This is a genomic window from Yeosuana marina (assembly GCF_011762485.1).
Taxonomy (GTDB): domain Bacteria; phylum Bacteroidota; class Bacteroidia; order Flavobacteriales; family Flavobacteriaceae; genus Yeosuana; species Yeosuana marina.
The window spans coordinates 1-115343 of sequence record NZ_JAAKGI010000003.1 but is presented as its reverse complement, the minus strand read 5'-3'; the positions used below and the strand labels follow the sequence as shown (position 1 = coordinate 115343).

The following is a 115343-nucleotide window of genomic DNA, read 5'->3' as shown; positions in this document are numbered from 1 at the left end:
TAGCGCTCTGCCAAGAACAAGGGATAAATAAAGATATCCAACAACCACAAGAACAGTCCAATGATAAACGCAATAACCTTCATTCCAAACAAGGGAGTTACTAGAGCCTCATACAATAAAGCCATCGCTTTTTTGGCGGCTTCCAGTGCGCCCACATCCTGTTCAATGTCGATATCTTGCATCTGAAGAGGAAGGAGCGCTGGAGCCGTGTCCTTATATTGCGTTTCTATCGCTACCAATATCGTATCAAAAGCATTGAGCACTTGAGTGGAAAAAATAACTAGAATAACAATAGCAAAATTCTTTGCTAGTTCCGATGGTGTCAATCCCCAGGTATAGCCATCGTTATTGGCCACACCTTCATTATATTTTTTAAGGATATTGACCAGAAATAACAGAATAGCCAAGGCTTTCATGCCCGTTATGGTATACTGGGAGAAATCACTGCTCTTAATGGTGGTAAACACCGCATCCACATATTCCAATCCTATCGACATAACTAGTAAGTGGTCTCTCTGTTATTAACTTTGTCTTGCATATTCCTAAAGGCAATAATCTCTTTGTAGCGTCTGGTCTTTTGCTGAATTTCGATAACCATTTCCTGAGACTGCAATTCCTTTGCTTTTAAAAACTCCGTACGCTCCGCATCCGTCATTTTTAATCGGTCACTCGATAAAATCTGATTGACAAAGTCCAAGTCTTCTAAAGACTGTTCAATAATGCTATTAAAGGATTCTGAGATCCGACTCACTTCTTCAGGTTTAATAAAAGGCGAATTCAAAATATCCCTCAAATCATTCTGAACCAAACGATAGAGTTTCTGATTATTTTTAGATAATTCCCTCACAGCTTTGAGTTGTTTGATGACATTGCTAACCTTATCGATATTCTCTTTTTGTTGTTTTAAAAACTCAACCGTTTTCAGTAATTGTGTGGTTTGTTTCGCAGATTCTACCAGTGTTTTGGTCAGGCTTATAAAATTGGTATTGTCATAGACGGGCATTCCTTGGGCCTTCGCCATACGAGACAACAACACAACTAATGTCATTGCTATTAGCATTGTTTTGATTTTGTACACCGTCCATATGCTGATTCTGTCAGGTTCTTTTAAAATGTTCATACTGTTTGTTTTTTGATTAATGAATGCTATTAAATATGGTATTGTGATTTGACAAATTCTCTAATGGCTTCTTCCATATTTTTAGTTTTATTATATAAAGCCATGATCACCTCGTTTTCAGTACCATCGGTGAGGTAGGCCGCATAGACTTCTTTAGGAACTTCCAATCTAAAAATATTGCTCTGCTTCCCTATCTTGATAAATAGTTCCGTGTACTTACGAGGCCCAGTCAAATTGTTCCTGATAGACTTTAATTGATTCAGATCATGACTGGAGAGGTGCAAACGCTTCTGTAATTCGTCATAACCCTTTTCATTATGAAGACTATAAATCACTTGCGTGTTTTCTAAAATACTTTCCGATGTGGTATTGTTAGGCAACTGATTAATAGATTGTAAAATAATTCCAATAGCTCCGTTTTGTTTTCGGATGGCTTGATAGTAGAATTCAACACTTTCCAAAACATTTTCAAACTTCAGTTGTTTAGCAAATTCATCAAAAAGAATAATGCCCTTTTCCGCTTTATTTCTCCAGATGGTTCGTTGTATGGCAGATTTAATGAGCTTCAGCATAACGGAAAGGATTTCTTTGTTATCCTTGACTTCATCCAATTCAAAGACAATCAAACGCTTATCCTCTATCTTATAGGTTTGGTCCTCACCTACACTAAACAAAAAATTATACAAACCGTCCCCCACATATTCCGATAGGATATGCAAAAAGTTATAGACGCTAAAATGGTCCTCATGGATATGTAACTCTTGGATGATGGTGTCTTTTTTGTCATCCACAAAGTCATAGAGGCTTTCCAATGAATGATTGGATGATTGTGCCGCGTAGTAATAACTAAGTACTTTCTTAATCGTTACTTCCTTAGCCTTGGTAACGTGTTGCTCTGCTAAAAGTTCTAACAAAAACATGGTAAGGTCTTCCAAACGCTCTGGGGTTAAATCCGCTGCACTAGAAATATAAAAAGGATTAATCCCTAAGTTCTTACCTTGCTCATAGCGCAATATGATATGATCCTCTGGGTAGAGTTTTGCGAATTTGGAATACGATCCCCCAAGATCTATAATGACCAATCGAACACCCCGTTCAAAATACTGCCTTAGGATGTTATTGGCCAAAAAGGATTTTCCTTCCCCTGTAGGTGCAAAAATGGCAAAGTTTCTGGCTTTGATGCGCTTTTTACGCTCATCCCAAACATCTTTAAGAACAGGAATATTATATTGTCTATCATTAAAAATAATACCTGTTGGATCAGATTTATAATTACTATTATTAATAAAGAGACAGAGCGCATGCTTTAAATCCGTCACATACAAATCTTCATTAGAGAAATTGGAACTAAAGCAGCAATAACTGTTCAAGAAGTAATGCTTACGCTCTTCTCCTTTTGGATAATACGGTATGATATCAAGTTCTTTGCACTCCGCTTTGATTTTGGAGGCAATCCTAGATAACTGAGAGGCATCCTGATCCCAGAACACCACATTAAAATGACCTCTAATAATACGTGAACTGTCATCCAAGTTGATCTTAGAAACAATAGCCTCAATCTTCTTTAGGATAACCTTATTCTGAGTCCCAAAATTAGAACTCTTATTGAGCTCCTCAATTTTCTTGTCCAGCAGTTTACGCCAGGTCTGTTTATCATCTAAATAAATAATTTGATTAATGATGTGATTTTCATGAAGATTTAACCCCAATCCGTCCATAAAACCTTGGTGAAACATAAAATCGTCAGAGGTGAACGTTTCATTGGTTTTACTGCTTTGTACAACCTCTCCAAAACAGAGTTCACTGTTAATTGCTATGACATCAAAAAGATTAGCTCCAATTTCAATGTCAGATTTCTTGAGTTGAATATCCGTATCAAAACCATCATTACATCCGTTGAAATAGGATTTCGTAATCCTAAGTATTTGGTTGTTGCTTAATGGTCTCAGGAAGACTTTACGACTATTGTTGATAAAGGACGTAGCATCATTGACAGACGTGATAAATTCCTGAACATGATAATCCATTTGCTTGAAAATTCCCTTCTCAATGGACCTAAAGGGGTTAGTAAACTTAGAAGCCTTTAGTGATTTATGTAAGGGTAAAACAAAAAATAGATACGAGGTGTGCTCTATATACTCACGTCCTTTAAAATGGTCATATGTGGCACGTTCCAAAAAGCTATCATTAGGAATACCATCAGCATCAAATAATGTCTTTTGATAGACATCCTGTTTATGAATTACGGTGCCTATTGGCAAGGATTTAAATCCTTGAAACCAGGTTCCATGTATCGCCTCAAAGTCCGATTCTGACAGTGAATACACCTCCGGCAATTCTACTTCGTAGCACAATATGACATTGCCATTATTGGCAAACACCATATGACCTTGGATATCCAGTATAGGATGGTATGCTGCTAGGTTAATCGTCTTCATAATATAATAGACTTAGATTTTTATTACTGATAGTTTCTGGAAACACGTTTTTAACATGCACTAGAGAGGGATGCTTCGTAATCTGGGTCAATCCTATATACAAGGCTGCATTACCCACAAACACACCTACGATGACCAATACACTAAAGGAGAAAATAATAAGCAAAAGTGAACCAATCACAGCGGTCATCATGAGTGCGAACCATGCTATAGGCAACCCCATAATCATGGCTCGCTTTCTAATGTTCTTATACACTTCATAGGTTTTCATAAGCGACTATGGATACGTCAATGACTATTGATCACTTATACCACGATACCAATGAGATACGTAAAGATGCCGACCACCGCTCCGGCAATAAGCACGAATACTAAAACCCTTGTAATCCCTTTTTTTAGATCCGCATTCTCACCAAAGAAGTGACCGGCATTAAATAGAAACCCTATTAAAAAAATAACCCCTAGAATAATAGGGAAAATGGCTCGGATGGTATCGGATACATCATTCACGGAATTTTCGATTCCCCCAATTTGTGCAAACGTGGAACTTGAGATGAGAACTAATAAAGCAGTTACAAACATTGATTTTTTCATAAGACCTAAAATTTAATTTTTAAACGATTTTTGATCTTAGAAAATTATCAATATTTATATATTTAAACAACTGATTTTCAATATTTTATATAAATAATATTATTTAAATCTCTTTGATTTTAATTGGCAATAAAAGGCATTAAATCGTATGAAAAAAAGAAGTAAAAAAGTAGCTCAATTATGGAAACCGCATCAAAAACACCCTCCAAAAACATCAAATTTCTTCTAGAAATGCTAAAAAGGTGTAGCGCTTATGATTAAAATTTAGAACCTTAAAAACACCTATAAAGCTGAGCAAAACGATTTTAACACTTGACATATCTTTCTATTAATTATATTTAAATGCATATAAAAGCATTATATTTATATAAATTATATCTAAATACATATAATTTAGTATATTTACTTTTTTTATATCTAAAAGCATATAATGAAACTATTAGCTGAGTTTGTTAAAAATCGGAGAAAAGAGGTCAACTTAACACAGAAAGCCTTTGCAGAACGTGCTGGTGTTGCTTTAACCGTAGTCCGTAAAATAGAGCAAGGAAAAACAAATCTTACTATGGAAAAGGTTAATCTTGTTTTATCAATGTTTGGTCATGAATTAGCTCCTGTAAACAGTAAAGAATTAGCTCATGAGACAAGGTAATGTATATTATAAAACCTATTTCGCAGGAACTATTACCGAAACTGACGAAGGGGATTATATTTTTCAGTATGATGATGCCTATGAAAAAGAGCATCCTTCTGAATTTATAACATTCACTATGCCAGTTACTCTTGAACCTTATAAGGATAATAAACTATTTCCGTTCTTTGAAGGTTTAATCCCAGAAGGCTGGTTATTGGATATTGCCACTCAAAATTGGAAGATAAATCGTAATGACCGTATGGGTCTATTATTAGCCTGTTGCCAAAACTGCATTGGAGCAGTAAGTGTTTTACCAATCCTAGAAGACGATGAAATATAAATGTTTATACTGTTATGAACCTCTAGATGATGATCTAGACTTTCATGAAAAGTGTTCTTTGGATTTCTTTGGGACTCCAACGCCTCCTATTATCCCTTATAGCATTGACCAAATGTCAGAACTGGCAAAAAGTGTCGTAGAGCGGAGTGTGACGGTACCTGGTGTTCAACCAAAGCTATCCATGTCTTTGGTAAATGAAACCCAAAAACAAGATGGTTCACGACTAACTGTCGTTGGCGCTCTTGGGGGTCAGTATATTTTTAAACCACCTTCTGATCAATTTTCAGAAATGCCAGAGAACGAACACGTAACCATGAGGATTGCGGAAGCTTTTGACATACGGGTTGTGCCTTCAAGTTTAATAAAATTAGCGTCGGGTGAACTCTCTTATATAACCAAAAGAATAGACCGAACAGATCATGGCGAGAAAATCCATATGTTAGATATGTATCAGGTTACGGAAGCTTTTGATAAATACAAAAGCTCTATGGAAAAAATAGGAAAAGCGCTGGATACATATTCTGATAATACCCTCCTAGATAAAATTTTCTATTTTGAATTAGTGGTATTTTGTTTTCTTACTGGAAATAATGATATGCACTTGAAAAATTTCTCGATGATCGAAGGTTCTTCTGGTTGGTTATTAGCACCTGCTTATGATTTATTAAATGTGGCCATCGTACTCCCTGAGGACACTGAAGAATTAGCGCTCTCCCTTGGAGGAAAAAGAAGGAAACTTAAAAAAGAACATTTCGAAAATTTAGGAAAAGACCTGGAATTAACCGATAAACAAATTCAAGGTGTCTTCAAACGAATGATTGAGAACAAACCGAAAGCGATGGCATGGATTGAGACTTCATTTTTATCAAAAGAAATGAAAGCAGCTTACAAAGAGCTTCTTACAAGCAGATATGAAAGACTGATGTAACTATTCAAAATTCAAAAAAAGTAAAACGACCTATCTTGATAGGTTATTGGCCTTAAACATAGTAACGTCTGAAAAAAATATCATTAGCTACCTTAAACTTTGCTTCCTGATGTTGTTTTCTAGCTTCGTTTATCCATACTTTTCTTATCAAATGCTATTAAATTAAATAGCTCTCTCATTCGCGATCTCACGCGATTCCCATATCGCTCCTCCAATTCTTGTGCGTTTAGGTTAGTGGTGGCATGCGTTTTAATCTGATTTTCTAAAAATAATTCATAGCGTGACAACAGGATTTCACCCATCACATTACAATCCTTTCCATAGTGCCTTCCAATGGGTTCTACACCCAAATCATCAAAACAAAAGTAGTTGGTACTTCCATAATCTTCGATGGTCTTATACCCCACATGATTAAAGCCAAACACAATATTTCTGGTGGGAATCATTTTATAAGGCTTTTGATGTGGCACGATATGCCTGAGCAGCTTCATTAAACTAGTTTTACCGCAGCCAACAGGACCGGTTAAAAGAATGCCCTTATGAATGTCAATGTCCAACTTTTTACAGTTAGCTTCGTCCTTGATGAAATAATTACATAGCTTAAATAGGATGTCCCTATCGTCAATTACTAATTTAAAACTTTTTCCAAAAAGGAGCTTCCCTTTGGCATTCAGATAAGTAAGAATTTCATTAAAATCATAAACGATTTCACTGCCCTCAAGTTCCCCTAACTTATATTCCTTAGTACCTTCCAAGATGATATGGGGATTTATGGTTTTCATAAAGGCTCATTGTAATTTTTATCGGAACTGGTCTTTAGGTTGTCCTGATATGGGACAGTGCCGTTTTGTTTGCTTCCTTTTTCAAAAATCTTTTTTTTATTATTTTTTTGTTTTGATAAGTTTGTATTGTTTATTCCTGTTTTGATAGGTTTATCTTTAGATACCAGCGCTTGTCCATTGGTCGTCCCAATTTTGGTACGGGAGAGGTCTATAGGTAGTTCATCACTTGTCCCAAAAATGAACATCTTGATTTGACTCCCACGAAACGGATTGTGAGAGGGGCTATAAAAAAGATAGCTCCAATCGCTCAGTTCCTTGATACATCTATGGTAGGTTGTTTTTGAGCCTAATTTTGACAAATCCATCACTTCGGCACGATTGATATAGAAACCTGGTTTAAAATGGTAATTGTTCCAAATCTGGAACAGAGCCATGTACAGGCTTATATGGGATGGGTTTAAACGGTTGTCTTTTGAAAACCTTTCCAAAACGCCGTTAAGATGCTTGATATAATTCATGGATTCCAAGATGGATTCAGAATTTATTATGGATTTTGTTGCCTTCCAAAATTTTCATGATTTCCTGATAATCATAATACAAGACGCCCCCCATTTTGGTATATGGTAAAGTCCCATTGATTCTTAAATTCTGTAAGGTTCCCGGTGAGATACCCAACAGTTCCCTGACTTCAAGTGATTTTAACCATTTTTTGGATTGTTGCCCTGACTGGTTTTTGAGTAGTAGTTTGATGTCATCGAGTAGTTCCATTTTGAATTCTCGAAGATCTTCTGTTGTAATGATGGTTGCTCCCATTTGTAACTGTTTTTTTTGTTAAAACAAAGCCACCCATGATTACAATAATCATTAGGCGACTTTGCCTTGATTTGACTTTCGTGTTACAAATTTGAGAGACTATTTTAGTTTTCTATCAATAGACCATCCCAAGGTGGGACATTTTTTATGTTCATTATTTTGAGGCAATTTATATTGATTTAGTAGGGACATCAAGACCAAAAACCATCAATTAACCGCAAATTGTATGTTGTATTAATAAAAAAAACTTACTCCCAACTTGGGGACAACTTGGGATTATTCATCGGACTCCTCAAAGCGTCTATTCAAGGCCTCTATCAGTTTATCTAAAAATTTTGTTTTACTGCATTTTCGTGCTCTGATTTCTATAAAGGTATGGTAGTAATTTCCCAATTCTATATTAAAGATCTGTTCAAATAGAGAGGCTAATTCTTTGATATCGGACGTCCCACTATTGATGGTGCCACTGCTGTGCAAGGCATAAATTAATTCTATTAACTCTGTTTTGTTTCCCGTCCAAAAAAGCTTTGATGATTGTTTCATGGCATTTAATTTTGTGTTATCGGTGTTGGTTTCTAATGTTTCAATTTCTTGTTTCAGATATACAATAAGCATGTCATACGCCATAATGGTGGCTACCGTGCTATCCTGACATGTTGAGAATTGTTCGTCTGTAAAGAAATGAAATGATTCTGTAGATGATCGCAAATCCGATTTCCCTCTGACAAAATATTGTTCATCCAAGGAGGTTGATCCCCTTCGATAATAATGATAGAACTCCAAATTATCATTGAAGTATACTTGTAATTTATTGATTTGATTGTTTAAGTATTTAACTTGAAATTTTGAACTACTTCTAGGCCGCTTACTTTCAATATTAAATAGTTTGACATAATAGATGAGCTTACTGAAAATTTGAGGCTTCGTATGCTTGAAGAAATGAATCTCTTCCTGTATGGAATGAAACCCATTTTGAATGACCTCTCGCCTTAGGCTTTTGATACACTTCTCGGTATGAGTAATCCCGTTTTCAGCAATATATAGCATATCTTCATTGCTAGATTCCAACGTCTCTAACTTTGTTTCAAATTCAGATATGAGTTCGTGATAATCCATATATATAAGAGATCCCGCAAGACTAGCTTTCTTCCAACAATCCCATTAGTTCCATGGTGTAATTATCCGAAGTTTGTATATAACCGAACTTTTTCTCAACAATCGCTCCTAGTTTTCTTTTCTCAAAAGCGGCGGTCATTCCCAAATCGATTTCTTTGAATTTCAAATCAATGGCTCGTTTAATGGTTTGAAATAACAATTGACGGTAGATGTGGAACTCTTTTAGGTACTCATAATCCATTCCTACAAATGAAGGCACATAGGTATGTTTTTCATTATTGTAGCAAAGCATGACTCCGATCATCTTTTCAGGGCAATCCTTCTGGCTAATCACGATGAACTCCCAGTTGGGATGCTTTGATATGTTCTCAAACAATGCGTCAGGAAAGGAAAATGTATTCAGTCCCAAATTATTTTGACGAACTTGGTCATATAACGCTTGAACTTGTTTTAATTGACCGGTACTGAACGATTGCAATACGTCTATCTTTAAGAGGGGCTCAATAGCCCATACTTCCTTTCTTAAATGTCGCCTGTTTCTTGAAGATAGGCTTGATACATACGTGTCTATATCATGATACCCGTCTAATTTAATTTTACTTGAATCAGGCATTTGTACTCTTATAAAACCTTGTCCTTGAAAAAAGGAGTGTGCAGGCTCATGATCAAGAAAATCTCTAAGAACGATCATTTTTGCTTTAAATCGCTTCTCTAGGGCTTCCATAGTTTGCATCATAATATTCAAAGCCTGTTGCTTTAAAGGATGTGTTTGATCTACATACAAATGATCCCCTTCTGTAAAAAGAGATCCCAAACTTAATACCTTAGACGTCAAATAATAGGGATTTAATTGTCGCTCCTTTTCAATGGCTTGGGAAGCTTTCACATTGGCTAACATATCATCTTTCCATAATCCCAATGTTAAAAATGTTGATAAAATGGGAGTTTGTTTCTGATCACATATAATCAAATACCAAAACTTCCAGTTATGTTCCCTTAACTCATTATTACTAAAAGTTTCTTCTAAAAATTTAAGCCCTTCCCAGTCACAAACCCCATGTTTACCAACCAGACTATTCCATAAGGATTTATCAATGTTTAAGATAGAATCCTCTAACTGTACCCTGAGGTCATGATGTGATGTCCCTTCCTCTATAGATATATCCTTCATTTTAAACGCCTGAAAAACTCGCCTTATATTCGTATTGCTATCTTCCAGTGCCTTTGGAAAATGATGGGTCATTGCTTCCACCAATTCTTTAATTTCCTGTTTTTGATTATGCCGTGAAATGGTAATTCTTACCCCAGTGTTTTTTACAGGGACGGCTGGGAATAGGCCTAGATTGACATAAAACCCTTCACTCATCATTCGGTTGACAAAGTTATAGCCTGTTTTTGGCATTCCTGTTCCTATATAGAATACTGGCGAGTCGTTGGTGTCAACAAGTGGTAATTCCGTTTGCTTTAAGAGGGCATTAAAATACTGAATGCGTTTCCTCAAATCGTTTTGAAGCTTATAGATCTCAGGTGTCAAATGAATCTTAGCAGATGCTGTGGCTGCTGCCACGGACGCAGGTTCCAATTGTGCTGAAAAGGTCAATGGGCCTCCAAAGGTTTTTATCTTATGATGAAGCTTTGCATTTGAACAGACCAAAACTGCACCACTTGCACCAAAGGTTTTACTCAAAGTTCCAAACAGTAACATATTCTCAGAAAGTTCCTTGAGTTCACTAAGCACATACCCCGTTCCGTGTTTACCGATCCAACTCATTCCGTGTACATCATCCATGTAAAGATGTAATTGAGGATATTTTAAACACAGGGCTTTCAAGTCCTGAATAGGGGCGAAATCGCCATACATGGAATAAATCCCGTCTGCCATATACCAAATTCGTTGTCTCTTAGAGGTCAATGCTTTTATTTTATCCTCTAGCATATTCAAATCATTATGACGAATCATATCAATAGGAACACTTCTGCTCTTTAGAACTTTGGCAGCACTTTGTACACTCCAATGGACTTGATGATCTAAAATAATAGCATCTTGGTCATCCACTGCGCTTGGAATGACTCCTAAATGGCCCAACGTACTGTTCTTTGTAATGATAATGGGATTTTGGTACATCTCTGCGATCAGCTCCTCCAATTGTCGATAAAGCGGATTGGAAATATAGGATTTAGATAAAGGAAATTGTGTGCCATACTTTCTGATAGCCTCTATCGCAGCTTCCTTTAATCTAGGATCTTGTTCTAACCCTAAATAGCCTGTTGTCCCAAAATGATATAATTGCTTATTATTAATCCCTATAGTTCTTCCTGAAAATTGATCTCCTTCTGCATATAAGTGTAATACGCCTTGTTGTTGCGCATCTGTAAACACCTCATTAACAGTGTTCAAAAAATTGTTGTGTTTGATTTTTGCCATATCATTTATATTTATAGACATAAAATTTAGTGGCATTTATTTAAATTTGAGCAATTCTATTTTAACATAATCCCTTACAGATAATTTTTTATCCTTTGTAGATAAATAAAACAAAACATATTTAAATGTTTAATCGATTAACGGTTAAATATTTAATTAATAATTTTTGTAAGTTTATACTGAAAATAACCAGTTTTCTAAGAATTATGCTCACCTTTTTTGAAAATGACTATGCTGAATACCGCTATTTAGATCGCATTCTATTTATCACCTACAAGGATGGTACTAGTATCGATTTAGAGGCAGCCGTCCGTATTGTAAAAGATCGGCTCATTTTACATGAAGGTCAATCCTTTCCCATATTATGCGATATTCGGGGTATTAAGGAAATCAATAAATCAGCTAGGGATTATTTGTCTATTGAAGGATCTGTTTTAGTTAAAGCAGTTGCTTTTATTATAAAGGATCCTGTTTCTGAAATGTTGTCCAAATTCTATCTACAAACTAGAAAACCCATCATACCAACCCAATCTTTTGAGCATATTGAGGATGCTCTGGTTTTTTTAAATGGATTTGCAGAATCTGAACCCTAAGGAACTATAATTTATAACACTCTCTCAGTTCCAATAATTTCTCTCATGACATATTAATAAAATAAACCATCTATTAATTTATTATGGCGAAAAGAAAAAAAGAAAGAATACATCAAATTAATCACATGTTATTGGAAATGGCCAATGGTAACTTTTTTTACCGGTTGGAACGATCCATGAACAAAGATAGTCTAGAAGCATTAAGTGTTACCCTAAATATGTTGGCCGAAGAGATTCAAGAAGTCATGATTCATCAAGGATTCGCAAATACAAATGATACTATCAAGCACATAGTTCAAATGAGTTTTATACTAGATTCGGAAGGCATCATTAACATGGTAAATAAGCATGCTTGTACCCTATTAACCATTGAATATGATGATATCATTGGAATTCCATTTGAGTCTCTTTTAACAGAAAGTTCCCAAACCACCTGGAAGAAGGCGTGGAAGACACAACTAAAAAACCAAAACATTGTTTCTGATACCTCCTTAGTTTTAACGTTTAAAACCAAAGAAAACCTATTGATTCCAAATCCCTGTTATTTGACAACATTCCAAAATAAGACAACTAAAGAAAGAAACATCCTGATCACTGTCATCCATCATTCCAAAAGTCAGTTTGAGTTGGAATCCGATTTAAAACAACGTGTCATCCAATTCATGGATAACAGCAAGCAATCTAATAAAACACCAATTACACCTTTAAAACAAAAACTTAGATTAAGTTTTGATGATATTAAAAAACTCAGGGAAGGACATGATTTTATAATTAACAATTTGGATAAAAAACTTCCTTCACTCAAAGAATTTGCGCTCCAATTAGGTACCAATGAATTTAAATTAAAGTATGGGTTCAAGGAACTTTATGGAACAAGTGTCTATCGCTTTTTATTAGAAGAGCGTTTAAAGAAGTCCCAACTGTTAATACAGTATACCGATATGCCTCTTAAACAAATTGCTCATACAATAGGGTTCAAAAGTTTTCCTCATTTCTCTAAAACCTTCAAGGATAGATTTGGATTTAGTCCCAAAATTCTAAGAAAAAAATATTTAGAAAAAAACGGTAATTAATAATAGCTCTTTTTAATAAATCCCTAACACACAAAAACTTATCCTTTACAAATAAAATTTATTGTTGAATTTCACCATATCAAATCAAATGATATGAAAGATTCAACAACAGTATATCAAATACTAACAAAAACCATAAGCTTGCTTTATGTCATTTTATTTGTATATGCCGCGACTAGTAAGCTCATTGATTTTAATCATTTTACAACACAACTCACCAGATCACCTTATATTTCTAATTATGCCCATTGGATTTCTTGGGGTACCCCTACGATTGAGTACATCCTAGCTGGACTGTTGGCATTTAAAATCTATACCTTAAAAGCCTTTTACGCAAGCTTTTCACTTATGGTCCTCTTTACCATTTATATCGTGTTCGTTCTCAATTTTAGTGATTCCATTCCATGCTCTTGTGGTGGGGTGTTGTCATCCCTAGGATGGAAAGATCATGTCATTTTCAACATGGTATTTATAGTACTTGCCCTAATAGGGATTATCGCAACCCATAAACAACAACATATTCAAATTCAAAAATAATACTACGTAGTGCCAGGGGAAGACCGAAAACCTGAAAAAGAGTAGGTCATTAATTTTTTAAAACACACATTATGAAATCTAAAGTTTTTAAAATCATGTTACCAGCTTTTGCTATTTTATTAGCCATAAGCTTATCGTTTGCAACAGAAGCCACTAATTCTAGCCAAACTGGTTACTATGATGATCCATTTATCCCTGGAATACAGGAAGTGCCAGGAGGTGTAGATTGTCCAACAACTGGAGAAGTTACTTGTAAGTATAATGGACATGACGTCTATGCTGATCGAGCTATGACCCAACCTTTATGGGAAAGAGAATAATTATTCTAACTAATTAAATAAAAAGGTGTCTATTAATAGACACCTTTTTTTGACTAACTCAAAAAAATAAGTATTGCAACATACAATAACTTATTAAACTTACGAAACTAGCATACTTCTGTATTAAAATTTTTCCATTTGTCTCAGGATTAGTTTTAGATGTCCCCTGTATATCTCATTCATATCTTTGTCCATGCTACCAGAAACCAAATCCTTTAGTTGTATTAATTGATTTAAAAAGAGGCTTTTGGAATAATTAGTATAGGTCATAAAATTTTTATCAGCCAAAAGATTGGTTCTTTTCTGCTCAATGTTTTTACAAAGTTGATCAACATATAAGCTCTGCAGTTCCCTTTTTCTAGCATCTACAAAAAATGTATCTTGATTTAGGTCCTTGAACAACTCCTTCTGAAATTTTGATAAAAAAAGCTCGGATATCCCCTTAAAAGCCTCAGACTTTTCCATATACTCTAGTCGCTTCATTCGCTGTGGTAATAGTAACTTAAGCAATAGTTTTAATTGTAACTCTGTTAATTTATCTGGAAATGTTGAGTATTTTATATTGGTTAAATATTCAGGATGCGTTAACCATGTGGGTGGATTAAAGGCATGCAAAAATATAAAGTCCATAGCATCCTTCTGAATATCATACGGTATAGGCTTATACATTTTTCCTTGTTGACTGCCAGATTTATATTGAACAGTATAACCTGCAATCAAAGACATAACCTGACTCATTTCTTCATACCAAAGCTCCATGGTTTTTCCATAAAGCCTTTCCATCACTGTATAGTCTTTTTTATCATAATTTACAATTGGCAATAACTTAAGAACACGCTCCATATTTTTCAATCCCATTTCTGTAGTTTTTATAGGATCGTCATTATCTACTACTTCGTCGGTCATACCCGGTCCAATAATTTCATATCTTTTATTAATGTATCTAAACCAAGGTATAGAATCTTGGAGCCTAACAATACGTTCCAAGTTTTCTTCTTCATGACTTATAAATGGAGTATAAGCCCATTTAATATTGTAAATATCTGTTGGTCCAACCTTTTGAATTAGCAAAGAAGGATCAATGCTATCTTTTGGTTGAACGATATAATTATGCCTTGCATAGGTCATAACACTTGGGGTATGACCCATGGTTTGAAGCCATTTTTTATCACGCATTTTCTCAAAAGAATAAGCATATTCGCCATAATTGGCGTCCTTGATACCGAATGCATGACCAGCCTCATGAGCCACGACGAATTGAATGAGTTCCCCCATTAAATCATCTGGAAAAGGATATTGCTGAGCCCGTTTGTCCATAGGCGCACATCTAATAAAATAATCGTCTGAAAGATGTTGATAAGAGGACGTAATTATAATATCAGATTTTAAAATTTCACCTGATCTTAAATCTACAATTTGAGATACCGTAGAGCCTGTACCATCTTCATATCCTCGAACATGCCTTCTAGTACCCCATCGTATGATGGAGTAATTAACACTATTCCTTATTTTTTCTTGATCCTTCTCAGACACTTCTTTTACTTCCAGTGCATTTTTAAATCCTGCAGCTTCAAAAGCCTGTAACCATTCCATTATACCAGCCTTAACATAAGGCCTCCATTTTTTTGGTATATCCGGAGCCAACATAAAAGTTATAGGTTTAACGGGAACGCTAAGTGTCTTGTTTTTATATTTTTTTTCTAGGCGCCACCTTGTAATACTTGCCACTGCACTTTCGTTGGTATGATTAATAAAACTCACTAAATCTTCACAAAAAAAACCCATTCGATAATCAAATAAACGAGGTTGCATAGGTTTAGGCAACAAAAAAAAGCTAAAGTCCACAGATAGCGTTTTTTTCCCACTTTTCTCAGCTATAACATGATTAGTTTTTATAATGACTTCATTTTCAAGCTGCTCAACATCATATATGTAAGATAGATCAGCAACAATAGTTTCCTTGAAATCTGAATCCCAGTCAACTGAATTACTCAACACCAAATTTGTAATATCTATATAAAATCTGTCTGAACTACTTTTATTTTTAATGATTGGAAAAACACCAATGGTATTCTTAAGAATTGATGCATCCTTATTTATTGGTATAATAACACCTGTTTGAGATACTACTCTAGGGGATTCTAAGATAATTTGATCTTTAAACTTTGTCCATTTAACATGTTTGTAATAGTGCTTATAACCATCTCTGTGATTAACAAATAGCATGTCTTTGCCTAAAAATATTTCTGAAACATTAATATACACTTTACCATTTATCAACTCTATAGATAAAAACCTATCCTGACATACCGTTTTAATTGTTTCTTCTTCTATTTTAGAGGGCACTGCTTTGAAATGGCTTTTGCTAAAACCAAATAGTTGGAAGAATAAAAAAAATATTATAATAGAAACTCTCATAATTGAATATATTCTGAACACTGAATAGTTATTTTTGTTTGTTCTTTAACTTTATGAATTCTTTTAATAACCAGAATTTTGAGGTTTCAAATTAGGATTTATCTCTAATTCCGTTTCCGGGATTGGTAATAAAAAATTAGAGTCCTTCCAGTTTGGTTTAATGGGACTTAATATCTCATTTGCAACTCCCATTCGCTTAAGATCAAACCATCGATGGCCATGCTCAGTAAAAAATTCTACTTGGCGTTCGTGTAAAATAGCATCTAATAAATTATTTTTGTTATTTGCCTCAGTATTGTCTAATCCTGCACGATTTCTTATCATATTTAAATCTTCCTGAGCTCCAATAATATTTCCTAAATGTGTTCTTGACTCAGCTCGGATTAAATACTGTTCAGTCAATCGAAAAATGATAGAATATTCCAACGAGTCTGTTTCACTTAAAAGTGCTTTATATTTGTAAGGATAATACAAAGTCGTCAACCCGTCATTACTCGTCGCACTACCAGTCCAATAAGAAAGCCTTAGATCTCCAGACTCAAAAGCACCTATCATAGAATCACTTAAAGCATAGGTTTGACCTGGAATAAATCTAATAACAAACTGATTAGCTTCATAAGTATTCGCATAAGACACCCCATTAGGTTTAAATTGCCATATCGTTTCTGAGGACTCTTTGAGGAATACAGAGTTTATATCTAGTTCCAAACTATAGTTAGTTATCAAATCATCAGCCATAGCTTCTGCCAATTCCCATTGTTCTGTATATAGATAGGTACGCGCCAATAAGGCCTTGGCTACTGATGCATTGACAACGACATGTTCTCCAGTATCATCTGAAGTCCCCATAAACGTAGCCGCGGCCTCAAGATCTGATATTATATTCTCATATACCTTATTTACAGGAATGCGCGTAACCTTGTTATTCTCTACATAATTGGTAGTAGTAATATAGGGGATGCTTCCAAACAAATTGACCAGCAAACTGTGCATATATCCTCGGACAAATAATGCCTGTCCTTTAAATTCTTCCTTTTGTTTTTGAGATAAATTTACAGAAGTCTCAACACCACTTATAATATCATTAGCAGCATATATGAGGTTATACGCATGGCTCCACCAAGCCAATACCACAGCATTGGAAGGGGAAACATGATGAGTATATATTTCAATATAGTTCGTATCAAAACCATAATAATTCAATTCATCACTGTAAATTCCCATCATCGAACTTAATCCATAGCGCCCTGATATCATACCTTGTTCTCGCATCTTATAATAGATGTTTGCTAAAGCAGATTCTACTGTTGAAGAATCTTCAAATACCGTCTTTGATATCAGAACATTCTTTGGTGGATCAACTTCAATAAAATCAGTACATGAAGACATAAAGAAGATTAAAATAAAATACAGGAGGTATTTTATCGGTCTTCTGATGCTTCCATTGAAATAACATTCTGCTATATTTATCTGTTTGTTGCTTTCTATAATTTTCATAATAAAATATTTTAAAGTTAAAAGCCCAATTGAACACCTAAAGTAAATTGGCGTAAAGGAGGCAAAATAGTTTGTGACGACTGTTCGGGATCTGGACCATCATAGCCAGTAATTGTGAATAGATTTTGACCTTGTAAATACACATTTAAATCCATCCCATAGCTAAATTCCTTTGGGATCTTGTAGCTTAAAGAAATATTCCTTAAACGTATGAAAGACGCGTCTGATACTGCGGAACTACTTCTTCTCTGGTTATTACTACTAGTGCTTAAGCCACCATTAAAACCTCCAGAAGCTAGCATAAACGATGAAGCATCCCCAACTTCTCGCCACCTATCCAATAGTGAGACTGGTCCATTATTACCATAGCCCGGAGTTGCCTGCACCCTTAAGTTATTATAGTCACGTTGCTTTTTAAATTGAAAGAAAACATCTAATGTCAAGTTTTTATAGCTTAATGTATTTCCCAAACCTCCAAAAAGTTCAGGAGAGAAATCTTCAATCCACTGTCTATCTTCCGGACTACTTATTGAACCATCATCATTATAATCCTCAAATTGATAGATACCTGTGTCTGGATCTACTCCCAATGCGTGATATAATTTCACAATGGTTAAAGGTTGTCCGATCACGTATGTATTTGCAAATGTTGATGTTTCCAAATCTGGAAAACTCACTAATCTATTCTTGGGTAAGCTTATATTAAACGCAGTCGTCCATTGGATATGGTCTGTTTGAATGTTGCTGGTATGCAAATTAATCTCAAGACCTGTGTTTTCAACCGTGGCATCAAAATTTCCAGTGAGTTCTGTAAAACCGGTGGTATTAGCCAACGGAATACCTATGAGTTGGTTTGAGGATCTATTTTGGTACCAAGCTGTATTTATCTGAATTCTATCATTAAAAAAACCAAGCTCTAAGGCCAGTTCCAGTTTTTTGTTAACTTCCCATCCAAATAAAGGGTTGAAGATCCCAGTAGGTTCTAAAGTATTGGTTCCGTTGTATTCAAAACCCGTGATGCCATAAGTATCCAAATACTTATAATCACCTATATTATCACTTCCTGTTGCACCATAACTACCTCTTAATTTTCCAAAACTTAAAAAGGTATTATCACTTAAAAAAGACTCTTCTGAAAAAAGCCATGCAGCTCCTAAAGCTCCAAAATTCCCAAATTGTCTACCAGAACCAAAACGGGACGAACCATCTCTTCGTCCTGTCAGGTTAAAAAAGAATTTATTTTTCCAATCTAAATTTATACGACCAAAAACGGCATGGTAATTATAGTCACTATCACTATCTTGTCTCACCTCAAGAGTTTTTGCTGCGGATAAGTTTAAAATCAAGTTATTGTTTGGGAACCCAGTACCTTTTATAACTAATTGTTCCGCAGACTCACTTTGAAATGTGGTACCTACTAATACACTCAAATTAATATCCCCCCAATGTTGTTCCAAATGAATTTGTGGTTCTGCAATCCAAGAGGACCTTTTAGAATTGTTAGTGGTTATGGATGAATAATTTTCAGGCGTAAACTCAAATTCTGGATTCCTTGCAGTACTTGGTAATATTCTATAAGATTCCAATCTATAATTATTATAGCCCAAATTTGTTTTTAGTTCTAAATTGTTTAGTAATTCATAAGACAAACTTGCATTTGCAATAAGGGTATTAATATTTACTTTGTAATCTTCTTGTAAAGATGCTAATGGGTTATCAAAGGTGTTGTTTTCCCAATTTAATTGTCCTTCTTCATCATACAATGCAGGTGCATTTGGTAATAAGACATAGGCCTTTCCTGTTAAATCTGTTCGGGGCATTTTGTTATGCTCCAAAGTATAAATAGTGGACAAATTTATTTTAAAACGGTCATCATCGGAGCGATGGCTGATAGTATTATGAAATGAAGTTTTCTTATAGTTGGAATCACCAGGAAATACAGTCGTTTCTTTTTGATGCGCACCACTAATCAAAAATTGAGTTTGAGCACTTCCACCAGAGACTGAGAGTTGGACATTATTTCTATAGGCCGTGCCTCCTATTAATTCTTTTTGCCAATCGGTATAACGGTTTTGATCCCACGTTTTTAAATCTGGCCATACAAAATCAAACGCTGGATTTTCCAAAAATGCCCCAAAACCGTCATTAACAATCCCTTCCCTCCTAAGTTCTAAATACTGCTCGGTATTCATTAAGTCTAAGAAGTGAGACACCTGTCCCAAAGAACTACTCATATTAAGTTTAAACTGAGTTTTACCTATTTCACCTTTTTTAGTCGTAATTAGCACTACACCATTGGCTGCTCTAGAACCATATATTGCTGTGGCATCAGCATCTTTAAGAACTTCTATGCTCTTTATATCATTGGGATTAATGGCATTCAACGGACTAATGTTAGCCCCATTAATTCCAACTGATATATCGACAGCCCCCAAGGACTGAGATCCAAAAGGCACCCCATCAACGATGTATAACGGATCAGTTCCACTATTTATAAAATTCTTCCCTCTAATCTCAATGTTATAACCCCCACCTGGCACACCTGTAGTTTGGACAACATTCACTCCCGGCAGGTGTCCTTGCATCGCTGCCAATGGGTTGTTAACGGGTTGTTTCTCAATAGTTTTTGATTCTATCTTAGCAATACTCCCTGTACGTTCCCTGTCTTTCACCCTATAATATCCTGCGTTGATCTCTACGGTATCCAAGGACATGACCTCTGGTTCCATGATGACATTTAACTCATTACGACTATGTATAGGAATTTCTTGAGTTTTAAAACCGACAAAGGAGAACACCAACACCTGGTTATTATTAACATTTATAGTATACCCACCATTAAAATCGGAGGTCGTTCCTCTCTGAGTTCCTTTAACTATAATGGACACTCCTGCTAGGGGCACCCCATTACTATCAGTGATTTTCCCATGAATCTGGGACTGTTGCATTAAACCAACAACATGTGTGTTGGCATATAACATCTCAATATTAGCTAAGCTATGGGCATATAATGAGACACTAAAGATTTGGATAACACAGAATAGGACAATCCTACCCCTATATATTGGATTATTTTTCATAATTTTGAATTAGTATTAGACATATTTTTGTTTATTAGAACCTCCTACAAGACTGTGCAAAAGTTTTAGGAGGTTTTTTTAGTATTTATATTTGTTTTTAAGGCATAGGCAAAGGTGTTATTTAGTTGGTTTTTCAAATCATCTATCCACGCCCTTAACTATTAACTCTATTTAAAATAGGGCATAGAAAGTCCGGGAAGCACTATGATACTAGGCTTTTAAAGGAAATTTGTCCGGATACAATTAAAATGAATCATGCGTCAGTTATGGGAATAGGAAGTAAAACAACATCCGGAAACAAAGGTCAAGGTAAGCCCATAACAAAAGGCCTATTATATAGGGTTCTTGGGTTTTTTACTAAACAGAATATCAAACACCGTATGCTCCAACATGGTACCATGCTGAAACAAACTATTTCGATTTATCATACAAAACCCGTATTGCATCATGTTTTTAGTTTAAAACCACTGTTTGCAACGCCTATAAAAAAACAAAAAAACAACGCTAAGAATATGCTAAGTAGAACCCTCAATGTATAGACACAAAAAAGGCGCGGAACTCAGCTTACTGCACTAGCGGTACTGGTATACCAAGGAACAATAAGTGAGCCCACGCCCATAGACGTGAGCATCTTACTTATCATCTCGTTCCTTTAAAATTACCAGTTTTCTAGTGCGAGACTCAAAGCGAATGCTTCAATATTTTATTTGAAGAATCGCAAAATTAATACTAATTACGAATATATGCAATTGCGAATTGTAATCCAAATGGATTACAATATTTTTTGAAAATTTAACAACATTGCAGGATGTCAGAGTTAGATAAAAGGGGTATTATTTTAAAAAACAAAATAGCTGAGAGGGTAAAGTTTTTAAGGATGAAAACTGGACTTTCACAGTCTGACTTTGCCAAATTACATGATATTGATAGACAGATTATAAATCGTTGGGAAAGTACTTCCAATAAAAGAGGGATAACCATCTATACTATCAAAAAATTTTGTGATATGATTGAAATTTCAATCAAAGAATTCTTTGATGACAAGATATTTGATTGACATATTTTACTCCTGATAGTAATTTTTGAGTTTTTCTTGACAAAAATAAAGGTTACACAAGTTGATACACAAAAGAGTATTAATTTATTAAATCACTTGAGTAATACCTAACCTACTTGAATAACTACTATATTCTACTTGCATTTCAGACAATAGTTCTTTGTTAAACACCTTAAGGTTATCAAACTCCGACTTAAAGATATTTTCAGGAACTGAAAAGTTATACCTAAAATCAAATAATAAAGCAGTATCATTTTCTTCATCACTGAAAAATAAATGATCAAAAATTTTAATTGAATCCGGTTTTGTATCCTTACCTAAAAATTTATTTTTATTATTTCTTTTAGGATTTGATATTTTAAGTCCACTTAATAATTTTAAATTTTTACCAAATTTATTTTGGGCAATATCGCATGGACGCGATAAAAGCAGTACTATTTTTGATATTTTTATATTCTCACCTTTTTGATTACTTAAATACTTATTTACAATTTCGTCATCATGAATAGAATACATTTCACACCATTCATTTTCCTTAAATTCAGAAATTATTCCTGGATATATCAAATCATGGACTAACTCTTTTTGAAGTTTAAAGTGGAACCAGCTATTTAACTCTTTATCAATTATGGGACTTTGGACACTAGTTAAATCATATAGTCCCTTAATATTAATTTCAGAAATTTTATCATTAACATGCATTTTAGTGTTTGAAATTAAAACAGTATCTAAAGCATCAAATAGCATCATTCTTTTTTTATTATTATCACCACTCATTTTTATAGAATCGCCTCCATGTGCAATAATTATTTTTTTGAGCTTACTGATTATTTGATCTTGTGTTTTAGTAATATTCCCAATAACCTCATTTGCTGAACTTTTGACACTTTTTTTCCATAATTGAATTTCTTCTAATGCCGGAGTAGCTTCAATTTCAGAATCAATCTCAAATAATAACTTACTAAAATCATACTTTTTATCACCTTTTATGTGATAATCTGTTTTACTCTTAACTAAATGAATAAATGGTATTCTATTATGTACTGTTAATATATCTAAAACCTCTTGAGATTTACTAACATCTTTAGTCCATAAAACCAAAACATAAAATGATTTGTCTTTAATAACTGCTCTAATCCAGTTTGAACATTGTTCCGCATCAAACTTACCAGAATAGTATAAATCAAGGAAAATTAAATTTACATCTGAAAAGGGACACTCTGGCATATCATCTCCATCAACATAATCAGGATTATACAATTTACACCCAATTCCTCCCTCAACATAATGATTCAAAATATCTTCAATTTCTTCTTTATGGTCATCTATTATGACAATACTTGGCTCAAAGTATTTCATTATTCTTGATTTTTACTAAATATTAATTTTACAGCAGCTCCATCATATTCTTTAGGAACATTATAGCTTTCTAATTCTGAATTATCAATTATTATATCAAATTTGCCATATTTAAGCATAATCGTATCAACTAAATATAAACCAATCCCAATTCCATCAGATTTTCTAGAGAAAAAAGGTTGAATTAATTCAGAGATATCATCTTTAAAACCTGGACCATTATCCGCTATTATTATAGCTGTGCCACTCTCAATCTTTAAAGCTTTGAAGTAAATCATTTTATCTTCTTTGTAAATTGTATCAAGCCAGTAAATACTATTGTCTAAAATATTCATAAGCATTGTGATATAAAATCTTTTATCACAAACTATACTTTTAATATTCTTTTCTATATCAATTTTATAGTTAATCTTACGATCTAAAAATTTAGTTTTATAATTGTTAAAAGCTCTATTAGTTGCATCATGTAAATTAATTTCTTTATCACCACCTTTTCGTAAAACTGAAATAATACCTTCTGTATACTGCTTTAATTCATCAACTTGATTAGTAATTACATCCAATTTTAAAGGATTGGTTTTAACAGTTTCTTCCATTCTTGGTACTAATTTTTCTATTTCATGAAGCGCAACTGAAGCTGTCATACCAACTCCAGCAGGTATTAAAAGAATTTTTTTGTCCTCCTCATATTTTTTCTCAATATTTTCAGCTTCTTCAAGTAGTTGTTTCTTCTTCTCTTCATTATTTAAATCAGTATTATCAAGAATACTTTTAAATTTACTTACTTTATTCTCGAAAAGATTTTTAGAAGATTTTTTATTTGCATTTAACCATTTAGTTCTATCTTTTAATCTTTCGTTTTTGATTTCATTTAAGACATAGTCAATGACTAACCGAAACATACTAAATGCTTCATTTTCAACAAAACCTTCTCTATTTGTTTTTTCGACTAAAGCGGAAGAATTTTGAGGATCCAAATAGATATATCCAATAATTTGATTGTTAGAAAACCATTCTTTATTATTTATTCTTTTTAAATCAAATCCAAGCCAATCGTCGCCTTTTTCACCATAATCAAAAACCCTCATATCACCTTTATAAACTTTAACTCCAGAATTTTCTTTAAGTATTTTTTTTATTATATCTGGGCTATCTGAATAATCTTTGAGGGAAATAGAGTCAAGATCATAAGAGTAAAATTCAAAAAACAAATCACCAAAAGGAAGAACTTTCTCGCTTGAATCATACTCATTTAGCAAAAAGTCGATTTTTTCTTTGCTATATTCTTTTCGTTCTAATTCTTCTCTAATATCTGGTTTTATTAGGCCCTTAATATTTTTATCGTATTTACTATTACCTTTTATTTCTCGAGTTCCTAAATCTGGCTTGTTTTTTAAAGCGAAACTATATTCAAAGGTTAAATTAAAATTAGTATCAATATGAGCTGTAACCTTATAAGGAGCTTCGTCAAGAATTTTTGTTGCTGTTGGAAAGTCTATCAACCATTGATTATCAAAATTCAAGTTTATCTTAAAACTCTTTTCTTCAATTTTAGGAGACAACATTGATAGGGTTTGCCCCTTTAAACTTCTCGCCATGCCTTTTGTCCAACTCTCTTTTAAGCCACTTAAATGAATATATGTACCACTTTCCCTTTTGAATCTAAATTCTTCAATATTCTTTCTTAGCTTCCATTTCACAGGTATATCCGAAAGATGTTTAGATTGATTAAAGTCCTTCCAATTTATATAAAGTTCTATTTCATAATCTGCTAATTCTTTACTGATTAACTCAGTTTCATCATCGTTATATTTTAAAATCAATGGACGAGATATTAGTAATATTTTGGTGCCTAATTTATGTACTGCAAATCTGCCAACCCCTTTTTCACCCATTGGTATTCTTTTATAAATAGGTGATTTAATAATTTGCCTTTCACCATTTAAATCAACTGGTTTTCTAAAATCTGATCCAGGTTCGAGCCATACATCTTCAACAATTTCTGATGTCATTCCTATGCCATCATCTTCAATAATAATTGAAGCATTTTCAACGTTCTCAACATCCCTAAAATAAACATCAACTTTTTTAGAATCAGCATCATAACTATTTTTCACTAACTCATATATGGCCATTACGGGATTCTTTATAAGTTCTTCACCTAAAAGAGTTAATATATGTGCTTTAGGATTAAAATGCTTTTCTTTTAATTCGTCAATCATTTACTTTAAGTTTATCTTTAATTGAAATTGCTATTTCATTAGCCATTAATGGTGGAACTGCGTTACCGATCTGTTTAAAAGCTGCTGTTCTACCTCCTTCAAAAAAGAAATCATCAGGAAACGATTGAATTCTAGCTGCTTCTCTTACAGATAATGACCTAACTTGTTTTTTATCTGGATAAATATAATGATGACCGTCTTTCGCTATATGGGCTACCATAGTATGAGATAAACCATTACCATCAACTACCTTAAACCTGTCAACAAATGATTTTTGGTTATTGTGAGTTTTTAATCTTTCTGGTAAGTCAGGATATTTTAATCTTTCTCCTTTTTCAAATTTATTAATGGCTATTTTATAAATTTCTAAATCCCTATTATTATGAGGTCTCGCAATATGTTGTGTCACAAAATCCACACCATTTCTTAAATCAAACTTTTTAAGATATTCGTTGGTATCTGTCACATATTCAGTTAAATTATTTTGCTCTCCTGGCTTTAATTTTTTTAAGTCTTTGAGCAAATAATTAACACTCCATGTATTAGGCTTAGTAGTAAATTTTGGATATGAAAATTTAAATTCTTTTCTCCATCCTATTAGAATAATTCTCTTTCTATTTTGCAACACTCCATATTCAGAAGAATTAAGTATATCGAATTCTACTTGGTAACCAATACTTCTAAAATGATCTTTCATATCCTCAAAGTAACCACCGTTATTTGCAGTTATTAATCCAAGAACATTTTCAAAAACAAAAACCTTTGGTTTGTATTCAGCTAAAAATTTTGCATATTCTTTGTAAAGGTGATTTCTTGGGTCTTTTTTCATTCGATCTTTATCTCTGGAACGACCCACTAATGAATATGCTTGACAAGGCGGTCCGCCTACAATTAAATCAATTTCAGAATTTCCAGATAATTCATTAATTAGTTTAAAAATCTGGCTGTTATTTTCCCCTCCAATACTTTTATTAATAACTGTATCGGAAAGTTTTGCATCCCCAAATTTTTTAATAAAAGTATCTCTTGAAATACTTCCTTTTAAGTAGTCATAATAATTATTTATTTTCCCTTCTTCCTTTAACTTATGAAAAGTCACTCTTGTTTCAAGAGTTTTACATGCATTTTCATCAATTTCAACATGAGCTACGGGATTAAACCCTGCTTTAATGAATCCTTCGGAAAGACCTCCAGCACCAGAAAACAAATCAATGAAGTTCATAAAAAATATTTTACAAATACCCAAAAATATGTATAAATCTCATAATAACCTGGTGTTCTGTACGATATTTTTTTGAAATAATATAAGACATGGCTATTTTATTAATAAACAAACTCTTTAAGCATTCCCATGTAAATTTGCATTAAAGATTAATCCAATTTGTTTTGTTTTCGTTTTGATGTTCAATAAATTTCCCATCTATTCCAATATTTAGAAAGAGAATATTACTAAACCTTTTTGGGTATAATTTATACTAAAAGCACATTTTGATACCCTTTCAGGTATAATATAATCATATTAAATATCACGCCCTTTTGGTTAATATTGGAAACCTTTTCATTTTTTGTCAAGGTTTAATTTATATCCCCTTTAAAAACTCAAAGATTCGGCAATAAATACCCATTACTGCCAAATCTTTGAATTATTATTTCATGGCTTCTTTTCCGTTTTCTTTTTAGTATAAATATTGAAAGGTATCCCCACTCTTATTCTACCTGTAAAATCATTAGTGACTTTAGTCTTATAAATAGCATTTTCCCAACCCATGTCAATACCAAAAGTAAGACTGGTTTGATCGTCCTTTACTTTTCTGAATATTGGACCAAAAAGGGTTGTAAAGTTATTATTAAAAAACACGCCTTTAGGTCTATCAATAAGATAATTATGGCTTACGGCTAAATTAAAACCAAAATTTTTCTTTTTGGTAAAAAATATTGCACTGTAGATATTAAAAGAGCCCGTTTTAAAGTTTTCTTTAATACTATTGAACCTTCCTAAATTTTGTTCATCATCATCTTCAAGTATATATTCAAAATTACTATCCTGAACTATTTTGGGAGTACCATTGATTAATGCATTTTCTAAAAAAGAACTTGAGGAAACTGACACGCCAATTTGATAGTACCAGATAGTTTCTTTTGCATTATGAGCATGATTAAAGTTAAATAATAAAACTGACTTTAGTTTGTTTAAATTGTCTGATAGGTTAAAAGAATTACTAAAATCGTCCAAGATATTTGCATCGATATTTTCTGCAGTGAAATTATATGTGCTGTTACCCAAATTTAAGTTTAAATCAAACCATTTTAGACTATAACCATATGTGATATCATTCTTCTTATCAAACTCGTATAAAATGTTATTTTCTATATATTTTTGCAATTTATTTTTAGTTTTCAAGGCCTCTAAGTATTCTTGGATTTTCTTTTCTTCTGCATCTAACATTGTATAGGCTTCTTCGTATTTTTTTTCCTTGATCATCTTCTTTACATCAGGCATCTCATTTAACAAGTCAGAGTAACTGGAAATTAAATGCTTCTTTCTATCTATATCAAAAATATCTTTTTTAAGATTTATTATATCCTTGATAATTGAAGAAGTGTATTTGTTTGATTTGAATAGTTGTTCACTTGCATTTATTCTACGTTTTGCATGTACTAGATTAAATTCTTTTTCGTTTCCTTTGAAAAACGAACTTGATTTCCCCACTTTTAGAATTAAACCTAGATTAAGACTAACATTATTACTCCAAGAATTATCAGAATAAAATTCAAATAGATTTTTACTGCCAGAGGCATTTGCACCTACTCTTGCATAAAGAGGAGATAACTTACTGCCTAATCTTAAATTTGCACTAATTGACACATTTGTTTTCTCTTTATTTTGAGTATATCCAAAAGCAGAAGAATTACTTACTAAATCTGAATTAGAAAAAATTACATAATTAAAAGCTTCAGAAATATTTTCTTTTAAAAGCTTATCTTGAATTGCATAATTTTTTAAATTATATTTATTCAATTCTGTATCTAAAGTTTTCTTGTAATTTTCTACTTCCTGCCCTAACATTTTTGATACAAAAAGAAGACAAATAAAAAAATGAAGGAACGTTCTCATAATGGTTAATTTTTAATAAGTATTAATAGATCATTAAACTTTGGCAAATCCTTGAATTTTTGCCAAAGTTTAATTAGGTTAATTTCTTCCGTATCACCACTGACACCGGTTTATGGTCACTCGTATTGGCATATTTCGGGTTATTAGCATTAATCAGGTCATGGATTTCATGCACCACATACCCTGCTTTACTTTCAATAATGAAAGGCAACGACCCATCCACCAAACTTTGGGTAAACAAGATATGATCCAATAAGATATGGGGATCTCTTTGCTCATCTATAAAATCCTGAAAATTGACACTCCAACGTAAGTTATCCTCAAAATCAAACAAGGCGTGATTAAGAAACCGTTCCGCTTCAAACACATTGCCTTGCAGGTTTGATAAAAGATCAAAAAAGATATATTGCTTTTCAAAAAACTCTTTACCAGGGCCATCATTTAAATCTCCCATCACCATAATAGCTGGGTTGGGAACCTGTTCAAATTTCGTATTAATGTAGTCCCTCAAATTAGCCACCTCCGTGGTCATCTTAATTCGCGCTTTAATAGCATCCCTGATAAAAGCTTTCTGTTTCTCACCACCCGCATTCCAACTACTTTTACCACTACGCACAAATTTACTTTTGGTATGTAGCCCTACGAGTTCCAATCGTGTGTTTTGCCATTCCAAAATCAAGACCTGTGGATGCCTGTAATGTTTATGCCTGGCCACTTCAAAATCCCCCCAATAATGAACATCCCAGCTCGCACTAGAGAATTCATCGTAAATTTTGGTAGGCAATAACGAGGCTCTATCCCTAAGCTTGGTTTTCACCAAGAACCAAATCCATTGCCTACCCTGTATCTTATAATCGTTATCAACGGCCTTAACCGGCACATATTTATTTTCCAAAATATCGGTACAAAACGCATCAATCTTAGCTTCCCCCTTAACGCCTTCTAGCATACACAGCACATCTGCATCGATATCCAAGATTTCCTTTTTAATGGCATCAATGCGCTTTTGTTTTTTACTATCAATGTTATCGAAAAGCTTGTCCAACCATTCCACATTCCATGAGGTTACTTTTAGTGTATCTCCCATAACTTGTTATTTCTTTAGTTTAAAAATTGTTTGATCCTGTTTAGATGTTTAACGGCTTCTCCCACGGTATGAATCTCTTTAACCTCATCCATAGTCATAGCGTCTTGTTGAAACCCTGCATTCTGTTGAGCAACATAACTAGCACCCAATAAAATAGAGCGTTGTAAATCATTCAAGGGTTCTTGGTCATAAGCCGCATCCTCTACCTTAGGAATAGCAGGAGGGGCTATATAGGGAAGATCTCGTTTGGCGTCTGAAAACAAGCTACTGGAATTAAAGGACGGTGCCTTCTTATCCCGTTCGGTCAAGCCTTGCATGCCCCAACGTTCACACATGGTCTTAATAAACGAGGTATGCTCAAAGGTCTCATTGATGATGGTGTTTTTTTGAATCCACGGAGAAACCATGACCATAGGCACTCGCACTCCCAAACGGTTGAACCCGAAATCCTTCTGCCCTTTTTTAGTTCCAGAGTCATGGCATGGATATGCGCTTGTAGGATCCACACAAGGCGGTGGTACATGGTCAAAACAACCCCCATGTTCATCATAGGTGATAATCAACAAGGTATTATCGGCATAGGCACTGGTTCGAATCGTATTATAGAGATCCTGAATTAATGCCTCGCCTAACAACACGGTGCCTACTTTGGTACGACCATCTACAAAATGCGATCCAGAAGATGATGGATGTTGGTCATTATGCTGCTCATAGAATTTAGGTTCAATAAAGGCATATTGGGGAAGGGCTCCATTTTGAATATCCTCTTTAAATCGTTTTAGGTTTTTACCTGTCCTAACCACGTGTTCATCTTTAAAAAGCCCGTTAACCAAAGCCGTTAAGGACACGATATCTTCTGTGTAGACCGCATGAGAAATATGGTTTTCAGCCATGCGTTGAAACAGATTCTTTTGAGACCATACGTCTTCAATCCACGCTTTTAAGCCTTTCGCTATATCTTTGAAACCACATTCGTCCGTCGGGTTGACCACGTTACCCCCGGAGGTCCCGGCATGCCAAAAGGCTCGGTTACACCAGGTTTGACTTGGGACGGAGCAAAACCAATGATCAAATACCGCAAACTCTTTGGCTAAGGTTGTTAACACCGGAATTTGACTCGGCTTAAAACATTGCATAATCACCTGATACTGGTCGAATGTAGGGTTGTTGAATTTGGTGTCCTTCAAGGCTTCAAGGGTATTGATATAATCTTTAACAAAGCCTTTCATTAAATCGTCCCTTGACGGTAACGGATTGGGAATATTATAAGGAGGTACCATTTTACAAGCCTCTGTTTTCTTATTTCCAGGGCTAATCTCATTAAACAGTTGCGTATTGACATGCTGATACACCTCCCCAGGATCGGGATACGGCTGGTGGTAATCCGCCGCTTGAGAAGGCTCTATAAAGGGATGCTGTTCATAGCCATTAGCATCTGGTGGCACAGGCATCTTGATATTTTGACCTTGAAGCCCTTCAAAAGTTTTTCCTTCTGGAACATGGTCTTCATAGAGATAGCCTAAAAGATTATCAAACGAACGATTTTCAAGCATCAGGACCACGACGTGATCAAATTTAGAAGATAAATTGGTTGGATGATTCATGGTACTAGAGCATTATTAGTTAAACAACATGTTGTTTGCTATTACTAACTACTCGAGAGACCGGGAGAACCTAATTACTTCAGGGAGAGATTTTAAATATAATAAAAAAAATTAGTCATCTGACAAATAGTTGATATTAAATTCGTTAGACTCGCTCTTTTATCAAATCTATGAGTTCAAGGTTTGGAGAGGGGTCCAAAAAAAACCCAGTAACTAGGTACTGGGCTTATCAAAAATACTTTAAAGACGTATTATCGAACTCTATTAATTTGGTGTTTTTTCATAGGTAAATATTACTTTACTTCTAACGGTATGTCCGTCTACATCCACAAACTTATACATCTTTTCAAATGTAAACTCGGTCTTATCCTCATTAAACTCAATGTCGATGGAATTTGTATAACAGTCTGCCACAAAGTTTAAAACACCGGCTGTCAATTTCCAAGTACCATTTAAGGCCACTTTATTAGTACAATTTGTTGCAACATAGCCTTGTTTTAAGGTATAGCCTCTATCATCTTCAAAGGTATAAGCAACATCCTGCTGACATTCTGAAAATTGATCATAGATATCGGTACTAGGATTATCCATAGAGTCATTTGTCAAGTCCACTTCATCCTCTGAGACCATGCTTACAAAACTCCATTCCCCAACAAGCGGCGTTTCTGTTGCATCGAGTGCCCCTGTAAAGTCGTCTGGACAAGACGGACTATTATCGTTACTACATCCAAAAAACAAGAGGCTTGCGGCCATGATTGTTTTTACTAATACAATTGATTTTTTCATATATACTATTTTTTTTAAAATTCATTTAAAAGATGTGAGAACCCACAAAAAGTTGCGTAAAAAATATTCTTTTTTTTATAATCAAATAAAAACCTTTAGTCATTGTTCATAACAGACATGAAGCACATGATAAAACCACCTTAAGCTTTTAAGGTAACGTCCTTTTATGAACAACGGAAAATCGACATCTGAAAAAATAGAGACCAACTAAAATAAACGCGTACCGACAACAGCAATCGATCCGCAAGCCAATAATTTTAAGAAGATGGCATCAATGGAAGCCGCACTTAAACGGATTTATTTTTATAAAATTTCTGATGATAAGATTTTTTATATATTGTACAACCTATTAACCTATTTAGTTTTGGACTGAATGAATGAAAAATTTAAATATCAATTTGATAGTTCACTAGGTATCTTATTCAAATATTATTATGGAATGATTACTATTGACGATATAGAATCATCCTGGGAGTATGCTTTTGAAAATGGTTTAATTCCCAAAGAAACTAAAGGATTCATTTTAGATTATAGACATTCAAATTTTAAGATGAAAATTGAAGAGCATACTGAAATAGTCGCTTTCTATAAAAAAAATCTAGACATATTCGGAGGCTTTAAAATTGCAATCCTAACTGAGGATCCAAAAGATATTGTCTTTCCAATCCTTGTTAAAACTGAAGATGAAGGCTATAGTTCAGCACCTTTTAGTACCCTTGAAGCTGCTATTGCGTGGGTTTTGAGTTAAAAATGAATATAGACCACGCGTAGTTGAATTTAATACCATACTTTTTTTGACCAACCAAAAGTGATTACCCCATACGATTGACAACAGTATCTAACTAAATTTAGCTATACACCTGGAATAGCTGCCTAACCTCAAGATGAATCCGTTCAAAATTCGCCTGTATCTCTGCATCATTATAGCGATGTTTTGGTCGCGGTAATTTTCTTATAATGCTAGGCATTTTAAACTGTACCTTACGATCCTTCCCATCAGCGAAGGAGATAAACTCGCCTTCCTTTAAGCGAAAGAACACATCGGAACGGATCTTACTGACTTCCTTCTCCCCGGTGCTGATCCTGGCATCAAAGTCTAAACTGTTCTGACTCTTGCTGATCGTAGTGGTAGGTCTTTTGACGATCTCAAAAAAGCGTTCATAATACTTGGCAGTGTCCGGGTCGTTGGCCTTTCCAAAGAACTGGTAGGACAGGTTGCTCAAGATGGCACGGCTTGCCTTATCCCCGTACATCATATCATTTTGGGTTTTGTCCTGCATCACATAGACCGTAGCGATATCATAGCTTCGTAAAGTTGCTGGGATGCGGTGCATATTGAGCAGTCTGATGGTGGGTGCTTCTTCAATCAGTAAAAAAGAGGATTCCCGATGCCGGACACTCATTTGCTTGGTGATGGTATGGATGATGGTGGCGACCACTGGGGAATAGGCCGTTTCAAATTTGGGGTTATTGACGATGGAGACCACCGCAGGATTTTTAGGGTTATTGATATCCAAGGGCACTTCATCGGCGGAAAGGGTCATAAAGATACGTTGGGTACTGATTTTCTTGAGAGCATTCGCCAGTGTGCTCATCACCGCTGCCGTTTGGCGTTCAGAATCCCTGCCTGAGATAAAGGCATCTGCCATGGCCTTGGACGTATAATCGGAACTCAGAAAATCAATAAGGCTATCGGTATCCAAATATTGGTAGGTGGCGATCAAATGGGGAAGTGTACAATATGTGGGGTGTGCGGTCTTTAGTTTCCAGATAAGCCCGCCTAACAAGCCTTCCACGGCATCGTTAAAAAACTTGGAGGATCCAAAAGCTATGGATTCCCGTTGTTCCAACAGGTTCTCCAACAGCACCCGGGATACCTCATTGACACTTTCTTCGTCTTCCATATACCTTGAAGCTATGGGATTTACTTTTGAATAGATATCGTCAAAGGAAACGATGTGGAACGGCCGTTTAGATTCCTTAAAAAGCGGAGCTGCCATTTCGGTGATCTCAAAATGCTTGTAATCATGGATAAGACCACAAAATTGGTGCTTCTGGAAATGCCTGAGTATATTGTAGACAACGGATTCGGTCTTGCCACTGCCGGCAGATCCTATAATGGATATCCCCCTACGGATGTTCTGGAGTTTTATGGTGCCATTTTTTACCTTGAGCTTGACGGCATACTTTCTATCTGTTTTGGGTTGCTCCCAAGTTGGATGTATTGTAACGTACAACAGGTTATTGATAAATATGAAAGGCAATAGCCAGTAACCCAATAGTATGATATACTGGTCAGGGTGCATGAGATAAAGCAGATAGCCAATCATCAACAGTAATGCCGTATGGAGGCCATAGGCAAAACGTAGATAGCGAAAGCCCACAGCCATTAAAGCGGTCATAATACCATAGATACTGGTTATTAAAACTGGTGATGTCATAAGTATGTTTATTAAATACCGATGGAGCCTGCATCTTTTGCCACATCGATGGTTCTTTTTAATTGTTTGAAGGCTTTCAGTGCCAATTGGACTTGGTTCGTTGGGATATTAAGGTTGGGAATATGGATTCCCGACTTGCCCATCATCTTAAAGGCGGCGCTTTTTTCGTTCGTTGGCAGTGCCATCAGGTGCGCAAAAAATTTGTAAGTGTCTTTCTTGTACATTTTATGTGCCGTATAACTCTCCACAAAGTTCCGTTCGTATTTGAAGAGTTTATCAAAGGTCTTTTCTGCCTTTTCAAAAAATCCGTCCCTATCGAAGCCCCGTTTTACGGGCTTGCCGTTCAAGGTGGCCTCGGAGGCCTTGTGGGAACTCCCTGGGGACAAGCTGAATGTGTTGGTCATATCCTTACGGCTGACAATGATATGGACATGCGTCTGAAGCCCCTGCTTTTTCATACCCTGTGTGACCATCTTGCCATCCACATGATGTGGGGCTTCTACCCTCAGCTGCTCAATGGTCTTTTGGATGCCTTGGCTATTGCCCTGTAGTTCCCCCGTCCTGATCTTGACCAGGTCATGCTCTAGCTTGGCGATCTGTGCCCTAAAGGGTTGGTTCTCCTTAATTTCCCTATCAAAGCCTTTATAGGTGCGCTCGTACTCGATCTTGGCATAATACTTTATGCTGTCCACCGATACTGGAGTATCCCTGTTAAAGGAACTGGCGTAATCCTTCATGGCTTCACGGACATACTGCCGCAATTTCTCTGGATCATTTCCGATGTGCTTCAGTTCCCGTTGGCTTGGGCTGATGGTCAGGGAATAGAACTTAGGGGCATTTTTTCGGAGTTTGGCGGTATTACCATCGATGTCTTTGACAACATGCTTAGGAGACACATGATCGTTGTATTGGTCAAAAAAATGCTCTTGAATCTCTGGTGCTTTGTCCTTGTTTTCCTTTTCCAAATACGCCACAAAATCGCCAGAACTTTGTGAAAAGGTGGTATCCAGATGCTGTTTGGTAATAGAGATGTACATAATTATCGAGTTTTCATTGTTTCTCTTAGGGATTCCAATTCTTCAATGCTCATGTCCAATTGGATCTTGGGCTTTCCAAAACTGCTTTTTACGATACGTATCTTGGAAAACAGGATGTCATCAAACTGTTGTTTGGTCTCTTTTAAATCCCTCTGGAGGGTGTTCTTTTCTTTTCGGAGCTCGATGGCCTCTAACGAGGTGGTAAAAAAAGGATCTTTGGAGATCTTACGCCCCTTTTTGACCTCCATCAAACGGGGCCGTTTTTGTTTGGCTGGTGTTTTTTCAAACAGCAATTGGAGCATGGCCGTGGTGGGCTTGGTCTGGTTCTTTTCGATATCCTTTATTATAGAGACCAGAGCACTGATCCGTTTTTTGATATTGGTTTCCAAAGTGCGCGCATTAGGGCCAAGGGTCTCCTTTGGGGAAATCTCATTGTAAAGGAAAAAATCCAGCATGGTATCCATAGCCTCTGTATGGGTTTTAAAGAACCTTTTGGAGAACTCCTGGAAACGCTGTGTTGTTTTCTTTTTGAACCGTATGTTACTGAATGTTTTCAATGGCATTCTGTTCCTTCTCTTTGATTTGCCGCAAATTTTTGTCTGTTTATGGGGCTTTCAAGGGCATTTGCCGCAAAAATCGATTTCCAAAATTGGACTATTCAAAATGAAAATGATTTAAACAACTGTCTTTCAGTTGTTTATGTTAATATCTAATAAAGCAACGCTGCGCCAGCACGTTGCCCTCTTGCTTATCCTTTTCGTCCCGCTCGCGGGACAAAATTCCCAACAACCCAACGTAACAATCTATTTAAAGTCTGTTCACATGGGTTGCCTTTTTTATAAGGGATGCATGCCTTATAAATGTATCCATTCAAGTCATAAAATAAAAACGCGTATTAGTCTCAAAACCCGTGGTTTGATAGCAGATTTTATGAAATTTCAAAAAGAGCTCCTTAAGAACGTCAAATGCTTGGTGGGATCTATTGCAAATGGGTGCTATTTTATGTTTTTGCTATTGAAAACAAGAATAAAAAAAGACCCTTGAAAGCTCAAAGGTCTATCATGGTTAATAAAGATTTCAAGATGGTTATATATTAAACACATACTGATAGCTATAGAGATTTTTAAGCGCTTCCTCTTCCAAAAGGGTGTTATAGTCCAAATGGTTTTCTATAGCGTAGGCTTTCAGATCTTGTCCGCAGTACCGCTCCACATCGATCTTTGATAAAGCCAGCAATCGCTTTTGGGTGGCTGTATCGAGATTGGTATAATTCAAATAGATCATGGTTAAAAGCTCTAGATTATAAAATGCACTCATCTGCAAAACTGTAGTAATCACCATTAGGTGTGATGATCAGGTGGTCTAATACCTTCACATCAAAAAAGCTCGCTGCCTTTTTTATTTTCTGTGTCAATTGTTTATCGGCTTCACTAGGCAGTAATTTACCAGAAGGATGGTTATGGGTTAAAATGACGCCCACAGACAAGCTTTTAATAATCACGGCAAATAGAATGCGGATATCAACGAGGGTACCTGAAATAGTTCCGGTCGATACTTGATAGATGCCTTTGACCTTGTTCGCATTGTTTAGCAATAACACTTTAAAGCTTTCCTGTATGGCAATCGTGTCTTGATTCCAGTGCTTAAATATAAGAGCCGCCGCATCCTTAGAACTTTTAATAGCTATCGCTTTGGACGTGCTATTGTTCTCTTGGTAACTAATTTTTATTTCGTTAACTTTATAACTCATTGTAATTTTTATTAAAGGTTATGATGAAAACAAGAGGGTGTTTTATTGAGAGGGAGCACCCTTATCTCTCATCCAATTACTCAGCACCTCCTAGGAGTACTATTTCTCTAATGACGACTTCGGTCACATAGCGTTTGACACCATCCTTATCCTCATACTGTCTTGAGGTCAATTGACCTGCAATGGCCAGTCTCATGCCTTTAAAGACATCCAATTCAATAAAGTCTGCTCGTTTTCCCCAGGCTACTAAGTTGTGCCAATTCGTATCGGTTTGCTTCTCCCCAGCGTTGTTCGTGTAATTCTCATTGGTTGCTAAGGATAGGCGGGCCACTTTGTTACCGTTTTCTAAGTTTGTAATAATTGGCTCCTGTCCTACGTTTCCGATTAACTGTACGTTGTTTTTTAATGTACTCATGATTTAAATATTAAAGATTAATTATAAAGTCCTATCTGAACCTTTCAAATAGGTTTAAAATTGATTTACTTATGATATCCAGAAGCGTTTTCCTTTTTTGATTTGTTTTGGTTCTGCTTCCTTTTTGGATGGTTTGATATGATTTCATAAACTGTGTATTTGATTTACTTCCCATAGAGCCTTCAGCTGTTACCTTTTTTTTGATGCTGGTTGTGGTTCACTATTTAGAATTAACCAAGGACTTATAAAAAGGGAGTTTGCGACCGGCTTTATGCAGTCCGGTTAACTTCTAAATGGTGTTGTTTTGCTACCAAAAAAAAGGTAAGACAGGTGCTGCTCAGGAAGGAAATTAATGGGCCTGTGAAATTTCAAACCAACAGGAAGCAGAACCCATAAATGATGATGAAATTCCTAAATTGATGTGATGTCGCTATATGGTCAATATTCCTGTGTGTGTGTTTAATAAAATGACTAGGGTTTTATTTCAAAACTCCAGTTTAAGCATAGGGACTGGAGTCAACCTTTTTGTATGGTTTATTTAAGTCATGTCATAAATGGTTTCGAACAATAGCTTGTCCAGTTTTTCCTGTTGGTAAAAACTTTTTTTCATGGTGTTATGCAGCACGGCATTAAACGCATTGTATCCCAACCATAGATTAGGTGACTCGTTTAATATCAAGGCTTCGTAGTCCAGTATTTCAATGACTTCTCTGGATTTCTTTGAGGGATTATCATTTTTATCACTGCATTCGTATTTGAACAATTTGGTTATCTCCAGAATATCCTTAACAAAGGTTTCAGTATCGATAATCTCAATGGTCTTCATTGTATTAAATTTATGAACGATGCTATAAAATTCATTGTCCAAGAACTTATGGAACAGTTGATTCAGTTCAGGCATGATCAGTTCCGTACTGTTTTTGGTATGGCGGATTGAAAATCCAATTTCGGTTTGTGCCACATGCAATCCATTGGAACACACTTTTCTATAAAACCCAAAATGACCTGAGGTTTTTTCACTGCCATCATAGGAGTTTTTAAAACGTAGCATTGGTAAAATCAGATCATTATCATTTTTGATGGTAAATTGATTGTCATCTTCAATGATAAAGTCGATGATAAAGGAGCAATCGGCTCTATTAATGGTTCGTTTGTGGTAGTTCAAGTTGGCATTCACCAACATCGCCTCAGCTTCTTTAAAAAACAGTTCATTAGGAATATATCCATAACGTTTTGAAACGACATTCACGATCTTGCCATTGGAGATAATGGCCTGTTCTAATCCTCTTCTGGAATCCATTCCTGTGAGGGTTTGTAATGCTTTCATTTCTGAAGGAACGAAAACATCATCCTGTTGTAAGTTGTTTAAATACATACATCTTGATTTTAAGTTAAACAATATGTAGCACAACCAAACGGAAGACAAAATTTTGGAGCGGAAAGGAAACGGAATATACAGTGAGGAACGAACGGCTTTATGCCGTCCCTTTTCAGATAAACATTTTGCGACGTTTATATTTGGGGAATAGTGTACAAAAAATAACCTCTATCACTTTTAAAGGAACTGTTTCTTTCAAGATATTCTTTAGGCTCAAAAAATATTAAATTGAACTACTGAAAACAGAATCTTTTGAACCACTTAAAAACTCTTTTCATACTAAGCTATTAAAAGAGTTTACAATAATTATTGCTATACTCCCTTTTATCCGCTATGGGTGTTATACTATGCTCGCTCTATCCAGTTACGTATAAGGCGTATATTTCATCAAGATTCATTTTCGAAAAAAGACTGCTATCTACTATGTTTTTTGCACCACAAAGATTACCTCTTCTGGCTGAAATATGAAATATATAGTACTTTTAATTGACTCTTTATTTTTAGCTAATACGTTTGCTATTCCAAGCCCGATTGCCATATGGACATCGCCGCAAATGTGTGTATTCCTTTATTTTTCGATTTATATGATACTTCATCTGAAAAATCATTTTGCAGCGCACCCATTTCAGCCCTCCAAGCAATGTTTTTGCCTTCTTTTCCACCTTTTAAGAATCCAACAACACCATAACCTGCGAAGCCTATTTTTACACTTAATCCTAAATTCAACAAATCTTCTGCAATGATCTTAGAAGTTCTTTTTTCATGTCCTACTTGTTCAGGATATTCATAAAATTTCTTCTAATCTCAACTAAATTATCAAAAATTTCGTTTGTATTCTGTTCAATGTTTTAATGAATGATTTTTTAATCAGATGGTTTAAAACGGATGAAAATGCTCAACCAAAAAATTGATAATATATCTACAGATATTTTATACATTACATGAAAGTGCGGTTAAAATTTAAACTTAAAAAATCAGAAAACCTCTAAATAAACTAAACGTTTATTTAGAGGTTTTTTATTAAACCTTTTAAATAATATTACAAGTCAACCCATACCTTGTCAAATAACATATCGCCACCATCAGGAGCATTAGCATTGGAGTTTAATTCACCAGTAGGATACATATATCTTCTAAATAAGCCTCCTGCAGGCGCTCCTGGAGGAAGTGTTAAATTAGGGATTTCACTCCCTTCAGGGCCTGATCGACGCCAGTTAATCCATCCTTCAAGTGTTCTGTCTTGAAAATCAATCCATTGTTGTATATGAATTTCTTCTTCTGCCTTAACTGCAGACATACCACTTATATCTGGCAAATCACCATTCACATAAGCATCAGCATCAACCTCAGAAATAGAATGATACATAAGTGATTGCTTAACACCTTCTTTATAAAGCGTATTAGCCATAGATATATCAGAAGCTACACCAAGTCCACGAACATAAATCTCGGCTCTTAAAAGTTGTATTTCAGAAGCACTTAAAATTAAATCTGGAGCATCTACTTTCCAAAGATTATCAAGACTTATAGGAGAGGACTTAACATCTCCATTGGGATATAACAATGCCTCAGTAGCCGTATCAACAGATAAAAAATCCCCATCCCTATTGGCATCAAAATATATTGGTATTCTAGGATCAGAACGATCATCCATTAATGTATAACCTATAGTGTTAGCAAAAATCCAAGGATTTACACCACCGGCATAATTTTTAAAAATTTTATTTTTTGGATTTTCTGAATTTGTTTCATCAAAGTAATCTATTTTAAAGTTGTCGACAGGTGACGTAATAAGATTTGAAGAATTAACTAAAGCGCCAATCTCACCAGCTTTACTCGGGTCTTTATCTACCATTGTCATTAAAATCTTTAGCTTCAAAGATGTACCAAATTTTATCCATTTTGCCATGTCGCCTTTATAGAAAGGATCATTACTGGAAATTTTAACTATTGAAGTTACATCAATTTGAGCAAGAGCCTCATCTATCATTACCAACAAGTCATTAAGAACTTGCTCCTGAGGATCAAATACAGGGTTTGTAAATTCTCCTGCTTGCCATGCTTGTCTAAAAGGGACGTCTCCATAAATCATGGTCACTTCAAACATAACGTTTGCAAGTGTAAGTTTAGCCTGAGCTGCCGCATTATTATTTACGGGATCTGCAGCTTCCGCCTGCTGAATTGCAATGTATAAATTATTTCCAGAATTCACAAAATAACCACTCCAAGCGTTTCCTATAGAAAATGGACTAATGTCATACCTATCTTCTCCATAGCCCCAACCTGCGTTACCGCCTGTTGAAAAAGCTTGACTAGCCCAACCGATTGGAAGAAATACATCTCCACCTGTTCTGTTTCCAGTCCATGAATATGCTGCATATCCAAATAAGAAATCTGGATCAATTGAAGTGGCAACATTTGGATCTTTATTTACTTTTAACAAATCTTCGTTACTACAAGAGTACACTGTAAAGAAGATAATGCTTATGAATAAAACTATATTTTTAATTTTCATTTGTAGTATTTTTAAAAGGTTAAATTAACATTAAACCCAACTGATTTAACGGAAGGCACACTTGAAAATTCAACCGTTGCAGCTGGGCCACCAGTACCAAAGAAGTTTACCTCTGGGTCAATATGTGGAACATTATCGTGAATAATCCAAAGATTACGTCCCTCTATTCCAAATCTTAGACTTGTTATCCCTGTTTTTGAAAGCATTTTTGAAGGTACATTATAAAAGAAACTTATTTCACGTAACTTAACATAAGAGGCATCGAAAATATTTCCTTCAGTGTTTGAAGTAGAACTTTGATTTAACCAATAATTTTCCATATCCTCAACAGGTGTTGTGTTTTCTACATAAGAAACAGACCCGTCTGCGTTGTTGATTTGGTTAACTCCAGTATCGATAAAAGTTTCTCCTCTGTTCGCTAAGGTTTCTGATACTAAACCAGCTCCTCTTAGAACAGCAGTTGTGCCTGAGAATAATGTTCCTCCTTGTTTTATGTCTATAAGGAAGCCTAAACCAAAGTTTTTATAGGTAAAAGAGTTGTTAATACCCATAGTCCAGTCTGGTGCAATATTACCTAATCTTTGCGCAGATTGGACTTCTTTTAGTCCCGTTGCTGCATTTATTATAAATTGACCATCTTCATTTCTCCTAAATTTAGTACCGTATAGACCAAATTCTTCACCAGGAGCCGCTTTAATTGTAAGACCAGACCACCCACTTTGTAAATTAAATTCATCTAGACCATCAACTAAACTTTTAACTTTTTGTTTGTTTTGATTAAATACAATACCAAGATCCCATTTAAAAGAGCCCAGGTTATTAATGAAAGGCGATATATTAACATCTAGTTCAATACCTTCATTATTTACAACTCCAGCATTTAATGCTTTCCTGAAGAAACCAGTACTTAAGGGAACATCAATGTTAATTAATTGATCTGAAGTATCAGAATTATAATATGTAAATCCTATTCCAACAATGTTTTTTAACATTTTAAGATCAAGCCCTAATTCAAATTCTTTTTTTCTTTGGGGTTTTAAATTTGCATTAGGCAATGTTCTTGGAGCTTCGAAACCTATAATTCCACCTTGAGGAAGATTATTACTCAGACTATACTGAACAAAATAATCACTAGAAGGCACAAAGCCAAACAACAAACTGTAAGGATCTGCATCTGAACCTACTTCTGCATAACCACCCCTAATTTTACCAAAACTGATAATATCATTTTTTTCCATGAATTCAGTAAAAACAATGGCACCATTAACAGAAGGATAGAAGTAAGAATTATTTGCTTTTGGTAATGTCGAACTCCAGTCATTTCTTCCTGTTAAATTCAAGAAGAAAGTATTTTTATAGTCCAAATTTATATCGGTATAAACTCCGTGTAATTTTCTTCTTGCGCTATAATTTGTTCCATTTAGCTTCTCAGCATTACCTAAATTATACAGACCAGCAACAGTAAGATTGTCTCCTGTAATTGTTGTTCTTTTTAACGCTGTCTGATAAAGGTTATGCCCTAAAATAGCACTAAACGAGATACCTTCACTATTGCTTTTATTATATGCTATATATATATCGTTGTTTATAATCTGGTTATAATAATCCCAATTTGTAAAACTTCCAGCTAACGTGCCAAGACTTCCCTTAGCATAAAGCTTTTGTCTGCTTTCATTATAAAAGTCGGTACCTAATCTCTCTACTAATTTAATGTCTTTTGTTATTTTATATTCTAATTCAACACTAGCTATAAGTCTTTCAACATCAATTGAAAAAGGGTTCTTGTTTAAAACCCAATAAGGGTTATTAGTCCTTTGTGTTAATGGTATTTGATTTCCTGCTTCATCGACGTAGTTGTTTCTTAAGTCGTCAAAAGAAATAGTTCTAGACATACCTAGAATATTGCTTACAATCGCATTTCCGTCATTAGAACCTTGTTGAGTTCTACCAGTAGATTGTGAACTGATATAACTAACATTAGTTCGTGCTGAGAATTTGTCGGTAAAGTTTCTTCCAGCATTTAAAGCAAAATTATTCTTTTTATATTCACTTCCAGGAACAATACCCTTAACATCTGAATTGGTATAAGATAGTCTATAATCTGATTTTGTATCACCACCAGAAATGGCAACAGTATTTATTTTGGTTATACCAGTATCAAAAAAATCTTCAACATTGTTTGGTTTTGCTGTTAAAGTAACCTGGTCTCCTTTGAAATCCACAAAAGTTTGATCAGCTACATCCGAAATTTTTGGTCCCCAACCATTAATACTATTTACATCATAAGTTCCTGCTGTACCTTGAGCATACTCATTTTGATAATCTGGTAATTTTAAAGGAGAATCAAAACGAACTGAAGAATTTAATTCAACCTTAAGTCCACTACCCTTTTTCCCTTTTTTAGTAGTAATGATAATAGCGCCATTTTTGGCTCTAGCTCCATATAATGCACTTGCAGAAGCCCCTTTTAACACAGATATGGTTTCAATATCGTCGGGATTGAGGTCGCCTGCTCTATTACCACCATCTACACCTCCAGCAATATTGTCCTGATTGAATGATTGATTACTGATAGGCATCCCATCAATTACAAAAATTGGTTGGTTGCTTCCAGATAATGAAGTAGCACCTCTAATAATAATAGAAGAACTTCCACCAGGTGTTCCTGATTGTTGAGTGATTTTTAAACCAGAAACTTTTCCAGAAAGCGCATCAAGAGGACTTGCACTTCGTGCACGTGTTAAACTTTCATTGTCAACTTCACCAACGGACACACCAAGACTTCTTTCTTTCTTAGTAATACCCATTGCGGTCACAACAACCTCATCTAATGCTGTGGCATCTTCTTTTAATACAACATCAATTGTATTGGATGCTCCAATAACAACTTCTTTGCTAGCATACCCTACAAAGCTAAACACGAGGGTTTGCCCTTGTTTTGCTAAGATGGCATATTTCCCATCAAAATCTGCCGAAGCACCTGTAGAAGTGCCTTTAACCAAGACTGTTGCTCCTGGTAATGGCAGCGAATTTTCATCTGAAATGATTCCAGATATTGTTTTTTCTTGTGCAAGAGCAATGGTTGAACCAAAGAGCAAAAGCACTAGCATAAAATAGTAGTTTTTTACTTTCATGAATAAAAATTTTTTGAGTTAGTCTATGCTGATTGTTATAAGGAAGGTGACCAAGACATTTTTTAAAGACTAATTCAAAAAATTACTTCACGAGATAAACTAAAGTTTAGTGGAACTTAATAGTTGTTAGTAAAGTTCTTTGCCACCTAACCTTACACAATTGCAAGGCAAAACAAATTAAATTACTCTTGAAAAAGTACAACACCTACATGTGTTTACCTTTTTTTACAAGGTTTTACTAAAGCTTTACTTCCAAGTATTCTGTTAAGTATTTAGAAGGAGTTTGACCGGTATATTTTTTAAATGCTTTATTAAAAGTTACCTTATTATTATAGCCAACTTCAAAGGCAACATCTATTATATTTAGATTTCTAAATTTATCTGATTGAAAAATATTAATAGCTTCTTCTATTCTATGTTTATTAATAAGCTCGAAAAAATTTAAATTAAAATATTCGTTTATTATTTGAGAGGTATTGTTTCTAGTTGTACCTAATTGGGCTGCCAAAGATTCTAAGGAAATTGAACTATCTTTAAATATCTTTTCTTCGTTTAAAAGGTATATTAATTTTTCAGTAAGTTCTTTAATGGCCGTATCTGACAATCCTGAATTAGAATATTTGACTATTGCACTTTTGGTAGGATCAATTATTTTAAAGGTAAATAGCTTTGGATGCATAATTAGCATAAAAGAGACATAGCCAATCATAGCCACTATAGATAGGATATGAATATTACATACAAAATCAACAAAATCAATCACAAAAACACCACTTATTGCCAAGCAATAAAATATATATGATACTGTATAAACTAAATAAATTTTATAAATATTAGCGTTCCAAATTAGCTCTGTCTTTAAAGCATCATGTTTTAAAGTTTTATCTTTATTAATAGAATTTTGTTTCGCTATAAATATTCCATAAATAATTAATGAAATAAATTTTAACAGGACAATAATCAAACCGTAATGCATATTTTGTGTACCTAAACCAAGCATTAACCTAATCTTTTGTGAAGCATCAAGAACATATATTGGTCTGAGAACAAAAAATAGTAATAGAATCGTAGGAAGAAAATGTAATAAGTCCTTTCTTTTAAAAACATATTTGTTCGTTATTCTTTTAAAATAAAAAAACAATAAAGGCCCAATGGCTAAAGACAAAGAAGATGAAATTAAATAGGTGTGCGGAAATCTTAATTGAATATTAGTATCATATAAAACATATTCTATAACAAATACTAATTGCGCAAAAATAAAAAGACTCATTAAAATTTTAATTGCTCTATCAAGGTACCTTTTTACATTTAACACAATTATTAAAAACCTGAGTTCGATTAAAAAATAGCCAACTGATTAGTATGGACTGTTTGATATTTTATTGAAGGTTTTTTAGGCAAAAAGCTGTATGCTACAAGGCCAGCGACAATATTTGAGATAAAGTTTGAGAAGCACCTATGTCTAGAATGTTCAATTTGGCAAATATTTTTTAGTTCATCATTAACTGTTTCTATTACTGAGCGTTTTCTAAGCAGTATTTTATCACTCATAGACATTAAAGAGTTCTTCATGTTGTTTTTAATACTAGTGATTACATGTACACCATCCACGAAAAGCATTTGCATGAGTTCCTTTCCAATATAACCTTTATCGGCAAAAAGTTTTCCAAATATCTTATCAAGAAAACTTTTCTTTTTCAATGGTGTTCTATCATCGACATTTGCCTGTGTGATTGTAAAATTCAAGATTTCCCCTTTATCATTTATAACAATGTGAAGCTTAAAACCATGAAACCATCCCATTGTTGATTTTCCTGTAGTGGCAATGCCCTTAAAGACTTTGTTGTTGGCTATTCGTTTAGATTTACAGACCCTAATTGGTGTAGAATCCACAAAGGAAATACCTGTGCAATCTCCTAAGCAACATGTTTTCAAAAACAAGGTCATGGGCATCAAAGCCTGCTGCATAAGCTCTGTAAATCTGTTATAAGAAACGGTATTTGGAAAATCATCTTTCATATGCTTTTGAACATAAAAAAGGTAGAAATGCTTGAAGGTTCTAAATCCACTTAATTGAAATAAAATGGTAATGGTAATTACCTCACTTGTGCTCATAACTGATGGGCGTTTTGCTGGATTGCCCAACATATGGTTTTCAACCAATTGACTATATTCTTTACAAAACTCATCAACAATACAAAATATTTCAGTAATTTTAGAGTAGATTATCATAGATAGATTTTTAGATTAATAAATTGAATTTCAGTACTTTAATTTACTGAAAATCTATCTTTTTTACTACTTAAATCTTATCTAATATTAATCGAACTCAGGTTAAAAAAAGTCCGTGTAAAGAAATATAGATATATAGCAAAGAAAAGATGTCAAACTTAAATTGGTACTTTTCATTCAGCATCTCGAACTCTTCAGATTTTTCAATATTCTCGTAAGCATGATTGTTTAAAATTGAAAAGTCTAAAGAATTAGAAATGTATTTTTCGGTAAATTTATAAGCATCTTTTGCCTGACCAAAATCTGCATTTAAAATTGCTAGCTTTTTAAATATTTTAATCGAATCGGTGCTTTTACTTAGTAACTGTTTTTGGTATAATATTAGTAAATCAAGCTGTAAAATATTACTCTCAGTTTCTTTGTTTAAAATTAAACTATCGGTTTGTGTTAAATTTAAACTTGGAGTATCTTTAAATATATTCCCAAAACTTTGAAAGTGCATAAATAAACATAATAACGCCAGAGTTATTTTTAATTTAAACTTCATATGTATTTTTCGATTTCGATTGCTATTTTAATTTTTAATAAAACTATAGTCTTAAAAACGTATATAACTAACTGGTAATCAGTAATCAATTATTCGCTTATTAATTTAACATTGCATGGTTAAAATTATCTTTGTCGATATTTAAAATCCTGTTTAGATTATCAAAAAACAACTCTCCTTTTACACCAGAGTAAACCAGTTCCAAAATATCTTCAAATCCCTTTTTCTTAATTACTTCTTCATATAGAAAAGCACTCTTTACATAATGTGAAAAATGATTATTAACAGACAATTTTCTTCCCTTTCTAAACTCTACTAAAAAATTAAAATGAGGATTTCTCAATAATTCCTCCAAGAATTGTAGCTTTAATTCACGTATGGTATCAAGCGATAAAACATAGCCTCCATAAAACGTAGAAACACCATTTGCAAAAGACCAATACATATCTTCTTTATTGAGTAAACTGCAATATAGAAAGCCTCCAACATTTATAGATAGGTAATTTTCATTATTGCTATCAGTTGATAACGCATTAAAATCATTGAATTTTCGATAGTCGTTAAATAAATATTTTATAGCATCTAAAAAGCATGATGCTGGTACGTCGGTATGATTTGAAAAATACTTTTTAACCAAAACATTACTATTTGGTACTTTAGCTGCAACTTCTTTAGCAAGCCAATTAAATTCTTTGTCTTTTTCTCCATAACCTAAGAAAAAACTTGTATCAACTAATACATTTAATGCTTCAATTAGTTTCTTATAAAATATTTTAGAATCTTTTTCAAAAGACAAGGCCATAATACTATTATAACCGTTTGTGTTATAGTTACAATTTATGTAGGGCATAAACTCATCTATTATGAAATTTTTTAACCATTTTTGTTTTTTCTAAATATTACAAACCATCAAAATTAGGTTCGGTTTCTCGACCCCTATCATTATGAAATATTCCAACTACGATAGCTGGGGGTATTACATCGGTTCCATAATCCTAATCGTCTTCAATGATTTGATTACCCAAAATATGCGTGTAACTGGCTACCATTTCAAAAAGTGAATAACCATCTAACGTATAAATTACAGGGTACTTTTTTGTATTATCATAATTCTTGGGAAGAGATATTTTAATAGTGCGATTTTCATCTGGAAAAAATTTTGAATCTAATTTGATTACCGTATATTTTGCTTTACTTTCTTCAATAGAAGATTCTGTTTGGTTGTATAAAAACGTATTGATTATTAAAAATAATAAGACGCTAAATATGGATTTCATGAATTCTTTTTTGATTGATCTAACTGATTGTTATTTGATTGATTTGACTGATTGTTTTTTGTTAAATTAAAATCTTTGTATTGTTTTTTAGTAGTGTTTAGTGATTTTAACTTTGCTATCGACTGCTAAATAAAAATTAATTTTTGCTTTGTTAATTTGTTTGGTTATTTAAAATAACCTCTACAGCTTTTTCTAAAAATTCATCATCTCCAGATTTAATTCCTTCAATTGTTTTGTTCACATATATATCTGGTAAAATTCCAATAGCATGATGCTGGCTTCCATCATGTTTTACAACCTTCATGCCTGTCCAACTCATTCTAAAATTTCCTAAAAGATTAAACGGATTTACATTACCATTTGTACCAGCAGTGGGTTGGCCAACTATAGTCGCCAAATTATAGCCTTCTACAAAGCTCATATAACTTTCTGCATAACTAATAGCTCTACCATCTATTATGAATACTACTTTCTTATCACCCAAATAGGGTTCTTTAGCCTCTAATTCCCAACCTTGTCTTTCATAGCCAATCACTTTTTCTTGGTCTGGGTATATAAATTTGGGAGTTCTCAACCATGCTTTTGAAGTATCATTTTCCTTAAGCAGATGCGATATAAAGCCATGGTTACTATTTGGATAACCTCTTAAATCACAAATAATACCTCGTGCCTTTTGTAGTTTGGGCAATAGGCTAGTTATGGTATCCATTTCAATAGAATTTAGATTGAGATAATAGATATTATTATCTAACAATTTATAGGCATTTTTTTGTATGTCTATTTCTGTTACGCCATTTGTATAAGTATTATCTCGTTTTAGGGTTATGTTTTTATTATTTACTTGTACTAGTAATTCTGAATCTCTATCACCAAACAAACTTGAGCTTTGTGCTGAATAGTTTAACCAACCCAATGTACCTGCCGAAATTCTAGAATTAACTTCTTTAAAGTAATCCGTCGATGTAATACCATTTATTTTAGTAACAATATCACCAACCTCAATATTTAAACTATCATTAAATACTTGCGTAATAACAAGCTTATCTTCAACCCACTCCCAATTAATGGGAGGCGCATAGCGACTGTAATTTGTGCCAGCAACCCAAATATGTCCATCTTTTAAGGGTGCCGTAAATTTTTCTAAGGTAATTTGATGGTCTAAATTAGTCTTATCAAAAAAACATTGGTTTAAAGCAGTACTCAATTCATCATCCCAATTGACATCAACTTCTTTGAAATAGGGATAAAAATGTTGAAAAACGTTATATGTGATTATGATATTTCCTAAACGAACTCGTAAATCAGCGGTATTGTCACTAACTGTATTCAATGCATCTTGTAGTACAAATAAATCCTGACTAATGGGATACGTATTTTCATCATTACCATAAAGATTCAATGGTATTTGGCAAAAGATTTGATTACCTATTTCTTTTTCAATTAATTCTCCAAATTCTGGTGCTCCATCAAAAATAGATTCGCCTTTTTCTTTTTTTATTATTCCCTGATAAGATAGAACGGCACAATTATCTCCTTCAATTTTTTGAGTTTTAGAAATATCAAATGAATAACCATTACCACTTCCAACCCAATCAGATGTTTCGTTGCGTTCACCTATCTCATTAGCTTCAAAATTGCCATTATTTAATGGAATCTCTATCCATTTATTATTATCTTCATAATATAAATGAGCATCATCCAAATACAAATCACCTTTACCTTCAAGTATAGATCCAAATGTTATTTTGGATGCTATAGCGTCGAGGTCTCCAACAATTTTATATTGTTTCCATTCATTACTTTTAATTGGTCTTGAGCCCATATTATCAAAAAACCCTATAGTACCGTCTGATTTATCAACCCTCAACCATAAATATCCATTCCCTTTAGATTCTTCCTTAAGTTTTACCCAACCCGTATATTTTATTCTTTTTCCTTGATATTTCTTAGAATTTAAAGAAATTGATAGGGTACTATAACTACTCGATTTATCAATTTCTGAATACCTATTAACTCGTACACTACGGTAAGGACTGTTTTGATTACGCATGTATAATGAGACCCCTCTATGCTGCCAGTATGTAGATTGATAGCCTTTGTTATTTTCTGGAGTAATTTTAGCAAAATCATAGGCTCTTTTTGTTTGGCTAAATACAACACCAGGTGCTATTGGCCTAAATAATTCGTTCAGCGTGTATATAACTTCCTTATTACTCTTACATTTAATAATTTCTCCGGCCCCATAAGCTGCAAAAATATTCCAGTCAATTTTTGAGGCTTCATCACTTGGATGAAAATATTTCACATAGCCATAAGCTTTTGCAAACGTTTTTAAATTGCTAATTTCGGTTTGTTTTTCTTCAAAAACCTTATCACAGGATATAGTATTGATGAAACTCAAACACACGATTAAAATATTTTTCATGATTTCATTTTTTCAATTTTTTAGACTAATAACCAATATTTAAATCTCTAATAAAAAAAGTAGGTACTTAATTTTATAAAATTGAGCGGGTAATACTCCTAACAACCACAATAATCCCCTCTTAATTTTTTTTCATTACCCTTTCATATCCAATTCATTAATTAATTTTGTAATACTTAAACATGTAAATATTAGTTGTGATTTGTTTGAATTTTATCATTTTATTTCTGTTTGATTTTATAAAATGTTTATAACTTACTTGTGTAAGAAAAGTAGCGATGAATTATTCACTTTCTTGCCTATAAGGCTTTTGTTGAGCTCTTGTTATACGTTCTTAATTCAGTCCATCTCCAAGCTTTAAAAATAATGAGTAATAGAGTGCTTATTTCTATGAAAGTGCAAAACACATAATGCGAACTATTTGTTCCTGTTGCCAAACTTCCTATTTGAATTATGATCAATAAAACGCCAATGATCAATACAATAATTCTATTAGCTCTATTTTTTATCATCATTGTAAGCACAATTATCAAGATTAGTATCTCCGTAATTATGGCAAAGCTTATAAGAAATACTTCTGTAAATTCAATTCCATCACTTTACCAATTAACCGTTCATTTAAAAATTTTGAATGATACAATGAAAAAACATCACAGAATATGTAATTTACTATTAAGAAAATCCAAAGTTTGGATAAAACGTTTTTAGTGTTTTCCATTTTTTTAAAAATTAAATCCAAAATGTAAACCAGGTTCTCCGAAAAAGAGTTTTGACCATTTGTCATCCATATTTTTGAATTCAGTTGGCATTTTGGTGTGATATGGACGATGTGTAATAGCGATTGATGGCTCTATAAAAAAATTCCCTTTAAATAGTTTTATGTGATACCCCACTCGATACGTATTAAATATCTGAAAACCTGTATCAATTTTTTGTCCGTCTTCATTTATAAAATCTTGCCAAGCATTCATAACATGAATACTACTGTATAAACCTTTCCATAAAAATCTTTGATAAGCCACAGCAAAGCCTTTTTCTCGAATGAATCCAGGGAAATTCTCATTCGGGTCAGTTTTTAATTTCCCATAAGGTATCCCTAAAGGTTCAAAATATCGCCACGTTTTTAACTCTAATGAAATAGCATCATTTGGGCTAATTCTATATCCCAAATTTAATTGTGCAAAATTTGGACTTTCGTCATCAGGGATTAGATTCATAAGCATAAATGCTGTACTCCCAATAAAACAAGGTCTGTTTTTAATTTCTTCAGTTGTATACTGAGCATTAACTTTTGTAACACTAAGAAATACAATGAAGATAAAGCACGAGACTTTTAGTATCATATTTAGTTTTTTTACTGTTAGACAAAACTAAATATGCTCTATGTTATTAAACGTTAACTTAAGTGAAGAAAAATATCTTATTTATTTTTTTCTATAATTCTAGCTTTTATCCTGCTTAAAGATTGAGGTTTAATCCCCAAAAAACTTGCTATTTGATGTTGAGGAACACGTTGTATCAGGTCTGGTCTTTTGTCAACTAAATTAAGGTATCTCTCTTCAGGGGAGGATATTTTAAAATTATCAAAATCTATTTGTTGTTTAGAGACAAGCTTTTCAGAAAGAATTCTGCATAAAGACTCAAACTTTGGGAACTTTTGAAACATTTCATCTTCCATGTCTGGGGTTGAGATAAGCAGTATTGAATCTTCAACACAGCTTATATAATATTCTGATGGTTTATTATCTATTACGCATTGGGGTGTAATCCCTTCCATTTCTGTGTAAAAGGCCGTTGTCTTTTCTTCTCCTTCAATAATATAAAAAGAACGAACGCATCCTTTTAAAACAAAATATCCTTGGTTAGAAAATTCACCTTGCTTTAATAATATGTGTCCTTTTTTTATGGTATGAAAAATATCTAAGGAAGCAATTGCATTCTTTTCATTTTCATCTAAATGAATATATTGTAATATGAAATCTAATAATAAGTTTTGCATCTTTATCTTGAGTTCCCACTCGATTTGTCAAGTTACTGCTAGAGGTTTTGTATTTGATTTATTTCGTGTTCTGAGGACTAAAGTTAGCAAATAAATCATAGATATAAAATGAAGTTCCCCATAAAAACTAGATAAATTTATAAGTAATCATATTTGTCTTAATTTTGGCTTTTTTAATATAGACAACAAAATTAAAATGGTTTTCATATTTTTTCTTACAAGCTTTTATCTAATTCTTTAATTAATTTTGAAGGAAGCATTCCGACACGTTTTTTAAAAGCAGAATTAAAAGATTCTTTACTTTTAAAACCAACCTCGTTAGCAATAGATTGTATAGAGTATTTTCTAAACAGATTATCTTCTTTTAATCGATCAAGCACAAAATCTATCCTTAAATCATTAATATAATTTGTGAAGTTTTTTTGATAATAAGAATTGATAATTTTAGATAAATAGGTAGTATTTGTTTTAATTTTCTTAGCAAGATTAGAAACGGTACAGTCCATTTTTAAATAGTATTTTTTGTTCTCTAGCTCTGTTAACTTATCTACTATTCTTTTAACCTCAAGATCACTAATATCTAAAGAAAGATTTTTTGGCTTCGCTATTATTTCCTCGTTTTTAGAAATTCTTTCTACAAGTTTCTTTAATTTCTCAAGATCCTCCTTTTGTTTTCTCCTAAACCGCATAGAAAGAAAGAAAATAATAAACAAGGCTACAACAGCAGTTATAAATAGTGTAAGCAGATGCTTTAACCTTTCCTTTTTCAGCATTTTTACCTCTTGATTATAATCATCAATTTCAGTCTTCTTAAAATTAGAATTGATAGTATTATTTATATCCATTTGCCCTTTAAGGGAAGCCAAGTGTTTTTCAAAATAATAATCCGCCTCTTTTAAGTTGTTTGTCTTTAAGTAGGACTTATAAAGCATTTTGTACAGATCGTTATAAAAAATTCCTGTACGTTCATAAGATTGTATTTTAACAGTATCAAGTGTTTCAAAAAAGGCGATAGCTTGTTCAAAATTCCCCTTATGATAACTTATCATTCCTGAATAATAATTTTTCCAAAAATCCTTTGTTGGCTGCTTATAGTATTCTGGTGTTAATTCGAATGCTTCTTTGAAATGTTCTTGAGCTAAATCAGGGTTATTTTCAAGCAAATTGATTTCTAATTCATAAATTTTATTCATGAATTTATACGATTGTTTATAACCAGCATCTTTGGTGGTATCTAAAACAGTTTTAGCATATGTATTATAAAGTTTAGCTGAATCTATTTTTTTTAATCGGATATAAATTTCCGTTAGACCCAAATACGTGTTCTCTAAATTGCTACCCCATATTTTAAACTTTTTATATTCCCTTGTATTAGTGAGATTTTTGAGTATTGATAAATTCTTTTTGTAATAAAAAACTGCTTTATCCAATTCCCCAATAACAACATAATAATCCGCTATATCTTGATTAAACTTACACTCCCAGACATCACTCTTAATTTCTTTGGCAATTTTTAAGGCTTCATAAATATTATTGAATATTTTGGGATCGTCAAGCCCATGCGTCATTTTTAAATTACTATTTTTCAGGTGATACCCCTTTAGTAATTCAATCTTTAAATTGTTCTTTTTGGCCACAGCAAAGAGTCTATCTGTGTTTTCTATCACTTTTAATGTGTCATCATATTTATAATAATAAACCACTAAAAAATGATACGCTACGAAAAGATTTTTAGGATTGTTATCTCTTTTAGATTCAAAAATAAATTTATCAATAAAGTATTTAGTTTTTGTACTATCTATTTCTGAATATTTGAAAATTGAATCAATTAAATAGTTTCTTTCACCCTCTTTTTTTTGAGAAAAAGTAACATTTTGAAATAAAAATAGAAAAAAGAGCAAGAGACAAAATTTCATAGTTTTATTAATTTTTTCTTAACAATGCATCATTTATTAGTTTAAAAGTTCGATTCAATAAAGTCGTGCTGTGTTTTTAATTTTTTTTCATTGGCTTTTAAATCTCTAACTTAATATTGCCCGCAGAATTTTATTGAATTCCAAACGCCATATCTTTTTCTTGCACTTTTAATTTGTTCCGTTTCGGTTGCTTCAGGATATAGAACGTGTTTTGGTGCAATTATATTCTTGATATTGCTAATATTGATGTCCATGATGGTATTAAATAAGAATTTTTCTTCATCTTTCCTTAAAAGGAATGATCCTCCCTAAATTATTTCAGGATAATATAATAATTGTTTTGTCATATCTCTAATAACTAGTGGTGCTTTTGTGTCTAGCAATGACATCATTTTAATTGCCTTACTAATTGAAAACCATTGAGCATCTATTATGTTCTCAAGTACTTTCAGTTCTCCACCCATAATACTCCAACAAAAGTGTTGTCTAAATTGTGAAATCGGTTTAGCGATAGACATAAATATAAAAAAATCTGCTATTTTAGAACTTTTTTGACGATACGTATTTTAGCACCCTGTTATCTAGGCTTACATCGGCAGACGTCTGTTTGAGCCTGTTGTTCTCGTCTTCAAGCTCTTTTAACCGTTTAAGTTGCTGCTGTTCCATGCCACCATACTTCTTGCGCCAGTAGTAGAACGTACTTTTGTCTATTCCTAATTCTCTCGATAGATCACCTACGGATCTTCCTTGTTCATTTTCCTTGAGTGCCTTGATAATCTGACTCTCGCTAAATTTGCTGTTTTTCATTATGACAGTTTGAATTTAAAGTTAGTAAATTCGAATTATTAACTGTCCTGTTTTTAGGGAAGCCTACAATTGAAATGAAACCAACTTATAATTTTACTGAAATTTTAATATTTACTAAGATTCATTATAGTATCGTCATACTCATTTAAGCCCTCTCTTGTTTGGTCTATATTGAAGTTTATTCTATTCAATAAATTTCCTTCTATATTTCTTAAAACGGCTATTATTTTTTCCCCTTTTTTCCTTACGTCATTAAATTGATTTGTTTCTGCAAAAAATCTAATTAAAGAGTGATTGATAATTACTTTTGTAATTCTAATATCAGAAAATTTAGTTTTATCAAAATGACTATCAGAAAATTCTAAAATCACCGTATTTTTATTTTTATCGGATATAACTCTATACTTGTCATCAACGAACAACTTATTTATACTAGCATCAATAAAAATACTATCATCTAAACCAACTCTAAAAATGTCTGACAATTTAACAGAGTATCCTGAATTTATATAAATAACCCAGTCAACAAGTCCTTTTACCAAGTCGTCGTCATTACTATATAAAAAAGATAATTGTTTAGGCGGGATATTAGAATGCTTATAATTGACGCCCTCTATCATATTAGAATTTGTCCTAATTATTTCTAGATCTCCAACCTCAATTGAAACTACTTCTTTCTTTTTTAGCTTTATAAGAGTATTATAATTTTGCCTAGCCTTGGTCCTCATTCGATCTTGAGCGCCTGCTCCACCACCTCCATATGTCAGCATCATCCATTGGTCATTGGTTAAGCCATCGGCTCCCAAACTTTCATTAAAAACTTTAGAGTCTTTTTGCTTATTTTTTATAAATTTGTCGTTTCGTTTAACCGTATTTCCGTGAGCATTTCTAAATAAAATAATTTGGTCACAATATGCATGTGCATAAGCAATAGAGCTGAGAAAATCATTCCAATTTAAAAAAAGTAGAGCTTCTTTATTATTGATTAATATATTACTTGCTTCTTTTAAGTTTAACAATGTATTTTTTCTTATTTCATTAAATGAAATATTTACTTTTTTAAGTTTTGATTGCTTCTGTTTATTTGAAATAGAATTAATAATATTTTCAGATATTACGTAAACATCTTTTAATAATAATCTGGGTAGTTTTCCTGTGTGAAAATTAGAATTTAATTCATCATTCATTAAACTATCAGTAACCCAATAGTATTTATAACCCAAGTCGTCTAACATTTTAGCAATAACTTTTCCTTCAGACTTTTTATTATACTTTACCGTTTTACTATACGGTAATTGAGCTTCACTATGTTGAATTTGCAATAAATAAAATATGAAAAGAAAAAGACCTTTTTTTTTTAACATCCTAATTTATCAACTTTTAAATTACACAATTATATTTACAATAATTAACTCAGAGGCTGCTCTAACATTAAAGCCAACACCTAATAAGCATTATTAGATACCCAACACTCAATTAAGGTGTAAAATAAATTAAATTAAACCTAAAACTGGATAACCCCTACATTTATTTACCTATTCTTTCAAGATTTTACTTGGCTTTTCATCTTAATTGGAAAAACTCTCTAAGACCAGTTTTACTTTTCTGATTTTATAAAATTCTTGATTAAATTCATTTTGGACATTTTGATTTGGAATAACTGCATTTAAGGTTAAGTCATAATTGTTTCAAATTCGTTATATCTGTATTTTATACTATTATCTCTGCTATTTTATTTCTTAAAGCATCATAAAAAAACAAATCCAAACCTTGTTACGAAATTCTTTTATTTACAAGATACACGAGGTTTCAAAATAATTCAGTGATATAAAATGCCGCAAAACAAAGATGTGGAACAATCAACCTTCCAAATTCGCTTATTAATGTCTGTGCCAATGTATAACTTAGGCTTTCCTACATATTGAGTACTTATATCCCTGTGTTTTGAAGAACATTAAATATACACGACCACTTCCTTTTACATAGATGCTGAATTTTGACAGGATCATGTACTTTATTTTTCAAAAACTTAAAATCAATACTTAGGTCTCAGACTATTGACCGAAATTTTAGTAGAAATAATAGAGCATATGCAATGCTGATGAAGTCTATCTTCCGTGTGTATATTAGGATAAATAAAATTGACTAACTATTCAGGCTTTTTAAATATTGAGTTGGAGTGCAACCTTCTAATTGCTTAAAAATTCTATTAAAACTAGATTTTGAATTAAAACCACAATCAATGGCTATAGACAAAAGTGTATACTTCTCGGAATCTCTTTTTTCAATTCGGTTTTTAAACTCTTTGATTCTATAAGAATTTATTAAACTCTGAAAATTTGTTTTTAAATTTTGATTAATAAAGTTAGTTAACTTTTGATTAGAAATTTCTAATTCAATTGCTACATCTCTTAAGCTTAGATTAGGATTTTTGTATAACATTTTATCTTTCATTAAGCACTCTATTTCAGCCTTCATTCTAGTAATTTCCTCAAAATTAAAAATAGAAATTTGTGCTTTTTCCGTTTGAGAATAACTATCTGAAATTATCGTAGGCAAAAAAATACGAGACTGAAAAATACCGCGATATGATAAAAAACAAAAAAGGATAATCAGTAAAGTTTGCAAAAAAATTACAAATTCCAATCTCACTTGGATCAGAGGATTATAAAAGCATGACAAAAATGCGAAAATAAGATCCAATATTACAACAATTTCAATTCCTATTAATAGTTTTTTTAGCCATTCTAAATTATTTATGTTTGAAGAATAAAAATCCCTATTTGCTTTTCTCATTTTACTTATTAACCTCAAAGAAATTATAAAATAAATACTAAAATAAATATGGTTAATAACATAGAAAAAAGCATATACTTTTATTGCTGAGAATCCATAGAACTCATCTAACTTTGAAAAATCTTTATAAAGATTATTAATTGCAAAAGGTAGAACAAAAATTACCCAAACAATAAAGTAAGGAATTAAATGCCTAAAAAGGTTTTTAAGCAAAAACCTCTCTAAATTCAAAATAGATTGAATGTAGAAATAAATTAAAGGCCCAAAGATATATCCATAACCATAACTAAACAACATTCCAATTGTTCCTAGCCAATTAATTTGATTTACATATGCATAAGATTGAATTATAAAGAAAAAAGATATAATTAAAATAACCATTAAAATTTTTTGTGGTATTCCTTTTTGAGACTTAAAAACAAATAGTAACAAAATCAAAATAACAGACATCCCAAAAATATAAATGAAATTGACCAACATGATTTAAATTAATTTAAATGTCCAGTTCAAAAACTTTACTTTCTTAAATAAAGAAAAGTCATTAAAAAAAGTGCTGACTCTATATGGCATAATATAAGATATCCATAAGACACGAAAAACAATTAAATGGATTACAATTTCATTTTTAATGTTTTTCTTTTGAAAAAGTAAACTCTTAACAAATAGATAAATGATGGAACTCGCATAAAAACCTAAACCAACACATAAACATAAAGTAATTGTATTTAACCAATTAATTTGCTGGCAGTAAGAGTAATAACATAGAATCCCGAACAAACTGTAAAAAATAAAAGGCAGCAAAAGATACATTGAAAACTCCTTTTTTTTCAAAATCAAAAAGATGACTATTAAACAAACAATCATGCCATAAATTAAAACAAAATCAATTAACATTTTATTTTGATTTATTTTGAGCGAAAAAAAAATAAAATAGTGATTCAGAAGTCAAATTACAGCAAATACCTTTCAGTTCAGTTTTTGAAAAAATATCTTTAAAAAATTTATTATAAAACATAATAATGATGATTGATTGATGATATAAAATTAAACCATTAAAAATAGTATAATCTAACTAATACAAATATAGTCAAACACATTAATTACAGTAATTATTTGATAAAATATTAACTAGGGTAAATAAATTATGAAAGGTTTTATCTAAATATATAAAACGTGTACTAAATTTCTTGTATTCTTATGGTTAGTATTGATATTTACAAAAACCTCTTGATAGCGTTTAAAAAACGGTTAAACAAAAATGGCTCTAAAAGATAGTCAATAACATGAAGTTAGTTAGACTCAAGGGCATAGTTAGCGTAGGCAGATGAAATTATACCATTTGGGTTGCTCTTTAAGGGACTATAAAATCAAAACCTCTCATTTTACGAAACGATATCTAAAAAGATTCTTTCTTATTGATAATTACAGTAGGTATTTCCAAGCCTGATTCATAAACACCAATACAAACCAGTTCTTGACTTCATGTATATAATACAAAAGTATTTTTATGTGAATATTTCGTCCTCTAAAATGATACATTCAATCATAAATAAAACTTTAAATATACGTTGTAATAAATACCTGAGTCCTTTATTTGTAAACTATACTTATCATTATAGATTAAATCCAATCTCATTATTGTGGTGTTTATACCAATTCCTTTTCTGGCAATATTCTTCTTTTAGTTTATGAATTTCAGTTAAAGGTTATTACAGAAAAACTGTAGCAAATTATCTTTTACAAACAAAAATATTTTAATCTCATGACCGTAACCCTATAATTGACTTTTAAACTCAAAGCCATTTCTATAAATATAATAAAAAACAGAGATGTTATTTTATAACTATCATTATCATGCTTAAAACTCCATATTAATTTTACTTTTTTAATAAGTCGTTCTTGTTGAAGTTCAATTTAATTTGATATATTCAATTTCTTAAGTTATTAAATTATTTTATTGATTTTTATTAGTAGTATATCTAAAAATGTCTGCTAGTTTTAAAATTAGCTGAGGCATATTTTCGCTTTCAGAAATGGTATTGCTATAAATCATATTGAACATATGGCATAGAAAGTGTGAGTTAATTTGAGGATTTAGAACCATTAATAGTGTTTTTCGATTTTCAGTGTTAAGTTATAATAACAGCTTTTGATTTTTCAGAAATTCTTTAAATAGGAATATCAAAAAAATGAAAGTACAAAAGTTGAATATGCTATCATACTAGAAAAAATTTGTTTTCAATGTATCTATGCTTCATGTGAATTAAAATCTACATAAATTACATTAAATATAAGTACCGATAAAAAGAATACTAACATAATTCTTTTCATAATAATCTTATTAAGAGTTAAAGTCAAAACTATTATTAACTCAAAAAAATAAACTCATAATAATCATATTTATGTTTGAAATAAATCCCTTGATACTTCTTAAATGGACAATGTTTTAGAATACAAAAAACCCAAAAGAATTATATCCGAAAAGACCTTTGTTAGAAGAAAATGCATCGATTTCACAAATAAACTCTCCTCTAATATCTGAAGTAGAGTAATCTAAGGTAATGATTCCGTTATCATCCGTTTGAATATTGGTTTTCCAAAATAGTGTCTTTCTATAGTCAGGTTCCCAATTTTCATTTTTATCGCTATGCATAGATAATTCAAATTCCTTGTGAGGATAGAATGAGTTGATTACTATGTAATTATTTAATTCATAAGGATTATTACCCTTTGTAGTCAAGCCAGTTGGTATGTATTGTTTTTTGACATAACTCATAGCACTTTCTTTTACGTAATAATACTCATAGGGCTTTGGTTTGTAACCAAATTTATGATTTTCACAATTGAGAACATCATATTCTTCGCAGACATAATCTCCATCATATCCTAAATATGTTAATTCAGAGGACAGATATTTTGGTTTTCTACCTGATTTTCCATCAATAACAACCTCATCCAATAAATTCATAGAGTTAAGACTATAACTTTGAATCTTCTTCTTTATCTGTATTGAATCGCTTCCCTTCTTAATGTCCGAGAAAATGAAATGGTTAGTCGTTAACAGAGAACTTGGAAAATCTTGATTATTTTTATTCAATATTTTTATTACCATATTTTCATCTTGGGTTTTTATGAAGATTTGTTCGCCCCTGAATTGTTTTAAAAATGTGGCATCTATAAAAAAATTTCCTACAGAGTCCGTTTCTGCATTGAAGAGCCCTTGAGCAGAAAGAATAATAATTCCTACCTTACCTGCAATAGATAGTTTTCCATTTTTATCTTTTTTCAAAACTTTACAATAGGTGCTTTCCTTTATTAATAATTCACTTTTATTTGTCTTTCTTTCCTCTTGATTCCATTTATAATTAGTTGTTTCGGTAGTAAGCAATAACAAATCTATATTTTCATTGCTATTTAAATATTTATGAGAATACTTGAGATTTGAAAAAATTTCATTATTAATTTTAAAAAATGATTCCATTGATTGTCCATCAATTGGGTTACAAAAAAGCTTATCGTAAACGGATACATTTATCTTACCTTTTACTGGATTATTGTCCTTATCTAAAATTTGAAGTCTTAATTTTAAATTTGATTTGGTAGGATATGTTCTATCTATATCATTTAAAATTTTTATTTTAAGTCGATTTTCAATATTTGGAAAAAACAGTCTTGAACTAATGGAATTAAAGTTTTTATCAAATACTGAAATCTCAGTGATTTCTGAGCTTAATCTATTCTTTGGCACGTAAAAAATTGTATTCTTATTCTTTAATTTACCTTTAGACATCCATTTGACCGTGCCCTTGGACTGAACACGAACATATATATTTTCTTCGCCACTTACTTTCCTATTTTTAATGATGTTAAATTTATATTTTTCATTCACTTCACCTAAAAAATGCAATGTGATTCCATATTGAAGAGGATTTGGCAGAGAAAATAATTCATTGGTGTGAAGGACCTTCAGTGAATAGTCATTTTCTAATTTCGGTATTAAATTCAAGCTCCCTAAACCGTCATCATTAGTTTTTAAAGTGTCAATAATTCTGTTATTTTCATAAAGCAGACACGTATATTTGGCCCCTTTCAAATGGGATGACGTAATTTCAAATCCAACTTTTTGATTGACATTTGCCAAAAGGTTTCCGCCTTCCGGAAAGAATGAAACATTTAAACTGTCTTTCCTGTAATCTAGGTTTAATGGGATATTTTCAATAACCTTATCTCCTGTTTTAGCTTCTAAGATGAAATTTGAATAAATTTTATCCTTGTAAAGCTTAAAAGATAATATCGAGTTACCCAGAGAATCAGTCTCGGATTTTTCTAAAATTGTATTTCTATATCCGTTAAATGCTTTCAATTTTAGTTTTATAATTCCAGACTCAATACCAGAACGCCTTAATACACTTAATTTTAAATTGAATTCTTCTTCAGATTTTTTTACCAAATCATAGGTTGCTAAAATCTTAGGAATAATTGTTTTTTTAATCTTAATTGGCTTATACGTATTGTAATTTTTGACTGAATTATTTATTGAATTTTTGGTATAACCTGTTAGAATATAATTGCCAGGAGATATCGTGTCTGATAAGTAAAAATGACCGTTAACAACTCCGTTTTCGATTGGATATTTTTCCGAAAAAACAGTAGATTTATTTTCATCCAATACATCAAAATAAAAAATCTCACTAATACTTTGGTGCTCTAAACTTTGTGAATTGAGTATAGTGGCTCCAAACCAAATATCCTCTTCTGTTTCGTAAATATCCTTGTCCGTTTGCAAATAAATACTTTCAGTTGGTAACTGTTCTGCAATCTTTAATAAGGGCATTATCAGATTCGTTTTAATATCTCTATTCTCATTTGATTGTGGGCAAATGTTTGAGCACATTAGGATTAAGGCTATTGAAAGCAACTGCTTTTTAATTATCATTTGGTTTTTATTAAGTTTGGTTTAAAATATTAAATCAATAATTAAGACTAGTCTCTCCGAGTTATAAAGTTTGTGTCAAAATTATAAATTGATACCTTAAAAAGACTTTTTGTTAAACTATCAACTGCTATAAAAAAGCTCAAATATTTTCAACATAATTAAACCTGTATTTGCTAGAAATGGTTCCTAAATCAACAATAAATTCTAAATCTTAGTGCCTTCCATTCCATAAAAATCCAGTTTCAAATTTAATATTTTCAGAGACTGAATTTGAGTAGTCAATAGCAAACGAGTGTAAGCTATTTTTATCTTCATTTTTTTGCTCAAACACTAATGCTTGATTTATAAAATCCGTAGCTTCGGCTTCATTTTTATATGAAATAAAAACTCTATTTATTTTAAGATAATCTTCGTCAATAATTTTATATTGATAACTTAAATTTAAGTTGCTAGTTTCATGTATATGAAAAGCTTTTCTGCTATAAACAAAATCATCTTCTACTGAAACGTAATTATATAAAGAAAGATTATTAAAGTAACGAGGATCATCTGTATAATTGAAATCAATTGAAAATTCATTTTTTTTATTTATCAGAATATCTGTCCCAAGCAATATATTTTTAACGTATCTATCAACAGAAGTTGGTGTGTATAGATTTTCTTGGGAATCGTCTTCAAACTGTCTAGATAGGGTTTAGCTACTTTTAATCTGCCTATCATTATAATAGGCATTTAATCAAAACTTATACTTGCCATAACTGTAATTTGTCTCAACTCCAAACCCATATTATCTTGTTCTAACTAAAGAGTTGAGTTTTGCGTTAAATCCTTTGGCTCTATTTTTTTAAGAATGATGTTTATCATTCCTAAAAGCCCGTCAGCTTGTTGTTTAGCTGTTGGCGAAGTTATAATCTCAATTCTATCAACAGAAGATGATAAAATTTGTTGCAATAACTCTGTGGAGTTTAACATAAAGGGTTTTCTATTTATTAAAACTCCAATATTGCCACTTCTCCTCAATAAAATACTACCTGTGCGTAAATCCGTTTGTATATCCGCTATTTGATCAAATGCTTCAAAGAAGGTGGTTCCAGATTGTTGCAAATCTGTTCCTAAATTAATTATTTTTCTATCTATTTTAAATTCAGATACGGTCCTTTTACCGTTAATAACTGCTTCATCAAGCGCTTTTGGTTCTGGCTCAAGTCTAATTTCTGTGTAATTTGTTGTGGATAATTTATCTATTTTGATAATTTTACTTAAATAACCTAAGCAACTTATCTCTTCATGAGTAGCTTTAGAAACTAGATTTAATCTAAAACTTTAACCTTCATCAGTTGAAGTAACTGCAATAATGCGATCAGATTGATAAAGAGTCAAGGTTACAAAATATATTGGATCATTTTTAGATGAATTTAAAACAATACCATTACAAGTGGTTAATTTATTTGGGGAATATACTTGAGCATTTAACAAAAATATTAAAACAAATAAAATAGATCGCATTAGTAGTTTTTTTACTAAGGTCTTTAAACGGGCTTATTATAAAAATTTTATTCTGCGGATGAAGCCTTATTATCTGTAAATGCGCTAAAATACATAACAAACTATTTTATAAGCTACGTACTTTAGAGCTTTTATAACCTGAATATTCTTCTCATTTAGAATTACTCATTGTTTTTTACGAAATCAATATTTTTTGCTCTAGGTGACGAAATTTCAAATCCTATGATTTCATTTTTTTTATTCCTGTTAAATGATAACTTGTTAAACTGCCATGAATTAGTTGTAAAAAAATCTTCACTAATTGGTATTAACTGAATAGATTGCATTTTTTCGTGAAATATAGTTAAGAAACCTTCATGAACCTTAAGATGATATGTTGTTAACAATTCTTCACTGTAGTAGTCTCCAATAAGTTTGGATAATTCGTTTTTACTATACTTTTTAGGAATAAATTTCTCATAACTTTCTACTTCACTATTATCTGCTAAAATTGATAAAATATGCTTATTTTCAGATTCTAAGTTCTTAAAAACTACCTTTAAATCTTGGTAATCTCCTAATTGAAAAATATTTTCGTCAATTGGGTTCAATTTTGAAGCCCTACCGCTTTCTTCTCTAATATAATTTAGATTGCCTTTGTCATCAATTTTAATAGTTCGTTTTAACAAGTTGTCTTTGTTTATGTAAATACCTTCATGTTTTCTTAACTGCTCTTTATCTAGGTCAATAAAGTTATTGGTGCTTGTTTGGTTTTGATTCTTGTTTTTATCTTGTTTGAATTTATCATTGAGTATTATATCTACAACTTGATTGATTAAGCCCCTACTATCTACGGAAGCATTATTACTTAAAAGAATAAATGCATATCTTAACTCTGGATATCTAACCAAATAAGCTACGTATCCTGCATCAGAACCTGTATGTTGAATTTCATAAAGTCCTTTGTAGGTCCCAAAAAACTGTCCATTAGAATATTGATTATCTTTTGATGAATTAATATTCATGCTTCTAGATATAACGTCATTGTTGCTGTTTAAATAGATTGCCCACTTTGCAATATCTTTAATTGTTGAGAATAAGCCTGTAGAACCATAATATGAATAATTTGCTGGGGATTTCATATATTTGGTATCAATTATCTCATATGATTCTGCGCGATTTTGAACCACTTTTTGATAATTATCCATAACAAGAGAATTATTCATTTTTAAAGGCGTAAAAAGATTTTCTCTTAAAAATTCTTGAAAAGATTGTTTAGCGACTTTTTCTATAATTTCAGCTAATAAAAAATAACCGGAATTCGAGTAATTAAATTCTGTCCCAGGAATAAAATTTAGCTCTTTTTGATTGTAAATAACTTGCTTAACATCCCTTTTTGTTATCCTATCATCAGAAATATAGCCCTTTTTACCCAATAGCATTAAGTGAGACCTAATACCACTTGTATGATTAATTAACTGTTGAATTGTAATTGGGTATTTATAGTGTGGAAAATCCTTTAAATATTTTTGAATGGGGTCAGAAAGCCTTAGTTTACCTTGACTTTCAAGAAGCAAAATACCATATGCTGTAAATTGTTTTGATACGGAAGCTAAAGAAAAAACACTATTTATATGAGTTGGTATTTGATGCTCGAGATTGGCCATACCGAAACTGTTTTGAAAAATGAGCTGCTCGTCTTTAACAATACCTATATTAATACCTGGGATTTTTGTACTATCAAAACTTTCAAATATTTTATTTATTTGTTGCTTTTCTGAATTAGATATTTTAAGCTCATTTTGAGCGCCCAATTTAAATCCTAAAAACAAAATTATTAAGAATAATTTTTTAGATAGCTTACTGTTTAATGTCATTTTAATTTTTATTTTTAGGGAATCTATCATATACTTTATTCACGATTTTCCACTCAGCATTATTAATCTTGATTAAATTCAAGTAATCAACTAAAACCAAACTTTTATAGGTTATAGTAATTTTTGCATTTGCAACTTTACCTGAAACATTTATATAATCAATTTTTGTTGTACGATTTTGTTTAGGACCCGGTTTTATAACTTTTTTAAAAAAATTAATCGCATTAACTTCTACATACTTATCGTCATTTATATAACTCATTGTTGCATTCTCATGAAATGCTTTTTTTAGCAGGTTAAAATCATTATTTGTACCGCCTTCTAAATAATAATTTAAAGTTGTTTTAATTTTATCGTAATCATTTGTAGTTTGAGAATAGTTTGTTAATGCTAATAAACTTGTAGTAATAAATAATACAATTTTTGTTTTCATAATTTTAATTTTTAATTTTTTTTATTATTGCTTCTGCAACTAATATGGTTGACTCTGGATTTTGACCTGTTATTAATCTATTATCTACTTCTAAGTGAGGTTTTCCCTTAGGTGAGAATTTAAAATGAGATCCTCTACTTTCTGCAGTCTTTTTAATTAAGAATGGAAACGATTTAAAATAATCAGACCTTATGTACTCATATTCTTCGGGATTACCATTTAAGTTCTTGCCTTCAATCAAATAACTATTATTATCTAGTTTTATGTTTAATATTCCAACCGTTCCATGACAAACAGATGCGACAACTCCATTATTATAATAAATTGATTTTGCAATCTTCTGTATCTGCTCATTTTCAGGAACACCAAACATTGCAGCTTTTCCTCCAGGATAATAAATAGCTTTGTAATCATCTGGAACTATAGTATCAGGATTTTTAGTTTGCTTCAATTTCTTCATAAAGTCAAAATTGTAGAGGTATTGTTTTTCTAATTCATTAGAGGTATTAATACATGATAGAGATATAGAACCACCTTTTGGACTAACAAAATCCACTTTATATCCATTAGAAATAAACATATCATAAGCGATTACTATTTCTGAAAAGCTGTTTCCTGTAGGGATACTAGACTCACCATAAAAATGTGCATTGGAAACAACAAATAGTATTTTATTATTTTTAGCAGTATCTGATTGACCTGATGTCTTCAAGCCAATTAGTACAAATAAGAGTGATAATAAAGATGATTTTATATGCATAATATTTTTTTTGCAAAACAAAACAGAAACTAATTAATCACCGAATATAACAATACCAATTAAGTGTCAATTTTAAAATCAGTACTCCCGTTTTAAGAATTGATACGGTGTTACACCAGTGTATTTTTTGAAACTTCTAAAAAAAGTAGATTTAGAATTGAACCCACAGTCGTATCCAATCGATTCAAGGGTATATTTATCATTTGATAGGATTTTAGCTTTCGCACAATCAATTCTTTTCTCATTTATAAGCGTAGAAAAGTTCTTCTTTTTTATTTCGTTAAGATAGTTTGATAATTCATACGGTAATACATCTAGGCACTTAGAGACATCGACTAATTTTAAATTTGGATTTCTATATAATTCATTATTTTCAATACATCTTTCTAGCTCTTCATCTAATCGTTGTATCAACTTATTGTCTAAAAGTTTACGATTGGCTGGATTGATTTTCTCAAAATAAATTGAGTTTTTATTTTTAATAAATACTACTATTAATATCAGAATATAAAGAACAAAAGTAAATGTTACTGCTCCCGATATATATGAGGTAAAAGATGAAAATGCGTAAGCCAGCCATACAAAGGTTATACCGATAAAAATACTGATAAGCCACTTTTCTATATCTTTAAGTTTAATATTCTTTTGCGAGATTTTCTTAAAAACAGGAACTAAATAATAATAAGAAAAACAGAGGTAAATAAACCAAACACAATATATCGTAGGCACTAAGTAATTCACCCAAAGATTCTGATTTGATAGATACGGATATGTTAATCCTGCTACAGTAACTATCAGTAATAAGGGAACAAGGTGATATATCGATTCATTTCTCTGAAAATTAGAATTTATCGTAGACTTTATATAGAGGTACAACAGAGGTCCAATTACTATACATGCAGATAATCCTAATAATATTATCTGTTCTAAAACAATAATATTAAAATAAATAAGTACTGATTTAGTGACTCTCAAGCCTAGTACAAGAAATAATGCTCCTAGATAATAATTAGATGTATTTCTAGGTTTATTTAGTATAACAAGATAGAAGCTTATCAGTAAACAATTAAAAGCACCTAAAGCACTGAAAAAAAATAAAAAGTTAATAAGAATATCCAAGTAGTAAAAATAAAAAATTGTAATGTACTTATATTAATTTTACAAACAAATACCGTTAAATTTAATATTTTTCAATTATAAATCATTTTGTAAATACTAAAACCAATAAAATTGGTATACTATTTAATCAAGTATAAATAAAGACAATTTATCGCTTTAAAGTTTATAGATTAGGCAACTATTTTAAAAAAAACTAGCTAGTTTATTATCTAGAAATTTATGTTAAATCATTAGAAATTTGAATAGCTACATTTCCTTTTTTATGACCTTTATCTACATATTGATGAGCCTCAACAATATCTTCAAATTTATAAGATTTGTCTATGTATGGCTTTAATTTCTCTTCTTCAATTAAAAATTTTATTTTACTCAAATGTTCATTTTTTTCTTTAGTTACCATTTTAACCGAAATAAAAGAGCCTCCCTTCTTTAAAATTCTTTTCGCCTTAAGTTTAGTTGTTTTTCCTACAGCATCAAAAACTACATCAACCTTTCTATTTAAGCTATAGTATTTCTCCTTTCTGTAATCTATTACCAAGTCAGCACCAAGTGATTTTACCATTTCAAAATTTGAAGCACTACAAACAGCAAAAACAAAAGCACCTTTAGCTTTTGCTATTTGTATAGCATAGCTACCCACACTTCCTGATGCACCATAAATGAGTATCACTTGATTTTCTTCTAAATTACTTTTTTCAAATAAATACATTGCCGTCATAGAACCAATTGGAATAGTTGCTGATTGTAAATGATTTAACTTTCTTGGTTTATGTTGAATAACTCCAAATTTCCATCTTTCTGGTATACAAACATATTCAGCATATGAGCCAGATTTTAACATAGTTGTTGTACCAAAAACTTCATCATGTAATTTGAATTTGGTAACTGCATTTCCCTTTTCAATTATTACTCCTGAAAATTCGTGACCTAAAATTTTTTTCCTTGGTCCAAAAAGGCCAAAAATAATTCTTGCAAGTAGCCAAAATATAAGTGGAAAATCTGATTTTCTTAATCTTATATCGACAGATGTTACACTAGACGCTATAACTTTAACAAGAACTTCATTTGGTTTGAGGGTTGGCTTTTTAATTTCAACCAATTTTAGCACATTTGGTTCTCCATATCTTTTATAAATGATAGCTTTCAATATTTATTTTTTTAAAGTTCATCTAAAACCTCGGGTATTAATTCTTGAAAAAAAACTGTGTTAAAATATTTTCCACTACAGTTTGTTACAATGCTTACAGTAGTATTGTTTTTTTGGTTATAAAATATCATAGATTGGTATTTTAATGTACTTCCGAAATGGCCGATATATTCTTCCCCATGGTAGATTAATTTCATAATTCCATTGCCATACTCTGAAATCATTCCACTTCCAATGGGTATAGTCATTGGCTGCATGTCTATCCACTCTTCCATTTCAGATATTGTACTTGGCTTTAATATTGATTTATCTCTATACAAATTTGTTAAAAAACTATCAAGCTCTTTTGTGCTAGTAAAAGCACCGCCATCATACCCGTAATATTCCCTCCAATCTGAAACATCTGCACTTGCTTGTTTTGTTTGTCCAAAAAAAGCCTGTAAACCATTTTCTTCAATACCCATTTTTATATTGGTAAGGTTATTACTTGCAAAAAACCTATTGAAATAAGAATTATATGCCTGTTCAGTTATGTTTTCTACAATTTTCTCCAGAAAAAGATAGTTGGTGTTGCTGTAAGAAAAATTGCCTATATTTTCCAGAGTGCCATTAATAAGAGATATCTTTTCTTCGAAAGTTTTTGGTGCATTATTTTTCATTACACTCTCCATCCATTTAGGGTTTTTAGTGTAGTCAGATAATCCACTTGTATGGTTCAAAAGATTTTTAATGGTTAAACTTTCAAACCCTGTTATTGGCTTATCTAGCGTTATGTAATCAGAAACTTTGTGGTTAAGTTCTAGTGTTTTGTCTTCAATTAGTTTAAAAATTAGAACCGCAGAAAGGTATTTGGTTGCGCTTCCAATTCCGTATAATGTTTGTTCTTTTACTTCGTTATGATTGTAATTAAAATCAACTAAATCATCTTCTGTTCTTAGGGTAAGTTGTAAAGACGGAATATTTCTGTTTTTTGCAATTTTTATAACTTTTTTTTCTATTCTATGTGATAATGAGCTAGAGTTTATATTTTCATTTTCGCATGAAGTAAATAAAAATAATTTACTGATTATTATAACTAAATATACCATCATTTTATTCATTTCTATTTCTAAAAAGATTAATTCTGTTTAACCCAATTCAAAATTTTAAAATTCGTTTTCTCTGATTTGCTGCTAACGCTTATGATATCCGTTTTATGACCTAATACATTAGCTTTTTTTTGTGCACCGCCTGTAACAAAATTAAATTCAAAAGGATAATGTCCTTCAATTGTTAATTTTCTTTTAAAGTCACTTACCTTTTCCATCATAATCAAAGGAGCTTGAAATATTGCTTCTTGATTTCCAGTTACATAAATAACATCTTCCTTATTTGGAACATCTACTTCTATAGTTATTTTAGATAGGTCTTTTTCAAAACCCACTACTTCTTGATGACATTCTATGGTTTCTCCAAATAGATTTTTAATTTCCAAAACAGTTTGTTCTGAATCTAAAACTTCATTTCCATCCACTATAAAAGTGTAATTATATATTCCTTTATCAAGATTTAATTTAGTTTCCCAACCATTTTCAGTTTGATTTAAGAAAAGGCAATTGTTAATTGGATATAATGAACTACTAAAGGGTTTGTACTTTACAAAGACAGACTTTGCGTTTTTAAATCCATTTAGTTTAATTGTTGAATTTGTATTTTTTGGATAAATCTTTTTTAATCGATTTCTTACATCTTTCGAATAAGAGATGTAATCTGGGAAATTTTTATCAAATAAATGGAGTGTATTATCAGACGCTTTAAGATCACCATTCTGATATTCAAAAATTGCCTTTAAGAACCATAAATCAACATCTTGATTGTTAATCTTTTGATATTCAGAAATAAAAGGATAGATAACACTCTTATTAGTTTCTCTTGTATAATAATATACAAGATTGGGTAATAGAGACTCTAATTCTTTATCATTTAAGTTCATTTTTTTGAACTTTTTAAACGCTTTAGAACCCATCTTAGATTCTAAAATGTCATAAAGCTTTACCAGATTATTATTTTGAAAAAAAGAGGTTAGGTGTATCGAGACCCTTCCTCTTTCTAATAACTTTTTAAGATTTGTGTTATAAGGCTTATCATACTCACCACCAAAAAAAAACGTCACATCTCCTGTATTTAAATTGTATATACTCGAGTAAACCGTTGTTGAAGCTCCTGTTACAGCAGTTTGTTGACATATTTTTGCCATTGTCTCATAACCAATTTTTTCTTCTGATAATATTTTTGTGGCTTTTGGAAATCTCCAACATGTTGAGCCATCAGCACCACTACAAATATCATAATTGGTTGAAACTTGAAATTTTTCATTTTTTTGAACTTTAAATCCTGTTGGACTTATTATGGCAAATGTCCCATTTTTGTCGGCAACATGCATTTGAGCACTTCTAAAACCAAATTTAAACCAATATTTATTGAAGAAATCTATAACCTCTTCAGCGGTTTTACAATTTCCTAAAATATAAGGAAGGATAAAATCATCACCAGGAGGATAAGGTTTTTTCGATTGCATATTTTTAACTGGATATATGCGTTCAGTTGAGTTGAAATCTAACGCTAAACCAGCTTCATTAAAACCTCCTGCAATCATCGCATTGTTTCCATTTTCTGGTTTGTCTCTAGAAAAAGTAAAGTAGCCAAATTTATTTTGAGTAGATTTTGGAAAAATATTTACGTAATTTTTAAAACTAAACTGAAAATCTTCATTATTCCCAAACCAAACATGATCGTTTTGATCTTTTGCACAAAAAATTGTACATGAAAATGTTGGTTTAGAAATGATTAACATTATAATTACTAAAAGAGACCTTAATGTTGTAAAATATTTCATTTTAATTATTTAAGTAACATATATTAATTTTTACATTCTTTTATATAAACCACTGGGTATTAGCTTCAATAGTTTAGCAATAACCCACCATCTTTTTGTAACGTATCCTATGGCTTTTTTCTTTAAAATGATTTGATAGATTTGCTTGGCTGCTTTTTCTTTTGAAGATACCCAAAATAGACCTTCACCTTTTGCCATGGCTGTATCTACAAACCCAGGTCTTACATCTGTAATAATAATTGACTTTTTATTTTTATGAGCTTTCTGCCTTAAGCCTTCTAAATAATTAATTTGATATGCTTTAGAGGCGTTATAAGCTGGAGCCATTCTTCCACCACGTAATCCTGCAATTGAACTAATCACTAAAAGATGACCATGTCCTTGATTATAAAAATATTTATAAGCCCAATTTACTATTTCAGTAAAAGCATTAACATTTAATAAGTTTATATTGTTTTCTATTGTAAAATCTAAACTTTCGTTTAAATCGCCAGTGCCAGCACTTAAAATTAAAAGATCTAATCCTCCCATTTCATTAACTAAATCTGTTAATCTTTGAGAATTATTATCTAAAGTACAATCAAAAGAATTAATCATTACTTGATTTGGATTCTTGCCTTTTAATTTTTTTAATTCATTTAGTCTTCTACCAGTAATACCAATGAAATAGTTTTTTTTTAACAAAAGTCTTGCTAATTCATTTCCAATTCCTGATGTGGCACCAATAATAATAGCTTTTTTCATTTACTTAAAGCTTATAATAATTATGAATTAAAAAATCCTCAAAACTGACGAATCATTATACTTGACGCTCTTTAATCAAAGAATCTATTTCCCATTATTTATCGACATCTCAAGACTAATTACACTGAATAATTAGTTATTTTGGCTTTTGGTAAAAATCATTTAGAGAATTGGTATAAACACAGTAATCAATGTCCATATCCCAAAAATCTATTCGGTGGAGTTCTTCAGCACCAGAAGGGACAAGCATTATTGAACTTTTACCTTCAACTCTATACTTATCATCATAATCATAGCGATTATCTAAATCAGTATCAAAATAATAGAGATAATCATATACAAAATTCACGTATCTCTTTTTTGTGTATACATTTGAGGATAGACTTTTCAGTTCTAACTTATCAAAGTCATTTACAATTGCATCTTGAAACTCTACAGCATTTAATGGTTTGTTGTTAAGAAATGGCATTAAATTAAATTGACCGTCTAGAAATACCCATTTATCCAAATCATTTAAATACACTTCTGTTGCCACATGGCCAGGTGAACTTTTTCTGTTTTTGGCATCTTTACTTTTAAGATATATTGTTCTAGCCTTAAAGCCATTAGCATTCAGTTGATCTTTAAGGACAATTGCAAAAGCGAAGCAAGGAAATTCACCACCCTCATTTGCTTCATTTAAAATAGTAATAGCATCATTTTTTGACGGTGAATTCATTCCATTATGTTTCCACCTGCTGTTCGTCCAATTCAAAATTGCCAATACCTTCTCTACTTCAGTCATATTTTTTGCCGTATCGTCAATAGGGAACAACTTTCTTAACTCATTCAGGTATTTACTTTTATCTTTTTGAAATTTAAATTTAAAATCATTGTTTCTTGTTCGATTAAAATTCAACTCTTCTCCATAAACCGCAACACCCTCTACAACTGTATGTGCTAATATGTTTTCATCAAGCTTAATATAAAAATCTACTATTTTTTGTGGACTAATTAAAAATTCTATACTATCCATATCAGTTCTGAATTTAAATTCTTCTTTAGAACCATAGCACAATACTTTTAATGTATCATGTTCAATTTCTGGTGCAATTCGCCATTGACCCCTAAACCAAGTATCTGCAATTTTATATTCTGTGTAGTCTGATTTTGCACTAATAATTCTTTTCTGTTTAACGTTTTCTTGGGATAAACAAGATGTTAAAACAGATATGATTGTCAAAAAGGTCAAAGGTTTTTTCATGATACGCAGCAGGTCTAATAAGAAAAGTTTATATTTCAAGGATATTTATTACTAAATTTTTATATAACGAGTAATTCTTTTACTATTTGAAGAATTTATTTCTAAAAAATAAATTCCCGATTCAAGATAATCCAATGAAATTCTGAATAGTGATTTATTAATATTATTGTAAGTATTGATTAACCTACCATTTGTATCAAATAAATTTGTATTGATTATGTAATTTGAACTCTCAATATTCAAAAAAGTTGATACAGGGTTTGGATAAACATCTATATTTAAGGACTTAACATCTAATTCTTCATTAGATAAAGATGGTTCTAAAATTAAATTTGATGGTATTGCAGCTATTAAACTGTTATATGTTGTATCTTCTAAATTCGTTTGATAGTAATTTGATAAATCTGAAAAGGCCAGTTTTGCAGCAGCAATACCACCTGATGAAAAATCGTAAGTCCCGTTATAAATGGCTGTATCAAATTCATCTCCAGGACCTGGTCCGGCACCTAAACCCAAAGCAGTCCTTAGGGCTGTAGCATCAGTTAAGCCATTTGGAAGCCCAGTTTCATTAGAATCTGTTTTATCACCCGCAAATATGGTAGATTCAACGTTGTTAACAAAAATGAAACGGGGATTGTTAGCCGCATTTGTGCTTCCTCCAGGATTCGAAGCATCTTGAAACGCAATTACCTGATCTCCTATTGTAGAAAGTAAAAATGAAGTACCGTTAATTCGGGAATCAGTATATTGAACAAAAATTGATGGGTCATCGGTAAATCTAATAATATCTCCTGCTGATAATCCTCCAGAAGGAACCGTATATGAGAAAGCACCTTCTGTACATGGTGTGTTAAACCCATCAGCATCAGCACCACAATCAGTAAAATAAATCACTGTTCCAGGTAAGATATCAACAAAAGTTACAAAAGCAAAGTCATCTGAACCTCTTGTTTGCACCATAAAAATTGCCAAATCGCCCGCGGAAAGTGTAGTTTGAGAAAAAGTATTAATTAAAAAACCAAATGTAAAAACTGTAGATAGTAAAATTCTTTTCATAATAGTGTTTGTAAGTTTGTGCTCAAATCTAATATTACAAATACACATCTAGAAACTACAGCTAATTAGAATGGTATCATTTTAATTAATTGATACCAATAATAATCGAAAAAGAGCTGATAGTAATATATCTTGACTTTTTTAAGCTGATTTACTTTTAGATTTTCTATTTTGGTAAAGGCCTACAATAAAACCAATCAGTCCAATAAGAAAACAAGTGATAAACCAGAGACCTATATGATATTTATCTACAAAAGCACGATAGATGAAGGTAAATGAGAAAAGCATTAGTCCAATCCATTGCCAAATAGAATTGTTTTCAAATCTTAAACGATTATCATAACTTGGCTTTAAATTGAATAAAATTTTTAATTCCCCCCAATCCCATAGAATCAACATTAAATTGGCAAAAAGCATAAGACCAGTTAGGACAGGTGTATAAGCAAAGTAATATGACAATGTTATTATAAAAATATTTAATATTATTGGTAGATTGACTAATGCACCTAATTTAGAATAACGTTGTGTCATAAGAAGAAAACCCGCAATTAATTGACCTATTCCAATAAACCGCCAATAAAGACCAGATTGATACATCGTCTCAAAAAAATGCCATGCGCTGTTTATGGGATTGAATTCACCACTTTCTGTTGTAAAGCGAGTACCTTTTATTTTAATTAAACTGGCAAATACAAAAGCACCACCAATTAAATATCTCGTATAAATAATAAATATTTGAGCCCAAATCTTGTTTCTTAGCTTATACATAATTCTATTTTTTAACAAGACGAGTTATAACTCGTTTTGTTACACGCGTCCAATAGCGGATTCAATATATGGTCGATAGAGAAATTATAATTACCGAAATAGTTAATTTAGATTTTTGAAATTATAATTTATCTTTAATGTTTTCAATATAAATTATACTCTCTTCTTAAAAGAAATTTTTAAAAGTTAAACCCAAAATGAAGTCCTGGTTCTCCTATAAAATAGCGAGGCCATTTGTCATCTAATTCAGCGAAACCACTTGGCATCTTAGTACGGATTGGTCTATGAGTCATTCCAATTGATGGCTCTATGAAAAATTTATTCTTAAAAAATCTAAATTGATAGCCCAATCTGTAAGTATTAAACATTTGGTATCCGTTTTTTATTTTATCGCCATTTTCATCTACAAAAGTCTGTCTAGCATTCATAACATGAATCGCTCCGTAAAAGCCTTTGTAAAAAAATCTTTGATAAGCAAATGCAATCCCATATTCTCTAATATACCCAGGAAATTCCTCTTCTGGTGCCTCTAGAGTATCACCATAGGGTATACCAAGTGACCAAGCATATTTCCAAGTTATTAATTCAATGGAAACAACATCTTTTGGTGTAATTCTGTAACCAAAATTGAGTTGAACAAAATCTGGTTTGTTTTTTTCTGCAAAATTACCCAGCATAAAAAAAGTACTTCCTATGAAGTATTTTTTATAGATACTGTCGGTTTCTTTAATGGTCTGTGCATTTAAACATTTGGTCATAGAGACTAAAACCACAAAAATTAAAGTTATTCGTATAGTCATTATTCTACTTTTATTTGACAAGAATATTAATATTTAATAAAACGAATAGTTCTTTAATTAAAGTAAAAGTCGCAAAAGTTTATTTTGAGACTAAAATTTTCATTTATAACTTTTACTATTTCGTTGAACTTGTCTATCTGTATATAATGTCCTGTGTTTTCAAGCTCAATAAATTCGCTTGATTTTAAATCTCTATGAAGTCTTAGGCAATTATTTCTAAAAGTTTTAGTTGAATCTGTTCCTGTGATTATAGTAATTTTAGAATTAATATTTTTGTATTTATTTGAGATCTTTTTTAAATCCTTATCATAATTAGCTGCTTCTTTAGCTTTCGAGTAAATAACTTTAGGCTGAGACCATATTAACTTTCTTTCGTTTATTAAATCTTCAGAGGTAGTCTTATCTAAATTCTCAAAAATTTCTTCCAAAGAGTTGTGAATTTGATTTTTCGCAAATGTAAGAGAGGCGAATACAGAGATGCCTTCTCCAAAAATATCTGAGGAAATAACAGAATACATAATTTTAGAATCGTACTCGTATAATGGCGAATCGATAATTATATACTCCGCATCATCTACTGAATTATTAGCTGCCAGATAAGAAGCTACAGAACCACCATAAGAATGCCCAATAATCAATGGTGACTCTATATTCAACTCTTTGATTAGATTTATTGTTAGTGTAGCGTTATCTCCTAAAGTATAGTTATAATTATTAGAAGTACTAAGGCCATGACCAAATCTGTCAAAAGCAGTTACTCTATAATTATGAGATAACGTATCGATAAGTTTTATCCAATCTTCAATAGAACCAGGACTTCCATGTATAAATAAAATATCTTCTCCAGTTCCTTTTTGAATAAATCTGATTTTCTCTCCACCTATTTCAATAAATGGCATTGAGTAATTACCAATTTTATCTAAGTTTCCTAATTGCGTTTTACCTAGTATTAAGATTAGCAGTATTGCCAAACCTAAAAAGGATAACCCAATTTTGATTATTTTTTTTAATGATTTATACATCTCAAAAAGACAATCTTAATGACTATTATATTAAATTAAAAACAGGTGTTTATTAAGTTTAATATGTTCGCTTACTATTGATGAAAATGTTTGGAAATTAGTCATTTGAATATGTCAAATTATTTACAACTTTATAGCACTCGTAACTAAAGGAATTAACCAAGTTATTAAGTACTTTATCTAGATTTACTGTGCTGTTATCATAGGCAATCATATTCTTGAAAATGTAGCCTTCTCTTGGTGTTGATGTAAACTCATATTTTTTTATAATTGAAAAAACCTTTTCATTTAATTTAAGTCTACCAAAAATACCTATATTAACATGATACTCTTCATGGTCTCCTAAGTTGTCATTTTCTTCGGGGTTATATACATTGACCATTTCAATATCGGTATCGGCTATGGTAGTTGCGTATATTAGCACTTAACTTTGTAAGTACACACCTAACTGAAAATCCTTGCGGATTTTCAGAAGTAGGCGAGAACAAGCAATTACTTATAGCCATTGTTGTGCAACGTTTTTTATTCTACTTTAAAATAAAATTCTTTATCAGATTCATTTACAAATCTCCACGATACTTTACCACATTTATTAAAACCTAATTGATTAGGGTGAAATTCTAGAGGGTAGTCGTCTAGGATATATTCGTTTCTATTCGTATTGGTCACAGAACTATTATTCCAACTCAATACAAAGTCTCCAATATTCAATGCTTTTAATCCAATTCTATAGCTGTAATTTAAACTATCAGTATTTATTTCAGATTGTATTGTCATTTGTCCGTTTTCACAAATAGGTAAAAAAGATATGTTACCCAATTCAGTTATTAACTCAAAATTGTCGATTGCGTCTTTACAATTAGATGATTGTGTTGGTTGTATGAATTTCATTATTGAAATATGATCTCCTTGAGACCAGCCAGGGAATATAGAATCGTTAATTGCAGTGTCGAAAGCCATAGAAGATACTTTTCCATCTATCCAAATGGTATCATTTATTGAAAATGAATATTGGGGTGTTACATTAATTTTGTAATCATTAAAAACAAAAGTGCCTGTAGTATCATCATCTTCACACTCAAAAGCCATTAAAATTGGTGCTAATATTATTAATCTAATTATATATTTTGACATACATTTTATTTTTTTAGTAGATGCAAAAATGTTCTATTGGTTGCGTTAAATGTTGCACAACTTCTTTTAATATTAGAGAATCAATAATTATAGAATTATCGAGTTCTTGAGTAAATTCAACAATAAAATTTCTTTTATGAAGCTTCTTTATCAACGTTTTCTCAATTTTTTTAATCACTAATGTATAATTAAAATAATCCTTTAAAAACCAAGAATCGTCACTATAATCTCTTATCACTTCAGGGCTAAAATGAAAACTATAATATAAATTACTTTCTAAACTCTTGTTTTTCCAGCGGTAGTCATTTTTAATATTGTGCAAATTTGTGAGATTACATGACAATAAAACAAGACTAACCAGCACTAATACAACATTCTGTATTTTTAACACAGGTCTAATCCAAAAACGTTTCAATTTCAATATAATCTATTTCGTCTCTATCTTTATAAAAGTCTTTCATAATGGCTCTATGACCAGAACCAATAAGCACCAAAACTCTATCGTCGGATTCTAAGTGGTTTTCAATTCTATTAACAATAAATAAGTTTCTCTTATACCAGTTTGCAACATATTCTGCTACTGGATTTCCAGCTTCCTCAGATAAAGTCAACAACTTGTCGAGATAGAAATTTTTATTCTTATTATCAAATTCTTCTGAATTCATCCTTTCGAAATAGGACACCAAATCCGTTTTTCCCAGTATTTTAGTTTCTGATTGAGCAAATTCTACAGCATTATTAATAATTGCATTAAATTTCTGCATTAGCGTATCATTATTTTCCAAAAATTTACCTACTTCTGCATCACCAAGATTTAATTGATAATCTATTGGGTATAATTCATTAATACCAGTATCTTTAGCCAACCTGAAAGCTATTTGATAAACTTCATTTCTTTTATTTTGTATGTCAAATTCATCGTTTAAATAAGCTTTCAATTCTTTATCAACAGAATCTTTTTCCTTTGGTTCCCACTCAATCATTATTTTGGTTGGATTATACTTTTTCAGTTTCTCGATTAATTCATCAAGTTCTGTTTGTCGTTTATTTGTGAACAAATCATCCATTTTAATTACGGCATAATCATTAGTATTGGCAAAATGAAAAGTACCTAATAGTGCAACTTGAGGTTTTTCTAGGACTTCAGTATTTTGATTATTTTGAGAGAATAATGAAAGGGTGCTAAATAGCAATAATAGGATGTTAGAGTATGTTTTTTTCATTGCGATAATAATTTTTACAAAAAAAGAAATTTAGGATAGATTACAATAAACCTTTAAAAAAACAAAAGTCTCAAAACATTTTTTTGAGACTTTTGTTTTAATTTTTTTCACCATTGGAAAGAAAAGGAAATTATCATTCTTTTTTCAAAAAAAACTTAATTTTTCACTCTCCATTTACCCAATTTAAAAAATCCACAAATACATCGTTCAAATGTTCTTCAAATTTCCCATCTTCTATTTCTTTTCCAAATACGTGGTCTAAATGCGGATAAACTTTAAACGTTAAATTATCCTTTTTATGTCTTATAAACTCTATTGGAATTAAGTAAGCTGATTCAAGTGCCACAGCTTGATCTTTAGTTCCTATAGCTACAAATATTGGCTTTTCAATTTGCAATAAGTTTTCAACCGGTGGCTCAGAAAATCCACTCCATCTTTTATAACTATTAGTACTTCCTTGCCAAAATTTGTCCGTAGCGTTTGGATTAGCCATTATATCCTTTAAATCGACGAATAAAGAATCGATTTTTAATTTGGCTTGTTCTTCGGTCAAGTTGCCTTTATCAACGTCTTTCCTTATGAAAGTTACAAAGTCCATAAACTGTGTGTTTCCACCACCCGACCAATATCCAAAATGTGTTATTTTTTTGTTTATCGTTCCCAATTTCGCCACAACATCACTACCCTCAGAGTGTCCAAGAGCCATAATTTTTTGGAACTGATTTTTATAATTTTTAGTTATGTCATTAATTACCTGATTAGCTTGAAAAGATCTGTAGGCTAACGTTTGATTCTCGTAATATGCTCTCGGAACGGTGAATTCTTTATCCATTTCTGTTATAAAGGGAAAACCCTTTTTAGAAATCACCACGAGTAGATAATCATCAGGTAAAAGGTTAAAATCAATAGGAACAACTGTCCCCACATATGTCTTTCCATCTTCTTCCATTGTTTGATATAGGGACATAGCTTTTGAGCCTTGAATATAAAGCAACAAATTTTTTGTTGAATCGATATTTTTTTTGGAATATGTATGATAGTTTATTGTGTCGTTCTTCAATATAACGGAATGGTGCTTAAATGCTTTTATAATTTTTGTTCGCTGTCCAAAAGATGAGTAACAAATACATAAAAACAGAACTATTGTAATTAATCTCATTTTAATTGTTTTGTGTAATGACTGATAAAAAAACTAATTGTTACAAGTTCTATGTTGTCAAATCAACGCTCTTTAACTGATGTCTGCCATAAGCTAGTAGCAAGCTAATTAACTAGCAGATAATCCGAGTCTCTTCGCTATGAAAAAAGTCTCAAAAAAATGCTTTGAGACTTTTCTATTAATCCATTACTTAAATAAATTTTTAATTGAGTGCTTCTTTTAACAACTCCATACCTCTTTCATTAGTCATTTCCATTTCTTTCTTTGCTCCAAAAACCCACATAAAAAATGAATCTACTAGACCAGATTGAAGATTGAAATCTTGATTAATCTTTGTTCCATTAGAAACCTTCTCAAAACTGTATTCAAAAGTTGGTTTTGCTACAAAAGGTTTTTGAATGTCACACATCATTTTAATATAACTATTTGGCTTTATTATTTTAATTTCTTGATATCCCAAATCTTTACCTCCATTACCTTCCCAGTGGTACTGTGCACCTACTTCTCCATCAACACCTTTTACTTGGTAATTTTGAGAAGGATCTTGTTCTAAAAAAGGCGACCATTTTGGAAAGTTTTCTAGATATCTTACCATATTAAAGGCTGTCTCTTTATCAACATTAACAACAACGCTTTTTTTGATATTAATTTTCTTTAAACTGTTGGCCTTGTAAAGTCCAAATGCCAAGAGGCCAATTACGGCGACAATAATAACTGTTAGAACCATCTTTAATTTCATTTTTATACTATTTAATTATTAAGCGTCCATCGGAATGGTATTTCTAATTTCTACAGTCCCTCCCATATTTAGGATTGGACATTTTTTTGCTATTTCTAAAGCTTCAGTTTCCGAATTTGCTTTTACAATTAGATTACCACCAACAGTCTGCCCCTCACTGATCTTTATCCCTTTATTATAGGTTAAATCTGCTTTAAGTTCCATTCCTTCAAATCCTAACTGATGTGTACTAACTAACTTTTCGGATATGGCAAGTTCTCCTATAAATTTTCCCCAACTTTGATGTTGAGCTTCCATTTCTTCTTGTGATGGTTGATAATCAAAATCTGGTGAATACCTAAACAACATCATAAACTCTTTTGTGTTTTTCATTTTCTTACTTTTTAAAATTAATACAACACAAATCTATATTTAGGAAAAGCTTTTATTCTTGTCATATGACAAGAAATGAACTTTAAATTAACAATTAGGCTTTCAAGATGACTCGTTATCTCTTTTTACCCTATACAATTTTTCAAAAGTTTTAGTTTTATTAGAGTAAAACTCCTTTATGAGTTGCATTTGGTTTTCTAGAATTTTTATTGACCCTGAATTTCTAGAATCCACATAAGCAACCAATTCTGTAGTGTTGTCTATTAAAGTAAAGCAATGAGAGATTAAATGTCTAGCAATTTCTTTACCATATCCTTGGCCCCAGTATTGCTCTCTTAATCTAATTGCTAACTCGTATTCCATATAATTATTTAAATATACACCGCATATACCTAAAAATCTATTCTGATTATTATCAATAATTGCCCAAATATTAAAAAATTGCGTTTCATCATCATAAAAATCAATAAAGCGCCTTAATTCTTCATCACTTTCCTTTTTGCTCATATGTTTTTTGACATACTTCATTACACTGGGGTTACTCTGCATATCAAAAAAACTATCTGAATCTTTATAGATTAATTTTCTAACAATTAATCTTGCTGTTGTAAATATTATATTTTTTTCATCTATTATTTTCATAAAAATTTCTTGTAAATAAGGATGTGAAGACTTATAATAGTGGCTGGTGCAAAAGCAGGTATTAAGCAAAAGGGAATTTCGGTTAGGATGAAAACACCTTTTATACCTGTAACTATACTTAACTTAGTATAATAAATCGCCATACCAGAGGTAACAATTATGTCAATTAGTCCTAGAGTATTCCAAATAATGGCAAGTTCTTTAGCTATTTTCTTCTGATTTTTATAATATTTTGCAACTACTAAGCTTGATAAAGCTATAGTAACATCACCACATCCTGCAATTAATCCAAATGTTTTAGGAAGTGCATCAAAGTAATAAAGGATAATAAAAAACCCACCTATCAATCTAAATATATGTAGGTGGATTAGTTTTTCTACCGAAACGAAATGTACAATTCTTTTGAAGGTTTTTAAATTGAAAATAATGAGTAAATAGAATGCCAAAAGTGGGAACGTGGTATAAACGATTATGGTAGGTGGAAGCGAAAGCTCACTGAAAACTCCCTGATAACTTGCAAAAATTACCGCAGAGAAATAAACCGCGTAAAAGATTATAATCAAAATTGCTGCTTGTCTATTAAATTTACGGCTCTCATCGGGTGCCGCTTTATAAGCTCGACTAGCAATCAATAATACAGGAACAAATATCAATATTAAAAAAAGTAACGAAATCCACTTTGGTATTTGGTCTGTAAAAAAGTTCATATTGAATAACTATAGTTTTATATCCTTTCTTATTCTGCTGAGGGATGTATCTGTAACACCTAAATAACTTGCTATATATTTAAGAGGAACGTTACAGATTATATCAGGTTTCTCCTTACGAAGAAATAAATATCTATCTTTTGCCTGATCAGCAATCATAGAAACCGAATGGCTTTTTAATTCAAAAAAATCCTGTATTAAACGTGTTCTCCCTACTTCCCTAAAAGCATTTATATGGAAGAGCTTCATAAAATTGGCAAAAGTAATCTTCCAGCATTTGCAATTACATATTGCTTGGATAGACTCTTGACTAGGAACTTTAAAAAAGTAAGAGTTCCAATCTATTACAATATCATTAGTTGAAAAAAATTTCGTTGTAACTTCATTACCCGACGTATCAATAACAAACGAGCGTGCAAAGCCTTCTTCTAGAAAGAAATAATAATTTGCAACTTTACCATAATGTATTAAAGATTCATTTTTTTTAAACTCAACGGGTTCAAATTGATTTAAGACTAGTTTAAGTTCTTCTGGTTTAAAACTTTCTTCCTTAAAAATGGATTTTAAAAAGTGATTACTCATTTAAGCAATAATTTCCAAGACACAATTTTCATTACGGAAGAAAACCTTTCCTGATTTTATCAACTTTGTGTTCTATTTCATCCAATTCTCTCAGTATTTTCCGCATCCGTCTTTCGGTAAATTGCTTTACCCAAAATGTAATTATGATGTCATATTCTCCGGATTTTTTCTTTTCTTCGTTGGTCAAAGTCCTTGCTTGAGCTGAAATTTTATCATTATGTTCATTCCACATTTTTACGTCTCTAAAAAACATTTCCTTGTCACGTATTAAAGTACCTGAAGAACCAGTAACAAAAGCAACCTTTTTACCTTTGAAATCAATACCATACTCTTCAAAATACTTATTCAAGAATACGGCTTCATTTTCTGTTAAAAATGGGTTATTATCTAAACCGCATTTTTCTAAATCTTGAGCAGCAGAGTTTAGACTTAAGCAAAGTAGACTAACAATTAAAAAATACTTTTTCATTATTATTTTTATTTAAATTATCTATTATAGGGATATTCTTGTATCCAATTGAACTCTCTATTCATCAATGGAAAGTCTTTTTTTGTATATCTTTTTGATTTCAGATAGATAGTATCTTTTTCTAAAACACCATCTAAAACCAAAGTTGAGTCTGTTTTAATATAATTAAAAACATATTTAGAAATTGTATCATTGTAACGACTCAGTGTAATTTGATTGTTTATAGTGTCAACTTTCGAACGATAAAATTGTCTTTTTTTATCCATTGAGTAGATAGAAACTCTTCCTTCAAATTCTGAAATGATATATCTCCATCTTAAAGAATCGGTTAATAAAGGGGGTCTTTCTTCACCATTAATCTTAAATTTTTCAATGTCATACAAACCATATAGATCAGGTTTATCACCTAAAGGACCATATGCGGAATATAGATGTTGATAATTTGGATAGGCTTGTGATATCACAAAAACAAAAAGCAATGACCACTTACTAATATTTTTAACACGAGTCCATTTTGCTTTTTTAAATGGACTATAAAATTGAAAGGGTTCAATCTTGTTATTGGTAATAAATAAGGATATTACTTTCCTTAGTTGAGGTGATGCAATCAAAAAAGCCAACATAAGATAGCGAACAGAATAAAGCTTAACGGGAATATCATACAAAAAATTAAGAGCCAAAATATTTATGGTCACAGCTATTAAAATCATTGCACCAAGAAATACAGTTCGTTTATGAAGAAGTAATAAAGCACCTATCACCTCCATAAAACCTGAAAAAATAACGTATCCCTTGGAATATCCCATAAAGCTCCAGGCTAATCCCATAGGTGACATATCGCCAAACTCTGTAATTAATCTACTAAATGATGGTTCTGGGAATTGTAAAGGAAACGTTTTTGCCAATCCGTAACTTAACATAATAGCAAATAAATTATATCTCAAATACACCCAAAACCAATAGTTTAACCTCCTATCCTCTCCTTTATTTTTATCAATTAAAGTCCAGATGAATGTTCCTATAAAGGCTATTAGTAAAATGGTGAATAATTGAACATAATCATACATTTTATCGCCACTACCGCTTCTAGTTATAGTTAATTCGTTTTCTAATGACAAGAAGCTATTCCCTACAAAAAGAACTATATATTGAAAGAGTTCGCTCCACCATTCAGCAAGTTTTGATAAAATCGGTATGTATTGCAGAGGAAATGGAAACATCCATAACCCAAATAGAATAACTAGGAATTTTAATATTATTTTGTTTTTGGTGATTTTCATATTTAATTATTACAATTCGGTTTATCGATTCCGACTATGAGTAATTCCGTGGTTTAACCCTCAAATTTGCAACTACAACCAAACTGAAAATCCCAGCGAATTCTCATCAGTTGAAAAAGGCTAGCAATAACTATGTGCTGAATTTATTTTAATTTTTTTAATTGTCCGATTTTTTCTGAAATTGGGTCAATATCCATACTTACCTTTATGAATAACTTTCCATTTTCTGTATCATACGTTGTTCCTCTTTTTGGACTTCCATCAATGTCTTCTGGTTTTAATTTATGCATTGCTCCAGTTATCGGGTCAATTATAATTCCTATTAATCCACCTAAAGCGATATTTCCAATAAACCAAGCGTTGAATTTTTTCTCCAATTTAGTTTTATATGTTTCGTATCCATCTAACTCTAATATTATACTATATTCTTGATTTCTTTTTAGGTTTTTCTGTATTGGTGTTTTTCCAACTTCGACTTCGTTAATATAAACTTTTGCAGAACTTGGCTCAGAAGTAATTTCTGTACTCTGCCGTGAACCTGAAATAATTGTTGCACAGCTTGAAAGCAAGAGCACAGATGAAACTAAGATAGATTTAATAATACTTTTCATTTATTTGATTTTAAAGTTTAGTCAAGTTTTAATTCGTATTGTGGTATGGAGGAAACATCTTCATCATATTTATAAAGTTCAATTTTCAACCTATAGCAACTGCTCCATAAATTAGGTTTCTTTTTATTTACGACTTTTACGATGTTTGCTCCGTTTTTTCTTGCCTCCATTCTTGCTTTATTCATTAAGCTATTGAAACTACAATCGGTAGAAAATCCAGAGTCTTGGAATCTTAAATCACCAACTTTCGTTATGTTTTCAGGCAACTTGTGTTCAATATCCAAAAGTGCTACTTTTTCATCAATTGATAGCTTGGGTTGTGGATTAGTGAAATTTGAAGTGATTTTTGGACTGCAACTTGTAAGTCCGACTACAGTTACCAAAAACAGTATTTTAGTCAATTGTTTCATAAGTATTAATTTGATTCTTAAATTTTTTTTCAGTTTGTACATATCGCATTCGTCAGTAGATTAGAATGCAATTGATATTTTCATTTTTAGTTAGAAAAATTAGGTTTAACTATAGTTTTTGTAGGTGAGAATAAAACATAATCGAAACCTGAAAGTAAAATCTGAAGATTTTTGTTCAGTTCAATTCTTCTCTTTCTTACTAAGTCAAGAATAGGTTTAGAATCTATAAGCACCCATTTATTTTTTTGAGCAAGTTCTAGAACGAGTTGATAATCCTTTCCACTTGCCTTGTTAAGATAATCATACGTTTTACCATCATCACCTATCCAATATCGGGCAAAACAATTTACAGACGTTGATTTAGTACCGTTGAGATAGGATAACTCTTTAATGGCATTACCTAAATCATAGATATTAAGCCAATTTTTTCCAGTAGCCAAGTGCATTGAACCCATTTTTACAACAACTTTTGGATGTGAATCTTCTTTGAGTGAATTAAAATAATTCTCACCAAATTTTTGTTTCATATAACGCATTCTTAAATCGGTATTTTCCAAATAATCTTTTGTTTCATATAAAGCGTAAATTTTCCAAGATATTCTTAAATCGTTAATGATTTCTATTTGCTTTTTATTCTTACATTTTTTGAAAAAAGTATTGATTATTTCAGATTTTAGAAGATTATTAAACATACCGTAACCCTCATTTTCTTTATATTTCTTAAATTCATTCTCGATGTATTGTTTAGCTTTTAAATAAAGAACATTTATGTCATTCTTATTTTTAGATATGTCATAGATGTCATCTATAAGAAATAAATGCGATGAAAGATATTCTTGGTCAATTCCCCAAAAAACAAAGTCCTTTTTCAATGCTTTTTTAAGAAAAACTTCGTCTTTAATACCATCAAAAAAAGGAAACGGAATACTCTTATATGTTGAATGAAACTGAGCGTTAAAATCAAATAAAGACTCTTTAGTTTCTATAATATCAGTTATCTTCTTAGCACTATGTGGTCCAGTTTCTACCGCAAAATATTTATAACCTGAATCTTTCAATTCTGGGATTAAAGCTTCAGTGAGTTCAGATATTTGTGGTGAAAAGTGTTGTTCACCTAATAGAAAAAATTGGCTTTTAGATATTTTCGTTATAAGAGTATCAGCGCCTTTACCAACTATTTGTTTATTGCTAATTTCAAATGGATATGCATATTGCGATATATCCGAAGATTTTAAAGTTTCTTGAGAAGATGCTAACAGTGTAGATAATAAAAGTGTTGTGGTTAATAATCTTTTCATATTGATTCCAAATATTTTCATATCGATTTTAAATTGAAATATTTTTATATGCTTTGCTACTCTTTATAAGGAATGGTATGCTAAAGATTAGATTATTGGTTGTCATATTTCAAAATGTCCTTGTTCTTTTTAATGTTTAATTTCTCATATTGACCAGAACTTTTATTTGAATCATATGATGGTAAAATAAGCCAAGTTGAAAAACTTGTCATTTTACAGTCTACGCTTAAATTGTTATTATTCAACAACCCTATTCTTACCTTACTATCTTTATAAACATTCGCTAGTAAAAAAGGATAGATCACTGTTCGTCTATTAAAAACGAAGCGATTATTTTTTAAACGACCTTTTAAAATTTTTGAATTAACAATACTATCGTTGTGGATTAGAGAAACTTTGATTCTTCTTTGGTCAATAACGTCAAGAGTTACAAAATCATTATCACCTTTATCATGACCTCTTAAATAAAAATTCCAGAACAAATCAGAAGTATCAGAATCTCTACCTGAAATTGGTAGTCTAGAATAGCTTCCTTTAAGCTGGTTAAGTTTATTCTCAGAAAGTATTTTAAAACCCTCTTGTGAAGTCACAGGTTTTAAAGTGGAACAGCTGTAAATTGTATATATTAAAAAAATAAACAATAAATTTTTAACGTTTTTATTACCATAAATCAATACCATAAATCAATACCATAAATCAGTACCATAAATCAGTACCATAAATCAGTACCATAAATCAATACCATAAATCAATACCATAAATCAATACCATAAATCAATACCATAAATCAAAAATATGAAATATGGTATGACTGATTATTTTTTATTATGAAATAAGGTATCAAATTAGTTTTTTGAGACGATAATATTTATTTTATAGATAACTAAAAATGTCGTCTTCGCTTAAAAAAATCACATTTTCAAAAGTTTACCAAACCACTGATCATTTAAAATTATTAAGCCTAATTAATAAATATTAGCTCTTTACGGTCGTAGCTTATAACGACTATATTCTTTGATAACACCTCATATCCTATAATTCCATCGACATTGAGGCTGTAGCCAGAATTAAAATGGGTGATATCATTAAAAACTGTCATCAAATCTTTAAATTTATTGCTTCCTACATGTAACTCTTTCAATTCGCCAGTTATCACTCTCTTAGAAACTTTATCTGCACCTATAAGATAATATGTTTTTTCATTACTTAATTGTGCCTTAAGATTTACATATAGATTTTCATCTAACAAATTACTTTCTTCACAAGTGTCAACGGCTAAATTCAAAGTTTGCTTGCCTACTTTAGTTTCTAAAATAGGAATATGGCGATTTAAATTAAACGAAACTGTTTCAATACTTTTCCTAGCTAATTATTTAGACCTGTAAGAGTTAAAATAATCTGGTTTTATAAGCACCATTTCTTTATCTCGGTAGTCAAGTAACACATCATAATTCTTAAGCATGTCATATCCAATGAGGTCGTAAATTTCCGTATCTAATTCCGTTTCTAAATGAGCCAGATTCATCGTTAACGCATCTCCGTCAGTTAATGCCATTCTAGCCCAACTTAGTGAACCAACTTTCGAAATATTCATACCTGAAAGACTACCATTAATACCTCTTGAATTTGAAATTGAAGTTGCTTCCTGATTTGTATTTAGTTCTTCTACGTATACAAAATTTAAAACAAGTCGATGACCCACTATCCACTATAAAAGGTCTCAAAACACCGTTTAATAGTACCTCAACAACAATAAGATTTCCACTTTGCTTAATTTCATCTTCAATATTAGCGTGGATTTCAGAATTTCCACTCATGGTTTTTACTTGCATGGTTTCAGTTAAAGAAAATTCGACTAATTTGTTATTGGAATTACACTTTATTGTTGCGGTTCTATTTCCTTTCGTCTAATATTGAACATCATAATTAATCTCCAGTATTCCATTATTTAATTTTTAACCTCTTTTTTTATATGATAAGACCGTTTCGTTCAATTGAGGAAACATTTGTTCTAAAATCATGTTAGCTATCATACCCTTTTGGCCAGCTATTACAAAATCTGAAGCTAAATAAGGCTGGAAATGCTTAAAATCATTATCGTCAATAACTTTAACTACTTTCTCAAAAATAGCAGTATATTTCTTTTTATCTTGGGCAATAAGCGACACTGAAATCAAAAACATAGATATTAGTAGATAATATTTTGCGCTTGTATTCAATATTATAATTTTAGAGTTGTGTTTTGACATCATCTTATAGTATTTTAATTAATATGATTTAACTTTTTAAGAACGAGTAAGTATATTAAAAAAACAAGCTTTAACATTTAAGTTCATTTTATTCGATCGGATATAGAAGCACTATCGTATTACTAATCTTTTATGACCTTTTGTATTAATGACCTATCAAAAGTTTCCGATTATATTCTCATTGGATACACACCCCTATCAAGTTTATTCAGAGCTCTTATTTCTATCAGATTAGTCTTCTCATACCTTATCAGTTATTTGATTTATTTTTCGACGGTCTATCTTATTTTTTTCCTTGCAAAAAAACCTTTATTAACTAATAACTGTATTTCTTATACCCGACTTTGTTAGGCAATGTTATTCTCATTTCATCCAATACTTTTTCATTTGGTTTATCCTTAGCTGAATAATAAATTTTCTTGCCGTCAGTCTTTGTAAATAAGATCACTGGTTTATTATCTGAATTTAAAATCAGTTTCACGACTTCTCCATTTTCTGTTTTGAAATATCCCTTATTTATTGTTCCAAGTGCAAATCCATTTGTCTTTAAAGTGATCTTAGGCAATTCTTTGACTATTTCAATACTTTGGATTTCAGCTTTAGTGAGAGTCTCTCCATAAATTCCATTAAATGATATGCTCTCCGAATCAAAGGTTATTTCGTTTTCTTTAAATCCGTATCCCAAAAGTCCAATAACAAAAAGTAGTGTACCTGCAAATAGGACAATCCCAATTTTCTTCCATTTTGTGCGAGGTCCTTTTGAATATTTTGAATCTGCTGTTATAAAATATATATAAGCAAGAATAGGATAAACGGCTAAGAATATACCACCAGCATTTTCATTGATTAAATAGGTCAAGGCAGTCCCAAATATCACCAGTGATATTCCTAGAAAAATATGAAAATTTCGAAAATAAGGGATATATGCTTTGATGTCAACCTTCTTTCTGTCTTCTTCACTCATTGTATTATATCCGGAAAGAAGATGTTTCGCATTGTTCTCTGTTACAATAAACCCAATTGTAACAAAAAGAAAACCTATTCCAATAAGCACGTAAATCATATTTTTAAATTTTGCTTAACATTCTTTTAATTGAAGCAACATCTTTGAATAGAATTTCTGCTAGTTCAACTTGACTAGTCTTAGGCTTCTCATCAATTTATATTAAGAGTAAAATTTGGCTTATCGTTACCTTAAATCCAAATTTGTCGAGATTATGTTGTGCCACAGACTTGTATAGTTTATTTAACTATTCAATTTTATAAAAAATTGTATTGGTTGAATTTTCAAGTTTCATAGAATAATATTCGATATCAATACTGTTGATTTTTCAATTACTCAACACAAAACAAATAATTATCAAAAAAAAATCATTGTAATCTTTAAAATGAATGTATCAAAAAAAAATATTGATACGTTTTCGATGGTTCATTTTGATTATTTCTAATAGTCAAGATTAATTTTGCATTAGTTGAATTTTCATCTAAATAAATGAATAATGAATAAAGAAATATTAAGAGAAATCGGAAAAATTTATAGAGCATTAAATTCATTTTCTGATTTTTTTATGAAATCTGTAAATCTCGAAAAAGGCCAATATCAATTTTTAATGCGAGTAAAAGAAAATCCAGGAATTAATCAACAAAATTTATCAACAAATCTATTGGTAGATAAAACAACTACAGCAAAAGCGGTAAATAAATTAGTTGCTAAAGGATATATACTTAAAAAAGTAGATCAAAAAGACAAGAGAAACGTAAAACTACACCTAACAGAAAAGGGCAAAAATATATGTATGTTTTTAGACCAAGAAGAAAAATTTGTAACGAAAATTTCATTGGATGGTCTAGATGAAATTGAGCAAAAGATATTGTTAAACAAACTATCTGTTATTATTAACAATGTAACAGATATCTACGCAGAAATAAAAAACGAAAACAAAAAAAACTTAATATCATTAATTAAAAAAGAGAAAATATGAAATCCATCTATAAATTATTTATAGCCTTAATTTTAACAAGTTGTACTACTAAAAAAGAAATACCTGTTTTAAAAACAACCACAAAAGTTATCAGTATAGAAGATGGCAATGAATACCTCAAAGATGTCTGGACTATTTCGCCAGAAATTGAGATTGATGAATTTGTTCCCCGAAAATTTAACGGTAAAAAAAATATAAGTTTTATATCTGATATTGATACGTTAACACTTAATATAAAACAGAATGAAACATATGATTTTGTTATTGAATGGGACGACAAGAAGGCTTTTACTAGGGTAAACACAGATATATTAAAAGAACCTTCAATGCAAGAATCAGAAATACTAGAATATTATCACGATAATAAAAATAGAAAAGCTTTAACGGATACGATTCCTTTTACATTAGGTAGTGATAATAGAATTTATTTAAAAGGACGAATAAACAATTCAAATACTTTAGATTTTCTTTTTGATACAGGGGCAAATGCAATAGTTGTTGTATCAAATTTAATCGAAAATAAAGTTAATTTAAAATTGGATGGTGAAATTGATAATAACGGTTCAGATGGAAATCATAAAGTAGCAACAAGTTCAAAAAACAAATTAGAAATAGATAATTTGAATTGGGAAAACGTGAGTCTTCTTTCTATAGATTACCAGCGACCAAAGTTTGACGGAGTTCTTGGGTGGATAGCATTTGAAAATAAAATTGTAGAAATAGATTACGAAAAAAAGATTTTAATCATCCATCAATCTTTTGAAACAGTTCCAAAAGATTATAAAAAGATTGAAACAAAAATGATTGGAGGAGTCCCATATATTAAAGGTAAAGTAATAACAGAAAATAAAAAATCTGAAGGTTGGTTTGAATATGACTCAGGTTCCAATGGTAGTTTTAATTTAAGCCAAAAATTTGCTTCAGAAAATAGTTTGAATAATGTTATGAAAAAGGTTGGAACTTCTACCTCTACTGGAAGTGCTGGAATTTCTTGGAAATCTAACGATTACATTTTACCTAAACTCCAATTTGGAGCATTTGATCTTTTATTTGTGCCTATATCCATTAGTGAAAAAGACCCAGAAGGCGTAGAGGCTCATGAAATTTTAGGAAACAATTTACTTAAACGATTCAACGCTATTATTGATTTACAGAAATTTGAAATATATTTAAAACCTAACAGTTTAATGAATTCAGAATATTAAAAACAATAGGTAATAACGATCTATTTATTCATATATCAATTTTATTAATTCCAATTTATCAAATTGATAATAATTAGATTGAGAGGACGCTAAGTAAATATGAATTACAGGGTTTTACTTTATAATTCATTATTTTGGTTCCACATTACTTTACCGTTTTCTGTGATATTAAATGTATTCTTTAGATTATCTATAATAATTACGTAAGCTTTGTTAGGCATCAAGTAAGCTTTATTTGATTGATTAACAATTGAGACTGGAATTGCGTTATCACCAAATTTTGAATATTCAGTTGTAATATAAATTTTAGATTGTGGTAAAACATCTAAATTAAATTCTACTAAAACTCTATTAAGAACCGAGTAAAGCTTGTTAACAACTTGGTTGTTTTTGGAATACTCAAGCAATATATCAACATCAAATTTATCGCTAAATTGTTTGTGAATTTTAATATCATTTAAGTTTTGCTTTTCATCTAAATGTGATTGTGAAATTGTTAAAGGATTTATTCCTGTTTTTTCTTTGAATCGCTCTGCCATCCATTTAGTTTTTGTCTTTTCTCTAATATGGTCTCCTCCTGCGTGGACGAATATTTTGGCTTTGGGCTTTTGCTTTATCAATTCTGCTAAGTGTTGTGATTGACACTCTTCTCGAAATGTTATGAAGTTTTGTTCTCCTAACTCATCCTCTTCATCCATTCTTATTTCATAAGGAACCAATGTGTATCCCATTTCTAATGCAGTTCTTATAAAATTAGCATAATTTGGTTCCACAGAATATGTTCCTGACTGTTTAATTGGAAATTTTCTTTTATTTAATATTGTATCGCTTTCACTAAGTGTTTCTACTGCAAGATATCTAAAACCTAAATTATATAAGGGTTTTAATAATGTTTCCGAAAAAACACGATGTTTCGGCGTGTCGTGATCTTCATTAATCATAACAACTTGATGCTTTTCTGCATCAGAAATTATGGCATTTATTACTTCAGAAAAATTTCCTTCTTTTTCTTGACTTTTACAAGAGAGTATTGTCAATACCGAAAATAGAATTATTTTATGCATTGTCTTAGTTTTATTGATTACAACATTTTAGTTACAACAACCTAATTTAAAATCGGTATGCTTACAAAACTATGGTTATACCACTTTACTTCTAAAGGTATATTTGCATCTTCAATACTTTCTTCACTAACTATTTTACCCGTTCCATAATTTAATTCTGAGAATGGATTTTTATTGACATTTATATATACCAATAAGCGACTACCTTTATTTAGTTTCTTACTTACCAAATGTGTATTTGAAAATTGGATTTTTTCAATTTTATTTGGTTCTAAAAGCTTTCTATTTTCAATATCATCGGAATAACTTGCTCTTCCAATAATGTATGATAAATGAAACAGCTTTCCATCCGGCATTACTTCATAAAGCGTAACCCCAAAATCAAAATCTTTTTTATTAATATTAACTAATAATTCACCTGTAAATGAACCATTTACCAAAACTGACTCTTTTAAAGGTTCACTTATAAAATTAAACCCGTTACTTAAATCCATATTATCTTTGATAATTGGGTCTGGATAATAGTCATTATTCGAGTTCTTTCGGTCAGAAAAATTGACTGTCTGAGATAAAAAATCAGCTTTTAGAGGTTTTTCTTTACTTAAAGAATAGATATTTTCTTGCTTTTGAGTGGTTAGATAAAATTTTAAAGAGCTGTTACTCATATCATCTAATGATGCAGCACTTCGCCATTCGTTCGCTCCCATCACTTGATAGTTAATTTTATCTTTTAGTATTTTAGGTTTCCTGCCATTCTTAAAAATATAATCAAACCACTGATAAGTGATTTCGTTGGTATTTATCAATGCGTCTTTATCTACTTCATAACCATTTATTACTTTTGAGCCATTTCTTTGAGCACCAAAATGGCTATATGGTCCGATAATCAAATAATGCTCTGCATTTGGATCGTATTTATAATGTTCTCTTAAATAATAAAGTCCTGAATTTTGTGAATCGTTATAATAGCCATCAATGGACAGTATAGGTATATCAATTTTTGAAAAGTCTTCCTTATAAGGTGCCATGTTTTGCCAATATCCATCAAAAGATGGATGATCAGTCCATCTTTGAAACCATTTATTAGGAACACCATCTAAGCTATCCATCTTTTTATATGAAACTCCGGTTTCCCACCATTTGAACATCAAATCTCTAAATCGTTTTCTATCATTACCTACAATCGTATCTAAATATTTATTATTTCCAACAAAAAATGACCATTCATAGTTTGGATTAATAAATACATTGTTCTCCATTGGAAGCCCCATTCCTGGTCTATTTGCTACATAGGGCACTATAGTTTTAAGAGCTGGGTGAGGATCTTTTAAGGATGCCCATTGCGTAAATCCATTATAGCTACCACCAAACATACCAATACTACCATTACACCATTCTTGTATACTAATCCAATCTATGACATCATAAGTGTCACTAGCATCGTTTTCATAAGGCCAGATTTCATCTGGACTAAATCGCTTTCCTCGTGCATAAGCAATAACTCCAACATAACCTCTGTCTACAGATTCTTTTATAGTGTTTAAGTCACGACCCTTATCTCTAACATAAATAGTACTTTGTAAGATTACCGTTTTTGGTTTTACATTTTCTTTTTTTCTGCAAACTATTGCAGATATTTTGGCCCCATCTCTTGTCTTAATCAGTACATCCTCGATTATATAGCTATTGCTTGAATTATCTAATTGTGATAGGTTTTTCTTTTCATTTGAAGAGTTGCATCCTAATATTAAAGTTAGGCTTAAAACAAGTAATTTTTTCATAATTTTTTTAATAATTCTCAATTGGGATTTTTCTTGTGCCCACTAGTAGATAAATTGTGCATAATTGTGCAAATAAAACAACCGGCACTATAAAAGTTGGTAAAAGGACGAAAGGAAAATAAAAAATAGCAATATTAGCTTGATTAAATCCTAATTTTTGAAATGGCGAAGGTGCAGATAATATAGCTAGAGCAATAATGTTAAAAAGCAAAAGAATTGAGACAATATTCCATGCTAATATGGCTTTATAATTTAATCTTTTCTTAGTTATCCCGAAATAAGCGACTAAAGGTGCTGTAATACCAACAAGTATATCAAAGTTTAATCCTTCAAAGGTCATTATTTCCGGCACAAAACCATTTATAAAAAGCAAAAACAATACTATTTCAACAGGTAACCTTATTATATTTAAATTGATTAAGTTTATAAATAGAAGATTCTTTTTTAAGTAATTTCTTTTTTTTGTTATAAATAAAAATACAATTACTATGAGAGGCGGTAAAATACCAAATAACATAATTCTTGGTGGTAAAATATTCGGATTCTCTGAATAGAAACCACTAAATGCCAACATCGATTGAGTTATAATCCAAATCAATAGGACAAAAAAGATTAAGGTAATTTTCTTAAAACTAATTCCTAAATTTATAATCGATTTGAACAAAAATACAATTGTTAAAAGAACGATTAGGATAAAAAAAACTGATACATAAATTGGTAAACCTTCAATCATATAGTTTATTTAAATAATTTGTTATAGTATTTTTATCAGTATCTGATTTTGCGATTTTAAGGGCAATATTTAAATGTTCTATTGCTTTACTTTTATTCGTTTCTTGCAACAGTATAGCCAAAAGAGTATGATAAAAATGATTATCATCTAATTTTAACTTATATGCTTCAGCTATAGCATTCTCAGACCCATATACTTTTGATAGTGCAAAAGTTCTATTAAGTGCAACAGTAGGTGTATATTTTATCTGTAGCAGTTTATTATATAGTTCTAATATATGATTCCATTTTTTGGGGTTTTCTATTTTGGTACTATGCCAGTATGCTATAGAAGCTTCCAAGTGATACTTTGAAATTACGTCTCCTCTAGCGCTTTCAGTTAAAAAATAATTACCTCTATGAACAAGTTCTTGACTCCATAGCTGTTTATCTTGCTCATAATATAGAACTGGCTCTCCACTTTTGTTTGTTCTTGCTTCAAATCTTGAAGAATGGAAACACATTAATGCCATTAAGGCATTTACACCAGGCTTATTTGTAAAATCGTTTTCAATTAACATATAATTTAAACGCATAGCTTCAAAACATAACTCTTTACGTAAGTGTAAGTTTTTTGAATTAGAACAATAACCTTCATTAAATAACAAATATAATGTTGCCAACACGGTATCCAGACGTTTAGTTAAATCGTCAGATTTTGGAATTTCTATCTTAAAATCAAGTTTTTTTAACTTTAATTTTGCTCTAAACAAGCGTTTTTCAATTGTCTGCTTTTTTGTTAAAAAAGCCTCAGCAATTTCATCAATCCCTAAACCACATAAAATACGCAAACAAAGCCCTATTTGAGCTTCTTGAGAAATATTTGGATTACATAAAACAAAAATCATCTTTAACTGACTATCATTTATATTGGATTTTGAAAAGTCAATTCTAATTTCATCCGACTTCTCTAGCTTTGAATTAACTTCCGGTAATATTTTTTCTGAAAAAATTTTTTCTCTTTTAAAATAGTCTTTTGCCCTGTTCTTTGCTACAGTATATAGCCAAGCAGTTGGATTGTCAGGTATTCCTTTAAGTCCCCAAGTTTCAGAAGCTAAAGCGAAAGTATCTGAAGCAATATCTTCTGCTATTTCAATTTGAGACAAACCAAATGTATTACAGAGCACAGAAATAATTTTTCTGTACTCTGTTTTAAATAATTTTGGTAATAATACCTTTTCGTTCTTCAAATTAATTAGTCGGCATTACATTTCTTACTTCAACGTGTCCTCCAATGGCTAAAATTGGACAACCTTGAGCCAATTCAATTGCTTCATCCATATTGTTTGCTTTAACAATAATATAGCCGCCAACAATTTCTTTAACCTCAGCATAGGGTCCATCTGTAACGACATTATTTGGCTTGAGCGTTTTTCCTTCAAACCCCAAACGGTTAGTCTCTACAAACTTGCCTTGAGCGGCAATGCCACCTATCCAATCTTGCCATTGCTTAATACTTTTTTGCATTTGCTCTGGTGAGGGATTAAACGATGGATTATAATCGTTTCTAAAAATCATCATAAATTCTTTCATTTTTTTAAATTTTAAAAATTAATATTTAAGTTTATACTAACATGACGATTGAGAATTTGAAAACTGGACATTTTTAAAAAATTAATTTTCAATTGTATTCAAATAACTACCTCTTAAAGCTTTTCCTGCTTTACCTTCAAAATCTTTATTAAATTTAAATATATCCCACAACCAAACTCTTTGTGCAATCTGTAACTCAAATTTATTTTCTATTGTTTCATTTTTTATGATTTCATCAAATTTAAAACTATAAGCATCGTAAAAATTAACAGGTACTTGACCAAGAGTTAAAAAAGTTATGATAATTGGTTGACCATCTACTTTTCTGATTTGTTCGAAAGGGTACAGTTTTACTTTTAACTGATTAATACTGTCTTCGACAATATCATAAATATTTGATTCTTGTAGAATTTTATATTCCCTTTCTAATTCTTTATTTATTACAAATGCTTTTGGTTTTGTATCGAGATTGGTTTTAGTTTTTCTAAATTCTTTAGGAAAGATTCGATATGAATAACATGATGATAATAATAACAAGGAAATTATTATTGTAATTTTTAATACTAAATTTTTCATTTGCAAAGTGTTATTTATAAGTTTTAAATTCAACTAAATAGGAAACTAATGGTATATTGCTATCGTTTCTGAAATTATTTGTTGTCTAAAATTTGTAATGTTTATTCCTTTCTAAATTTACCCTTAAAGAACATGAAGTTGAATCAATACTCCATTCTCTTGAAATTACTTCTGGAAAAGCTTTCGTTCCTAAATCTGAATAATCGATGCCTGTATTATATCCATTTAATTTTTCGGAAAAATTGAAAGTTATTTTATCGATTTTATAGTTCACATTCATAGTATTATTATCAAACTCTTTAATATTCAATACTCTCGGTCTCCTTTTTTTTGTCTGCCTTTCTTAAATCTTCTATTGTTTTAGAGAAAAATTTTGATTTATCTATGAGTATATTTACTTCTTTAGGATTTGAGTAATCTAATTCTATCAATTCTTTTATTGCTTTTTCTTTATTTGATGATTGATTATAATAGCTCTCTGCTATTGAGTAGCCTATATAATATCCTAAATCTCTCATACCAAATTCATTGGGAGAGTTACTCCATAGCCAATCATAAGTTTTTTCGTAAAACATCTCTCTTTCAAATTTTTCCTTAACATCAGGGTTATTTTTTGCAAATTGAATAGCCTCTGTACTTGATTCTATATTCATAGCCCTAACTGAAACAAATTCTGCTATCCCTTCATACAAAACAGTATACAGTAAATTATCTGGAATTGAATTTTGCTGAGTATGCACATATTCATGTACATTCAATAAAACTATATTTTTAATAGGATTTGTAGCAAAAAAAGTTTTAAGCCATTCCTTTGTTCTATCTTTAAATTCAGAAATATCTGTTTGTGTATCTGCCATAGCTAGTTCGCTACCAATAAGAACTGAATTTTCTTTAGTTGTGCCATTAGTTCTTAAACAACCTACTGTAAAGAATATTTTAGCTGGTTTTAATTCTGGATATAATGCTCTTAGCCTTTCTATACCATCATTCAGTTCATTTGCAATTCTCTTTGATTTTAAAGTATTTGATTTTAGAGAGGATAAAAATTTTGGATAATTATTTATCATTTTTACATACTCTGTATTAGTATACTCTTGGACTTCCATGATTTTTTGTAAGCCAATAGAACCTTTTTTTATGTATAATGAGTCAATTAAAGAAATTTGTTTTAGGCTATCATTTTCTTTAATAATCAAATCATAAGCTTCCCAAAAATTATCAATATCAGAAGTAATTACATTAGTTTGTTTTGGTTTATTCGTCTTGCAGGATACCAAAATTATAATTACGGCTATGTATAACTTTTTTTTCAAAATAAATTTTAACTATGTTTTATTTGCTCAATATTTTCTCAAAGCAATGGAATACCCCTTTTCTAAGATTTACATCTCCAGCATACCTATATCCTAAACTTTTATATAGTCCTAAAGCGTTTGGATTACTAGAAAAAGCATCCAATCTTATGGTTTTATAACCGTTAAATTTTGCCTTATCTTCAACAAAAGAAATTAATTTTTTTGCTATGCCTTTACCTTGAGCACTAGATTTAACTGCTAGTCTATGAATAATTAAAGGATTATTATCAATATAATGCCAGTTTACGGTTTCATATTCTTTATCGAAACTTTCATTGATTGATACATAAGCAATTATTTCATTTTTATTATAGTATCCATAAGCATTTCCTTCAATAATATCCATTTCTAAAATTTTTTCATTAGGATATATAAAATCCCATTGATTTATTCCTTTATGATTCATGCCCGTTTTTACATCGTCAAATATTTCTACGACAGACTCGATTTCATTTAATTTGATTAATTCTATCATTATAAAAATTTTAAAGATTATTCTCTTTCAAGCTCTTTTAGTTCTTTCATAGAAAAATATCTGTTTTTTTTATAATTTAATTTACAAAACCTTAATGCTTCTCGTCCTTTTTTTAATTTTACATTATTTTCAATAGATGTTTTGGCTATAAAATAATTGAACTCTAAACTAAATTCTGGCAACCGTTTTATACTTTTTTCTAGAAACTCAATAGCTCCAAAAGGATTTTTTTCAAACAAATAGGCACTTATTGCTTTAGGGAAATTAGCAAGGTATGATCTAGGGTAAATATTCTCAAATTCATTTACTGCCTTTTCCCAAAATTTTATAGTATGGTCATACTCTTCTAATTCAAAATAATGATTAGCTCTATCTAATGAGCTGCCAAATAAAAAATTGTTTTCCTTACCAAAATTTACCCAATATTCGTAATCCTGTAAATTCTTTTCATCCATAATTTTAGAAAAGTAAAAACCAAAATCGTTTTCTTCAAATTCAGGTTTAAAACCATAAAAATCCTCAATTTCAGATTGATAATTCTCAGCATATTCTTTAATCCTTTTATAATTATCTAGATTTCTGTAATCTTGAAAAACAAAAGAAATACCGTTAAGCATTGATTTAGAAACCAAGTTTTGGTGATCTGCTGTATAATCTTCTTTGGTAAACCTTATATTTTTATTTTTTGAGATATTATAGAGACTATCTATTTGATTTCCAGCCAAGACTCTGTCTCCACTATCATATTTAGCGTTAGAAATAAAATAATAAAGGGTTTTTTCAATATTTGTTTTGAAAAATTCTTCTATTTCCTCAGAAACATCATTATTAAGATTAGTACTTATGTTTATAAACCCACGAAAGGGATTATTTTTTTCTAACATAAGTAGATGATTGTATTCTGCTCCATCAGAGTGACCAATTATAGTATTAAATCCCGAAGTATAGTAATTAGAGTTAATATATGGAATAACCTCTTCAAATAAATAATCTTTAAATTTTTTCCCTTTATCGCTCCAAAACACATCTAATTCCTCCCAACGCTTTTTTTGATTTATACCAACCAAGATGACTTTTGGAATTGAATTGCTATTCATCAACTGACTTATGTAACTTAAGGCTATAGAAAAGTTTTTTGTATTTGCATCTGTAATATAAATAACAGGATATTTATTATTCTTATCGTAATTATCTGGAAGAGCTATTTTTAATACTCTTTCTTCATTGAGTATTTTTGAATTGTATTTTTTGATATCATATCGCAAACACATTTCGTCCTCTTTAATTTCATCACTCCAATTTTTGATTACAAATGTGTTCTGTGAATTTTTATCTTTGATCACTAGATTTGGATTATTAGAAAGATTTTTAATTATGCCTTGACTTTCCCAATTTCCTCTAGTAAATTTATATTCTGCTGGAAAAGAGACAGAAACAGTTAGCTCCCTTTCAAAATCTGATATTTTATTCATTTTTACTTTTGAAGGATTCCAATCTCCAAGACTTGCTTGATTTCCTGCAATAAATACTTCATCAGTTTTATTCGGTGTCGAAACCCTAATAGTAATTGTTTCTTGACCTGCTGATGTCAATGTAATAAGGAATAATAAAGTGGTTATAATTAGTTTCATTGAGTATGTTTTTTTAAGTGTATTTGTATTTTAAAATTTAAAAAGTTTATAAAATTCAATCTTCAAGAAACCTTTAATTTTTCGATAAGATTAGGGTAATAATCATCAAATGTCTTGTACTTGTCTCTGTTGCTTTCATAATCGTCTAAATGCTTTATAAATAGTTCTACCAAAGAAAATCCAATAGACTTTTCATACATTAAAAGTTTTTCTGCTTTCTCCTTGCTAATATGTCTTTTTACAATACATATCGTAGTTGCTCTAAGTAAGAGTTCATTGAACACATATTTCCATTTGCTATATCCTTGCTGTTTTCCTGCATTTTCAAGATCATCTGTGTAATATCTTTGGCTCAATAGTTCGATATCTTCAGAATATTTGAGCAATAAAGGATTTACAAAAGAATGACCAAATTCGTGTAAAATCATATCATACTCTAGGTAATCCTTATCAAAATAAGGGATAAAATCAACTTCTCCATTTGGGCCAATTACAGCGTAGACTTCCTTACTTTGATTGGCATCTTCAAGCTCAATATTAAAACCACCTGAGTGCACCAATGGTGAAACGATTAAATTATAAGACATTAAGCTTTTCCCATAATAATCTTCTAAATACACTGGTAATCTATAAATCGATTTAGATGAATTTAAAGTTGATAAGACAGCTGCTTTATAAGATGCTACAGAACCTAAATACTTTTGGTATAATGAATCTTGATGAAACTTTATAAGTTCCTTTTTAAATTCTGAAAGCAATTGTCTTTTTTTATCACTCTGGTTTTCGTGGGTTAAATCTTTGTTGTTCTCCTGAATTGTTTCAGGAAACTGGGAAAACTTTAGAACCCATTCAACAGGTTGATAATAATTAAAACTGTAATTTGCAGACAAACTATCAAATAGATGTACAGCTTTATGATCTTTTAAAGGCTTACAAATTTCATTTAATTTATGTTTAAAGATGTTGTCGTGCTTATTCAATAAAAAATAATCTGATAAATAAGCAACACTATATAAGGTTTCTACATTTTCATCAATTGAGATATTCAACTCTTTGTTTTGAGCTTTGATCTCCAAACTTAGGATCATTAACAGTAATATTATTTTTTTCATTTTATTTGATTTAATATTCTATCTTTTGTTCCCTCTCCATAACCTTCAATCTTTTCGATTAATTTTCCCTTTGGATTGAATAAAAAATAAGTTGGTGTAACATCAACACCATATTTCGTGTAAGTTTCGCTGTATGTACCGTCTCCGTCATACAAGGCTATGTGCTTAATTTTATGAGAATAAGAGTTAAAATCTGACAATTCTTCATCAGTAGAGAAACTGATAATTTGTAAATTATCATTACTGTTTGAATTCAAATCATTTAACATTGGTATTGCTTTGGTTGAGTATGGGCAACTATTAGAGGAAAATTCTAAAAGCACATATTTTTTATTAGACTCAAATAAATTTGAGAATACAAAGTCGTTACTGTTTTGGTCTTTAGCACTAAAATTATAATACTTGTCATTTGTATTTAATTTTGGATATTCAATAGAGGCTTTTATGACCTTAGCATATTTGGATTCCTTTTTCTCTTTAGTTATTTTTTTTAAAACTTCTTTTAGCTCTGTTAATTCATAATCATTCTTATATACGCACAATTCATAAAGGGCGTAATAAGATTCAATATTATCTTCAATAAATTCCTTTCTTTTCTTCTCAGTTTCAATATCAACCAAATTCAACTTTAATTTAATAGCAGAATATAAACTGTCATTCAACTTACCTTCAATTCTAGCACTCATAAACTCATTTCTAATTTGATTTCTTTGTTGTGATAGTTCCTTTAAATAATTTTCAATTTTTATCTGAAAAGGATTGTGTTTTGAACCCTCAATCTTGACATTAATTGCATTTTTTGAAAAATCTCCAGAAATATCAATTTGTTCATTTGATATGAACAATTTCTCGTAGTGCCATAAAGAATCGTTCTGAAAACTTATAGAAAACATTTCTGGTTCCTCATTTAAAGAAAGTGTTAGACTAAATCTACTATCTTCTGTGTACGTTGAATCTAATTTTTTACCAGAAGCTTTTGCCAAAACGACTTTTGTACTGTCTGGAATATTCTCAATATTTCCAGAAATATGTGCCTTCTCTGATTTTTGAGAGCAAGATAAAAATGTGATTAAAGTCACTATTATCAATATAAATTTCATTTTTTTATTAATTAGGACTAAAACTTTTTAACCACGTTATCAAACTGCCATTTACCATCAACTTTTTTATATTCTAAAATATATCCTCCACCACTCATTTGGATCTGTTTAGAATTTGTTTGCTGTTGCCACCAATGGTCAATCCCTATGACAGCAGTATCTTGATTAATCTCAATATTACCAAGACTCAAAAAAGTGAATAGCCCTGTTTCGTCGGCAATCTTCTGAAGCTCTTCTGGGCTTTTTAATGAAAACTTTACACCAGCTATTCGTCTTGGAATGTCTTTTTTGCCTAGATAGGATACCTCAGACTCCTCAAAAAACTTGTCAGTGTATTGCGTTGTAATATAAATTCTCTTTTTATCTTTTAGCAACTGGTAATCGGGTATGTCCTTTTTTGAAACTACAGCTCTTTCTAAAATTTTATAAATCAATTCTTGCTTGTCCTTATCCATAACTGTCTCAAAAGGTCCCAGACAACTCCAGTATTTATTTTTTGTGTATGTCCTTGTTGACGAGCAACTTTCGATAAGAATTGTAATTAAAAAGAGAGTTAATAGTTTCGAAATAAATTTCATTCTACAGCGATTTTGTTTTGAGTTCGTATAATATTTAGGGTATGTTCTAACGCGTTCTCTTCATCTTCTACCTATGTATATCTGGAAAGACAGGTTTTTTTTTGTTATTCAAATCAGTTGCTTGATTAAACACCGATGATATTTGAACTGTTATTTTTAAATTTGGTAATACATATTCCACTAAAGCAATCAATGAAAGAACTGTACCAATTAAAATCCTGCTTTTCATTCTGTTTAAATTATTTTATACAGATACTAAAATAAAGCAACCATAATCTAAATTAAAAAAGATTATGATTGCTAGCTATCAACCATTACTAATCATTAAAACCAGTAAGACCACTTATACCATTCGCAAGATGCAGCTTCATTGTTATTTCTGGTGCCGACAGGCCTATCATCTTGATCTCCTGTTTCTGCGTTTACCAAAGTCATTCACAAAAAAATCACTAACTAACACACAAATCTTTTCTAATTTTTTCTTTGTTCTACATTTAAAAATAGAAGCAATTTATTTTTTTTCTTTATAATATTTAATATGTCAGTGATTTAATAAGTCTCATTACTTTTTTTTGATACTACAATACAATTGATGGCTACATTTTAATACTTAATTCATCAAATATTTAAAAAAAGAAAAAATTATCATTGTCTCTTGCTTTTTTACCTAAGCTATTAAACTTCCAACTAAAACTGAGTAAAAAATACTGTTCCAAAACTGTACTCTGCACATCTTGAACATAGTCTGCCCGTGCTGTTCTTATGGCATTAGTATTTTGCTTCAAAATATCAAATGCTTTCAAGGTAATCGAGGCATTATCATTCATAAAAGAATATGATAGATTAGAATTCCAAAACCAAGAACTCCTTTGAAAATTTTCTGCAACATTTGGATTGTACCTATAGTTGACATCATTACGCCATTGCAAACTTTTGGAAAAATAAAAAGTGTTTTGAAAGTTTAAGTTATGCTGAGTAAAATTTTGATTAGGTAAATTATCTAAATCAAATTTACTCTGGGTCAAAGACAAGGAATAGTTTCCTTGAAAATCTAACATATTGCTCCAATTAAACGAGAAGTTAACTCTTGGTTGAATCGTTCTGTTAATAGAAGCATACTTTATATCGTTATTGAAATTAATTGTTCGATTTTGCCCAATTGTACTGCCCAAATTAAATTTAAGTGTTCTTAAAGAGTCTAGGCGAACTTGTTTGTTGAAAGACATATTTGCATTTATACTATAATTTCCGTTAACATTATCATAAGTTGTATTTCTTAACAAATTCTCATTAACTATACTTCTTGTTATGATCTGGTCTTCAATGAAGTTGGCATTAATATTTACGTTCGCTCCAGACTTCCCCTTTAAATTAAAACTGTTATAGTTCAAATATATACTGTGATTATTTGTAGGTTTCAAATTTTGATTCCCTACAACTGTGTTTAAAGGGTTACTTACATCTTGAAATGTTTGTAATTGATTTATAGTTGGTGGATTATTCGCAAATGAGTAACCTGAGTGAATAGAACTACTTTCGCTGAACTGATAACTGAAATTTGTTCTAAGTTCCATTGCTTCTAAATCTTGCTCTAATTTTTGTTCGGGTCTAAGCTTATCACTATTTTCAATTGTTCTTAATAAATATTTTCCTTCAAGGCCCAACGACCATTTTTCTCTTTTATAAAATAGTTCCAATCCAGGCGTTATCAACTTATTAGTGTATGTAAAATCAGAACTTAGCTCGGTATTAAACATATCATAGTCCTGAGATAAACTGTTATATTCAAAGGTACTATTGGTGCTTTGACGGTCTTCGACTAGATAATCAAATTTCACATCAAAGAATAATTCGTTGGCTCTTAGGGGTAACCTAAAAATCATTGATGGTCTAATCCGATAATAGGACTCTTTTTTATCTATAAATTGATTTCTTGAGATATCTTCTTGGCTACTGTCTTGAAAAATAGTTTGAGAGGTCAAAAACTCCTCCCCATTATTTTCATTTATTTCTGTCTCTAGATTAAACTTCAAGAAGCCCCCTTTTAATCCTATTATTTTTGTCGTATACAATCCATTATAGAAATTTTTCACGTTGGATTCTTCAAACAAATTAACTGTAGACTGATTGATTGTTACATTATTTTTATCTATTGACTCTTCTTTTGATATTTCAGTTTGACGGTTTTTACCAAAAGTAAATGAGGGTTCAAAATTTATTAAAAGTGTTGAATCGATTTCAATATCTGCCTCTATATCTAAATTATGAGTTTTGGCGTCGCTCTTGTTATTGGTATTTGAATTATTGAAAAAGCTACCATTTGCGAGTATATTTTCTCTTTCAAATATCACCACATTTTCACTATCACTCTCAGAATAGAAGTAATCTGCTGTTATGTCAACTCCGTCTGAAACCTCATCTGTATAATTACTACCAATGTTTTTAGATGTAACAATACCGTCTTCATAAGAATCATCATCACCAAACATATTCTGAATTTGACCAAAGCTAAAACCTGGTGCATTTAAGTTATTACCTCCTACTAGCACACTAACTCTCTGTTCGTTATTAAATAAATTTGTAATTCCAGCGTATTCATATCGCGCATCGGTACCACTACCAGCAGCTAATTGACCAAAAACACCTTTATTTTTATCTTCATCAATGATAAGATTGATTGTTTTATTGTTTTTATCACCTTCTTCACCAGTAAACACTTCCGACTTAGTTCTAGAATCTGTTACCTGAACTTTTTCTATAATATCCTTAGTTAAATTACGAGTTGCTATCGTTAGGTCATCACCAAAAAAAGGTTTCCCATTAACTAGTAACTTATCAACACCAATACCATTTACCAATATTTGTCCATTGGTATTGACTTCGAAACCAGGTAATTTTTTTAATAGATCTTCGACACTGGCATTATTTTTAGTTTTAAAAGAAGCTACGTTAAACTCTATGAGTCCATTTTTTAATGTTACAGGTGCACGTGACTTAATAACCACCTCATCTAATGTATTTGTATCTGGATTCATCTCAATTATTGCTAAATCAATTACCGATTTATCTAATTCGATCGTTTTTTCAATTGTCTCATACCCTAAATAAGATATAAACAGCTTAATTTTTTTCAAATCCGAATTAACTTCCATTTTGAAGTTACCGTTTTTACCAGATAAGGTGTATGTAATTAGAGTGCTATCCCTAACTCTCTCAACATGAACTGTAGCAAACTCTAGTGGTTGCTTTTCTTCTTTTGAAATGATCTTTCCAGAAATTAAAAAATCACTGGACTGACTATATGAGAGAAGAGAAAAAAACAATAATAGTGTTATAAATAGGTTTTTTTTTAGCCAGATTTTTGGCAATAAAAATACCGCCTCCACGAAATATGATGGTGTCATAAAAATTTTATTATTAACAGACTTAAGAAGACTAGTCGCCTTCCTCTAACAAAAAGAGTTCTTCAACAGAAGTATCAAATAGTTTTGAAAGCTTTAATGCCAAGAGTGTTGATGGCACAAACTTTCCTTTTTCGATGGCGTTAATCGACTGCCTACTTACCCCTATTTTTTCAGCCAAGTCGGCTTGAGTAAGATCATGCTTTGCGCGTTCAACCTTTATAGTATTTTTCATGCTTTAATCTTTAAAAAGTTAAATCTTAAAATGAAAAATAGTAGAGGTGTAAACATATTAAATACAAGGACATCAAAAAATGTGAAATCATAGACGAATATTATAGCTAAAACAAGAATTGTGTAATTGACAAATAATGCCCACATCAAAGAATCTGTTCTAAGTTTAGCTATATATTCGTCTTCTGTTTTCTCTCTTGAAAAACCAACCAAGACACCACCAATTATAATGAATAAGGCAGCAATTTCATCTAATATACTATTCTCTATTATTTTAAAAAACCCATTGTCGTCTCCAATAATAGGTTTAGAATATATTGAAAGTACTTTTACTTCTAGAACACTAGATTCGTATCCTGCAAATATTACAAATAGCCCAGTAACTAAACCTAAAACTAGAATTAACCAACCTACCGATTTGAACTTATTTGATAAAAGAAAATTTGTATTCATAAATAGTTATTTAAAATTATGACACAAATATATAAAAAAAATTTACAATATGTAAAGTTAAATTTACTTTTTGTAAATAATAATTGCTTAATTAAAATTAAATAACGCGTTTGTATAAGATTTGTAATGTGCTTTAAACTTTAAAATTAGCAAATAAATCACAGATAGAAAGTCCGCGAGTCCCGCACGTGCGGGATCGTACGTAAGTAGACTCCAACTGGCAATGAATTATACACGGCTTGTTGTGCTTTCGTTATTTTTGTCCTGTTGCTAGTCCTTCAGTCCTTCATATATTTTTGTAAATATCCACTTTCTTTAAGGAATGCCATAGGGTCTTTTATGTTCAAAATATTATTTATGGCTTGTTTTTTGTCTGTCTGTTTTTTAAAATATGCCTCCGTAATTTTGTACCCCATCCAATATCCTAAATCGTTCGGTCGATTGTCTTTTCCACTAGTTTCATAAAGCCAATCTTTGTAATTTTTCTTCTTCATTGCTTTCACAAATTCTTTGCAAAGTTCTTCTTCGTTTTCATTGCCATAATTAAAAGGAACCAAATTAATATGTTCGCCCGAAATCATTTCTCCAATAAAATCGGCACTTCCTTCTAAAATTGCTTGTTTGAGAAGATTATCTTCTCCCTCGATGCTTTGTTGATAATGAATCAGTTCGTGGGAAACTAATCCAGTCAAGCGGTTTAGATTTTCCAATTTTTCAGAACCTATTAAAAGTCCTTTGTCGGTTATCGTGCCACCTGAAGTAAACATTCCGACAACAAAATATACAGGTGGAAATTTTGCGGTCGGATACCAATATTTCATTTTCGAATAAGCTTTCTTAATCTCGGTTTCTTTTCCGCTCAAACTATCTAAAACGTTTCTTGATTTCAAATAATCTTCTTTTCTTTCCTTAACGGTTTGAAACAGGGTTTTTGGGTCAAAATAATCAACTAGCGGACTAAAACCTTCTGACGCATTTTTTAAATAGCCCTCAAATGGATTTTCAGATGAATTGTCCATTTCGTCGAATGCTTGCCAAAACCTTTCAAAGTCCTCTGTAATAAATTTGGTATCCATTGGGTTTTTCGAGAATTTTTCTTGTCCGTTTGCAACAGTTAGTATTCCAAAAAGTAAAATCAATGCCATTAGTGTATTTTTCATAAAAGTTGTTTTAAATGACAAAGCAATAAAAATTTAGCTATTTAATTATATTTAAAGCACAAGCTAGACGTCCAAAATCGTGTTTCTGGACATATTTATTTTTTTAGAAAACTTGATGGATTTTTTCCTGTAGTCGCTTTGAAGATACTATTGAAAGAAGATTTTGAATTGAAACCTGATTCCATAGCAATACCCAAAAGTGTTTTGTTGCTTTCTTTTGGGTCTTTAATTCGTTCAATTACATCTGCAACCCTAAAAGAATTTACATATGATGTAAAAGTAGTATTATGATAAGAGTTGATGATTACTGAAACATATCGTTCTGGTAGATGAAGTCGAGACGCTACTTCTTTTAATGATAATTTTTGTTTAGTGAAGATTTTTTCATTTTCAAAAAGAAGGTTTAATCTTTTGAGTTCTTTATCATCATCGTATTGTGAAAAATTTTCCTTGATAATTTCAGTTTTTAAAATTTTAGGAATATCAAAAAAAGATGGTTTAAAATATCCTATGTAACCAAGAGCAAATAGAAAAAATAGTAGTAGTATTTCAATTATCATAAAAACCTGAAAGTCAAAGATTGTAATCAATGACCAAAATAATGTTAAGAGGGAAAAAACTATAAAAAAGAGATATAACCTCAAATTTTGAAAAAATTTGTTTTTAGCTATTGGCATTTTTTTTAGACGTTTATTTAGCCTATTTAGTTCTTTTGCAAAAAAGATTAGAACCACAATCATTGAAATTACAGGTACTATTTCGGTTAATATATACCAAAACGAATTTTCTATTAAATCGTATTTTGTCCATAATAATCTATTAGAATAAAATGAAAATAATTCTATTATTATCTCAATTAATGCTGGAATGAAAAGGATAGAATATTTAGGTTTAAGTTGAAATGTTGGTTCGGTATTTAATTTTACAAACATCCATAGGGCTGGTGGAAGAGATAAATAAGAACCAAATACCCAAAAAGGAAACGCATTTTCTAAACTGTGATATGATGTTCGCATTCCCCAAATGTTTAAAATTTCTAACGTAATTACAGTAGTTATTATCCCCAAGAAAAAACTCGAATAATTTTTCTTTAAAATTGAGGAAAGCAAAGCAAAACTTAACAATAACCCTTGACCAGAAACTAATAAAAGTATGATTTGTTCAAAAGTTTTCATTTTTGTTATATCTCATCTGGTTATATTTTTCGGGTAGTTTTGTTAAATGACGCACAACGTTGTTGTATATGAAAAGTTGCGGATTATTATCACTAACTTTTCGGATTATAACTAACTTTTAATTTATTCATTTTCTTTCGATTAAGCGATTAAACCGCTATTTTTTATATACCGTGTTGCCAGTAGTTTTTATTCTTTGCTTTTTCTTATAAATTCGACTGGCTCTGATTGTAGATTTATTGTCAGTGATGAAATTTCTCCATTGTTATTAGTTCTAAAATTGACAGCAAATTCTGGATTGAATAAATCTGATACATTTTTTAATGGCTTCATAACAAAAACATTATAATGTAAATGTTCCAAAAAGAACTTATAAGACGGGTAAATAGCATGTAGATTACCGTCCTTAAGTTCCATTTCAATTGTCCCATAACCCTTATTTTCATATATGCCTATGAATGATGATAAGTTATGTGTTGGCTTCTTTATAGAGTTTAATTCTTGCTTGATTTCACTTGGGACGTAAATATCATTTACAATTACAGGATAATCTTTTAAATCAGTCTTTGGTAAATCCAGCATTCTATTTTTTATAATGTCTCCTATAATGTATGGCAGAATTGAATTAGTCTGATTTGTTAAAATAGTAATACCTAACTTTTCGAAAGGATAGGTTAAGACTAAAGAGCTAAATCCAGATGTGTTTCCTCCGTGGTAAACTTTATAATTTCCGCCTTGTGATTCCATTCGCCACCCAAAACCATCTCCAAAGAGAAAAACCTCCTTTTCGTTTTTATTAGGTCTTATATTATGCATAGTAGTCGCATTGCTAACAAAATCTTTTGGCAAAACTTGCTCTTCTTTAAATTTTCCTTCGTTTAACCAAGCTATCATCCAATTTGCCAAATCTTTTGCGGAACTTCTTATTCCACCAGCAGGTTTATAATTTTGGTATTCTTCGTATAGTACTTTTTCGACTTTACCTTTTACCAAACCATAACCGTATGAAAAGTTATTAGTCATTTTCATGTTATTTAAATCTGTATAAGAATTTGACATCTCTAGTGGGTTAAAGATATTTTTCTTCAAATTATCTTCCCAAGATTCACCTGTTACTTCTTCAACAATTGTACCTGCAATAGTGTATCCCATATTACTGTAAATCCAACTATCCTTCGGGTTGCCTTCTGGTTTTATGTATTTTAGTTTTTTGATGACTTCGAGTTTGCTTCGTTCAGGAAAAAGAACAAGTGTCCCATTGATTTCTCCAAGTCCACTTTTATGTGAAAGTAAATCTTCAATGGTAATTAAATTGTCCATATCAGAATTATAAAATTCAAGTTTTGGAATATGTAAACTGGGTTTGTCTTTCAAAGAAATTTTGCCTTCAAAATCTAATATTCCTAATAAGGAAGCCGTAAAAGCTTTAGAACTAGATGCAATTGGGAAAATTGTATTTTCGTTTACAGGTAGATGATTTTCCAAATCTCTGTACCCAAATCCTTTAGAATATACTATTTGATTGTTTTTAACAACGGAAATTGACAAACCAACGGCTTTATATGAATTCAGCAAAGTTTCAATTTCTTGGTCAATTCCGTTTAAGCGGTTTTCATTTTCTTGTCCAAAAGAGAGTTTTGTGATTAGGAAAAGGAAAAGTATTAAAGTTGATTTTTTCATTAATTTTTTTGATTGTTCGGTGTTTCTTTAAATTACTGGCAACGGTTTGGCTATGGTTTCGTTGCGTGAAAATCCGAGAGGATTTTCCGCCGTAAACCGAAGATAGCAAATTTGCTTCTGACTTTCTGTGAGGAAAGTCAGAAGCAATGAACTATAGCCGGTGTGCCTGTTGTACAAAACTCAAATATAGTTTAAAATTTTAAGATTTGCATGAAAGTTCTTATTTTTAGGAATGCAAGGCAAGAAAGATTATCGAGAGAAATTATTCAACAATTTTCAGTTAAGTGTTCGCGTACCAGAGCACAATTTCTATCGACGTTTAAAAGCAGTTTT

General features: G+C 31.2%; 112 protein-coding genes and 1 pseudogene (1 of these 113 running past the window's edge). 12 read left to right on the top strand and 101 right to left on the bottom strand.

What is annotated here, in order from left to right; all coding sequences use genetic code 11:
• The 5 genes from G5V56_RS05155 to G5V56_RS05135 all read right to left on the bottom strand — a co-directional run.
• Nucleotides 1–497, bottom strand: the 5' portion of a protein-coding gene (locus tag G5V56_RS05155) for a hypothetical protein (RefSeq protein ID WP_166962546.1). Its footprint begins 331 nt before the window's first position; only the first 497 of its 828 coding nucleotides appear in the window; the start codon lies at nucleotides 495–497; the stop codon falls past the left edge of the window.
• 2 nt (nucleotides 498–499) lie between these two features.
• Nucleotides 500–1060, bottom strand: coding sequence for a conjugal transfer protein (locus tag G5V56_RS05150; RefSeq protein WP_455433265.1), 561 nt, complete (start codon nucleotides 1058–1060; stop codon nucleotides 500–502).
• Between the two features lie 89 nt (nucleotides 1061–1149).
• Complete coding sequence (locus G5V56_RS05145; RefSeq protein ID WP_166962540.1) at nucleotides 1150–3558, bottom strand: TraG family conjugative transposon ATPase; 2409 nt, start codon at nucleotides 3556–3558, stop codon at nucleotides 1150–1152.
• On the bottom strand, nucleotides 3545–3829 hold the full coding sequence (locus G5V56_RS05140; RefSeq protein ID WP_166962537.1) for a hypothetical protein: 285 nt from the start codon (nucleotides 3827–3829) through the stop codon (nucleotides 3545–3547). The genes G5V56_RS05145 and G5V56_RS05140 overlap by 14 nt, the downstream gene beginning before the upstream one ends.
• Nucleotides 3830–3864: 35 nt before the next feature.
• Nucleotides 3865–4152 (bottom strand): hypothetical protein, encoded by a 288-nt coding sequence (locus G5V56_RS05135; RefSeq protein ID WP_166962534.1) that lies wholly within the window; start codon nucleotides 4150–4152, stop codon nucleotides 3865–3867.
• 430 nt (nucleotides 4153–4582) lie between these two features.
• Here G5V56_RS05135 and G5V56_RS05130 point away from each other — a divergent pair, with 430 nt between their 5' ends.
• From G5V56_RS05130 to G5V56_RS05120, 3 genes are all read left to right on the top strand, one after another.
• Nucleotides 4583–4801: a helix-turn-helix domain-containing protein gene (locus G5V56_RS05130; protein WP_166962531.1), complete on the top strand. Its 219-nt coding sequence runs from the start codon at nucleotides 4583–4585 to the stop codon at nucleotides 4799–4801.
• The gene (locus G5V56_RS05125; protein ID WP_166962528.1) at nucleotides 4788–5123 is read left to right on the top strand and encodes a HipA N-terminal domain-containing protein; all 336 of its coding nucleotides are present in this window, start codon (nucleotides 4788–4790) and stop codon (nucleotides 5121–5123) included. Before G5V56_RS05130 ends, G5V56_RS05125 begins: the two co-directional genes overlap by 14 nt.
• A 112-nt stretch (nucleotides 5124–5235) precedes the next feature.
• The gene (locus tag G5V56_RS05120; RefSeq protein WP_317166399.1) at nucleotides 5236–6051 is read left to right on the top strand and encodes a HipA domain-containing protein; all 816 of its coding nucleotides are present in this window, start codon (nucleotides 5236–5238) and stop codon (nucleotides 6049–6051) included.
• A 119-nt stretch (nucleotides 6052–6170) separates the two neighbouring features.
• Here G5V56_RS05120 and G5V56_RS05115 read toward each other — a convergent pair whose 3' ends face one another.
• The 5 genes from G5V56_RS05115 to G5V56_RS05095 form a co-directional block, all read right to left on the bottom strand.
• On the bottom strand, nucleotides 6171–6833 hold the full coding sequence (locus tag G5V56_RS05115) for a P-loop NTPase family protein (RefSeq protein ID WP_166962521.1): 663 nt from the start codon (nucleotides 6831–6833) through the stop codon (nucleotides 6171–6173).
• Nucleotides 6830–7267 (bottom strand): hypothetical protein, encoded by a 438-nt coding sequence (locus G5V56_RS05110; protein ID WP_317166398.1) that lies wholly within the window; start codon nucleotides 7265–7267, stop codon nucleotides 6830–6832. Before G5V56_RS05110 ends, G5V56_RS05115 begins: the two co-directional genes overlap by 4 nt.
• A gap of 100 nt (nucleotides 7268–7367) precedes the next feature.
• The gene (locus G5V56_RS05105; RefSeq protein ID WP_166962515.1) at nucleotides 7368–7646 is read right to left on the bottom strand and encodes a helix-turn-helix domain-containing protein; all 279 of its coding nucleotides are present in this window, start codon (nucleotides 7644–7646) and stop codon (nucleotides 7368–7370) included.
• 276 nt (nucleotides 7647–7922) lie between these two features.
• Nucleotides 7923–8762: an RteC domain-containing protein gene (locus G5V56_RS05100; protein WP_166962511.1), complete on the bottom strand. Its 840-nt coding sequence runs from the start codon at nucleotides 8760–8762 to the stop codon at nucleotides 7923–7925.
• Nucleotides 8763–8784: 22 nt separating this feature from the next.
• Nucleotides 8785–11187, bottom strand: a complete 2403-nt coding sequence (locus G5V56_RS05095) for an aminotransferase class I/II-fold pyridoxal phosphate-dependent enzyme (RefSeq protein WP_166962508.1) — start codon at nucleotides 11185–11187, stop codon at nucleotides 8785–8787.
• A gap of 206 nt (nucleotides 11188–11393) precedes the next feature.
• On the opposite strand from G5V56_RS05095, the gene G5V56_RS05090 reads away from it, so the two are divergent.
• The 4 genes from G5V56_RS05090 (at nucleotide 11394) to G5V56_RS05075 (ending at nucleotide 13710) form a co-directional block, all read left to right on the top strand.
• Nucleotides 11394–11780 carry a DUF7793 family protein gene (locus tag G5V56_RS05090; protein ID WP_166962505.1) on the top strand — a complete coding sequence of 129 codons (387 nt, stop codon included), beginning with the start codon at nucleotides 11394–11396 and terminating at the stop codon, nucleotides 11778–11780.
• A gap of 83 nt (nucleotides 11781–11863) precedes the next feature.
• Nucleotides 11864–12853 (top strand): helix-turn-helix domain-containing protein, encoded by a 990-nt coding sequence (locus G5V56_RS05085; protein ID WP_166962502.1) that lies wholly within the window; start codon nucleotides 11864–11866, stop codon nucleotides 12851–12853.
• Nucleotides 12854–12946: 93 nt separating this feature from the next.
• Entirely contained in the window at nucleotides 12947–13390 is a 444-nt protein-coding gene (locus G5V56_RS05080) for a MauE/DoxX family redox-associated membrane protein (RefSeq protein ID WP_166962499.1), read from the top strand.
• A gap of 71 nt (nucleotides 13391–13461) precedes the next feature.
• Nucleotides 13462–13710, top strand: coding sequence for a DUF6520 family protein (locus tag G5V56_RS05075; RefSeq protein WP_166962497.1), 249 nt, complete (start codon nucleotides 13462–13464; stop codon nucleotides 13708–13710).
• A 123-nt stretch (nucleotides 13711–13833) separates the two neighbouring features.
• On the opposite strand, the gene G5V56_RS05070 is transcribed toward G5V56_RS05075, so the two are convergent.
• The 3 genes from G5V56_RS05070 to G5V56_RS05060 all read right to left on the bottom strand — a co-directional run bounded on the left by G5V56_RS05070 (nucleotide 13834) and on the right by G5V56_RS05060 (nucleotide 20705).
• Entirely contained in the window at nucleotides 13834–16056 is a 2223-nt protein-coding gene (locus tag G5V56_RS05070; protein WP_166962494.1) for a zinc-dependent metalloprotease, read from the bottom strand.
• A gap of 135 nt (nucleotides 16057–16191) precedes the next feature.
• The gene (locus tag G5V56_RS05065; protein ID WP_166962491.1) at nucleotides 16192–17625 is read right to left on the bottom strand and encodes a RagB/SusD family nutrient uptake outer membrane protein; all 1434 of its coding nucleotides are present in this window, start codon (nucleotides 17623–17625) and stop codon (nucleotides 16192–16194) included.
• A gap of 17 nt (nucleotides 17626–17642) precedes the next feature.
• Nucleotides 17643–20705: a SusC/RagA family TonB-linked outer membrane protein gene (locus G5V56_RS05060; protein ID WP_166962487.1), complete on the bottom strand. Its 3063-nt coding sequence runs from the start codon at nucleotides 20703–20705 to the stop codon at nucleotides 17643–17645.
• A gap of 248 nt (nucleotides 20706–20953) precedes the next feature.
• On the opposite strand from G5V56_RS05060, the gene G5V56_RS05055 reads away from it, so the two are divergent.
• Together G5V56_RS05055 and G5V56_RS05050 are read left to right on the top strand one after the other, a co-directional pair.
• On the top strand, nucleotides 20954–21244 hold the full coding sequence (locus G5V56_RS05055) for a hypothetical protein (protein WP_166962483.1): 291 nt from the start codon (nucleotides 20954–20956) through the stop codon (nucleotides 21242–21244).
• A gap of 269 nt (nucleotides 21245–21513) precedes the next feature.
• Nucleotides 21514–21762: a helix-turn-helix domain-containing protein gene (locus G5V56_RS05050; RefSeq protein ID WP_166962480.1), complete on the top strand. Its 249-nt coding sequence runs from the start codon at nucleotides 21514–21516 to the stop codon at nucleotides 21760–21762.
• An 87-nt stretch (nucleotides 21763–21849) separates the two neighbouring features.
• Here the strand turns inward: G5V56_RS05050 and G5V56_RS05045 are convergent, their stop codons facing one another.
• From G5V56_RS05045 to G5V56_RS05015, 7 genes are all read right to left on the bottom strand, one after another.
• Nucleotides 21850–23121, bottom strand: a complete 1272-nt coding sequence (locus G5V56_RS05045) for a hypothetical protein (RefSeq protein WP_166962475.1) — start codon at nucleotides 23119–23121, stop codon at nucleotides 21850–21852.
• Entirely contained in the window at nucleotides 23121–25343 is a 2223-nt protein-coding gene (locus G5V56_RS05040; RefSeq protein WP_166962469.1) for a sensor histidine kinase, read from the bottom strand. Before G5V56_RS05040 ends, G5V56_RS05045 begins: the two co-directional genes overlap by 1 nt.
• Nucleotides 25336–26565, bottom strand: a complete 1230-nt coding sequence (locus tag G5V56_RS05035; RefSeq protein WP_166962465.1) for a DNA cytosine methyltransferase — start codon at nucleotides 26563–26565, stop codon at nucleotides 25336–25338. The genes G5V56_RS05040 and G5V56_RS05035 overlap by 8 nt, the downstream gene beginning before the upstream one ends.
• A 429-nt stretch (nucleotides 26566–26994) precedes the next feature.
• A complete protein-coding gene (locus G5V56_RS05030; RefSeq protein ID WP_166962460.1) occupies nucleotides 26995–28410 on the bottom strand; it encodes a hypothetical protein in 1416 nt (471 codons plus the stop codon).
• A 121-nt stretch (nucleotides 28411–28531) separates the two neighbouring features.
• Nucleotides 28532–29545, bottom strand: a complete 1014-nt coding sequence (locus G5V56_RS05025) for an endonuclease/exonuclease/phosphatase family protein (protein WP_166962453.1) — start codon at nucleotides 29543–29545, stop codon at nucleotides 28532–28534.
• 14 nt (nucleotides 29546–29559) lie between these two features.
• Entirely contained in the window at nucleotides 29560–31149 is a 1590-nt protein-coding gene (locus G5V56_RS05020) for an alkaline phosphatase family protein (RefSeq protein ID WP_166962445.1), read from the bottom strand.
• A gap of 264 nt (nucleotides 31150–31413) precedes the next feature.
• Nucleotides 31414–31935 (bottom strand): DUF5004 domain-containing protein, encoded by a 522-nt coding sequence (locus G5V56_RS05015; protein ID WP_166962440.1) that lies wholly within the window; start codon nucleotides 31933–31935, stop codon nucleotides 31414–31416.
• A 373-nt stretch (nucleotides 31936–32308) separates the two neighbouring features.
• On the opposite strand from G5V56_RS05015, the gene G5V56_RS05010 reads away from it, so the two are divergent.
• Nucleotides 32309–32683: a hypothetical protein gene (locus G5V56_RS05010; RefSeq protein WP_166962433.1), complete on the top strand. Its 375-nt coding sequence runs from the start codon at nucleotides 32309–32311 to the stop codon at nucleotides 32681–32683.
• Between the two features lie 100 nt (nucleotides 32684–32783).
• Here G5V56_RS05010 and G5V56_RS05005 read toward each other — a convergent pair whose 3' ends face one another.
• From G5V56_RS05005 to G5V56_RS04700, 61 genes and pseudogenes are all read right to left on the bottom strand, one after another.
• Nucleotides 32784–34376 carry a type IV secretory system conjugative DNA transfer family protein gene (locus tag G5V56_RS05005; RefSeq protein ID WP_166962426.1) on the bottom strand — a complete coding sequence of 531 codons (1593 nt, stop codon included), beginning with the start codon at nucleotides 34374–34376 and terminating at the stop codon, nucleotides 32784–32786.
• 11 nt (nucleotides 34377–34387) lie between these two features.
• Nucleotides 34388–35413, bottom strand: a complete 1026-nt coding sequence (gene mobB, locus G5V56_RS05000) for a MobB family relaxase (protein ID WP_166962423.1) — start codon at nucleotides 35411–35413, stop codon at nucleotides 34388–34390.
• A 2-nt stretch (nucleotides 35414–35415) separates the two neighbouring features.
• Nucleotides 35416–35976, bottom strand: coding sequence for a BfmA/BtgA family mobilization protein (locus G5V56_RS18950; RefSeq protein WP_317166397.1), 561 nt, complete (start codon nucleotides 35974–35976; stop codon nucleotides 35416–35418).
• Between the two features lie 737 nt (nucleotides 35977–36713).
• The gene (locus G5V56_RS04985) at nucleotides 36714–37163 is read right to left on the bottom strand and encodes a JAB domain-containing protein (RefSeq protein ID WP_166962420.1); all 450 of its coding nucleotides are present in this window, start codon (nucleotides 37161–37163) and stop codon (nucleotides 36714–36716) included.
• Between the two features lie 76 nt (nucleotides 37164–37239).
• Complete coding sequence (locus G5V56_RS04980) at nucleotides 37240–37578, bottom strand: single-stranded DNA-binding protein (RefSeq protein ID WP_166962416.1); 339 nt, start codon at nucleotides 37576–37578, stop codon at nucleotides 37240–37242.
• A 538-nt stretch (nucleotides 37579–38116) separates the two neighbouring features.
• A complete protein-coding gene (locus tag G5V56_RS04975; protein ID WP_166962413.1) occupies nucleotides 38117–38953 on the bottom strand; it encodes a DUF932 domain-containing protein in 837 nt (278 codons plus the stop codon).
• Between the two features lie 519 nt (nucleotides 38954–39472).
• Nucleotides 39473–39685, bottom strand: a complete 213-nt coding sequence (locus G5V56_RS04970) for an amidohydrolase (protein ID WP_166962410.1) — start codon at nucleotides 39683–39685, stop codon at nucleotides 39473–39475.
• Nucleotides 39686–39995: 310 nt separating this feature from the next.
• Nucleotides 39996–41471, bottom strand: coding sequence for a SusD/RagB family nutrient-binding outer membrane lipoprotein (locus tag G5V56_RS04965; protein ID WP_166962407.1), 1476 nt, complete (start codon nucleotides 41469–41471; stop codon nucleotides 39996–39998).
• Nucleotides 41472–41482: 11 nt separating this feature from the next.
• Nucleotides 41483–44605 (bottom strand): SusC/RagA family TonB-linked outer membrane protein, encoded by a 3123-nt coding sequence (locus G5V56_RS04960; protein ID WP_166962404.1) that lies wholly within the window; start codon nucleotides 44603–44605, stop codon nucleotides 41483–41485.
• 238 nt (nucleotides 44606–44843) lie between these two features.
• Nucleotides 44844–45875, bottom strand: a complete 1032-nt coding sequence (locus tag G5V56_RS04955; protein WP_166962401.1) for a helix-turn-helix domain-containing protein — start codon at nucleotides 45873–45875, stop codon at nucleotides 44844–44846.
• 68 nt (nucleotides 45876–45943) lie between these two features.
• On the bottom strand, nucleotides 45944–46837 hold the full coding sequence (locus tag G5V56_RS04950) for an IS982 family transposase (protein WP_166962398.1): 894 nt from the start codon (nucleotides 46835–46837) through the stop codon (nucleotides 45944–45946).
• A 97-nt stretch (nucleotides 46838–46934) separates the two neighbouring features.
• Complete coding sequence (locus tag G5V56_RS04945; RefSeq protein ID WP_166962395.1) at nucleotides 46935–47384, bottom strand: hypothetical protein; 450 nt, start codon at nucleotides 47382–47384, stop codon at nucleotides 46935–46937.
• A gap of 100 nt (nucleotides 47385–47484) precedes the next feature.
• Nucleotides 47485–48234 carry a hypothetical protein gene (locus G5V56_RS04940; protein ID WP_166962393.1) on the bottom strand — a complete coding sequence of 250 codons (750 nt, stop codon included), beginning with the start codon at nucleotides 48232–48234 and terminating at the stop codon, nucleotides 47485–47487.
• Between the two features lie 145 nt (nucleotides 48235–48379).
• Entirely contained in the window at nucleotides 48380–48661 is a 282-nt protein-coding gene (locus G5V56_RS04935; protein ID WP_166962390.1) for an alpha/beta hydrolase-fold protein, read from the bottom strand.
• A gap of 151 nt (nucleotides 48662–48812) precedes the next feature.
• A complete protein-coding gene (locus G5V56_RS04930) occupies nucleotides 48813–51086 on the bottom strand; it encodes a S41 family peptidase (protein WP_166962387.1) in 2274 nt (757 codons plus the stop codon).
• A 299-nt stretch (nucleotides 51087–51385) separates the two neighbouring features.
• Nucleotides 51386–51804 (bottom strand): annotated as a pseudogene (locus G5V56_RS19040) (DUF6326 family protein).
• 4 nt (nucleotides 51805–51808) lie between these two features.
• Nucleotides 51809–52429: a hypothetical protein gene (locus tag G5V56_RS04920; protein WP_166962381.1), complete on the bottom strand. Its 621-nt coding sequence runs from the start codon at nucleotides 52427–52429 to the stop codon at nucleotides 51809–51811.
• Nucleotides 52430–52506: 77 nt separating this feature from the next.
• Nucleotides 52507–53085, bottom strand: coding sequence for a Crp/Fnr family transcriptional regulator (locus G5V56_RS04915; RefSeq protein WP_166962378.1), 579 nt, complete (start codon nucleotides 53083–53085; stop codon nucleotides 52507–52509).
• Between the two features lie 215 nt (nucleotides 53086–53300).
• Nucleotides 53301–55001, bottom strand: a complete 1701-nt coding sequence (locus G5V56_RS04910) for a helix-turn-helix transcriptional regulator (protein WP_166962375.1) — start codon at nucleotides 54999–55001, stop codon at nucleotides 53301–53303.
• Nucleotides 55002–55309: 308 nt separating this feature from the next.
• Nucleotides 55310–55465, bottom strand: coding sequence for a hypothetical protein (locus G5V56_RS04905; RefSeq protein WP_166962372.1), 156 nt, complete (start codon nucleotides 55463–55465; stop codon nucleotides 55310–55312).
• Nucleotides 55466–55541: 76 nt separating this feature from the next.
• Nucleotides 55542–55808 carry a transposase gene (locus tag G5V56_RS04900; protein WP_166962369.1) on the bottom strand — a complete coding sequence of 89 codons (267 nt, stop codon included), beginning with the start codon at nucleotides 55806–55808 and terminating at the stop codon, nucleotides 55542–55544.
• A gap of 104 nt (nucleotides 55809–55912) precedes the next feature.
• Complete coding sequence (locus G5V56_RS04895) at nucleotides 55913–57172, bottom strand: hypothetical protein (RefSeq protein WP_166962366.1); 1260 nt, start codon at nucleotides 57170–57172, stop codon at nucleotides 55913–55915.
• A gap of 781 nt (nucleotides 57173–57953) precedes the next feature.
• The gene (locus tag G5V56_RS04890) at nucleotides 57954–59054 is read right to left on the bottom strand and encodes a helix-turn-helix domain-containing protein (RefSeq protein WP_166962363.1); all 1101 of its coding nucleotides are present in this window, start codon (nucleotides 59052–59054) and stop codon (nucleotides 57954–57956) included.
• Nucleotides 59055–60558: 1504 nt separating this feature from the next.
• On the bottom strand, nucleotides 60559–60708 hold the full coding sequence (locus tag G5V56_RS19190; RefSeq protein ID WP_166962360.1) for a histidine kinase: 150 nt from the start codon (nucleotides 60706–60708) through the stop codon (nucleotides 60559–60561).
• A gap of 342 nt (nucleotides 60709–61050) precedes the next feature.
• Nucleotides 61051–63438: a hypothetical protein gene (locus G5V56_RS04880; protein WP_166962357.1), complete on the bottom strand. Its 2388-nt coding sequence runs from the start codon at nucleotides 63436–63438 to the stop codon at nucleotides 61051–61053.
• A 313-nt stretch (nucleotides 63439–63751) separates the two neighbouring features.
• A complete protein-coding gene (locus G5V56_RS04875; RefSeq protein WP_166962354.1) occupies nucleotides 63752–64153 on the bottom strand; it encodes a hypothetical protein in 402 nt (133 codons plus the stop codon).
• Between the two features lie 188 nt (nucleotides 64154–64341).
• Nucleotides 64342–64644: a hypothetical protein gene (locus G5V56_RS04870; RefSeq protein ID WP_166962351.1), complete on the bottom strand. Its 303-nt coding sequence runs from the start codon at nucleotides 64642–64644 to the stop codon at nucleotides 64342–64344.
• Nucleotides 64645–64863: 219 nt separating this feature from the next.
• Nucleotides 64864–65046, bottom strand: coding sequence for a hypothetical protein (locus tag G5V56_RS04865; protein WP_166962349.1), 183 nt, complete (start codon nucleotides 65044–65046; stop codon nucleotides 64864–64866).
• Nucleotides 65047–65207: 161 nt separating this feature from the next.
• A complete protein-coding gene (locus tag G5V56_RS04860) occupies nucleotides 65208–66902 on the bottom strand; it encodes a serine hydrolase domain-containing protein (RefSeq protein WP_166962346.1) in 1695 nt (564 codons plus the stop codon).
• 1 nt (nucleotide 66903) lies between these two features.
• Complete coding sequence (locus G5V56_RS04855) at nucleotides 66904–67335, bottom strand: nuclear transport factor 2 family protein (protein WP_166962344.1); 432 nt, start codon at nucleotides 67333–67335, stop codon at nucleotides 66904–66906.
• A 4-nt stretch (nucleotides 67336–67339) separates the two neighbouring features.
• On the bottom strand, nucleotides 67340–68047 hold the full coding sequence (locus G5V56_RS04850; RefSeq protein ID WP_166962341.1) for a type 1 glutamine amidotransferase domain-containing protein: 708 nt from the start codon (nucleotides 68045–68047) through the stop codon (nucleotides 67340–67342).
• Nucleotides 68048–68173: 126 nt separating this feature from the next.
• Nucleotides 68174–68971 (bottom strand): helix-turn-helix domain-containing protein, encoded by a 798-nt coding sequence (locus G5V56_RS04845; RefSeq protein ID WP_166962338.1) that lies wholly within the window; start codon nucleotides 68969–68971, stop codon nucleotides 68174–68176.
• 460 nt (nucleotides 68972–69431) lie between these two features.
• The gene (locus G5V56_RS04840; protein WP_166962335.1) at nucleotides 69432–70361 is read right to left on the bottom strand and encodes an NAD(P)-dependent alcohol dehydrogenase; all 930 of its coding nucleotides are present in this window, start codon (nucleotides 70359–70361) and stop codon (nucleotides 69432–69434) included.
• 11 nt (nucleotides 70362–70372) lie between these two features.
• The gene (locus G5V56_RS04835; protein WP_166962332.1) at nucleotides 70373–71452 is read right to left on the bottom strand and encodes a serine hydrolase domain-containing protein; all 1080 of its coding nucleotides are present in this window, start codon (nucleotides 71450–71452) and stop codon (nucleotides 70373–70375) included.
• A 26-nt stretch (nucleotides 71453–71478) separates the two neighbouring features.
• On the bottom strand, nucleotides 71479–73236 hold the full coding sequence (locus G5V56_RS04830) for an Ntn hydrolase family protein (protein ID WP_166962329.1): 1758 nt from the start codon (nucleotides 73234–73236) through the stop codon (nucleotides 71479–71481).
• Between the two features lie 30 nt (nucleotides 73237–73266).
• Nucleotides 73267–73980 (bottom strand): SDR family NAD(P)-dependent oxidoreductase, encoded by a 714-nt coding sequence (locus G5V56_RS04825; RefSeq protein ID WP_166962326.1) that lies wholly within the window; start codon nucleotides 73978–73980, stop codon nucleotides 73267–73269.
• A 136-nt stretch (nucleotides 73981–74116) separates the two neighbouring features.
• Nucleotides 74117–75223 (bottom strand): transglutaminase domain-containing protein, encoded by a 1107-nt coding sequence (locus G5V56_RS04820; RefSeq protein ID WP_166962323.1) that lies wholly within the window; start codon nucleotides 75221–75223, stop codon nucleotides 74117–74119.
• Nucleotides 75224–75274: 51 nt separating this feature from the next.
• Nucleotides 75275–76279: a T9SS type A sorting domain-containing protein gene (locus G5V56_RS04815; protein WP_166962320.1), complete on the bottom strand. Its 1005-nt coding sequence runs from the start codon at nucleotides 76277–76279 to the stop codon at nucleotides 75275–75277.
• Between the two features lie 141 nt (nucleotides 76280–76420).
• Nucleotides 76421–77047, bottom strand: coding sequence for a hypothetical protein (locus G5V56_RS04810; protein ID WP_166962317.1), 627 nt, complete (start codon nucleotides 77045–77047; stop codon nucleotides 76421–76423).
• 179 nt (nucleotides 77048–77226) lie between these two features.
• Entirely contained in the window at nucleotides 77227–77847 is a 621-nt protein-coding gene (locus G5V56_RS04805; RefSeq protein ID WP_166962315.1) for a hypothetical protein, read from the bottom strand.
• A gap of 53 nt (nucleotides 77848–77900) precedes the next feature.
• A complete protein-coding gene (locus G5V56_RS04800; RefSeq protein WP_166962313.1) occupies nucleotides 77901–78869 on the bottom strand; it encodes an alpha/beta fold hydrolase in 969 nt (322 codons plus the stop codon).
• A 97-nt stretch (nucleotides 78870–78966) separates the two neighbouring features.
• Complete coding sequence (locus tag G5V56_RS04795) at nucleotides 78967–79293, bottom strand: hypothetical protein (protein WP_166962310.1); 327 nt, start codon at nucleotides 79291–79293, stop codon at nucleotides 78967–78969.
• Between the two features lie 98 nt (nucleotides 79294–79391).
• Nucleotides 79392–80003: a hypothetical protein gene (locus G5V56_RS04790; RefSeq protein WP_166962307.1), complete on the bottom strand. Its 612-nt coding sequence runs from the start codon at nucleotides 80001–80003 to the stop codon at nucleotides 79392–79394.
• A 13-nt stretch (nucleotides 80004–80016) separates the two neighbouring features.
• Nucleotides 80017–80325: a hypothetical protein gene (locus G5V56_RS04785; RefSeq protein ID WP_166962304.1), complete on the bottom strand. Its 309-nt coding sequence runs from the start codon at nucleotides 80323–80325 to the stop codon at nucleotides 80017–80019.
• Nucleotides 80326–80398: 73 nt separating this feature from the next.
• Nucleotides 80399–81226 carry a DUF5694 domain-containing protein gene (locus G5V56_RS04780; protein WP_166962301.1) on the bottom strand — a complete coding sequence of 276 codons (828 nt, stop codon included), beginning with the start codon at nucleotides 81224–81226 and terminating at the stop codon, nucleotides 80399–80401.
• Between the two features lie 163 nt (nucleotides 81227–81389).
• The gene (locus G5V56_RS04775; protein ID WP_166962298.1) at nucleotides 81390–82193 is read right to left on the bottom strand and encodes a dienelactone hydrolase family protein; all 804 of its coding nucleotides are present in this window, start codon (nucleotides 82191–82193) and stop codon (nucleotides 81390–81392) included.
• A gap of 394 nt (nucleotides 82194–82587) precedes the next feature.
• Nucleotides 82588–83124: an SRPBCC family protein gene (locus tag G5V56_RS04770; RefSeq protein ID WP_240911223.1), complete on the bottom strand. Its 537-nt coding sequence runs from the start codon at nucleotides 83122–83124 to the stop codon at nucleotides 82588–82590.
• A gap of 18 nt (nucleotides 83125–83142) precedes the next feature.
• Entirely contained in the window at nucleotides 83143–83496 is a 354-nt protein-coding gene (locus G5V56_RS04765; RefSeq protein ID WP_166962295.1) for a YciI family protein, read from the bottom strand.
• 102 nt (nucleotides 83497–83598) lie between these two features.
• A complete protein-coding gene (locus G5V56_RS04760) occupies nucleotides 83599–84138 on the bottom strand; it encodes a GNAT family N-acetyltransferase (protein ID WP_166962292.1) in 540 nt (179 codons plus the stop codon).
• Nucleotides 84135–84845 (bottom strand): hypothetical protein, encoded by a 711-nt coding sequence (locus G5V56_RS04755; RefSeq protein ID WP_166962289.1) that lies wholly within the window; start codon nucleotides 84843–84845, stop codon nucleotides 84135–84137. Before G5V56_RS04755 ends, G5V56_RS04760 begins: the two co-directional genes overlap by 4 nt.
• Nucleotides 84846–84854: 9 nt before the next feature.
• A complete protein-coding gene (locus tag G5V56_RS04750; RefSeq protein WP_166962286.1) occupies nucleotides 84855–85427 on the bottom strand; it encodes a Crp/Fnr family transcriptional regulator in 573 nt (190 codons plus the stop codon).
• A 31-nt stretch (nucleotides 85428–85458) separates the two neighbouring features.
• Nucleotides 85459–85896, bottom strand: coding sequence for a hypothetical protein (locus G5V56_RS04745; RefSeq protein ID WP_166962283.1), 438 nt, complete (start codon nucleotides 85894–85896; stop codon nucleotides 85459–85461).
• 17 nt (nucleotides 85897–85913) lie between these two features.
• Nucleotides 85914–87176 (bottom strand): hypothetical protein, encoded by a 1263-nt coding sequence (locus tag G5V56_RS04740; RefSeq protein WP_166962280.1) that lies wholly within the window; start codon nucleotides 87174–87176, stop codon nucleotides 85914–85916.
• A gap of 143 nt (nucleotides 87177–87319) precedes the next feature.
• Nucleotides 87320–87787, bottom strand: a complete 468-nt coding sequence (locus tag G5V56_RS04735; protein ID WP_166962277.1) for a PEGA domain-containing protein — start codon at nucleotides 87785–87787, stop codon at nucleotides 87320–87322.
• A 17-nt stretch (nucleotides 87788–87804) separates the two neighbouring features.
• A complete protein-coding gene (locus G5V56_RS04730; RefSeq protein WP_166962274.1) occupies nucleotides 87805–88197 on the bottom strand; it encodes a hypothetical protein in 393 nt (130 codons plus the stop codon).
• An 86-nt stretch (nucleotides 88198–88283) separates the two neighbouring features.
• Entirely contained in the window at nucleotides 88284–89495 is a 1212-nt protein-coding gene (locus G5V56_RS04725) for a hypothetical protein (RefSeq protein ID WP_166962271.1), read from the bottom strand.
• A 92-nt stretch (nucleotides 89496–89587) separates the two neighbouring features.
• The gene (locus tag G5V56_RS04720) at nucleotides 89588–90085 is read right to left on the bottom strand and encodes a hypothetical protein (RefSeq protein WP_166962268.1); all 498 of its coding nucleotides are present in this window, start codon (nucleotides 90083–90085) and stop codon (nucleotides 89588–89590) included.
• Nucleotides 90086–90456: 371 nt separating this feature from the next.
• Nucleotides 90457–90810 (bottom strand): aspartyl protease family protein, encoded by a 354-nt coding sequence (locus G5V56_RS04715; RefSeq protein WP_262886844.1) that lies wholly within the window; start codon nucleotides 90808–90810, stop codon nucleotides 90457–90459.
• A 54-nt stretch (nucleotides 90811–90864) separates the two neighbouring features.
• On the bottom strand, nucleotides 90865–91197 hold the full coding sequence (locus G5V56_RS04710) for a hypothetical protein (RefSeq protein ID WP_166962262.1): 333 nt from the start codon (nucleotides 91195–91197) through the stop codon (nucleotides 90865–90867).
• A 253-nt stretch (nucleotides 91198–91450) separates the two neighbouring features.
• Nucleotides 91451–91747: a hypothetical protein gene (locus G5V56_RS04705; RefSeq protein ID WP_166962258.1), complete on the bottom strand. Its 297-nt coding sequence runs from the start codon at nucleotides 91745–91747 to the stop codon at nucleotides 91451–91453.
• A 313-nt stretch (nucleotides 91748–92060) separates the two neighbouring features.
• Complete coding sequence (locus tag G5V56_RS04700) at nucleotides 92061–92807, bottom strand: DUF3784 domain-containing protein (RefSeq protein WP_166962255.1); 747 nt, start codon at nucleotides 92805–92807, stop codon at nucleotides 92061–92063.
• Between the two features lie 436 nt (nucleotides 92808–93243).
• On the opposite strand from G5V56_RS04700, the gene G5V56_RS04695 reads away from it, so the two are divergent.
• Together G5V56_RS04695 and G5V56_RS04690 are read left to right on the top strand one after the other, a co-directional pair.
• On the top strand, nucleotides 93244–93726 hold the full coding sequence (locus tag G5V56_RS04695; protein WP_166962252.1) for a MarR family winged helix-turn-helix transcriptional regulator: 483 nt from the start codon (nucleotides 93244–93246) through the stop codon (nucleotides 93724–93726).
• Nucleotides 93723–94931, top strand: coding sequence for an aspartyl protease family protein (locus G5V56_RS04690; protein ID WP_166962249.1), 1209 nt, complete (start codon nucleotides 93723–93725; stop codon nucleotides 94929–94931). The genes G5V56_RS04695 and G5V56_RS04690 overlap by 4 nt, the downstream gene beginning before the upstream one ends.
• A gap of 119 nt (nucleotides 94932–95050) precedes the next feature.
• Here G5V56_RS04690 and G5V56_RS04685 read toward each other — a convergent pair whose 3' ends face one another.
• The 20 genes from G5V56_RS04685 to G5V56_RS04590 all read right to left on the bottom strand — a co-directional run bounded on the left by G5V56_RS04685 (nucleotide 95051) and on the right by G5V56_RS04590 (nucleotide 115010).
• Entirely contained in the window at nucleotides 95051–95995 is a 945-nt protein-coding gene (locus G5V56_RS04685) for a hypothetical protein (protein ID WP_166962247.1), read from the bottom strand.
• 41 nt (nucleotides 95996–96036) lie between these two features.
• Nucleotides 96037–97776, bottom strand: a complete 1740-nt coding sequence (locus G5V56_RS04680) for a CocE/NonD family hydrolase (RefSeq protein ID WP_166962244.1) — start codon at nucleotides 97774–97776, stop codon at nucleotides 96037–96039.
• A gap of 7 nt (nucleotides 97777–97783) precedes the next feature.
• On the bottom strand, nucleotides 97784–98509 hold the full coding sequence (locus tag G5V56_RS04675) for a hypothetical protein (protein WP_166962242.1): 726 nt from the start codon (nucleotides 98507–98509) through the stop codon (nucleotides 97784–97786).
• A complete protein-coding gene (locus G5V56_RS04670; RefSeq protein ID WP_166962239.1) occupies nucleotides 98502–99737 on the bottom strand; it encodes an RNA polymerase sigma factor in 1236 nt (411 codons plus the stop codon). Before G5V56_RS04670 ends, G5V56_RS04675 begins: the two co-directional genes overlap by 8 nt.
• Nucleotide 99738: 1 nt before the next feature.
• A complete protein-coding gene (locus tag G5V56_RS04665) occupies nucleotides 99739–100068 on the bottom strand; it encodes a YciI family protein (RefSeq protein ID WP_240911222.1) in 330 nt (109 codons plus the stop codon).
• Between the two features lie 93 nt (nucleotides 100069–100161).
• Nucleotides 100162–100656 (bottom strand): hypothetical protein, encoded by a 495-nt coding sequence (locus tag G5V56_RS04660; protein WP_166962233.1) that lies wholly within the window; start codon nucleotides 100654–100656, stop codon nucleotides 100162–100164.
• A gap of 85 nt (nucleotides 100657–100741) precedes the next feature.
• Entirely contained in the window at nucleotides 100742–100930 is a 189-nt protein-coding gene (locus G5V56_RS04655; RefSeq protein WP_166962230.1) for a hypothetical protein, read from the bottom strand.
• Between the two features lie 25 nt (nucleotides 100931–100955).
• Nucleotides 100956–101969 (bottom strand): hypothetical protein, encoded by a 1014-nt coding sequence (locus G5V56_RS04650; protein WP_166962227.1) that lies wholly within the window; start codon nucleotides 101967–101969, stop codon nucleotides 100956–100958.
• A gap of 19 nt (nucleotides 101970–101988) precedes the next feature.
• Nucleotides 101989–102486 carry a GNAT family N-acetyltransferase gene (locus G5V56_RS04645; protein ID WP_166962224.1) on the bottom strand — a complete coding sequence of 166 codons (498 nt, stop codon included), beginning with the start codon at nucleotides 102484–102486 and terminating at the stop codon, nucleotides 101989–101991.
• A gap of 17 nt (nucleotides 102487–102503) precedes the next feature.
• Nucleotides 102504–104117 carry an alpha/beta hydrolase-fold protein gene (locus G5V56_RS04640; RefSeq protein WP_166962221.1) on the bottom strand — a complete coding sequence of 538 codons (1614 nt, stop codon included), beginning with the start codon at nucleotides 104115–104117 and terminating at the stop codon, nucleotides 102504–102506.
• A 62-nt stretch (nucleotides 104118–104179) separates the two neighbouring features.
• Nucleotides 104180–105229 (bottom strand): DUF4932 domain-containing protein, encoded by a 1050-nt coding sequence (locus G5V56_RS04635; protein ID WP_166962218.1) that lies wholly within the window; start codon nucleotides 105227–105229, stop codon nucleotides 104180–104182.
• Nucleotides 105226–106329 carry a thioredoxin-like domain-containing protein gene (locus tag G5V56_RS04630; protein ID WP_166962215.1) on the bottom strand — a complete coding sequence of 368 codons (1104 nt, stop codon included), beginning with the start codon at nucleotides 106327–106329 and terminating at the stop codon, nucleotides 105226–105228. Before G5V56_RS04630 ends, G5V56_RS04635 begins: the two co-directional genes overlap by 4 nt.
• 17 nt (nucleotides 106330–106346) lie before the next feature.
• Nucleotides 106347–106907, bottom strand: a complete 561-nt coding sequence (locus G5V56_RS04625) for a hypothetical protein (protein ID WP_166962212.1) — start codon at nucleotides 106905–106907, stop codon at nucleotides 106347–106349.
• Between the two features lie 67 nt (nucleotides 106908–106974).
• Nucleotides 106975–107136, bottom strand: a complete 162-nt coding sequence (locus G5V56_RS04620; RefSeq protein ID WP_166962209.1) for a hypothetical protein — start codon at nucleotides 107134–107136, stop codon at nucleotides 106975–106977.
• A 397-nt stretch (nucleotides 107137–107533) separates the two neighbouring features.
• The gene (locus tag G5V56_RS04615; RefSeq protein ID WP_166962206.1) at nucleotides 107534–110311 is read right to left on the bottom strand and encodes an outer membrane beta-barrel protein; all 2778 of its coding nucleotides are present in this window, start codon (nucleotides 110309–110311) and stop codon (nucleotides 107534–107536) included.
• 31 nt (nucleotides 110312–110342) lie between these two features.
• Entirely contained in the window at nucleotides 110343–110543 is a 201-nt protein-coding gene (locus G5V56_RS04610) for a helix-turn-helix transcriptional regulator (RefSeq protein WP_166962203.1), read from the bottom strand.
• Nucleotides 110540–110995, bottom strand: a complete 456-nt coding sequence (locus G5V56_RS04605) for a hypothetical protein (protein ID WP_166962200.1) — start codon at nucleotides 110993–110995, stop codon at nucleotides 110540–110542. The genes G5V56_RS04610 and G5V56_RS04605 overlap by 4 nt, the downstream gene beginning before the upstream one ends.
• 278 nt (nucleotides 110996–111273) lie before the next feature.
• Complete coding sequence (locus G5V56_RS04600) at nucleotides 111274–112155, bottom strand: gliding motility protein GldB-related protein (protein WP_166962196.1); 882 nt, start codon at nucleotides 112153–112155, stop codon at nucleotides 111274–111276.
• Nucleotides 112156–112250: 95 nt separating this feature from the next.
• Nucleotides 112251–113330: a helix-turn-helix domain-containing protein gene (locus tag G5V56_RS04595; RefSeq protein WP_166962193.1), complete on the bottom strand. Its 1080-nt coding sequence runs from the start codon at nucleotides 113328–113330 to the stop codon at nucleotides 112251–112253.
• A gap of 189 nt (nucleotides 113331–113519) precedes the next feature.
• Nucleotides 113520–115010 carry a serine hydrolase gene (locus tag G5V56_RS04590; RefSeq protein ID WP_166962190.1) on the bottom strand — a complete coding sequence of 497 codons (1491 nt, stop codon included), beginning with the start codon at nucleotides 115008–115010 and terminating at the stop codon, nucleotides 113520–113522.
• Nucleotides 115011–115343 lie beyond the last annotated feature (333 nt).

Bases quoted from the DNA above. Each gene is read 5' to 3' on its own strand.
- G5V56_RS04610 (WP_166962203.1), bottom strand. From the start codon at position 110,543: ATGAAAAATACTATAAAGGTTGAACGCGCAAAGCATGATCTTACTCAA.
- G5V56_RS04950 (WP_166962398.1), bottom strand. From the start codon at position 46,837: ATGATAATCTACTCTAAAATTACTGAAATATTTTGTATTGTTGATGAG.
- G5V56_RS04740 (WP_166962280.1), bottom strand. From the start codon at position 87,176: ATGAAAATCACCAAAAACAAAATAATATTAAAATTCCTAGTTATTCTA.
- G5V56_RS04780 (WP_166962301.1), bottom strand. From the start codon at position 81,226: ATGAAAAAAACATACTCTAACATCCTATTATTGCTATTTAGCACCCTT.
- G5V56_RS05080 (WP_166962499.1), top strand. From the start codon at position 12,947: ATGAAAGATTCAACAACAGTATATCAAATACTAACAAAAACCATAAGC.
- G5V56_RS04865 (WP_166962349.1), bottom strand. From the start codon at position 65,046: ATGCGATCTATTTTATTTGTTTTAATATTTTTGTTAAATGCTCAAGTA.
- G5V56_RS04775 (WP_166962298.1), bottom strand. From the start codon at position 82,193: ATGTCCCTATATCAAACAATGGAAGAAGATGGAAAGACATATGTGGGG.
- G5V56_RS04755 (WP_166962289.1), bottom strand. From the start codon at position 84,845: ATGAACTTTTTTACAGACCAAATACCAAAGTGGATTTCGTTACTTTTT.
- G5V56_RS05115 (WP_166962521.1), bottom strand. From the start codon at position 6,833: ATGAAAACCATAAATCCCCATATCATCTTGGAAGGTACTAAGGAATAT.
- G5V56_RS04880 (WP_166962357.1), bottom strand. From the start codon at position 63,438: ATGCCCTTATTAAAGATTGCAGAACAGTTACCAACTGAAAGTATTTAT.
- G5V56_RS04955 (WP_166962401.1), bottom strand. From the start codon at position 45,875: ATGAGTCTTTTTATTTTTGCGCAATTAGTATTTGTTATAGAATATGTT.
- G5V56_RS04630 (WP_166962215.1), bottom strand. From the start codon at position 106,329: ATGAAATTTATATTGATAATAGTGACTTTAATCACATTTTTATCTTGC.
- G5V56_RS05065 (WP_166962491.1), bottom strand. From the start codon at position 17,625: ATGAAAATTATAGAAAGCAACAAACAGATAAATATAGCAGAATGTTAT.
- G5V56_RS05130 (WP_166962531.1), top strand. From the start codon at position 4,583: ATGAAACTATTAGCTGAGTTTGTTAAAAATCGGAGAAAAGAGGTCAAC.
- G5V56_RS04830 (WP_166962329.1), bottom strand. From the start codon at position 73,236: ATGAAATATTTTACAACATTAAGGTCTCTTTTAGTAATTATAATGTTA.
- G5V56_RS04605 (WP_166962200.1), bottom strand. From the start codon at position 110,995: ATGAATACAAATTTTCTTTTATCAAATAAGTTCAAATCGGTAGGTTGG.
- G5V56_RS04615 (WP_166962206.1), bottom strand. From the start codon at position 110,311: ATGACACCATCATATTTCGTGGAGGCGGTATTTTTATTGCCAAAAATC.
- G5V56_RS04665 (WP_240911222.1), bottom strand. From the start codon at position 100,068: ATGATGATTTTTAGAAACGATTATAATCCATCGTTTAATCCCTCACCA.
- G5V56_RS05125 (WP_166962528.1), top strand. From the start codon at position 4,788: ATGAGACAAGGTAATGTATATTATAAAACCTATTTCGCAGGAACTATT.
- G5V56_RS04735 (WP_166962277.1), bottom strand. From the start codon at position 87,787: ATGAAAAGTATTATTAAATCTATCTTAGTTTCATCTGTGCTCTTGCTT.
- G5V56_RS04815 (WP_166962320.1), bottom strand. From the start codon at position 76,279: ATGAAAAGAATTTTACTATCTACAGTTTTTACATTTGGTTTTTTAATT.
- G5V56_RS04660 (WP_166962233.1), bottom strand. From the start codon at position 100,656: ATGAAAAATTTAGTATTAAAAATTACAATAATAATTTCCTTGTTATTA.
- G5V56_RS04800 (WP_166962313.1), bottom strand. From the start codon at position 78,869: ATGTATAAATCATTAAAAAAAATAATCAAAATTGGGTTATCCTTTTTA.
- G5V56_RS04910 (WP_166962375.1), bottom strand. From the start codon at position 55,001: ATGAAATTTTGTCTCTTGCTCTTTTTTCTATTTTTATTTCAAAATGTT.
- G5V56_RS05020 (WP_166962445.1), bottom strand. From the start codon at position 31,149: ATGAATCATCCAACCAATTTATCTTCTAAATTTGATCACGTCGTGGTC.
- G5V56_RS04940 (WP_166962393.1), bottom strand. From the start codon at position 48,234: ATGCCCTACATAAATTGTAACTATAACACAAACGGTTATAATAGTATT.
- G5V56_RS04705 (WP_166962258.1), bottom strand. From the start codon at position 91,747: ATGATGTCAAAACACAACTCTAAAATTATAATATTGAATACAAGCGCA.
- G5V56_RS05055 (WP_166962483.1), top strand. From the start codon at position 20,954: ATGAATCATGCGTCAGTTATGGGAATAGGAAGTAAAACAACATCCGGA.
- G5V56_RS05100 (WP_166962511.1), bottom strand. From the start codon at position 8,762: ATGGATTATCACGAACTCATATCTGAATTTGAAACAAAGTTAGAGACG.
- G5V56_RS04750 (WP_166962286.1), bottom strand. From the start codon at position 85,427: ATGAGTAATCACTTTTTAAAATCCATTTTTAAGGAAGAAAGTTTTAAA.
- G5V56_RS04690 (WP_166962249.1), top strand. From the start codon at position 93,723: ATGAAATCCATCTATAAATTATTTATAGCCTTAATTTTAACAAGTTGT.
- G5V56_RS05030 (WP_166962460.1), bottom strand. From the start codon at position 28,410: ATGTTAGGGCAGGAAGTAGAAAATTACAAGAAAACTTTAGATACAGAA.
- G5V56_RS04825 (WP_166962326.1), bottom strand. From the start codon at position 73,980: ATGAAAAAAGCTATTATTATTGGTGCCACATCAGGAATTGGAAATGAA.
- G5V56_RS04625 (WP_166962212.1), bottom strand. From the start codon at position 106,907: ATGAAATTTATTTCGAAACTATTAACTCTCTTTTTAATTACAATTCTT.
- G5V56_RS04745 (WP_166962283.1), bottom strand. From the start codon at position 85,896: ATGAAAAAGTATTTTTTAATTGTTAGTCTACTTTGCTTAAGTCTAAAC.
- G5V56_RS04895 (WP_166962366.1), bottom strand. From the start codon at position 57,172: ATGTTAAAAAAAAAAGGTCTTTTTCTTTTCATATTTTATTTATTGCAA.
- G5V56_RS04600 (WP_166962196.1), bottom strand. From the start codon at position 112,155: ATGAAAAATACACTAATGGCATTGATTTTACTTTTTGGAATACTAACT.
- G5V56_RS05105 (WP_166962515.1), bottom strand. From the start codon at position 7,646: ATGGGAGCAACCATCATTACAACAGAAGATCTTCGAGAATTCAAAATG.
- G5V56_RS04905 (WP_166962372.1), bottom strand. From the start codon at position 55,465: ATGGGTGGAGAACTGAAAGTACTTGAGAACATAATAGATGCTCAATGG.
- G5V56_RS05145 (WP_166962540.1), bottom strand. From the start codon at position 3,558: ATGAAGACGATTAACCTAGCAGCATACCATCCTATACTGGATATCCAA.
- G5V56_RS04980 (WP_166962416.1), bottom strand. From the start codon at position 37,578: ATGAGTACATTAAAAAACAACGTACAGTTAATCGGAAACGTAGGACAG.
- G5V56_RS04985 (WP_166962420.1), bottom strand. From the start codon at position 37,163: ATGAGTTATAAAGTTAACGAAATAAAAATTAGTTACCAAGAGAACAAT.
- G5V56_RS05095 (WP_166962508.1), bottom strand. From the start codon at position 11,187: ATGGCAAAAATCAAACACAACAATTTTTTGAACACTGTTAATGAGGTG.
- G5V56_RS05045 (WP_166962475.1), bottom strand. From the start codon at position 23,121: ATGAAATACTTTGAGCCAAGTATTGTCATAATAGATGACCATAAAGAA.
- G5V56_RS04770 (WP_240911223.1), bottom strand. From the start codon at position 83,124: ATGAAATTAAAGATGGTTCTAACAGTTATTATTGTCGCCGTAATTGGC.
- G5V56_RS04675 (WP_166962242.1), bottom strand. From the start codon at position 98,509: ATGATTGAAGGTTTACCAATTTATGTATCAGTTTTTTTTATCCTAATC.
- G5V56_RS04855 (WP_166962344.1), bottom strand. From the start codon at position 67,335: ATGAAAACAAAAATTGTATTATTTATTACTACAAGTTTATTAGCATTA.
- G5V56_RS04790 (WP_166962307.1), bottom strand. From the start codon at position 80,003: ATGTCAAAATATATAATTAGATTAATAATATTAGCACCAATTTTAATG.
- G5V56_RS05150 (WP_455433265.1), bottom strand. From the start codon at position 1,060: ATGCTAATAGCAATGACATTAGTTGTGTTGTTGTCTCGTATGGCGAAG.
- G5V56_RS04695 (WP_166962252.1), top strand. From the start codon at position 93,244: ATGAATAAAGAAATATTAAGAGAAATCGGAAAAATTTATAGAGCATTA.
- G5V56_RS04805 (WP_166962315.1), bottom strand. From the start codon at position 77,847: ATGACTATACGAATAACTTTAATTTTTGTGGTTTTAGTCTCTATGACC.
- G5V56_RS05085 (WP_166962502.1), top strand. From the start codon at position 11,864: ATGGCGAAAAGAAAAAAAGAAAGAATACATCAAATTAATCACATGTTA.
- G5V56_RS05135 (WP_166962534.1), bottom strand. From the start codon at position 4,152: ATGAAAAAATCAATGTTTGTAACTGCTTTATTAGTTCTCATCTCAAGT.
- G5V56_RS05120 (WP_317166399.1), top strand. From the start codon at position 5,236: ATGTCAGAACTGGCAAAAAGTGTCGTAGAGCGGAGTGTGACGGTACCT.
- G5V56_RS05035 (WP_166962465.1), bottom strand. From the start codon at position 26,565: ATGAACTTCATTGATTTGTTTTCTGGTGCTGGAGGTCTTTCCGAAGGA.
- G5V56_RS04915 (WP_166962378.1), bottom strand. From the start codon at position 53,085: ATGCAAAACTTATTATTAGATTTCATATTACAATATATTCATTTAGAT.
- G5V56_RS04760 (WP_166962292.1), bottom strand. From the start codon at position 84,138: ATGAAAATAATAGATGAAAAAAATATAATATTTACAACAGCAAGATTA.
- G5V56_RS04820 (WP_166962323.1), bottom strand. From the start codon at position 75,223: ATGAAAAAACCTTTGACCTTTTTGACAATCATATCTGTTTTAACATCT.
- G5V56_RS04590 (WP_166962190.1), bottom strand. From the start codon at position 115,010: ATGAAAAAATCAACTTTAATACTTTTCCTTTTCCTAATCACAAAACTC.
- G5V56_RS05040 (WP_166962469.1), bottom strand. From the start codon at position 25,343: ATGATTGACGAATTAAAAGAAAAGCATTTTAATCCTAAAGCACATATA.
- G5V56_RS19190 (WP_166962360.1), bottom strand. From the start codon at position 60,708: ATGGTTCTAAATCCTCAAATTAACTCACACTTTCTATGCCATATGTTC.
- G5V56_RS04890 (WP_166962363.1), bottom strand. From the start codon at position 59,054: ATGTCTGTTATTTTGATTTTGTTACTATTTGTTTTTAAGTCTCAAAAA.
- G5V56_RS04640 (WP_166962221.1), bottom strand. From the start codon at position 104,117: ATGAAACTAATTATAACCACTTTATTATTCCTTATTACATTGACATCA.
- G5V56_RS04835 (WP_166962332.1), bottom strand. From the start codon at position 71,452: ATGATGGTATATTTAGTTATAATAATCAGTAAATTATTTTTATTTACT.
- G5V56_RS04935 (WP_166962390.1), bottom strand. From the start codon at position 48,661: ATGAAATCCATATTTAGCGTCTTATTATTTTTAATAATCAATACGTTT.
- G5V56_RS04900 (WP_166962369.1), bottom strand. From the start codon at position 55,808: ATGAAAAACAGCAAATTTAGCGAGAGTCAGATTATCAAGGCACTCAAG.
- G5V56_RS04945 (WP_166962395.1), bottom strand. From the start codon at position 47,384: ATGAAGTTTAAATTAAAAATAACTCTGGCGTTATTATGTTTATTTATG.
- G5V56_RS05075 (WP_166962497.1), top strand. From the start codon at position 13,462: ATGAAATCTAAAGTTTTTAAAATCATGTTACCAGCTTTTGCTATTTTA.
- G5V56_RS04680 (WP_166962244.1), bottom strand. From the start codon at position 97,776: ATGAAAAAATTACTTGTTTTAAGCCTAACTTTAATATTAGGATGCAAC.
- mobB (WP_166962423.1), bottom strand. From the start codon at position 35,413: ATGTACATCTCTATTACCAAACAGCATCTGGATACCACCTTTTCACAA.
- G5V56_RS04685 (WP_166962247.1), bottom strand. From the start codon at position 95,995: ATGCATAAAATAATTCTATTTTCGGTATTGACAATACTCTCTTGTAAA.
- G5V56_RS05025 (WP_166962453.1), bottom strand. From the start codon at position 29,545: ATGGGAGATACACTAAAAGTAACCTCATGGAATGTGGAATGGTTGGAC.
- G5V56_RS04920 (WP_166962381.1), bottom strand. From the start codon at position 52,429: ATGATACTAAAAGTCTCGTGCTTTATCTTCATTGTATTTCTTAGTGTT.
- G5V56_RS04595 (WP_166962193.1), bottom strand. From the start codon at position 113,330: ATGAAAACTTTTGAACAAATCATACTTTTATTAGTTTCTGGTCAAGGG.
- G5V56_RS05050 (WP_166962480.1), top strand. From the start codon at position 21,514: ATGTCAGAGTTAGATAAAAGGGGTATTATTTTAAAAAACAAAATAGCT.
- G5V56_RS05015 (WP_166962440.1), bottom strand. From the start codon at position 31,935: ATGAAAAAATCAATTGTATTAGTAAAAACAATCATGGCCGCAAGCCTC.
- G5V56_RS05005 (WP_166962426.1), bottom strand. From the start codon at position 34,376: ATGACATCACCAGTTTTAATAACCAGTATCTATGGTATTATGACCGCT.
- G5V56_RS04860 (WP_166962346.1), bottom strand. From the start codon at position 66,902: ATGACATTAAACAGTAAGCTATCTAAAAAATTATTCTTAATAATTTTG.
- G5V56_RS05010 (WP_166962433.1), top strand. From the start codon at position 32,309: ATGAATGAAAAATTTAAATATCAATTTGATAGTTCACTAGGTATCTTA.
- G5V56_RS05090 (WP_166962505.1), top strand. From the start codon at position 11,394: ATGCTCACCTTTTTTGAAAATGACTATGCTGAATACCGCTATTTAGAT.
- G5V56_RS04930 (WP_166962387.1), bottom strand. From the start codon at position 51,086: ATGAAAAATATTTTAATCGTGTGTTTGAGTTTCATCAATACTATATCC.
- G5V56_RS04765 (WP_166962295.1), bottom strand. From the start codon at position 83,496: ATGAAAAACACAAAAGAGTTTATGATGTTGTTTAGGTATTCACCAGAT.
- G5V56_RS04730 (WP_166962274.1), bottom strand. From the start codon at position 88,197: ATGAAACAATTGACTAAAATACTGTTTTTGGTAACTGTAGTCGGACTT.
- G5V56_RS05060 (WP_166962487.1), bottom strand. From the start codon at position 20,705: ATGAAAAATAATCCAATATATAGGGGTAGGATTGTCCTATTCTGTGTT.
- G5V56_RS04645 (WP_166962224.1), bottom strand. From the start codon at position 102,486: ATGATAGAATTAATCAAATTAAATGAAATCGAGTCTGTCGTAGAAATA.
- G5V56_RS04620 (WP_166962209.1), bottom strand. From the start codon at position 107,136: ATGAAAAGCAGGATTTTAATTGGTACAGTTCTTTCATTGATTGCTTTA.
- G5V56_RS04960 (WP_166962404.1), bottom strand. From the start codon at position 44,605: ATGAAAGTAAAAAACTACTATTTTATGCTAGTGCTTTTGCTCTTTGGT.
- G5V56_RS18950 (WP_317166397.1), bottom strand. From the start codon at position 35,976: ATGCCATTGAAAACATTCAGTAACATACGGTTCAAAAAGAAAACAACA.
- G5V56_RS05110 (WP_317166398.1), bottom strand. From the start codon at position 7,267: ATGGCTCTGTTCCAGATTTGGAACAATTACCATTTTAAACCAGGTTTC.
- G5V56_RS04725 (WP_166962271.1), bottom strand. From the start codon at position 89,495: ATGAAAAGATTATTAACCACAACACTTTTATTATCTACACTGTTAGCA.
- G5V56_RS04810 (WP_166962317.1), bottom strand. From the start codon at position 77,047: ATGTATAAGCTAAGAAACAAGATTTGGGCTCAAATATTTATTATTTAT.
- G5V56_RS05140 (WP_166962537.1), bottom strand. From the start codon at position 3,829: ATGAAAACCTATGAAGTGTATAAGAACATTAGAAAGCGAGCCATGATT.
- G5V56_RS04975 (WP_166962413.1), bottom strand. From the start codon at position 38,953: ATGTATTTAAACAACTTACAACAGGATGATGTTTTCGTTCCTTCAGAA.
- G5V56_RS04635 (WP_166962218.1), bottom strand. From the start codon at position 105,229: ATGAAAAAAATAATATTACTGTTAATGATCCTAAGTTTGGAGATCAAA.
- G5V56_RS04700 (WP_166962255.1), bottom strand. From the start codon at position 92,807: ATGATTTACGTGCTTATTGGAATAGGTTTTCTTTTTGTTACAATTGGG.
- G5V56_RS04965 (WP_166962407.1), bottom strand. From the start codon at position 41,471: ATGAAAATTAAAAATATAGTTTTATTCATAAGCATTATCTTCTTTACA.